Origin of the sequence: Dethiosulfovibrio peptidovorans DSM 11002, assembly GCF_000172975.1 — a bacterium.
In the GTDB taxonomy this organism is placed as follows: domain Bacteria; phylum Synergistota; class Synergistia; order Synergistales; family Dethiosulfovibrionaceae; genus Dethiosulfovibrio; species Dethiosulfovibrio peptidovorans.
Window position 1 is genome coordinate 2,392,906 of the sequence record NZ_ABTR02000001.1, and the last position, 115,343, is coordinate 2,508,248.

Genomic DNA, 115,343 nt, shown 5'->3' on the forward strand with positions numbered 1-115,343 from the left:
CCAGTAGCTACAGCAACAGGGATTGCCACAGGGAGCTATACCCCTCACTACCTTGGCCTCGTCTCTAACCCCTATCTGTCGAAGCTCTATCCTGGTTCTAAATTCCCTAGCTAGATCTCGGACGTAGGCCCTGAAGTCTATCCGCTGCTCAGCGGTGAAGTAGAAGAAAAGTTTTTTCCTGTCCAGAAGATACTCCACATCGACTATCTTCATGGCCAGACCGTGCTCCCCCAGAACCTGTCTTGCCTTGAAAAGAACGTCTTCCTCATCTCTACGGTTTTCCTGATCGGCGACGATATCGTCCTCCGACGCCTGTGCCACAAAGGTCACGGTCTGGAGTCCCGGCTCTCCTCCCTGGGCTCCGTCCTTGGGGCTGTTCTCGTTAGCCTTTCTGTAAAGCTCCGTCTGCTCTTCCGAAATCGGACCTCCTACTGTGGCGGTCTCGACACCTCTCATAGTCTCTATCACCACCGGCTCCCCAGGTACCAAGACAGGGGAGTCGACTTCCATTATGCCCAGATATCTAGGCTTACCGAATATCGTCAAATATACGCTCAAAAGGATACTCCTCCTCGATAGATAAAAAAGCCAAATCTCCTATCATGGCCGTGGACAGATGGGTCTGTTCCGCCATGAATATCAACTGATCGACGGCGGATGCCGTTTTAAACCTGCCCTCTTCGACCAGTTTTCTCGACATACCCTCTAATTCCAGGAGCAGGTCTCCCCTGTCAATACGGGTCGATTTGCCCAGCCACGCGATCCATTGGCCCTTTCCGGACGGCAAAGACACCGATTTAAGCAGGTCTTCCGAGGAAAAACGAAGGGTCCAGACCCGGCTCCTCAAGGTGGGTATCATACGGTCCTCTCTCAACAAGAAAAACAGGTGCCCCGATTCAGGGGGTTCTTCCGTTATCTTCAAAAGGCTGTTGGCGGAGTTGAGCGACATTCTGTCGGCGTCGGGAACCACCGCTATCCTCCTGGAGGCTACGACGGGACGAAGTGACAGCTCCTCCGACATTCTACGACATTGATCCACCGAAGGAGCTCCTTCCTCGGAGGCTACGATGAGATCAGGGTGTCCGTCCTCGGACCACGCGAGACAGGACGGACAGCTCCCGCATCCGATCAGATCGTCGCAGAGCCACAGTTCCGCGGCCTTTCTCAAAAGTGATGTATGCAACGATTGAGGAGCTACCATAGCCAGAGCAGACGGCAGCATCCTCCTATTCAAGGCGGATTCCATTTCTCCCCAGGCAGCGCTGCCCTCTAGAAAAGAAGAGAGATCAGACATCCCTTTATATCCTCCATAAGTCTGAGAACCCTGGTACGGCTGTTCTCCCTGAAAAGAACCTGTTCCAGCTCCTCCAGCCATGCGTCGGTCTGCTCGACTACCAGGAAGCCTCTCTTGTCCCCTCTACGCCACTTCAGATCCCTTCTTAGTCTCACGCCCTTAAGGGCCCTGTCTAAAAGCTGCCTCACCAGTTCCCTATACCTGGACATTATAGCCGTGGATGGAACGCTGGACAGCTTCGTACCTACGTCCTCGAGCTCCTTGAAAAGTGCCTCTAGTTCCATGATCTGGACAGTCTGATCGAAAGAGCTGCCTCTTCCTCCTGAGGAGGAGACTGCCCTGCCGTCGCCCTTCAGGGGAACTTCCACTCCACCGGAACGCTCTCCTGAAATTCTATTTATAGCTGCCAAGGAATCAACCCCTCCAGGGACTCCATCAAGCGGGAGAACACGACGTTCTCCTCTCCTTCTCCGTCTATCCTGATAATTCTATCCTCGTAGCTCTCCCTCAGAGACTGAAAACCGGACCGGACTCTATCGAGAAAATCGGAGTCCTCCTCCATACGATCGAGACTCCCTCTCGAGCTTATTCTACCCAGCGAGCAGGAAAGTGGCACGTCTATCCAGAAGGTCACGTCGGGAACGGGAAAATCGCTCCAGTTGAAAAGCCCCTCCACGAAGGTCGGATCCAACCCTCTACCGAAGCACTGATAGGCAAGGGTAGAGTCGGTATATCTATCGCATATGACTATGTCGCCCCTGTCCAGAGCGGGAATCACTACCTGCAGAAGATGCTCGCATCTGTCCGCCATGAACAGGAAAAGCTCCGTGTGTTCGTGACGAAGATCCCCGCCGAGGAGTATACGTCTGATCTCCCCCCCATGGGACCAGTCTCCAGGCTCCTTGGTGAGAACCACGGAACGTCCCCTTTCCTCCAGGTGATCTCTCAACAACATAGCCTGGGTAGATTTTCCACAGCCATCTATACCTTCCAGGGAAATGAATAAACCCGAACGATGCGCTAAAGACAATTGTCGCATATAATACCCTCGTTTCTCATAAAAAAGAAAAGGAGGATCATCATGACCGACAAAAAAACGAGAAAAGGCCGCACCAATAGCTGGACGCGATACGGCAAGGTCGACATGACAGAATCCCTAAGATTTCTTATGGACACCGCAACCGCTAATAAGACCGAGAGAGAGTGGGTACGGTGGCTCCAATCGGATCTCGAAAGAAAAGGATCCAAGGAAGTAAGAGAGACTTCCTCTCTAAAACCGTGCGATACGGTTCACATGAACTGGAAAGGACGGGCCCTTCTCGCCGCTAAGGTGGGCAAAAAAGGTCTATCTTCGGGAGTCACGGTAATAGCATCCCACATAGATTCACCCAGGGTCGACATAAAAAGTCGCCCTCTTTACGAGGAAGGCAACTTGGCCCTTCTCGACTGCCATTATTACGGAGGTTTGAAAAAATATCAATGGACCAACGTCCCTCTGGCGTTACACGGAGAGATCCATAAAGGGGACGGGGCCTCCGAACACATCGTCATAGGAGAGGATGCGTCCGAACCGGTCCTGATGATACCGGACCTGGAACCCCACGTGGACAGAGACATGGCCAAGAGGAAGGCATCGGAGACGGTCGTGGGCGAGGACCTCGACGCCATAGTCGGTCATCGCCCGATAGAGAACGACGAGACAGAGAACCCGATAAAAGAAGCTGTACTGTCTCTCCTAAAAGATCGGTTCGCCATGGAAGAGCAGGACTTTTTGTCCGCCGATCTCGCCCTCGTACCGGCGGGACCGGCTAGACTCGCGGGATTGGACGAGTCGATGGTTTCGGCCTACGGGTTGGACGACAGGATCTGCACCTCCATGTCCTACAAAGCCTTCTGCGACATGGAGACTCCTGATAAAACGGCTATCTTCGTGGCTGTCGACAGGGAGGAAATAGGCAGCGAAAGCATAGGTGGAATCCAGGGGACCTTTTTGGATCTATTCCTCCTGGAGCTCCTTCGATCTGCGGAGAACAGATCGGATATCCTCTCCCTAAGGAGACTCTACTCGGAAAGCTGTGCCATAAGCGCAGACGTAACGTCCGGCATGAACCCCCTCTACAAGAAAAACTACGTCAGAGACCAGCAGGCTCTCTTAGGAAACGGCGTGGGGGTGGTCAAGTTCACCGGAAGCGGCGGAAAATACGACGGCAACGAGGCACGAGGCGAATTCGTCGCTGCGGTGATAGCCTGTCTGGATAGAGCGGAGATCCCATGGCAGACGGGCAGCTTCGGAACGGTGGATAAAGCCGGAGGAGGAACCATCGGAAAATATCTGGCAAGGACTGGGATGGACACGTTGGATATGGGACCGACGCTCCTATCGATGCACGCCCCCATGGAGATAGCCAGCGTTGCCGACGTAGAGGCGCTATATCGGTCCTACATAGCGCTGTGGAGCGATCTAGGACACTTCTAATAGACTCCAAGCAGAGAGAGGATGGCGAAAGATCGTTTCGGCCATCCTCTCTTTTCGCTTATTCCTTTTCCTTAGAGGTCCCTTCACCTTCCTTGCCTTCAGGAACCACAACAAAGCTTTTCTGAAGGCTTCCGTCGACGTAATAATCCGAGCGATAGACCCTCATAGATCCCTCTTTTATCTTACGCCGTCTTATCTCGCCGGGAAACTCCAGAGACCGGGGAGAACGGAAGTCCTCGGGCATCTCGGACCCCATGTCCTGATAGATCAACTCTATCACGACCTCGTTATTCCTTTCCCTGTCGTCCAACTCGCCTAAAAGCTCGGGAAGACTGGATATAGAACGATCCATATCCCCCATTTCCCCACCGTCTGGCTCTCCCAAACCGCCTCCCCGAACGGCTATCCTGCAGGGACCGATGGCTTTTTCCGGAACTATAAGGGAAAACTCCCTTGTCCTGGATTTACCTCTGTAGGGCCTGAGATCGACCGATACAATGACAGTATCTCCCGGGCTATAGGTATCGCCGTCCAGTCTTATGGAGTCGACATATAGGATACGGGGATCTCTGGTAACGTCCACAGCGAAATGGACCCCTAGAGGAAGAAGTTCCCTGAAGGGATTCAAGGCCACGGTGGATACCAACCCCTCGACCTCCTTGGACATGGTCTCCACTATATCTGACGGAGAGAAGAGATAATTTGTGTAGGTCCAGCCTCTCGGGAGACCTCCTCCCTCGAAGGTGACTGTCAACTTGGCGGTCCCCGCTCCTTTTCTGCCCCAAAGATCGTCGGTCAACCCCATGAACACCGCAGGAACGGCCCTGGAGACCAAAAAAGGCTCAGGGACCGCCCTGAAACGGCGTATCTCCCTCTTTCCCTGATCTCTGTCGTGAAAACGGAGGGAAAGGTCCAGGGCCGGGGCGAAAGTTCCCATTCGTCCTCCTATAGCCTGAGGTCTATCTTGGGTCACAGTCCCAACTATGGGGCCGAATGATCCGATCTTGAAGGGAGCTTCAACGCTTGGTATAACGTGATGTATCCAGGCCTTGGTGACCGGATAGGACACCGCACCGTTGGAGATAAACGGATGGGCGAAGGCCAGGAAACGACCGTCCTCGGCCAGAGCGGAAAGGGTTCCGGTGGCACCTAGGGTGACATCCCCCCATACCAGAAGCACCCCTATGGCGCTTCCGGGAACCAAGGAAGACCCGTATTCCACGGCATCGGCTCCCCTCCAGGAAGATCCCGCCAAAACCACAGGCATATCCAGGGACTCGGAAAGCCTCTGGCGAGATCTTCCTCCTATCCCTGACAGGGAGAGGACCATCCTTTCCGCCTTGGGCTCCATATCCGACGAAACCTTGCCTGTTTCGGTTAGATAGTCTACGAAGGGGACGAACTTTCTTTTCATGTCCTTCCAGGAGAAGATCTGGCACATGTCATCTATAGGGGTAACCAGACCCAACCTGTGATCGCTGAAGTTCCATCCGTAACCTATAGCGCCTATCAGCTTTTTACCGACAAAGACAGGGCTCCCGCTCATGCCGGCGGCTATCCCACCGGTGGCCTCGATTATCGGCCCCTCGGCCCGTATAAGGATGAGGTTCGACGGAGTTCCGTTTTGGGGAATCACGCTTATCACGGTTACTGGGAAGGTCTTTACGGAGGTCCCGGAGACAACGGTGTAGGCCTTTCCTTTGAGACCGGGGACCACGTCTTCGACGTCCATGACAGGCACATTCGGAGAAAATGTAACGCTTGCCATGGAAGGAGAGGCTATCCACAGAGCAACTAGGGCCAGAGATAGAGACATACATATGAAGAAGCGGTTCATCTCTTTCTCCATCTGAGGTAGGACAGGATGAACCGCTCCAGGTCCCCGTCCAGGACCGCCGCGGCGTTCCCCGTCTCCTCGCCTGTCCTGTGATCCTTGACCATGGTATAGGGATGGAGCACATAGGACCTTATCTGATTTCCCCAGGATATCTCCTTCTTGTCGTGGAGACTGTCCAGGGTATCCTGTCGTTCCGACATGGATCTTTCGTATAGCTTTCCCCTCAGCACCTGCATCGCCACCGCTTTGTTCATATGCTGGGATCGCTCGTTTTGACAGGATACGACTATACCGGTCGGGATATGGGTTATGCGAACCGCCGAATCGGTCATGTTGACATGCTGCCCCCCTGCTCCACTCGCCCGAAAGGTATCTATGCGCAGATCCTCGGTCCTGATATCCACCTCGACATCGTCCGGGAGCTCGGGAGCCACGTCTACCGAGGCAAAGCTGGTGTGTCTTCTTTTAGCGGTATCGAAAGGTGATATGCGAACCAGACGATGAACCCCGACCTCCGACTGGAGATACCCGTAGGCGAAATCGCCCTCGACCAACAAAGTCACCGTTTTGATGCCACCTTCCTCGTCCCTCTGATAGTCTAGAATCTTGGTTTTATAGTGGTTGGACTCGCACCAACGGAGGTACATCCTGTATAGCATCTCCGCCCAATCCTGAGAATCCAGTCCCCCGGACCCGGCATGGACGGTCATTATCGCGTTGTTGCCATCGTAGTCCCCGTTCAGGAGAAGCTCCATGCTGAAGGCATCCATCGACTTGGAAAGACTCTCGGACCTAGAGAAAAACTCCGCTTCCAACTCCTGGTCGTCCTCCTCGTCCAGAAGCTCCGCCAGGACGACCAGATCCTGATACTCGGAGCTCATTCTGTCCCAGGAGGAAATCCTGCTCTCCAGCCTGGCCAGATCGGTGGATATTCGCTGGGCATCGTCTCTTCCCCAGAAATCGGGCAAAGCCATTATCTCGTGAAGTCTGCCGGTCTCACCTCTCAAAGAAGGCAGGTCAAAGACTTTCCTGCAGGTCCGACAGCAGAGCCTGAAGTTCCTCCAATACAGCGGATGTGGATATATTATTCACTTTCCGTCCTCCATTTCTCACTTATAAAATCGGTAAGGTCATCATTATAACATCTCTTAAGGTACGGCATAGGGCACGGCGGAGGACACAAATCACTTCTTTTCATGTATAATCACCATGAAGATAAGCGATAAAAAAAGGAGGTGTCTCCATGCCTCGACTGACCGAGATGTCAAGGACGAGCGGCTGAGCCGCAAAAATAGGTCCGGCGGACCTAGACGAGGTACTGAAGGCCTTTCCGGTCCCCGAAGACGACCGTCTTATAACGACCTGGGACTGCGGAGAGGACGCTGCTCTTTGGGAGATAGACGAGAATAGGGTCGGTATACTCACTCTGGATTTCATAACCCCCGTGGTGGACGACCCTAAAGCCTGGGGAGAGATAGCGGCGGCCAACGCCATAAGCGACGTGTTCGCCATGGGGGGCAGACCTTTCGTGGCTCTCAACATCGTCGCTTTCCCCATAAACTGCCTCCCTCTGGATACCCTAAAGGGTGTAATGGAAGGAGGTTACTCGAAGGTAATCGACTCTGGTGCCTTCCTCATGGGAGGACACAGCGTAGAGGACGAAGAGCCCAAGTACGGGCTCTGTGTTTTCGGTGAAGTGGAAAAAGACGCTCTCTGGAAGACGACCGGAGCCGACCCGGGGGACCTGCTCATACTGACCAAGCCTCTCGGAAGCGGCATAATAGCCACCGCGGTAAAGGCAGATATGGTGGACGACCCTGTTTGGGCCGAAGACGCGACGAAATGGATGAGCAAATTGAACGATCTGCCGCTGAAGATGGCCCGATCGATGAGAAAAGCCATCAAGAGCTGCACCGACGTCACCGGTTTCGGGCTGGCCGGTCACTGCCTCGATATGCTTTCGACCAAAAAGGTGAACCTGGAACTGAAATCTGAAAAACTGCCTCTGATGGACGGCGCCTTAGAGCTGGCCTCTATGGGACTTCTACCCGCTGGGGCCTACACCAACAGGTCTCTTTACGAGGGAAGGGTGGAGGGACTGGATTCGATGGGCGAAAGAGCCGACTTCCTCTTCGATCCTCAGACCAGTGGAGGGCTTCTCCTGACCGTATCTCCCGATAAAAGCGAGGAGCTTATGGAGCTGGCAATCGAGAACGGTTTTGAGAAGACCGCGGTAATAGGACGTTTCAAAGATGGAGACGGAAGGATACAGATAGTTTAAACCGAGAGCTTCCCGGACCGGGTCCGGGAAGCTCTTATTTTTCCTTGGATCTAAGGACGTTCCACAGGGCCAGATAACGATCGTTCAAGACCCCGACCGGATCGGACTTCACCGTCAATGGATCCATCCATACGAACCCAGGGACCTCCCGAGCGACCTCTATCAAGGTCGGATCGGACAGATGGTCGACCAATACCCCGTCGTATCCTTCCTTCCATGATGTCAAGATCTTGACCAGGTCTTTCTTTTCGCTTTCTTTTTTTGCCGGAAGGGCTCCGGCAAGCTGAGACATCATGTCCTCCGTAGGGGTCTCCACCACGCATCCGGCCGCCACGAAAAGCAAGTCCGAAGATCCGGAGAGACTGAGGATCCTGGCACCTTTCAAAAGTTTTCTACCCATCGATACCGTGCTGTCCAGTCTGCTCTGAAACTCTGCCAAACGGCGCTGGTAGTAACTGTAGCCGTCGGGGTCGAGGTCGGCAATGGCCACCAGAACCCTCTGTCCCACAAAAGGCAGAGAGGCAGGATCGGAGAAGATCTCTTCTATGGAACGATCGACTGGAAAATCGCTGTAGAGGACGGCTAATCCGGCGGACTCCAGGGATAACCCATATTTCTTACCGTCCGACCTGTCCAGACACAGGGCCCTCTTAGGCATATCGTCCACATTTATCCTGTACCGGATAAAATTTCCGTCGTCCCAACCGGAAAGAGGCACTACGGAAAGGTTTACCCCTCCCAAAAAGGACGCCATGGAGGCCAGACAGGGATCGGTGACGGCAAGTCTCCAAGGAGAAGCTGAAAAGGCCGGACTTTCGGCTAAAAAAAAGACGGCTAAGGCGAGAGCGAAACCCCTTGCCCTCGACCCGATGGTCGTCTTAGAGATCATGGCAAATCAGACCTAGCGGCTGCCCGGTTTGTAAGGTTTGCTGCCATCCGAACAGAGTGGGCATTCGTCTGGATCGTACACGGGAAAAGACACCTTCCATAAAGACAGGGGATCCTTATCGAAGCAGTGCTTTCCTCCGCTTCTGTCCACTATGCAGGCTGTGTCCACCCACTCGCATCCAGCCTCTGAGAGACACCTTCCCACCTCGGCAGCGGAGCCTCCGGTGGTGATGACGTCCTCCACTACCACGAACCGCTCTCCTACAGGAACAGGGAACCTCCTGAGGGACATCTTTCCGTTTTCCCTCTCGCAGAAGATGAAGGGAACACCGAGGGCTTTAGCTACCTCGTGACCTATTATGAGCCCTCCTATTGCGGGAGACGCTACGAAATCGATGGACTTCCCCTTCAGCGACTCGGCTATGCTACGACCGGCGAAATCTGCATTATCGGGAAAACGAAGCATCATAGCGCACTGCATATAATGGCCGCTGTGCTTGCCGGATGTCAGGAGGAAATGCCCCTTCAGATACGCTTCGGACTCCAGCATCAGTTCCTCGAGTTTATCCCTTATCTGACTCATCCCTTGAGCCCCTCCCTTATTGAATCTCCTATAACGTTCATGGCCGATTCTATGTCGTCCGCCTTGTATATTGGACGTCCCATCACTACATAGTCCGCACCGTTCTTTATAGCCTGACAGGGGGTGGCGATCCTGGTCTGGTCGTCTCCCAGAGAGGTCAGTCTGACCCCGGGAACCACCTTGAGAAGTCCGGGCCTGACTCTGTCTTTTATCACCGGAAGGTCCAGAGGAGAGCAGACCACTCCGTCGAGTCCGGAATCGTCGCACAGCCAAGCTCTCTGCCTCAAGGCCTCTTCCATGGGACAACCAGGGGTAGCCTCCGACCAGACCTCCTCGTTAAAGCTGGTCAGCACCGAGATACCGAAAAGTTTCATAGAGGAACCCATTCTATCCCTTGCAGCCACAGCTTCCTCCAGCATCCTTCGACCTCCCGCCGCGTGCAGAGTCAGGGACCAAAGTCCTATCCCTCCGAAAGCCTCCACCGCGAGACGTATGGTATTAGGTATGTCGTGGAGCTTGAGATCGAGGAAGACCTTGAAGCCGTAGTCCACCATTTCCTTTACAAAATGGACTCCTCCGAGGGCGAAAAGTCTCGGACCTATCTTTACGTAATCAAGTTTCCCCCTCACCAGATTCAACGTCTTTCTGGCATCCGCCAGGGTGTCGAGGTCCAGGGCCATTATCAGGGGAAGCTCGGCGTCTCGGTGCATAAAAATTCCTCCTCGTTCCAAATCGTCGCCTATCTTTTGGCGATACCGATGAGAGATCTCAGATCCTCTACTTTTTCCTTGGTCATATAGGCCTTCACTTCTCTGAGGATATTCTCGGGAAGACGAATATCTCTGAACATCCCCGTTCCGAGCTCTACAGCGGTAGCTCCGGCCATTATCATGGACAGAAGATCCCGACCGGAGGAGACTCCGCCGCAGCCTATGACCGGAATGGACACGGCTGACGAGACCTGCCAGACGAGGCGAAGGGCCATCGGGAAGACCGCCGGGCCGGAGAATCCCGCCACCACCCTGTCGAAGACCGCTTTCCTGCTGTCGACGTCTATAGCCATACCCAGCCATGTATTTGCCACGACCAAAGCGTCAGCTCCTGAATCCTCGGCGGCTCTGGCCACGCCTTCCGGATCGGGGGCTTGTGGTGTCATCTTGACCCAAAGAGGCCCTTTCCAGATCTTCTGTACCATAGACACCGCCTGAGACGTCAGGACAGGGCTTACCCCCCATGACATGCACCCCTTGTCCACGTTGGGACAGGACACGTTAAGCTCTATGGCGTCCACGCAGTCCGCTACCTCCACCAGCCGTTCCACTATTAAGGCGAGGCCTCTCTCGTCCTCCATGGACACGTTGGCTATTATAGGAACGCCGTAAGATTTGAGCTTGGGGATCTTTTCGTCGACGAAATCGTCTATTCCGGTGTTTTGAAGACCTATGCTGTTCAGCAAGCCGCAGGGTGTTTCCCATATTCTATGGCCGGGGTTGCCGTCTTTAGGCGATTCGGTTATGGCCTTTGAACAGACGGCTCCGACGTGACGGAGAAGGTCCTCTCTCCAGAGAGATTCGTCGTAACCCCACGTACCGGAGGCTATTATCACAGGAGATCGAAGGGGCACCGATCCGATATTCACCGAAAGATCAAGCATTCCATACGACCTCCTCCAAATTGAAGACAGGGCCATCTGCACAGACACGCTTCTTACCTTGGACCGTCTCTATGACACAGCCGCAGCAGGCTCCGATTCCGCAGGCCATCCGGCTTTCCAGGCTTACCTGACACGATACAGGCTCCAGCTTTACCATAGCCGCCATCATTCCCATGGGCCCACAGGCGTATATCGGACAGGACTCCCCTTTTTCAAGACCGTCAAGAGCCGTTCCCCTGACTCCGATGGAGCCGTCGTCGGAGAATACCTCCATCTCGGGACACCTCGCTTCCAGATAGTCCACGAACGGCCCCCACCCCTCGCCGGGGACTCCTAGGACGAATCGTCCCGCCCCGAAGACCTGCCTGGCGAATAAAAGAGGCGCCGCCCCTAAAGCTCCCGCTACGTATATAGGCGACGATTCCGGAGATGAAAAACCACGTCCCATAGGTCCTCTGACCACGAGATCGTCGCCTACGGAACGTTCCGCCAGAAGAGAAGTTCCCCGCCCTACCAGCTTTATCAGCAACTCAAGATCCTCTCCATGTACCGCCGATACGGCGAAGGGGCGCATCAATAGAGGGTCCATCCCCCAGGAGGGATCCCTAAGCAGCACGAACTGCCCCGGATAGATGGACTCGGCTATAGAGGGACACCTCACCCTGATCGACAATATGTCCTCTCCTACCATCTCTCTGGCCGTTATCTTACAGGGAAAATCGTCGACATTGCCGCTCATATCCCCACCCCCATTATTTTTTCAAAAATACCTACAGATATCCATCCGCTATCCTCGAGAGATCTCCTTCGTGTTCGAGACCGAGAAGTCCGGCAGGTCCCGAGGTAAGACATTCGAGCAGTTTCTCCTCCGAAACGTAGGGGAACTCGCTCCGCCTCGTTCTCAAAAGCGACAGAGCCGCATCGGGCAAGGTCTCGAAACCAAAGGGAGCCTCCGGAAACGGAACCATCTCGTCCTCCTCCGATATCTGGACATGGCCGCTGGTGATCGCATCCACCGTGCCGTCCTCAATCCCTTCCCAGAGGGCCTTTCTGTCGCTATCGGACCTCAGGGGTATCTCCGTCTTGAGGTACGGATCCCATCGGGATTTGATAAGATCTTCCTCGGTAAGACACAGGGAGAAAGATGTCACCGAACAGGTCACGTCTAGACACTTCGCCTTGGCCTCTCTCACCATGTCCACTCCCCTCTCGGTGGAGACACCGTGAAGATGAAGCGGGATATCGAACTCTCCCGCCATCTCCAATGCCCTGAATATGCCTATGGACTCGGCTACCACCGGAAATCCCTTCATTCCGGACACGGAGGAAGCCCTGCCCTCCGACACCAGAGCTCCCCTGGTCAGAGGCTCCTCGTCCGGCACCAGCGCCAGACGACATCCAAGACCGGAGCAATATGCCATGATATTTCTAAGCAACTCGCTCTTTCCGCCTAGAGCTCGACCTCCGTATATCATACCAGCCCCTAAAAGCTCCTGGGAGGTCCTTATGTTGGCCATGGTGCCATCGGGCTTCAGGGCATCGACCACAGGGACGACCGCAACTCCGTCGAATTCCGAAGCCTCTAGGTCGGCTATAACCCCTAAAGCTCCGTAACCTCCGGATCCCGCCAGAGCACAGATTCTGCCGATAGAGTCGGCGTTTCCTCTGACGAAAAGATCCACGAAGCCCTTAACCCTCATATCGCCTCACCTCCGAGACAGAGTTCGAGGACGGCCATCCTCGCTGCGACCCCGCTCCTAACCTGATCCAGGATCAGGCTGTTGGGGCCGTCCGCCACATCCGAGGCTATCTCGACTCCTCGGTTGATAGGACCGGGATGCATGACTACCGCATCTTCCGAGATATCCTCCCTGGATGCGCCGAAAAAACGGTGATATTCCTCGAAGGACGGAAATAGCCCCTGATCCTGACGTTCTCTCTGTATCCTCAAAAGATAGACGATCCGAGCCTCCCGCATAGCATCCTTAGCGTTCTCCCTGTAGGATGATACCCCGAAGGACCCTAGATCGCTGGGCATGAGTGACCTAGGACCGCAAAAGGAGACCAAGGCTCCCATGGTCCTGAATGCCTTGGCTACGCTTCGGGCCACTCTGCTGTGCTTGACGTCGCCTGCAACTACCATCTTAACTCCGTCAAGGCTGCCCAATCTCTCGTAGGCGGAAAGAAGGTCCAACAGTGCCTGAGTGGGATGGCTCCTCGCACCGTCTCCCCCGTTGATTATCGAGACATCCGGAAGGAGCTTTCCCAGATACATGGGAAAACCTGCCATGCCGTGTCTCATCACGATAGAGTCGATCCCCATGGCCTTCAAGGTCCAAGCCGTATCCCTGAGGGTCTCGCCCTTGGATAGGCTGGATCCGGAAGACGCCCAGTTTATGACCTCCGCTCCGAGGAACTGTTCGGCCATCTCGAAAGACGTCCTCGTCCTGGTGGAGGGCTCGAAAAAGAGGTTCACCACGGTCCTCCCCCTCAGAAGCTCTCCCCTTCTCTTCGGAGTATCGAGAGATGCCTTGTGCTTCGAGGCCAGCTCCAGGAACACCTCGAAATCACTACGGTCCCAGTCCTCCAGATCGAAAAGATTTTTTCTGGACCAGCTCATGACAGGTCCTCCTTCTCGCATATCAGGACCCGATCCTCTCCGTCCAGCTCCTTGACTCGAACCTCCACGACCTCGCTCTTGGCGGTAGGAACCGTTTTGCCCAGGAAATCCGGCTGTATAGGAAGTTCTCTGTGTCCTCTGTCCACCAAGATAGCCAGCTGGACAGCCCCCGGCCGCCCCAGGTCCATCAGAGCCTCGAGAGCCGCCCTTATGGTCCTACCTGTAAACAGGACGTCGTCGACCAGAACCAGTGTTTTGCCGGAGACGTCCATCGGTATGGAGGTACTGTGAACGATAGGCTCGTCGGACAAAACGGCCAGATCGTCCCTGTAAAGGGTTATATCCAGTTCTCCCTTAGGGAGTTTCACTCCCTCCGACTCGAGAAGAATCTTTCTTATACGTGAAGCCAGATAGACCCCTCTCCTCTGTATGCCCAGGATAATCAAATCCTGGAGCCCTCGGTTGCGCTCGATGATCTCGTTTGCGATCCTGCGGAGCACCCTCTCCATGTCCTCCGCGGTCATGACGACAGCTTTTTCCCTCAGCTTCACCGCTACGCCTCCTCATAATCTGAACTGGGGGCATTATAGCAGTTACGTTATTTATTTGCAACCGGTTGCATCAATCCTCCTAAAGCTGTCCCTATAACCGCCCCCACAACCGGAGCTCCGTCGAAGGGGGTGTTTCTTCCTTTGGACTCGAAACGATCGGCGTCTATCGTCCATCTCGCCTCCAGATCCAACACAGTCATATCCGCCACACAGCCAGGCCTCAGAGAACCTCCGGGAAGGCCGAATATCCCTGCGGAAGCGCAGGACATGGCCTCCACCATTCGGTTTATAGAAAGATGCCCCTTGGCTACAAGCTCGGTCAAGATCATGGGGACCGCAGTCTCAAGACCCACTATGCCGTTAGGCGATTCCAGAAGCCCTCTGCCCTTTTCCTCTTCGGAATGAGGAGCGTGATCCGTCGCAATGACGTCTATAATCCCCAGCCTGAGGCCCTCTCTCAAGGCCTCCACGTCCCGAGCCTCTCTCAAGGGAGGGCTCATCTTGGCCTGAGATCCGTGAACGGAGAGGACTTCCTCGGTCAAGATAAGATGGTGAGGAGTCGCCTCGGCTGTAACCTCTATGCCGTCCTCCTTGGCCCTACGTATCATCTCGACCCCCAAAGCTGTGCTGACGTGTTGTATGTGGACCTTTGCCTTCGCCTTGGAGGCCAAAAGGATATCCCTTTGGATCATGGCCTCCTCCGCCACCTTGGGAACTCCCTTCACCTTCAATGCATCCGATAGAGCCCCCCGATTCATCGTCCTGTCACCCCATAGACGGGGATCCTCGCAGTGAACCGATATGGGAAGCCCCAGCTCGGCGGCCTTCTCGAAAGCCCTGTACATGACCTCCGAGTCCACGATAGAAAAGCCGTCGTCGGAGAAAGCCACCGCACCGGCCTCGGCCAGACTACCCATGGGGGATAGCTCTTCCCCCTTCAGTCCCAAAGTCACCGATCCTACAGAGCAAAACCGAACGGGCCCCCCCTTTCCTTTCTCCAGAACGTAGTTGAGGGTTTCCACCGAATCCACCGCGGGGGAGGTATTCGCCATGGCTATGACCGAGGTGTAGCCTCCGGCGGCGGCAGAGGCGCAGCCGGAGATAACGGTCTCTTTATGTTCCTGGCCGGGGTCCCTGAAATGGACGTGAGGATCTATAAGGCCAGGCACTACGACATAGCCCCTCAGGTCCACCTTCTCCACGTCTCCTCCCAACGTCGAGGCCAGATCTTTGCCTATCGCTGCGATCTTTCCGTCCCTCACCAATATATCCGATATATCGTCCAATCCCTGACTGGGATCGATCACTCTAGCTCCTGAAAACAAACTCATCATCTAGAACACGCCTCCCAACTATCGATCTTTCGTCACCAGACGGTATATCACCTCCACCAGAGCCCTGTAGCCCGGACGGATACGACCTATCTCCACCTTTTCCTCCGAGCTGTGGCTTATCCCTCCCACACAGGGGACGAATATCATTGCAGTAGGGATAACCGAGGCGACGTACATTGCATCGTGCCCCGCTCCGCTCGGCATATCGGTCCATCCGATCTCCATATCCTCACATACCTGCCCCAGAAGCCATCTTAGCCGCCCGTCCAGGACCACCGGCTCGCCTCTCGAAATAACCTTCTTTTTAATCTCCACGTTACGAGAGGCTGAAATCCTCTCCATCTCTTTCAGAAGACCGTCGAAAACCCGATCTATGCTTTTTCCGTCTATGCCCCTGATGTCTACCTTCAGGGAAGATCTGCCGGGAACCACGTTCATGACCCCCGGGAATACCTTACAATCTCCGACCGTTCCGACGGTCTTGAAGGCCGACTCCTCCTTGGCCAATCTTTCCACCGCCAGCACTATCTCGGAGGACGCCGCCAGGGCGTCCTTTCTCATATCCATGGGACAGGCTCCCGAGTGGGCCGACTCCCCTAGGATCTCCAGGAATAGCCTGGTTGGAGCGGCGATGGCCTCCACGACTCCTACGTCTATACCGGTTTGGTCCAGAAACGGCCCCTGTTCGATGTGAAGCTCGAAAAAAGCCTTCATGTCCGAGGGCAAAATTCTGGAACGATCCGCCTTTTCGGGTGAGAGGCCGAAATCTCTAAGGGCCTTGAAGACCGATATACCCTGATCGTCTCTGTGATCGAAGAAGTCCTTCAGGGACATATATCCCGTAACGGCCTTGCTGCCTACGTTCGATACCCCGAAACGGCTGGACTCCTCACCGGAAAAGACTATCACCTGAAGAGGGTTGACGTGGTCCGGACAACGTTCCGCCACGTCAAGGACGGCCCCCAGCCCCGCCGCTACTCCTAAGATACCGTCGAACTTACCTCCATCGGGCACTGTGTCTATGTGAGAACCTACCGCTATAGGAGGGGCACTGGGACGGCTCCCCCAACGGGTACCCTTTATGTTACCCACCTCGTCTATCTCGACCTGAAAACCGGTCTCGTGCATTATCTCCACCAATGTCTCCCTGGCCAGACGGTCTTTCTCGGTATATGCGATGCGTGAGACCCCTCCTGTCTCGGATTTGCCATGAGAGTTTATCCTTCTGACCGCATCGAGACAAAGATTAAACCCAGACTGCATAGAAACAGCCCCTTCCCATCTATGTATAGGCCTTTAGCATAGCACAAAGCCCCCTCTGAAAAAGGGGGCTTCGGCACGAGAAGGGCCTACCGTCAAGGATAGACGAGTTTTGGAAGAAAAGTAGAGATAGCCGGTATGTAGGTTATAATCAAAACCCCTGCCAGACTCACCAGTATGAACCGCATCACCGCAGGTATTATCTCCGACATGGGAAGCCCCGTAACTCCGCTGGCGACGAAGAGATTCAATCCGAAGGGAGGGGTAAAATTCCCTATGGATAGATTAGCCACCATAACTATACCGAGGTGAAGGGGATCTATTCCCATCTTCATGGCTATGGGGAAAAACAGAGGGGCAAGTATTATTATCGCGGCTATTCCTTCCATGAACATCCCCACCACCAGCAAAACGGCGTTTACTATTCCCAGAAACATCCATGGAGAAGTCACGTTGGAGACTACCATGGACGTTATCGCCTGAGGGATTCGGACGACTGTCAAAAACCATCCGAAGGTCTGAGCCGCAGCCACCAGAATAAGGACCTGAGCGCAGGTAATCGCCGAGCTGAGGCATACGTCGTAGAGGCCTTTGAGAGTTATCTCCCTGTATATGAATATACCCACGAAAAGGGCGTACACGACAGAGATACCCGCAGCCTCGGTAGGGGTGAATATGCCCATGTATATTCCGCCCAGGATTATGACCGGAACCATAAGGGACCAGACGGCCTGTTTGCTCTTTTCCCATATCTCCCTTCGGCTGGAGGGAGCGGACAAGGCCAGATTATGAGAGCGGGAGAAAAACCAGATATATATTATGCTCGCAAGTCCGTAGACGACACCGGCGCTGATTCCGGCCATGAAGAGAGATCCCACCGAGGTACCGGTGGCAGCCGCATATATTATCAGGGTTATGCTGGGAGGAATTATCAGCGCTACCGACCCCGCTGACGTTATCAAGCCTACGGAAAAACCTTTAGGATAACTTTCCCTGACCAGCTCGGGATACAGGAGTTTTCCCATGGCCACCACGGTGGCGGGGCTGGATCCGCAAAGAGCTCCGAATACCATACAGGTAGCCTGGGTGGTGTAGGCCAGCCCCCCCCTTGTGCTTCCGACCATGCTCTTGGTCCAGTCTAGGATACGTCTCGACAGTCCGCCCACGTCCATGACGTTCGCTGCAAAGATGAAAAAAGGCATGGACATGAGAGCGAACTTGTCTATTCCACCGAAAGCCTTCTGCACGATAACCATAGGCGGCATATGGGTGAAGAGAAGCACGCATATCAAGACAGCACCGTTCAGCGCTATGAAGATAGGGACGCTGCCGAAAAGTGCCGCCAGGAGGGTGCATATCAAGACAGTGGTCAAGTCAGTTCCCCCCTTCCGATCCTGCTGCTATCCGCTGTAGAAAACGCAGCGCCATAAGTCCAGATCCTATTGGAATGGCGGAGTAGACGATCCACATAGGTATCTCCAGAGCCGGGGATACCTGCCCCGACCTGAAATTAAAGGAGACTATCTGCACCCCGTAGACGGCCAGGAAGCCGCAAAACAAGGCGGAAACCAGGTAGATTACCCTGTCGACTAGTCCTCTACTCTTGTTAGAAAGCTTTCCGAGCAGGAAATCCATCCTTATGTGGGCTCCCCTTCTCACGCACAGGCTTCCTCCCACAAAGGTTATCCATATCATCAGATACTTTATAAGCTCTTCCGCCCAGCTGGTACTGGCGCTGAAGACGTAGCGCAAGGTAACGTTGACGAAAAGTATCAAAGCCGTCGCCAACAGGGCCATGGCACAAAAGCCCTCCTCCAGACGATCCAAAATCCTCATCATATCCATCCCCCGAGGTTTAAAAAAAGGGGCGAGAGGGATCCCTCCAGCCCCGAAAAGATTCTAAGATCCGATCAGTTCTTCCCCAATTCGTCGTAACAGGCGGAGAGAAGCTCTTTCATGGCATCGGTACTCGCGAACTGGTCGTGAACCGAGCGGCTCTTCTTCGAAAAAATCTCGTATTCCTCGTCGGTCAGCTCCGTGACGGATATTCCAGAGCTCTTTATCTCGTCCAGGTATTCCGCTTCCTTCTTGGCCTGGGCCTCTCTCTCAGCAAGTCTGGCCTCTTTCTCCGCCTGCAGTACAAGCTCTCTGGCGTCGTCGGGAAGACCGTCGAACCAGCCTTTGTTGGCCACGAATATATAGGCCAGGAAACCGTGGTTGCTCAATATCAACCTGTCCTGGACCTCGTAGAGCTTGTTCATCGCTATCGACTGGATCGGGTTTTCCTGCCCGTCGACAATCCCCTGCTGAAGGGCGTTATAAAGTTCTGCATATTCTATTGGAATGGGGTTAGCTCCCCAGGCTTTATACTGGGCGATCAGGAGGGGAGATGGCATGACTCTCATCTTGACTCCCTTGAAGTCCTCCGGAGTGTGGATATCGATACCCTTAGTAGTGAACTGCTTAAAACCAGAGGCCCAAAGCCCTAAAGAGACCAGCCCTTTGGGCTCGGTGAACTCGTAAAAACGCCGTCCGACCGGGCCGTCCATCACCCGATAAAGTTCATCGGTGGAAGGCCATAGAAAGGGAAAATCTATTATCTGAAGCTCCTCCACGAAAGGAGTCAGCACAGAGACGGGCTGTATGGTTATATCGAGGGTCCCCATTTGGGCTGACTCGGTCTGCTCTCTCATGGACCCCATCTGCATGGAGGGAAATATCTGAACCTCCATCTTTCCGCCCGATCTATCCTCCACGATGGCCTTGAAGGTCTCGGCGCCGATATCCTCCGGGCTACCCGTCGGCTGATTATGGCTCAGACGTATCGTCATCTTCGGATAGTCGGCCGCAAAAGCCGCCGTAGAGGCGATTGCGATGAAACAAACGAAAAGTGCCGTTACCAAACGTCTCATTGTCTATACCTCCGTTACACAGATTGAGTCTAGTAAACCTAGAATTCCTGAAGTTTATCAGAGAGAGCGATTCCTTGCAACCGATCGCACCAAAGATAAACCGTCTAAGGCCGCTTGGACTTCTGCCTCTTTAATCGATCTTCCTCTTCCAGAGCTCAGAAGTACCCCCGAGACATATAGTTCCACCTCAAAACTGGGACTGTGAGGAGGTCCCTCTCGAGACATGATCCTGTATTCCGGCAAAGGCTCCCCTTTTATCTGAAGGATCTGTTGGAGCTCCGACTTGGGATCGATGGACGAGTTTCCGTCCTGTATATAATCTCCCTTTTCGAACAGAAAATCCAGATAGCGGTTCACCACCGATTCCGCCATATCGTATCCTCCGTCCATATAGACGGCTCCGAAGATAGCCTCTATCGCGTCGGCGTGCATGGAGGAAAGATCACAACCCTCCCCCTTTTTCCTCAGACCCCGGTTGACCCTGAGAATCCCCGAGAGCCCCAGTGCCTCCGCCCACGTCAAAAGAGCTTCCTTACGGACCAACCGGGCCCTGAGCCTGGTCAGCCCTCCTTCGTCCATATCCTTCATCGCCCTGAAAAGTCTCGTCGAGGTAGCCAACTCCAAAACCGCATCTCCCAGGAACTCCAGTCTCTCGTTCCAAGAACGAAGCCCTGACTCATGGGCGTAGGACGAATGAGTCAGGGCTTCACGGAGCAGTTCTATATCGGTGAAGCTGTATCCCAGACGGTCCTGAATCAGAGAAAGGTTATTTTCCCATTTCCGTCCGTACATGAGGTTATCAGTCGGAAAAACGCTGGATAGCCAGGACGCCGTTGTGTCCACCGAAGCCGAAGCTATTTACCAGGAACCTGTCCACCTTGGCCTCGGTCGTCTCGGTTATGACGTTCACGTCGCAATCCGGATCCTTCTGGTCGAGATTGAGGGTCGGATGTACGATACCTTCCTCAACGGACTGAAGTGCCGCTACGGTCTCTAGAGCTCCCGCCGCTCCGAGGCAATGACCTATCATGGACTTAGTGGAGTTGACCATCACACGATCGGTTGACTCGCCGAACAGGTTTCGTATGGCGATGGACTCGACCTTGTCGTTGAGGGGGGTCGAGGTTCCGTGAGCGTTTATCAGATCGACCTGATCGACGGACCAACCGGCCTGATCCATGGCTATCTTCATAGCCCTTATGGCTCCCTTTCCCTCAGGATCCGGGGCGGTGATATGGCCGGCATCGCAGGTGGAACCATAGCCGACTACCTCACCGTAGATATGGGCTCCCCTGGCCTTCGCGCTCTCCAGGGTCTCCAGGACCAGAACCCCCGCGCCCTCTCCGATGACGAAACCGTCCCTGTCCTTGTCAAAAGGACGGCTTGCCCTCTCGGGCTCATCGTTTCTGGTGGAGAGAGCCTTCATGGCTGCGAAGCCTGCCACACAGATGGAACGAAGGGCGACCTCGGTTCCACCGCAGAGCATGACGTCTGCGTCGCCTCTCTCTATAGTCCTGGTAGCCTCTCCGATACTGTGTATCGAGGTGGCACAGGCGGTCACGACGCACATGTTTGGACCTTTGGCCTGATGCCTGATGGCCACGTATGCGGCGGACATATTTCCTATCATCATGGGGATGAAGAAGGGACTAACCCTCTTGGGTCCCTTGGTCATCATGGTCTGGAAACTATCGAAACAGGTTTCGATTCCACCCTGTCCGGAACCGATATAAACACCGAATCTATTGGAGTCAAGGTCCTCCGCTTTGAGACCGGCGTCTTCCATGGCCATATCCGAAGCAGCCACGGCGAACTGGATGACCCTGTCGGATCTTTTAGCCTCCTTCTTGGGAAGCCACTGGGTCGGATCGAAGTCTTTTACCTCCGCTCCGACCTGAACCGAGAACTCCGAGGCATCGAAGCACGTTATAGCGCCGACACCGTTCTTTCCCTCTTTAAGAGCCTGCCAATATGCCTCTCTACCGTTGGCTATGGGACTGACGACCCCTAGCCCGGTGATAACGACTCGTCTGTCTTTCAAAGGATGTCCACTCCTTACGGCGCAGGGGAGTTCACAACACTCTAACTCTCGCCTCGCCATGATTTGAGCGAGAGGGGCGGTTGACCGCCCCTCTCCGGATCGAAAACGGGAGTATTCTACCCCTCGATTCCGAGTTTGTTGCTGGCGTAGTCGATAGCTTCACCTACACTGGTGAGTTTCTCCGCGTCCTCATCGGGGATCTCGATGTCGAACTCCTCCTCGATTCCCATGATGAGCTCGACGATGTCGAGGGAGTCAGCTCCCAGGTCCTCGACGAAGGAGGCCTCGGGTTTAATCTGCTCCTCCTCCACGTCAAGACGATCTATGATGATCTCCTTAAGGCGGGCAAGTACTTCATCTCTCTTCATGGCAACGTCACCTCCCTTCGTCAGATTCAGGATCAAACCATGGTCATTCCGCCATCGACGGCTATGACCTGACCGTTGATATACGAGGCATCTTCCGAGACCAGGAAGGCCACCACCTTGGCGACGTCTTCAACTGTCCCGGCACGACCGGCTGGCACGGATTTCAACATTTCCTCTTTCACCGACTCCGGAAGGACATCGGTCATATCGGTGGCGATGAATCCGGGAGCCACGGCGTTGACCGTTATTCCCCTCTGAGCGTACTCTCTTGCTATGCTCTTGGTCAAGCCTATTATACCCGCCTTCGAGGCGCAATAATTAGCCTGTCCAGGGTTGCCTATAAGCCCAACCACCGAGGCCATGTTCACTATCCGACCCCAGCGTCCTTTCGCCATTCCCTTGACTCCGTCTTTGGAACAAAGGTATGCGGACTTAAGGTTTCCGTCTATTACGGCGTCCCAATCGGATTCCTTCATCCTCATGAGGAGGCCGTCTCTGGTTATTCCGGCGTTGTTCACCAGTACATCCACTGGATCGAACGCTTTAGAGATGGTTTTGAAGAGCTCCTTTACCTGATCGGGATCGGAAACGTCGGCTCTGACGGCCATAGCCTCTCCTCCCAAGTCGAAAATGTTTTTCACGACCTCGTCGGCCGCCTCGGATGAACTTCTGTAGTTCACCACTACCCTCAGACCTCTAGAAGCAAGCTCAAGGGCGATGGCTTTTCCTATTCCTCTGGCTCCACCGGTAATCAAGGCAACTCTGCCGTTCTCGGGCATTTTATTTATCCTCCTCGAGAAAGTCAACGACTTTATCCAAATCCTCGGCAGAACCTATCGAGAGAGTCTTGCTTCCCTTGACGCATTTCTTAGCCAGCCCCGCCAAGACCTTCCCAGGACCGAGCTCCAAAAAGGTAGAAACTCCCGCATCGGACATGTACCTCATGCTCTCCACCCACCGGACCGGACTGTAGGTCTGTCGATACAATCCGGCTCTGATATCCTCCACCGAGGTAACAGGCGAAGCGGACACGTTCGCTACAAGAGGACAGGAAGATTCGGACCAGCTGCAACGTTCCATCTCCTTGGACAACTCGTCCGCCACGTCGGTCATAAGTCGACAGTGAAACGGAGCACTGACGTTCAAGGGGATAGCTCTCTTGGCTCCAGCCTCCTTGGCAGCTTCGATCGCCTTAGCCACCGAGTCGGAATCCCCGGATATCACGACCTGACCGGGAGAGTTGAAGTTGGCCGCCTCGCACACCTTGTCTCCGTCGAACCTGGAACAGATATCCCTAACGTCCGAATCCTTCAGGCCGAGGATCGCCGCCATAGCTCCCTCTCCCTCCGGGACAGCCTTTTGCATCAGACGGCCTCTGGCGTTGACCAATCGGACGCCATCGGCTAGAGATAGAGTTCCCGACGCGACCAAGGCAGAATACTCCCCTAAGCTGTGTCCCGCTACAAAGTCGGGGCTAAGGACTATCCCATTGTCCTCGGTCAAGGCCCTGAAAAAGGCCAGACTGACCGTAAGCAATGCCGGCTGGGTATACTCCGTCAATGTCAGTTTTTCCTCGGGGCCTTCGAATATGATGGAACTAAGAGAGAAACCCAGGGCCTCGTCGGCCTCGTCGAAAACCCTGCGAGCAGCGGGGAAGCTCTCGTATAAATCCCTGCCCATTCCGACGGATTGAGCTCCCTGGCCGGGGAACAAAAGCGCGAATCTCTTCATACTCATACGGCTACAGCTCCTCTCCAGGCCGTTATTTTACCGATCCCAGTCTAGATAGGACCTCCTCGGCCTCTCTACATATCTCCTCGATTATCTCGGACGCCGGCTGTATCCTAGATACCATCGCAGCGATCTGACCGGCCATGACCGACCCGAAATCGACGTCACCATCTACCACAGCGGCTCTAAGCTTGCCTGCACCCAATGCCTCGATATCCTCTACGGACGCACCGGATATCTCCATGTGGTCGAACTGAGAAGTGAGTTTGTTTCTTATACATCTAACAGGATGTCCGGTAGGACGTCCCGTCACGGCGGAGCTTCTGTCCTTGCGTTTAAGATGGCGCGCTTGTAATTTTCGTGAACCCTGCACTCGGAAGCACAGACGAAACGAGTTCCGATCTGAACCCCTTCTGCCCCGAGGGCGAAGGCTGCGGCCATGCCTCTTCCGTCGGCTATTCCTCCGGCGGCTATCACAGGTATGTCTACCGCGTCTACCACCAAAGGAGTCGCCACCATCGTGGTCAGCTCTCCTATGTGGCCTCCTGCTTCGCATCCTTCTACTATCACGGCATCGGCCCCCTGTCTCTCTACTCTTCGAGCCAAAGCGGTCGTGGGCACCACCGGAACTACCTTCGTTCCCAACGGCTTCAGGCGTTCCAGGACCTTTCCCGGACTCCCCGCACCAGTGGTGGCCACGGGGACCCGATTTGCCGCCGCCACCTCTATGGCATCCGACGCGGTGGGAGACATCAACATTATATTGACCCCGAAAGGACGATCGGTAAGGGTGCGCACCTTTTTAAGCTCCTTATCCAGAAGCTCCGGAGGCATACTGGCAGCGGCGATAATACCGAGTCCTCCGCCGTTGCTTACGGCAGCGGCCAACTCGGCCTCGGCAACCCAGGCCATTCCACCCTGGACTATGGGGCAGTCAATTCCAAGAAGCTCGGTAACCCTTTTACCAAGTCTCATGTCTCTCACCTCACGCCTCGTATATAAAGGCACCGTAGGTCATTCCGGCACCGAAACTGGTAATCAATACCTTCTGTCCGCTGTTACAGGTTATACTGCCACCCTCGTAAGCTTCATTCAAAGCCAGAAAAACCGAGGCGGCAGAGGTATTTCCATATCTTTCCAGGTTATTGATCGCCCTGTCCTCCGAGACCCCGAGCCGTTTGAGGACTCCCTCCATGATCCTGCGGTTTGCCTGATGAAATATCCAACGATCGATATCGGAGGGAGACATGCCGGCATCGGAGCATACGTCCTTAAGATATCCTGGAAGAACTCTCTGGGTAAACTTAAAAACATCGTTCCCCTTCATCGATACGAAATGTTTTTTCTCCGCCAATGTATCTCTACTGGCAGGAAGGGAAGACAGCCCTCCAGGAAGGGTTATATAGTCCCACTTGGTCCCGTCAGACTTCATATCGCAAACCATAACTCCGGGATCTTCCTTTTCTCCCGCCTCCAGCATGACTGCGCCAGCTCCGTCTCCGAAAAGCACGCAGGTGGTCCGATCCTCCCAGTCTATCAATCTGGATAAAACCTCTACACCGCACACCAGCACCCTGTTCCAGAGGCCTGAGGCTATCCCTGAAGACGCCACGGATAGAGAGTAGACAGAACCGGTACATCCGGACTGGACGTCGAAGGCCCCTGCCTTGGACGCACCTATGGCTCCCTGAACCCTGGCAGCTACGCTGGGAAAAAGGGTGTCCGGAGAGTTTGTGGCAACTACAACCATGTCTATGGAGTCGACATCCACTCCGGATCTATCGATAGCCTGTCTACAGGCGGCGATGGCCAGATCGCTGGCGTTTTCGTCCTTGGAAGCTATTCTGCGTTCCCTTATGCCGGTCCTCTCCACTATCCATTCGTTGCTGGTATCGACTATCCTCGCCAATTCATCGTTATCCATCACTCTCTCCGGAACCGCCATCCCGGTTGCCACCAGACGGACGGATCGTCCCTGAAGCAACGCCATCAAACGTCCTCCTCTCCAGGCAGGAGATCGGTTATCTCCTCTTTGATCTTACTGACCCCGTTCTTCAACACAAAATCCCTGGCTACACCGAGAGCGCTCGTTATGGCGGGAGCTTTGGAACGACCGTGGGCTTTGATTACCGCTCCGTTGACGCCCAAAAGAGGCGTTCCACCGAACCTCTGATAATCGAATCGATGCTGCAGATCCTTGAGCATCGGAAGAAAGAACACAAGCCCCATCTTGGCCAGGATCCTTTTATCGACCTCGTTTTTCAATATTTTAAGAGCCAGCTCTCCAAGCCCCTCAAAGGACTTCAACATAACGTTGCCGGAAAATCCATCGCATACGACTACGTCGGCATGACCGAATGGAACTCCGTTTCCCTCGATATATCCGCCAAAGTCGACATGGGAGTTTTCCACAAGCATGGCCCTAGCCTCGGATATAACCTCGTCTCCCTTGATCTCCTCGGAACCGTTGGAGAGAAGCCTCACGTCAGGCTGGCTCACTCCCACCATATGTTTCATGAACAAGGACCCCATAACGGCAAACTGAGACAAGTTGATAGGCTTGCACCTTATGGTCGCACCTACGTCTATCAGAAGAGTAGGCTTCTCCAGAGTGGGCAAGACCACGCCCAAACCAGGACGATCTATACCGGATATCCTCCCGACCACCAGGACCCCTCCGGCGACTATGGCCCCGGTATTGCCTGCGGAGATACATCCTCCGGCCTCACCGGAACGAACCATCTCCATGGCCAAGCGAAGACTTGAACGCCTTTTAGATCTTATAGCCCTGGCGGGGGACTCGTCCATGGATATGGACTCCTCCGCACTTACTATATGCAGCCGGCCTTTTATGGAGGTCTCGACCGAATCTATGGCCGAGCCTATCCGGTCGGTGTCGCCCACAAGGGCTATATCGAGATCGGGAAATTTCCGACAGGCCTCTATGGCTCCGAGACAGTTCTCAGCGGGACCGTAGTCCCCTCCCATTGCATCAAGCGCCAGTATCAAGCCTCTCACCTCTTACCTTTCTCTCAGCCTCTGAATCTAGCGCCACTACGATGTACCGACCGACGAAAATTTCCTTTTCGCCGACCCTGGTTCTGACGCTGACTATGTATTTATTTCCCTTATGGACACCGACCTTGGCCCTTGCCATAAGGACATCCCCCACTTTGGCGGGGGCCTTGAACCTACCTCTGATGGATCCAACTATGACCATGTCGGCTCCGACCACGGCGATAGCCAAGGAGGATGCTTGTGCGTATATGTAATGGTCCCAGATATATTCCGTGTGTCTGAAGGCCATCTCCTGCCTGGTCTTGAGAACCGACAGAGCCCAGTGGTTCGGTTCCAGCTCCAGAAGATCTCCTATGAACTCTTCCTGTTTGAGAGACCTCAACTTGCTCGTAGCCTGCTCCGCCATACGTCTGGTTCTCTCTCTGAGCTCCGGAACCCCCAGAAGGATCCTGTCGAGACGAACGGTGCTTACGCTGACATCCAAAGTAGAAGCCAGCTCCTCGTCGGACAAAAGAGGATTCTGTCTTATAAGCTGGGACAGCCGTTCGTGTCGCATCTTACGGTTTATCGAACGTGCCACGGTGCCCCCTCCCTTATCACTTGGTCCTAACATCAGATTTGAATACCAGGCAAGTATAGGAATTTTTATCCTTCCGGTCAAGGGCAAACCTTATAAAAAAAGGGGGACGGGAAAATCCCGCCCCCCTTTTTTATCTTCGCCTCTTTGCTAGGCTTCCTTGTCCGCTGCGACCTCGATAGCCTTACGGCCTCTATAATAACCGCACTCGGGACAGGCATGGTAGTTCTGGATAGTCTCGCCACAGTGAGGACAGGCCGTCAGACCTGGCATCTCGAGACGTCCAAGCCACTGAGCCTTCCTGTTATGAGTCCTGCGATGAGATACCCTTGACTTTGGAGTTGCCATCGATTTTCCCTCCTTTACCTGAAGAGCTGCCGAACTTATCGGCTAAAATTTGGAATCGGGGATCCGCCGCCTCTCCCTCTTCCCTCGTAGTACTGGGCCCGATCGGATCACACCCCTCGGGACAAACCGGGTAAAGGGGCATGGAGACGACGAAACACTCCCAAAGGTCGCCGGAGATGTCGATGGTTTTCCCGATCTGAGGCAACGATTTTATCACCTCGTCAAGTTCGACATCTTCCGACTCTTCTTCGTCGGGCTGCGACACATAACAATACTCGAAATTCTCCTCTATTGCAACCTCCAGAGGGGAGAGACAACGAGAACATTCCGTTTCGACCCTAAAGGAGAGCCGGAGAGATATCCTGACCGCTCCATCGTTCCGTACTGTCCTAGCCGAAATTTCGACGGGAGACACACATCGATAGGAGCCTCCCCCGAGCTTTATGAGATCCTGAAAATTCAGAGACCAGTTTTTCTCGGATGGCAGAAGCGGTTCTTCCGGAACATCCACAAAGAATCGCCAATTCTCCGGCGGGCTATCGCGGAAAACCAAAAGGACCGCCTCCTGAATTTAACAGGACACCAGTTTTTTGGTGTCTCTCGCTATCACGAGTTCCTCGTTGGTAGGTATCACCATGACCTTGACTTTGGAGTCGTCTGAGCTGATGATCCTTTCCTCGCCCCTGAAATCGTTCTTGCTTTTGTCCACCGACGCACCCAAGAACCCTAGATTCTCCGTGACGGTCTCCCTTATGGCCTTGCAGTTCTCTCCGATACCGGCGGTAAATACGATGGCGTCCACGCCTCCCATGGCGGCGGCGTAGGCACCGATGTACTTGGTTATGCTGTAGGAAAGCATCTCGAAAGCCAAGGTAGCCCTCTCGTCGCCCTTCTCCATGCCGTCCTCGATATCCCTAAGATCGCTGCTGATTCCAGAAACACCGTGAACGCCGCTCTCTTTGTTGAGAATCGTGTCGGCCTTATCCACAGACCCCTCCTTCTCGGCGATGAACTTGACTATGGAGGGATCTATATCGCCACAGCGGGTTCCCATGAGAACCCCGGCAAGAGGTGTGAATCCCATGGAGGTATCGACGCAGATTCCGTCCTTGACGGCGGTGATAGAGCTGCCGTTTCCGAGGTGACATGTGACGATTTTAAGATCCTCGATGGGACGTCCCATGATCTCCGCACAGCGATTCGCCACGAAGAAGTGGCTGGTCCCGTGGAAACCGTAACGACGGACCTTGTAATTCTCGTAGTAACGATAAGGCACACCGTACATATAGGCATGTTTGGGCATCGTCTGGTGGAAGGCTGTATCGAATACTCCGACTTGGGGGACATCGGGAAGCACCGAGGTGATGGCCTCTATGCCGGTGATATTGGCCGGATTATGCAGGGGGGCCAAGGGAATACATTCCTTGAGAGCGGCCATGACCGCGTCGTCAAGACGGACGGAGCAAGCGAACTTCTCTCCGGCATGGACGACTCGATGTCCCACGGCACTGAGCTCGTCCAGGCTGGAAAGCACTCCATGCTCTCCGTCGAGAAGAGAGTCCAGCACAAGCTTTACCGCAACCTTATGATCGGGGATAGCGGTCTCGGTGACCACGGCGTCCTGCCCTGCCTTGGTATGTTTGATCCTGGAGCCCTCTATACCGATCCTCTCCACCAACCCTTTGGCGAGAGCGTTTTCGGTCTCCATATCGAAAAGCTGATACTTAAGGGAAGAACTACCGCAGTTGATAACCAGAACTTTCATATCGCCTATAAGCCTCCTTGCCATTTTGCATTGAATGGCATAATGTTATCCCCGAACGAAAACTCCGAAGGGGGTATTCCGATGTTTAAAAAAGCGATCGGTATCATCGCCGAATATAACCCGTTTCATATGGGGCATCTGCATCACGTCGAGAACGCCTCTTCAAGCGGAGACCCGATAATAGTGGCCCTTTCCTCCAACTTCACCCAAAGAGGAGAACCAGCGTTTATCGATAAATGGAGCCGCGCGGAGATGGCCCTACTCTCCGGAGCGGATCTGGTGTTGGAACTTCCGGTCGTCTTTTCATGCCACAACGCCGGTGTTTTCGCAAACGCCGGCGTCGATATAATGAAGTCGACCGGAGTGGTCGACCGCCTCTCTTTCGGCATGGAGACCATATCTCCCGAACTTCGGGACATTGTGGCTATTTTAGTGGAGGAACCTAAACCTTTCAAGTTAAACCTTCGTAAGTTTCTAAATGAAGGTTTCTCTTACGTGGAATCCAGGGCCAGAGCTATGGATTTCACGTATCCCGGAGCCGGAGAAATCCTCTCTCAACCCAACAACAGCCTAGCCATATCCTACATGATGAGGATAGAGGAAAAAGGATACGACATAACCCCACTCCCTTTGAAAAGAGCCGGAGCCGGTTATCACGACCGATCGACATCCGGCGAATTCCCCAGCGCAACGGCAATACGAAAGGGCATAAGGGCAAAGAGGGAGGAAGCCTTTCAGCGAATCCCCCTCTTCAGCCGTAAAATTCTGGAGAGAGAGATATCGAGAGGAAGATGCTTCCTTGACAACGACACCCTGTGGGAAAAGATCCGTTTTCTGATGACCAGGACCTCCGGCGAAGAGCTCGGAAAATATGCCGAGTTCGGGGAGGGCATAGAAAACAGGTTCATGAAAGCCCTCGGGAAATCTACAGACTGGGAGGACTTCATCGATAGATGCACGTCCAGGAGATATCCCAGAGGAAGGCTTCAGAGAAACATGATGCATTTTCTCATCGGCCTAGGGCACGAGGAGAACAGGACATATCAGGAAAAAGGCCCAGCCTACCTGAGGCCGCTGGGGGCTACAAAAAGGGGCAGAGATCTGCTCAAGAGGATAGACGAGGTAGGCTCTCTTCCGGTGATATCGAAATTCGCTCAGTTGGACCGGGACTACGGTAGATCAATGCTTTTGATGGAAAGACGGAGCTGCGACATCTGGGAGCTTCTTCTTCCGGGGGGAGCCCCCGGCAAAGACACTAGGACACCTCCGATCATCGTCTAACCTACTTGTCGAAACGGGGGAACCTCTCTCTGAGACGACGATACACACCGGGGGGAACCATCTCCTGCACCGGACCTCCGAAGTTGAAGATATCCTTTACCGCATGGCTCGACAGATAGGAATACCTGGCGTCGGTCACTATAAATAAAGTCTCTATCTCAGGGGCTAGCTGTCTGTTCATCTGAGCAAGCTGAAACTCATACTCGAAATCGGAAAGAGCCCGCAACCCCCTTATTATTATGCGGCTTCGCTCCTGCCGCAGGAAATCCACCAAGAGCCCGGTGAACGAATCCACCTTTACGTTAGGGAGATGGGACAGGGCCTCTATCGCCATGGTCTTTCTCTCGTCAACGCTGAAAGTGGCCCTCTTCTCCGGGTTTATAAGTATGGATACCGTCAGCTCGTCGAACAACCCGGCGGCTCTCTCGGCTATGTAGATGTGGCCATTCGTTATGGGATCGAAGGACCCCGGATAGACAGCCTTGATGGTATGGCTCACCACTATCCCTCCTTTGAGGCCGACGAAGAAAGCTCCAGAAAGGAAAGGACCGACCTTCCGTAAGATCTCTCGTCCCTCAGGATCCAGGGAGAAGTGACCTTTACAATTTCCTCCCTGCCATGTTCGAACACGAAGACCCCACAGTCCTTCAGTATTTCTCTACGGGAGAGAATCAAATCCGGAAGGGTCTCGTTCCATCGGACTCCGTAGGGCGGATCGGCGAAAACAACGTCGAAGGCAAAACCCTTTCTCGATACCCAGGATAACCCCTTTCTGACGTCCATGGAAATGTGGGTGTGAGAATCAAAGCTATTGGCCTTCCATATGGCCTTAGATCTGGATCGCACCAACTCCACAGAGACGACTGGATCCGCCCCTCTTCTGCAAGCCTCGAAGGCTATCCGTCCAGTTCCGGAAAAAAGATCCAGGAAAGCTACCCCGTTCAGGTTACCCAGGATATTGAAGAGAGCCTGAACCACCAGGCCGGTAGTGGGGCGAACTTCCTTCATGATCTCCTAATGCTTCCTGCGACCGCATCCAAGGCCCTACGGACTGCGGGAGTAAGATAAGGAGAACAGACTCCGTCTACCTTGACCAAAGCCCCGTTTTCCCTGAGCACTACCCTCACGTAAAACTTCTGCTCGTAACCGTCATCGGAGGTTACCGCCTGAATAAGCCACGAGTCCCTGGAATCGGAGTAGATCCTCTCCAAAGTCCAGTGAGCCCCGTCCTCTCCCTCGGAGATACCCAATTTTTCATCCTTCAAAACTGCCATATCCAACTCGTCCGATTTCACGGCTACGTGCATGTCGTCACACCTTCCGTCCACAATCCTATCCACTGTAAAATTACCTAACTTCTCGAAGACCAAGAGATATATATCCTTGCCCTGCTCCAGCCATTTCCTCTCGTATTTCGTAGTTATCTCCCTTCGTTTGTTTACATCGAAAGAGATCAAGCTAAGAGAGGGATGGCCATCCAAGATGGATGCGACCTCGTCGGCGTACCATTTCTCGTCGGTGGCCAGTTCAAAACAGCCGCCTATACGTAAAACCGACGCCACCACGTCGGAGAAGCCTCTATGTGTGACCCGCCTCCTGGCGTGGCGTTCCTTGGGCCAGGGACAGGGGAAACTCATATATATTCGTTCCAAAGATTCGTCGCTGAAACACTCTCTCAGAAGGAATCGGGCATCGCCGCATATTATTCTGACGTTCCCAAGGTCCTCTCTGACAGCCCTTTTCACCGCCTTGCCGACGCAGGTCATGGAGATCTCCAATCCATAGACCATCGTATCGGGATTTAACCCAGCCAAGTGCGTAAGAAACTCTCCGTTTCCGAAGCCGATCTCCACCATCTTTCTGCCGCCTTGCTCCGGATCAACTGGCACTCCCGATATAGACGGCTCCAAGAGGACATCCTGTCTTTTCATGACCATAAAAACCTCCAACAAAAAAATGCAAGTATCCCCTGCCATCGCCGCTTCCAAGTCGGACAGGACAGTTCGTCATTATACCTTATAACCCGATCGACGACGATTTGCTTTGACTCTTTAACTCTCGTTGGTATAATTAGGATGAGAGCGACCTGTATGGTGTATAATTCAGCCTCTTACCGGAAACGCTTTTCATTTCAAGAAGGCGATGCTATGATAGGTTGTATGGGGTATACAAGATAATTTTTATTCTTCACCATATCAAGAGGGGGTAATTTTATGGCAAAGCAGTGGAAAACTATGGACGGGAACATGGCTGCGGCCCATGTTTCCTATGCGTTCACCGAGGTGGCGGCTATCTACCCGATAACTCCGTCGTCTCCCATGGCCGAATACGTGGACGAGTGGGCGGCACACGGCAGAAAGAACATATTCGGAAGAACCGTCAAGCTGGCGGAGCTTCAGTCCGAAGCAGGTGCATCCGGAGCCGTCCATGGTTCTCTCTCCGCAGGTTCCCTTACGAGCACCTTTACTGCCTCGCAGGGGCTTATGCTCATGCTTCCCAACATGTACAAAATCGCAGGAGAGTTGCTTCCTGGGGTTTTTGACGTAAGCGCCAGAGCAGTCGCCGGTCACGCTCTCTCCATTTTTGGGGATCACAGCGACGTCACAGCCTGCCGTGCCTCAGGGTTCGCCATGCTGGCATCCGGCAGCGTACAGGAGACCATGGACCTGACGGCGGTAGCCCATCTCTCCGCCATAAGATCCAGCATCCCCTTCCTCAACTTCTTCGACGGTTTCCGTACCTCTCACGAGATACAGAAGATAGAGGTCCTTGATTACGACGATCTGGCCGACCTGGTCGATTGGGACGCTATCAGAGACTTTAAGGAAAGAGCTCTCAACCCCGAGCATCCCTATCTAAAAGGGACCGCCCAGAATCCGGACATCTACTTCCAGGCTAAGGAAGCGGCCAACCGCTTCTATCTCGACGTGCCGGACGTCGTCGAGGACTACATGAACCAGATAAGCGAGCTCACCGGCCGTCACTACGCCCCCTTCAACTACTACGGAGATCCCGAGGCGGAGAACGTCGTCATCCTCATGGGCTCCTCCACCGAGGCTGCCGAGGAGACCGTGGATTATCTTATGGCCAAAGGAGAGAAGGTCGGTATCATCAAGGTCCATCTATACCGCCCCTTCTCGGCCAAGCACTTCTTCAAGGTGCTTCCCGCTACGGTCAAACGTATCGCTGTCCTCGACCGCACCAAGGAACCGGGATCACTCGGAGAGCCCCTCTACGAGGACGTATGCGCCCTCTTCAACGAGAAATCCGAGCGTCCCATCATAGTCGGAGGACGTTACGGCCTCGGTTCGAACGACACCACTCCGAGCTGGCTCAAGACCGTATTCGACAACCTCAAGCTCTACGAGCCCAGAAACCATTTCACCATCGGCATCGTAGACGACGTCACCAGACTGTCCCTTGAGATGAAGGAAGAAATCAACGCGGCTCCGGAGGGGACCATCAGATGTAAGTTCTGGGGTCTCGGTTCGGACGGCACTGTAGGAGCCAATAAGAACGCCATCAAGATCATCGGAGACAACACCGATATGTACGCTCAGGGCTACTTCTCCTACGACTCGAAGAAATCCGGAGGTGTCACCATATCCCACCTTCGCTTCGGCAAGAAGCCCATCAAGTCAACCTACCTCATCAAGGACGCCGACTTCATAGCCTGCCACAAGCAGGAGTACGTCCACCTTTACGACGTACTCGATGGGCTCAGGAAGAACGGCACGTTCCTTCTCAACACCCAGTGGACCGACATGGAGGCTCTGGAGGCCAATCTGCCGGCCAACGTAAAGAGAGCTTTGGCCAAAAAAGAGGCCGATTTCTACGTGATCAACGGAATCGATCTGGGACAGGAGATCGGTCTGGGCAACAGAATCAACATGATAATGATGTCCGCTTTCTTCAAGCTGGCTAAGGTCATCCCCTACGAGGATGCCATCAAGTACATGAAGGAAGCCAACAAGAAGACCTACGGCAAGAAGGGCGATAAGATCGTCGCCATGAACGATACAGCCGTGGACAAGGGAGCGGACGGTCTCATGAAGATAGAGATCCCCGACAGCTGGAAAAACGTAGAGGACACCTGCTGCTGCGAAGAGGACGTGCTTCCCGAGTTCATCAAGGAAGTCTGTAAGCCTATGAACGCTCAGAAGGGCGATCAGCTTCCTGTAAGCGCCTTCGTCGGACGGGAGGATGGAAGCTTCCCCAGCGGAACCGCGGCATATGAAAAACGAGGCGTGGCCATCGACGTTCCCGAGTGGATCATGGACAAGTGCATACAGTGCAACCAGTGTGCCATGGTATGTCCTCACGCTGCCATCAGGCCGGTCCTTCTGAACGAGGACGAGATGTCTCTGGCTCCGAAAAACTTCGAGGTTATAGATGCCAAGGGCAAGGAGCTGGAAGGTCTCAAGTTCAGGATGCAGGTCAGCCCTCTAGACTGTCTTGGATGCGGCAACTGCGCCGACATCTGCCCGGTCAAGGCGCTGGAGATGAAGCCTCTGGCCACCCAGACCGATCCTCAGGCTGAGAACTGGGAGTTCGGCGTTTCGGTAAGCGATAAGTCCGACAGGGTAAACGTAAAGACGGTCAAGGGAAGCCAGTTCTCCCAGCCTCTGCTCGAGTTCTCCGGAGCCTGCGCCGGATGCGGAGAGACTCCCTACGCCAAGCTGATAACCCAGCTCTTCGGAGACAGGATGATCATCGCCAACGCCACGGGATGCTCCTCCATATGGGGCGGATCCGCTCCCAGCATGCCCTACTGCACCAACGCAAAGGGGCAGGGACCCGCTTGGGCTAACTCCCTCTTCGAGGATAACGCCGAATACGGGTACGGAATGGCCCTGTCGGTCAAGAACATCGTCGGAGGCCTGGTAGAGAAGGCAAAGGCTCTGGTCGCCAAGGAGATAGACGAGGACGTCAAGGAAGCCCTTCAGGAATGGCTCGACTCCTACAACGACGGAGACGCCTCCAAGAAAGCCGCCGAAAAGGTTAGATCTATACTCGACAGAGACCTCGGCTGCGCCGAATGCAACGCCCTTCTGGACGACATAGCCGAGCTCGAGGACTACCTTGTCAAGAAGTCCGTCTGGATCTTCGGAGGAGACGGCTGGGCCTACGACATCGGTTACGGCGGACTGGACCACGTCCTGGCCTCCGGTGAGAACGTGAACGTTATGGTCTTCGACACCGAGGTCTACTCAAACACAGGTGGACAGTCCTCCAAAGCCACACCGACCGCCGCCGTAGCCAAGTTTGCCGCATCAGGTAAGAAGATCGCCAAGAAAGACCTGGGACGCATGGCCATGACATACGGCTACGTCTACGTAGCTCAGGTGGCTATGGGAGCGGACAAGAACCAGCTGGTAAAGGCTATGGCCGAGGCCGAGGCATACGACGGACCTTCCCTCATCATCGCCTACGCCCCCTGCATTAACCACGGTCTCAAGGAAGGCATGGGACGCAGCCAGAATCAGGAAAAGAAGGCCGTAGAGGCAGGATACTGGCATCTCTATCGCTACAACCCCGAGGCGGAAGAGGGCAAAAACCCCTTCAGCTTGGATTCCAAGGAGCCCAAGGCTTCCTTCAAGGACTTCATCCTCAGCGAGGTGCGTTACTCCTCACTGACGAAGACCTTCCCCGAGGTGGCGGAACAGCTTTTCGAGACCGCTGAGAGGGACGCCAAGAGGCGCTACGAGACCTATAAGAAGCTGGCCGAGAACTAAAGCATAAAAAATATATTCGGAACAATCTTTCTAAGCGGGAGGCCGTAAAAAGCGGCCTCCCGCCGTTTTTGGTAGTTGACCGAAAGGTGTCGGCCGTGTATAATGCTCCTCGTTGAGGCGGGACGTAGCGCAGCCTGGCTAGCGTACCTGAATGGGGTTCAGGTGGTCGGAGGTTCGAATCCTCTCGTCCCGACCAGAATTATCAACGGGAAGCCGTAAAGGCTTCCCGTTTTTTTCATATTAGGAGGTTCAAGATCCTATGAGAGATGCCCCCTCTTTTACTCCGAAAACCAGCCTGGGACAGAATTTCCTGATCAACAGGGACATAGTCCGAAGAACGGTGGAAAGAGCCGATATAACGAAGAAAGACGTGATCCTCGAGATAGGTCCTGGACAGGGAGTCCTGACGAGGGAGATACTATCGTCTCCATGTTCCCACCTTCATTCCATAGAGATAGACAGAAGACTGGAGCCTTTCCTTAAGGACATAGAGGAAGATGACCGATTTTCCCTCCATTGGGGAGATGGGGTGAAGTTCCCATACGGAGAACTCAGACCGGTTCCCTCCAAGGTAGTAGCAAACATACCCTACCACGTAACGACCCCTTTGATATGGTCTATATTGGAGAAACTGGCTCCCTCTGGCCTTAGCTATATGATACTGATGGTACAGAAGGAGGCAGCGGACCGGCTTGTCGCACAGGCCTGCACCAAGGAGCGTTACCCTCTAGGTATAACCCTGGCAGCCATGGGGTCGGCCAAGACATACATGAAGGTATCCCCCGGGTCCTTCAGGCCTATCCCTAAGGTTTCATCCGCTCTGGTGGAGCTGACGATAGAGAGAAGGAGAGACCTACCCTCAGACAACCTCTGGCGAAAGGTACTTAAGGCAGGATTCTCTCAGAGACGAAAGAAACTGGCAAACAACCTGGTATCCCTCGGGATCAAAAAGGAAGAAATTCTAGACCTAATGGATCGCTCAGGAATTCCATCGGAGGCAAGAGCCGAGACCCTTTCGGTATATCAATGGCTCGAGTTCGTTGAATCCCTAAGACAGACGGTTTAAAAAAAGAGTGGCATGGAAGAGACGGAACGTCTCGACCATGCCACTCTTTCGTGACCGGAAAGCCCTCTAGTTAACCCTGTCCTTGAGCGCTTTTCCAGGACGGAACACGGGGACCTTCTTGGCGGGAATCTCTATGGTCTTCTCGGGATCCTGAGGGTTCCTGCCGGTTCTGGCCGCTCTCTCTCTCACCTCAAAGGTTCCAAATCCGACAAGCTGAACCTTTTCACCCTTTACCAGGGCCTCCTCAACTGACTCCAAAACGGCAGAGACCGCCTCTCCTGCGGCTTTTTTGCTGAGTTCCGCGGATTTAGCCACTGCCTCGATAAGTTCGGTTTTGGTCACGTCAAACTACCTCCTCAAAAGGATAAATAAAACGACTCCTACACGCAGGAAGAACTAAGCTCTCCCTGCTATTTTTATCAGCTCATCCAGTCGTGGTCAAGCCTCAGCGCCTTTTTCCATCGCTATTACGCCAAAAAAGGCGTATAGGTACCCCATCGTAGTCTCCTAGCCTTCTGATTTGATTAACCATATGATTTTCGAAAGACCTGGTAACTATATTTCTGTCGTTCACGAAAAACACGAACATAGGGGGCTCCACACCTGCCTGGGTGCAGTAATAGATTCTAAGAAGCTTCCCCTTTTTGTCGCTGGGGAGCCTCTCGAAGGCCAGAACGTCTCGCAACAGTCCGTTCAGTTTGGTGGTACTGAATCTGTTCCTCCGCCTCTCGTAGACCCCCAATACTGCGCCTAGAAGTTTCGCTCCCACCCCTCTTCCGGTCAAAGCGGAGCAGAATACCAGAGGAGCGTGGTCGACAAAAACTAGGGAGTCTCTAACCGAATCTCTTTTCTCGTCTCCGATTCTCTCTCCGTCGCCTTTGAGAAGATCCCATTTGTTCATAACCAGGACTATCCCCTTGCCTCTCTCCACTATGGAAGAGGCTAGTTTCTTATCCTGATCGGTGACCCCCTCAACCGCGTCCACTACCAGTATGGAGACGTCCGACCGGTCTATGCTCTCCATGGTCCTGACGAAGGAATAATACTCTATATCGTCCTTGAAACGGCTCTTTCGCCTGAGGCCAGCTGTATCTATGAGACGAAGCTTCCTGCCGTCGTCCAGCTCCATGAGAGAATCGATGGAGTCCCTGGTAGTTCCGGGCACGTCACTCACCAAAGAACGGTTTTCACCCAACAGCCTGTTTAGAATACTGGACTTACCTACGTTAGGCCTCCCCACCAGGGCGACCTTTATCTCGTCTTCCTCCTCGAAAAACCTATCGTCCTCGGGAAGAAGCTCGCATACCCTGTCCAAAAGGTCATCTATACCTCTGGCATGTATAGCGCTTATGCCCACGACATCTTGAAAGCCTAGGCCGTATGCTTCGTAGACCAATTCGTCGAACTTCATGTCGTCCAGCTTGTTTACGACAACGATAACCGGTTTCGGAGCGCTCTTTCTAATAACCATGGCTATATCCTCGTCCATCCATGTCAGGCCTTCTCTGCCATCTACGGAAAGGAGGATAACGTCGCTTTCCTCCATAGCCTGGACTATCTGCCCCTTCATTCCTTCCATTATGGGGTCCTCATCCCTCAGTAAAAGGCCTCCGGTATCCACGAGGTAAAAGCTATTCCCTCTCCATTCAACCTGGCCGTAGAGTCTATCCCTGGTAACTCCCGGGACATCGTCCACTATGGCCCTTCTCTCCCCTATCAATCTATTGAACAACGAGGACTTCCCTACGTTGGGACGTCCTACTATGGTTACGATTGCCATCTTTTCCTCCCTAGTCGGTCCAGAGGACCACTTTCGGATATTCGGCGGATCCTATGACATACTCTGATTCCAGGACCACATAAAGCCGATTAAGGTGCTTGACAGCCACCCATATCAGATCCTGAAAGGGATCGGGGTCCATTACGTCCAACCCCGCCGATACCAACTTATCTATAAGTCTTTCCTTGTGCCTGCAACTCACCCTGATCTCCGCAAGATAACGAAACGGCGGAAGTTCCAGCTCCGATCTCTCCAGAAGCTCTCTTCTCCAAAACGAGGTCCATCCGGAGAGGAGGGATACCTGCCAGCCCTTACCGGGGCGTCTGCTTTGAATCACGACCTGTCGCCTCTCCGGAGAAGGTCCTCTCCAGCAAGACTCGGATATCATGGTATAGGCACTGTATCTGGCATCGTGTTCGGATCTCCTTGCCTCTCCATCCGAATCGAGCCAACAGACCAGCCCCACGTCCAAGATATCACATAATTCCAGGCTCTTTCTCGTTCCTACGACCAGCCCCCCCGAGGATAACTCCTTTATCCTGTTACGTCTATCCACAGCCCTCTTGGGATCGTCGGCGGACCAGGTGAAAACCCTCTCCTTCGAGACCACTGCCTGAGCTATCGGTAACAGAGCCTCAAGTCCCGGACGTCTACCCATTATAACCGGACCTCCGCAGTTAGGACACTTATTCGGGATATCGAAGGTCTTTCCGCAACGTACGCAACGTCCCCTTCCTCCAAAGAGCCTCAATGTTCCTCCGCAGTCACATCTGAGAGGATGTTCGCAATCGTCACATTTCAGGTCTCCGACATATCCCTTTCTATCCAGTATCCAGAGGACGACCCTGCCGTTTTCCATCGTATCGAGGGTCCTGGTCATAGTTCCCTCCGCCAAAGGAATTTCGTCGGAAGCTCCAGGTACAGATACCCTGTTCGCATCGTTGAGGTCAATAAAGACGACCCTTGATTCCGACCGTCCACGTTCCTCCTCGGGATGAAGCTTTCGGAACACCCTGGAGGACGGGATCCTACCTCCCACGATCAGACGAGACCCCGAATCCATGGCGAGCCTGGTCAATACGCTCCTGCCATTCAATCGGGGATGACGCTGCATACGATAGGAGTCGTTCCCCTCGTCCTCCACAACGACGAGGTCGGGAGACAAAGGGGCGGCCATAACCCCAGGCCCCCCCACCACGAAACGACAGTTTCCGTCTCTTACGGAGAGCCAGGCCTCCATCTTTTTCTTCCCACCGGTATTGGGCCAGAGGAGCCCTCCAACGATGCCATTGTCCTCCAGCCTTTTCAGAAAAACCTTGGCTCTCAGCTGCTCCGGAAAGGATATTATCGCCCTGGTGCTTCCGTCTCCCAAAAGCTCCTCGTAACGGCTGAGACGATCCTCGTCCAACCAGCGGTAGAAGCCCTCCATGGAAAAAGCTGACCTCTCATCCTTTTTCGATCTATCGACGAAGGGAGAGAGACTCTCTCCCTTCAATAGCTGTTCCGGCAGCATGGAGGAAAGAGCCTGGCCTATGCCACATAGAAAGGAACGACCCACCCAGGCCATAAGACGCCAGGACACGTCCGGTATCGCAGAGGATTCATCCAGAACCTCCATGATCGGCCTTACCTTTTTCTCCGGCCAGGAGGAGGTGTCGTCGCATCTAGAGACGAATCCTATTCGGGATCCTCGTCCTATCGGAACTTTTACCCTGACGCCCGGTTCCAAAGGTCGATCATGACGATAGGTCAACCCCGACCACCAAGGGCCCGGAACCAGGACTTCAGGAAACCAAGTCACATTCAGCGCCCCTCTCGTCGCAAGAGCACCTCGTCCCAGATTATGCTGGCGACCTCCGTCTTATCCCCTTGAACCTCCTTCGAGTTCCCCTGGACGTCAAAGATCGTGACCCTGTTGGTGTCGGTTCCAAATCCGCTTCCCGGTTCGGTGAGATCGTTCGCTACGATAAGGTCCAACCCCTTGGCCCTGAGCTTTCTCCGTGCGTTTTCTTTAAGGTCGTCCGTCTCGGCGGCGAACCCTACCAGGATCTGCCCCTGTTTTTTCATCTCTCCCAGGGTAGCCGCTATATCGGGATTGGCTATCATCGAAAAGGAAACCTCCGATTTCCCCTCCCGTTTTATCTTATGCTCCGATCTGGAGGCGAACCTATAGTCCCCTACAGCTGCGGCCTTTACCATCACGTCACAATCGTCCATGGCTCGGGTGGCAGCGTCGAGCATATCCTCGGCCGAGGTGACGGGTATAACCTGAATGCCATGAGGCGACTCCAGGGCGACCGGTCCCGATATGATACGGACCTCCGCTCCTCTATACCAGGCCTCCTTGGCTATAGAATATCCCATCTTACCGCTGCTGGGATTGGATATATAGCGCACAGGATCCAAAAACTCTCTGGTTGGGCCTGCTGTAACCACCACAGACAAACCTTCCAGATCCTTGGGACGAAGAGCCCTTTCGACCTCCTCCACTATAACGTCCACGTCGGGAAGACGACCTCTGCCCTCGTAGCCGCAGGCCAGGTCCCCCGAATCGGGTTCGACTACAACGTATCCCATGGATTCCAATATATCCAGGTTCCTCCTGGTAGCACTGTGATCCAACATATTGACGTTCATGGCGGGGAAGACTATCACCGGAGCTTTGGAGGCCAAAACTGCTCCGTCCATCACCTTAGAAGCATATCCACCGGCAAGTCTGGCGACGGTATCGGCGGTACAGGGAGCGACCACTATGACGTCGGCCCATTCCGCCAGAGATATATGGGGTATATGCCAACCGGAGTCGTCGGAAAGATAGTCTCGATCACGCCATACCCTGTTATGGGACAAGGTGGCTAGGACCATTGGACTTACGAAAGCCTCCGATGCCTCGGTCATGGCCACCTTAACCTCCCATCCGGACCGGATAAAGCCCCTCACCAGGTGAGGGGCTTTATATGCGGCTATTCCACCGGTCACACACAGAAGGACTCTACTCGATCGAGACAGGTTCTTCATCGGAGGAGACTCCTCCCTCTTCTCCGGTAACCCCCATCTTAACCGAGAGCTTATCCGATTCCAGCTCGGAAAGAGCTATGGAGATCACCTTCTCTCCCTTTCCGGTCTCTTCAAAAGTCCTGCTTCCCCTGTCCTCGCTCAGGCTTCTAGCCCGGGCTGCCACAACTGTGGTCAGAAGATATTTATTTGATACTCCTGAATTTTTTTTAATTTTATCTATGTCGAAAAATTTCAATCTAACCCCTCCTCTTGCCTCGTCCCTCACGATAATCGTAAACGATTTGCTCCAGCTCCGAAACGGCCCTTTGAAGATCGTCGTTGACCACGATATGGTCGTATCTGCTGGCCAATGCCATCTCCTCCAGAGCGTTGTTCAACCTTAGTTTTATGGTTCGTTCGTCCTCAGATCCCCTTCGGCGAAGACGGCGTTCCAACTCTTTCGTAGAAGGCGGAGTTAAAAAAACCGTTATTATATCGGGGCATTTGTCCTTAACCTGTAAGGTACCCTGAACGTCTATCTCCAGCACTACGTCCTTGCCTTCGTCTAGATACCGTTCGACATCGGAGCAGAGGGTACCGTACATATTTCCGTGAACCTCGGCCCACTCCAGGAAATCACCGGCGGCGATCCTGCGTTTGAACTCCTCCTGCTCTATAAAACGATAGTCTACCCCGTCGATCTCTCCCTGTCTCGGAGTTCTGGTGGTACAGGATATGGAAAAGGCCAGCCCCTCCACCCTCCGAAACAGCTCTTTGCGTACGGTTCCCTTACCTGCTCCGCTTGGTCCGGAGAAGACGAACAACCGCCCTCGACAGTTCCGTTTAACCATCTGGTTCTTCGCCGGAAAAACGATTGACGATAGTCTCCGGCTGGATTGCCGACAGAATGACGTGATTGCTGTCGGTCACCAATATAGCCCTTGTCTTCCGCCCCTGAGTGGCATCTACAAGACGACCGGTCTCCCTGGCCTCTTCTTTCAGACGTTTCATCGGAGCCGAGGTGGGATGTATTATGGCCACGACCCTCTCGGCGACTACCATGTTTCCGAATCCTATATGAACGAGCCTCTGTCCCACAGACTATCACTCCACGTTTTGAACCTGTTCCCTAATCCTCTCCAACAAGGATTTTCCGTCGACCACAAGCCATCGTACCTCGGCATCCGCAACCTTGGAGCCCATAGTGTTGATCTCCCTGTTCATCTCCTGGAGAAGAAAATCCAGCTTTCTCCCTCTGGGTCCCCTTTCGTCCAGCAGTTTCTTGAACTGACCTATATGACTGTCCGTACGGGATAGCTCCTCGGATATATCCCATTTATCCGCTATCACCGTCATCTCCTGGGCAAGCCGTCCCTCGTCCATAGATATCTCGAAACGATCTGCCACCGCTTGAACCCTTTCCCTAAGCGATTCGAAGGCATTGTCCGCACATCCCCGCCATAGAGAACCTATCTTGGACACTATTGCCTGATAGTCCTCTAGACATCCGGAGATATCATCAAGAAGCTTTTCTCCCTCAATCTCCCTCATAGAGACCAGCTCATCCAGTCCTCTATCGGTGAGATCGGCTAAAACAGACGATATCTCGTCTTTCATCGACGAAGAAGACGCGGATGGAAGATCCAAAACCCCGGGCAATCCTAGAATTCCGTTCAAGGGAAGCTCGTCTGATCCGTCCCCCATGGATAACACCACGTCTTTCACCTGTGACAGATAGGAGCTAAGGACATCTGGATTTATCCTGCCCATGCGACACTCGGAAGCCCATGAAAGCTCTACCCTGACCTGGACCTTTCCTCTATTGAGTCTTTTCTTAACGGCACCCTGTATCAGTGGATCCTCCGAGGCCAGTTCTCTACCTGACTTCACGAAGACCTCCAGATATCGGGAGTTGACGCTGGAGAATTCCACGGTCAAGGTGCCCCAATCCTTATCCACCGAGACTCGGCTAAAACCGGTCATGCTTGTCAACATAACGATCAATCCACCTCCGTTTTTCTACAGACCTGTCCTGAAGACGAGCTTTTCCAAGACGGGGGTTATTTCTTTTACATCCCATTTCGACGCGCTTATCGCCTCTACGTCCTCGCCTTCGGATCTTATCCTGGTCAGGAGACCGTCCAGGGTGGATCTATCTATGAGGTCCGCCTTGTTCAGAAAGACCGCCCGAGGGATCTCTATGGCGTCTATATCCCTGAGGGTATCTCTAACAACCCTAAGGGTCTCAAGCGCATCCGGATCACTTCCGTCGAGCATGACCAACAAAAAGTCGGCCGCAACCGCCTCTTCTAAAGTCGTCCTGAAGGCCGCTATCAAGGTGGGAGGGAGCTCCCTTATGAACCCTACCGTGTCGGTCAGGAGGATCGTCCGTCCATCGGACATGGATATCGAACGTACCAACGTGTCCAATGTTGCAAAAAGGGCGTCGGCCACGTATATGGATCTGTCTCCCGATAGGCGGCGTAGAAGGGTCGATTTCCCACTGTTAGTATATCCGACCATAGCTACAGTAACTATATCGGAACGGCTACGTCGCTTCCGTTGATTTCTTCGTCTCTTCTTTACCTGGACAAGTTTTCTCGTTATATCTCTTATACGCCTCTCGAGCTTTCTCCTGTGTCTCTCGAACTCGGTCTCGCCGGGCCCTCTGGTGCCTATACCGCCCCCCAATCTGGACATCTGATGTCCCAGACCGCGAAGATGGGGCAATTCATAGCGGCATCGGGCCAGTTCCACCTGAAGCTTCGCCTCCGATGTCCTGGCCCGTTCCTCGAATATCTTCATTATGACCAAAGGTCTGTCCCAGACGTACCGCCCCGACTCCGCCTTCAGATTCGCCATCTGTCTAGGGGTCAAAGGCCTATCGCTGACGATCAGTCCTGCGTCGACCACATCGCAGACCCTCTTGAGATCCCTTGCCTTGCCGGACCCTAAGAAGAAAGCGGGGTCCGGAGAATCCCGCTTTTGAATTACCCTCTCGACAACGTCCACGTCCAGGTTCGCCAATAGAAGCTCAAGCTCAAGAAGAAGGCGCTCTCCCTCCTCCAGACGCTCCAAAGCGATTAAAACCGCTCTACGCCTTTCATCCGCCAAGGGCTACCGCCTCCATGGAACTGAGAGATTCTCTCAGTTCGGACAGTATCAACGAACGACATTCCCTGGAGGATACGCCGTTTTCTAGCATCCTGGATGGATCGATAGGATCTCCGAACCGGACCTCTATGGAGCTCCAGCCGATCTTGCTGGCACCTACCGGCATAGCGTCGAAGGTTCCGGATATATAAGCCGGGACGATAGGCACTCCGGTCCTAACCGCCAATAGGGCGACTCCCCCCTCCAGATCCTTCAACCTACCGTCCAAGGACCGGGCACCTTCGGGAAAAAGGAGAACCGACTCTCCCCCCTCGAGAAGCTGTAGAAACGTCCTTAGGGCACCTCCGGCACTCAAGGAGGAATCCCTGCTGACCGGGATGGCTCCCAACGTCCTTATCAACCAGGCGAAAAGACGTGATCCCTCGAAAAGCTCCACCTTGGCCAGATATCTTAAACGATCGGGAAAGGCGGCACCTAAAACCACTGGGTCGAGGTTGCTACAGTGGTTGGCCACCATTATGAAAGGCCTCTCCACAGGTATTTTATCCTTGCCCGCTACCCTGAGACGATTATGAATCTTCAAGAAAACGAAACAAAACCGCCTCACCAATTGATATATAAAAGAGTTAATCATGTCGAACCTCCGAAGCGATGGAGACGATTTTCGCCACCACTTCGTCGATCGTCATATCCGATGAATCGATGAGAACCGAATCAGCGGCCTTTCTCAGAGGGGAACAGGCCCTATCCATGTCGGCCCTGTCCCTTCGTCTTATATCCTCCAGGATAGAGTCGAAGGGAAAATCCTCCCCTTTTTCTCTCAACTCACGCCAACGACGATCGGCTCTGGTCTCCTCCGAGGCGGACAGATATACCTTCAAAGGAGCTAGGGGGAACACCACCGTCCCCATATCTCTACCGTCGGCGACCAAACCACCGGAAAGGGCCTGCTCCCTCTGTAGATCCAAAAGTTTGTCTCTGACCGAGGGAAGGGCCGAATAGGACGAAGCGATGGAGTCCACCCTAGGGGTACGGATCATGTCGGTCACGTCGACATCGTCCACGGTGACCCTGCCGCCTTCGAGTAAAACGGAAATAGATCTAAGAGACCTATTCAGGTCCTCTCCCTCCTCGGGAGGAATACCACGGCTGTCCAATATATAGGCGAGGGCTCTGTAAAGAGCCCCTGTGTCCAGATAGGGTATTCCTAACTCGGATGCGACCCTCCTGGCCACGGTACTCTTTCCGGCACCGGCAGGACCGTCGACGGTGATAACTATATTTTTAGATGCCATAGCAGGCCTTATTCCTCCATGAGTTCCATCTCTTCAGATACCTTGTCCATGATGTCGACCAAATCGGACAAGAGTTCCTCGACCTCTCCCTCTAGTCCTAAACGTTGGAGGACCGTCTCCGACATGGAATACTGAAGGGCATCCGCCCCACCGCTTACTCCCAGCATCAATACCAAGGAGTTGGCCAGGTGGATGATGTCAACGAGTCCTCTGTATTCCTGAAGATCCTCCGGAAGTTCGTCGGGTGAGTACTGATACTGAATAGCCACCTTGTGGGACTCGGGCAAATTCCACTTCTCCACCAGCATGGCTCCCACCTGGGCGTGATCGAACCCCAATACCATCCGTTCCGCCTCCACGAAGGGGATCTTATCGGTATCCACGATGCGTACTATTATCTGGTAACCGAATTTTATATAGTCGTTGAGAACTATCTTGCCTATGGCGTGAAGCATACCTACGATATAGGCCTCATCGGGAAGGCAGGCCTTGGTCCTCTCCGCCAGATATCTGGCCGCATAGGCTACGCTGAGAGAGTGTTTCCACAGGTCTCCTCTATCTAGGGCGTAACCGGCAAAGGAGTTGTCCATCCTCTGATAGACCGTGGCGGCTATGACCAGGTTTTTGATCGTTTTATAGCCCAGAAGTGCTACCGCCTCCTGAATGCTGGAGATCTTTCTGGGAAGCCCGTAAAAAGCCGAGTTCGCCAACTTCAAAGTTCTTATGACCAAGCCCTCGTCCTTTGAGAGACTGCCTGCGACGTTATACGCGCTGCTGTCCGGGTTATCCAATGCTCTCAAGGTCTCCATGACAAACTGAGGGAAGGATTTGACCTCCTTCAGCCTGCTGAGGATACGATTCTGTATCAGCTGTCTGGTTCGATCATCCATCAACCCATCTCCTGCCTTGAACTAGACGCTTCCTCCCTGACGGATAAGTCGCCATAACCGTTGGAGTTCCACAACACAGTATTCTCCTGATTTGAGTTTTCTCAACTCCATTCTACCAACTTTTCTACGAAAGAGGACATTCACCGAGAGGGAAAAATGAGACGCCATTATCCTGATCTCCCTTTTAAGCCCCTCTTGTAGGACTATCGAGACCCACCTTCTGGCAGGTTTTCTATCCATCACCCGAATCGAAACCGGAGATACGACCTTTCCGTTTATCGGAACACCCTTGCGCCAGGAGAAAAGGTTCTCTTCCGTAAGGGCTTCGCCCAGCAATACCTCGTAGGTCTTTTGATAGCCAGCACTAGGATGTATCAAAGAATTACAGAAATCGCCGTCGTTCGTCAAGACCAGGAGGCCCTCGCTTTGCCTGTCAAGACGCCCGACAGGATAGATCCTCTTAGCCCTCAGGTCAGGGGACAAAAGGCCTACCACAGTAGGATAAAAACGATCCTCGACAGCACAAACGTAACCTTTGGGCTTGTTCATAACGATATAGACGGACTTCTGAAAGCATACTGATTTTCCGTCCACTGACACCTGGTCTTCTTCCGATATATCCATGGCAGGATCGGTGGCGGTCACGTTTTCTACCTTCACCCTACCGGTTCTAATTATATCCTCGGACCTACGCCGGGATGCAACTCCGCACAAAGCAAGATACCTATTGAGCCTCACTATCGTCGTCCTCCCGTCGAGAGCGCAGCTCTTCTATCTCGGATACAGTGGGCAAATCGGAGATAGCCCCCAAACCGAAGACCTTGAGAAAGGAATCGGTGGTCCTGTAGAGGAGAGGTGATCCGGTGCTCTTCTTTCTCCCCGAGATACGTACCAGACCGTGGCTCAGCAGAGTCTCTATCACCCTCTCGCAACGCACGCCTCTGATATCCTCTATTTCCGATCGGGTTACAGGTTGATTATAAGCCACAACGGCTAGAGTCTCCAGAGCCGCCTTGCTCAATCTGATACGTTCCCTCTCGTTTGCCTCCCTGAAACTGTCGACGGCGTCAGCGACGTCCAAGACGGTGCAAAGATGCCATGCACCACCCAAAAAGGCCACCTCTACTCCGTGAGATCCTTCCCTGTATTTTTCAGAGAGGGCCTTCAGACCGCCTAGGGCTGTATTCTCGTCTATTCCCACCGCTTCGGCGAGCTCCGTCGCCGTAGCTCCCTCGGAAGCGACGAAAAGGACCGCCTCGATGCGTTTAAGAACAGAAAGCCCTTTATCTTCTTGAAAGAACGAGGACATCACCAAATTGATCCTCCTGCCTAAGGCTTATTCTGTTTCCTCTGGAAAGCTCCAAGAGGGCCAGAATCGTAACTACCAACTCGGAAGCTCCGGGTCTACCCCTCAGGAAGGTGGAAAGGTAGATCCTACCGTCGCCGAGCTCTTCCATTATCAGGCCCATTCTGTTCTCCACCTGGTTTTCCTCGGGAATAGGGGCGGGCATCCCCGCCAGATGGTCGTCCTCCCATGTATCTTCGGGATCGGAGAAGACCATCTCCCTGGATTTCATCAGACACCACCAGATAGAGGAGAGGGAGTAAAGGTCCCCTATATCGTAGGACGGCGGAAGAGGCAGGGAGTTCCTGAAGGAACGACGTCCCGCTTCGGCCAGGAGCTCTGCCAGAAGACCGGCGGCCTTCCTGTAGGGGCGATAACGCAGAAGCATATCCTCGATATCCGGCGATTCCTCCACGAACTCCTGATCCCAGACCTCGTCGGTGTTATCGGTAACCTTCTGAGGCATCAGAGCCAGAGCCTTGTCCAATATGAGTCGAGCGGCCTGGACCAAAAAATGGGCCACCGCCTCTATCGGGACCTCGCCTTTTTGAGCGTGATAGACACCGTAAATCCTTACAACCTCGGCGACGCTGACCGAAGAGGCCTCTATCTCGCGACTCTCCACCATATGACAGAGCAAATCCAGAGGCCCGGAAAAACCATCGATATCGATGCGGATCATCGCATCACCCCCGATTCATACAAGGATGGACCGCAGGTCTATCTACGAGGGACGAAACCGATACCTTCCAAAACAGCGTCCATTGTCTCTCTGGCGACGACTCTGGCCTTGTCGGCTCCGTTCCACAAAATATCGTCAAGGGTTTCCTGACGAGACTCGTAATAGGCCCGTCTCTCCCAGATCGGAGACATCATGGACACCACGTGCTCCTTCAAAGCCTTTTTACACTGGACGCATCCGATGGAACCGGTCCTGCAACCGGAGGCAAGATCGGCCTTTTCGTCCTCGTCGTGATTGAATACCTTATGGATATCCCATACCGGACACTTGTCGGGGTCCCCTGGATCGGTCTTTCTCTCCCTGGCTGGATCGGTCATCATGGTCCTGAGCTTATTCCACATCTCCTTTTCAGTATCGGCTATGTTAATGCTGTTACCGTAGGATTTGCTCATTTTTCTACCGTCCGTGCCTGGTACTTTAGGTGTAGGGGTAAGAAGGATATCCGGCTCGGGAAACACCTCGCCGTAGAAGTTGTTGAACCGGCGAGCGATCTCTCTGGTGATCTCCAGGTGAGCCGACTGATCCTCCCCGACAGGGACTACGGAAGATCTGTACAGAAGTATATCGGCGGCCATCAGGACGGGATATCCCAGAAAGCCGAAGGTGCTGAGGTCCTTGTTCTGTATGTTTAGGATCTGCTCCTTGTAAGTCGGGTTTCTCTGAAGCCACCCGAGAGGCGTCACCATTCCCAAAGCCAGGGACAGCTCCGCATGCTCTGGGACGTGGGATTGAACGAATATGGTCGATTTCTCCGGATCAAGGCCCACAGCGAGCCAATCCAGCAGAACCTCCCGACAGTTTCCCTTTATGACCGAGCTGTTGGCGTAATCGGACATCATGGCGTGCCAGTCAACAATGCCATAGAAACAATCGTATCCCGGATCCTCCTGAAGCTTTATCCAATTCGATAAAGCACCTGCCATATGCCCCAGATGCAGCTTACCGGTAGGTCTCATTCCGCTAAAAGTTCTAAGTTTCATATCTAGAAGAAGCTCCTTTCCTCACCCAGTCAGGTTAAACGAGCTCTCCCGAACAGGACGGCCTCTCCAGCAATAGGGTATCCAATCCGGACAACCTACCTACGTGAGCGGCCAAATCCCCCATGGAAGCCCATTCCATCTCGCCGTGATCAACCTCCAGGACCGACAGTCCAGAAGCTACGGCATCCTGCACATCGTGATACTTCACGTCTGCCGTTATATACACTTCGGCTCCGGCAGCCAGAGCATCTCTCCACAGAGAACCTCCCGATCCGCCGCACAAAGCGACCTTAGAGACCGTCCTGTCGGGATCTCCGTGAAGTCGGGCGAATGAAAGTCGCCATCGATCCTTTGCCGACAAAGCGAGGGTCCTGAAGGAACGGGACTCCAGGTTTCCTACTGCCCCTATACCCCATCCCCTGTTCTCGAACAGCATCGGCTCCACCGAGCCTAGCCCTATCGAGTTCGCCAGAGAGACGTTCGTCCCCACCGGGGAATTATCCCAACTGGTATGGCAACAGAGAATCGACATGTCTCTCTCTATCAACTCGAAGACCGCCGCGTTGGAAGGTATTGAAGGATCAAGACGCCGGAGAGGAGAGAAGATGAGAGGATGATGGGTGACGAGACAGTCGCACCCAGCACTTGAGGCAGATCGAACGATCTCCGCCGTAGGATCGAGAGCGACGGCTATATGGTCGACGTTCCCCGATCGGGATCTCAACAGAACTCCGCAGTTGTCCCAATCCTCCGCCCAGGCCAAAGAAGCCACTTCTTCCATCACACGGCTCAAACCGTCTATATTCATCATTTCCCCCCACTCGTGTTTTTTCCTAAAAAAAAAGCCGCTCCCGAAGGAACGGCTTAGCTCTTGGTGGGCCCACCAGGACTCGAACCTGGAACCTTCCGGTTATGAGCCGGTGGCTCTGACCAGTTGAGCTATGGGCCCGGAACGGCGCTTATTATAACCGGTACTACCGTCTTGTTCAAGAGGCAAAATCGCCGATTTGAGGTTTTATTTTATTCCTCCACCGTTATGCACGATACGGGACAACTATCCCTGGCCTCATCCACACAATCCGCCCCTTCAGGGCGAAGGACCCTCGCTATCCCTTTCGACTCGTCAAGGGTGAAGGCATCTGGACAAATTTGGACACACACTCCACAGCCAATGCATTTATCGCTGTCGATACTGACACGCATATAAGGGCACCCCCCTCATAGTGGGGCATTCTATACCATAGATTCGCCGGCGTCAATCTAAGTGTATACAAAAAATCAACCCGAGATGGACACTCTAGCCCCCTCGCCGGACATATCCAGACGAAGCAAGGCGGAATAACTCTCTATGGCCTTTTTTCGAGGCTCCAAAGCGGCGAGAAATACACCTATCCCGACAAGCTCTGCTTTGAACTCCCTGACTACCTGGCACATCCCGGAAGCGGTGCTTCCACCTCGCATGAAATCATCTATAACCAAAACTCTGCTGCCCTGGCATATTTGCTTGGTCCCCATATACATGGCTCGGACATCTCCGGTCTGTGTGGCGAAATGGACGCATACGGCGGGGCCATCGCTTGCCCTGTTCCTAAATCGACACACGGCCAACGGAACGCCTAGTGCCTGGGCGGTGGACATTCCAAGCGGGATACCCTTTACCTCCGACGTCATAACCACATCCGGACGAATATCGTAGAAATCGGAGGCCAATATCAGCCCCAGCTCCCAGGTAAACTTAGGGTTGAACAGTATATCGCTGTAGTATATCAGTCCGCTGGGAAGAATCCTGTCCTCCTTGGAAAGTACATCGGCAAGTCGAGCCAGAAAAACCTCTCTTCTAGCTCTAGACACCTGAGGCACGAAAAAAGCCCCTCCGGATCTGCCTCTGTCCACTCGAACCCGCCCCAAGCCCTCGGCCTGAAGGGCCTCGTCTATGATGGAAACGTCGTCGCTTACCACAGTCTTGGACACATCGAAATCGTCTGCCAACGACGTGACCGAGAATTGGCGCGAAGGGCAGGTCAAAAGTTTAGATACTATCCTTATAAGCCTCCCGGTGCGTTGTCCTTTCATAATCTACCATCACTCCACCAATATTATTTTTTCGACACATTCAAGCCCATAAAGATGACCTAACCTACCCCTTGCAAGACTACCTTTTCGATATAAGGCGAAAACCGCGCTGCCGCTGCCGCTGAGTCCCCAGGCCAAGGCTCCGGATTTTTCGATGCCATCGAATATCGACCTGTATTCGGGATGAGAGACCATAAGAGGCTTCAGAAAATCGTTGGGAAGAAGCCCTATTTTAGATCCCTTGGAAAGCCCCTTCACTATGGATAGGGCCTCCTGCCGGGCCTCCTCCGGACCTTTAGGCCAGACACCTGAAAAATAGCGATCGAGAGCTCCATAGGCCTCTAAAGTGGCAGAACGCCAGACTGGGATCAAGAGGGCGCAGTCGAGCTCCAAAGGGGGGAGAAAACTCACGTCCTCCCCAACTCCCTCGACCAGGGCCAGAGATACGTCCTGGGCGAAAAAAGGCAGATCCGCCCCTACGGAAGCCAGGGCATCCGGATGAGGTAGGTTCTTGCGACACGAATCGATCCACTTATATACGGCCACACCGTTCCCTGAACCACATCCAAGCCCCGTTCCGGGAGGAATTTCTTTATTTATGGACACCAAGAGAGAGGGGACCGAAACTCCTCCTCCACGGAGAAGATCGATCACCCTCTTGACTAAATTGACGCCGTCTATCGGTATATTCCTCACCTCTACGACATCATCGACATCTTGCTTTTTTAACGGAACGATACTCAAGGACTCCAACGACGGCATTCTCATGAAAACCGATACCAGATCGTGATAGCCGTTTTCCCTTCGGCCGACGATTCTCAACGATAGGTTTATCTTACCGTCGCTGGGAACAAGGATCTCCATGATAGAATCACTCCTGAAAAAGAATGCTGATCAAAGATACTCGGAGGTCCTGGCGTTATCCTTGATAAGCTCCAGTTCCACCTCTTTTGTCAACAACTCAGCGTAACTGAAGGAAACCTTGCTGTGTTGAGATTCCACGTAAAGGGTGAAAAGACACGGGTATGTCTCCAAGATCACCCCTCGCCTTTCCTCCGTCTTGCGACGTCCCTTGGTGGCACGATACCGCACCGTGTTTCCCTTGTATCGAGCCACCCTCTGACGAATCGATTGAATGGAACAAGCCATGAGAGTCCTCCTCTTTTCACAGGGATAAGGACATTCTAACATATCCATCCAAAAAATTCAAATTTTTTAACCACCTAAGATTATCCTTCTATCCCCCACCCTTCTGGTAACCCCCTTGCCATCGAGATATTCCAAGAGGGGCAGGACAAACTTTCTACTGCTTCCGGTTATATCCCTCACGGAAGCTATGGTTATCCCTCCGTCTACCTCCCTAAGAGCGGAAAGCAGCCGTCTCTCCACATCGGAGGAAATCAAAAACGTTCCATCCACCACGGAGAACAACCCCATCCGTCTGACATCGGTCAGAAAACGGGAGAACTCTTTTTCGTCCATTCCAAGGGCTTTAGGACAATCGGTCAAAACCGGCGGATGAAACCCCGCATCATCGCACAATCCCTTCAGAACATCCACCTTCGCCTGAAAAGCCTGATCGTCCTCTTTCTCGAACCCAGGAAGGGAGAGCAGGGATTCCTTGGATATCAGTACCCCTCCCTCTACCATCCAACCGACGAAGGCCCGGCCGAACTTTCTGTCTTCATCGGCAAAAAGTCCGTTCACCAACCTGTCGGCAGCCTCCCCCTCCTGGTGAGGGTGCTCTTCATGAAAGGACTCCAGCCGTTTCAGGATAGAGCCCTCCAGTCGGGCTCTCTCTCCGTCGGAGATGATTATGCCGTTGCCTACGGGGATAACCGAAACGCCTCTGGATTTCAGGCGGTCCTTCAATATTTCGGCCAATCCTTTTCTGGTCTCCTGGGTCTGCACTATCAGGTCGTCGAAAGGGATCCTTCCGTGAAAATCCACCAGTGCCGCTATGCGATCCTCTCTGGAATCGGAGGCCATCAACGCCTCCAGCCTGGCGACGGTCTCCTCTCTCGCCCTTCTCCCTCGAGCTTTTTTCCCGTAGGGAGAAAGGACCTCCCCTCCGCCTATGGTCCTTAGAGGACTGTAAAAACGGACGACAAACCTCTGACATATGGAGGCGACGACCGGTTCCTCCAGGACGAGCTGGGCGACCGCCTCCTCTCCGGGAAGAAGTTCCTTTCTGTCCAGAAAAGCCACCCTCGCCAACACGTCCGAGGTTCCCAGGTGGACCCTGAGCCTCTGCCAATGAGAAATTCCCTCTATAGCCCCCGGCAAGACCTTCAACCCCACGTCCAGACAGCTGGACGCCCTGAATACGCCGGAGGCGCACACGACGTCTCCTCTGTTGAGCTGATCGACGGAAAGACCGTTCAAACTCATGGCCACCCTCTGACCTGCCTCGGCGGAATCGACCGAAGAACCGTGAACCTGTAGGCTTCTAACCCGGGTGTCCAACTCCGCCGGCAATATCTCCATGTCGTCGCCCTGGGATACCCTGCCTCTGTAGGCCGTTCCGGTCACCACGGTTCCGAATCCCGCCACGGGGAAGGATCTGTCTATAGGCATAAAGAAGGCCCCTTCTCTATCTCTGGGGACGACCTCGTCCACAAGCTTGTCCATCTCGTCCATGACGGCACCCAGGTTATCCCCCGTAACGGAGGAGACAGCCAATATAGGCTTGTCCTGAAGGAAAGTCCCCTTGACCAGATCCTGAACATCGTCCGTCGCTAACTCTAACATCTCCTCGTCCACCAGGTCCGCCTTGGTCAAAACCACGAATCCCTCGCGAACCCCGAGGAGCTCTATTATGTCCAGATGCTCTCTGGTCTGGGGCATAACTCCCTCGTCGGCGGCCACCACGAGCAAAACGGCATCCAGGCCGGAGGCCCCCGCCACCATCTGTCTTATGAACTTCTCGTGTCCGGGGACATCTATCACGCTGACCACTCGGCCGCTGGGAAGCTCCAGAGGAGCAAAGCCGAGCTCTATGGTTATCCCCCGTTTCCGTTCCTCCGACAGCCTGTCGCAGTCCACGCCGGTCAAGGCCTTGACCAGATGGGTTTTTCCGTGATCTATATGCCCGGCAGTACCTATTACTAGAGACATCTCCTCGGTCATCTCGACTCCTCCTCCAGGATAGACGTAAAAGCTCGAACCAATCGGTCCAGGTCTCCTTCCATCAGGGTCCTGCCGTGGATCAAGATCCTGCCGTCTCTAGCACCGACCACCGCAGGTTCGTCGCAGGACCTGAGCCTTTCCTGAATAGTTCCGGAGCTCAGATCGGGCAAGGATACGGATAAAGCGAATCCGGGAACCGCCGTGGCAGGGAAGGCCCCTCCTCCGACTGCGTCGTCCACCGCTACGACCTCCATATGGGCCCCTTCGAGCACCGGGTCCAGAGCCTCCATGAGGGATAGGCATCTCTTTTTTATCGCATCTCCATCGAGAGAAAGCATGGCCAAGGTGGGTATCTCGTTCCAATTCCCTCTGAGATACAGCCTCAAGGTGGCCTCGAGAGCTGCCAAAGTCATCTTATCGCACCTGAGAGCTCTTAAGAGAGGATAGGTCCGAATCGAGTCCACCAGCTTTTTCTTTCCCACCACGGCCCCTATCTGAGGTCCGCCCAAAAGTTTATCTCCGGAGAAGGTGACCAGATCGACTCCGGCATCGATACAGTCACCGACAGTGGGCTCTCCCGATAGCCCCAGCTTGCCTGGATCGACCAATATACCGCTGCCGAGATCCTCCATGAAGATAACACCTTTATCCTCGGCAAGGGCAGCCAGGTCCTCTCTAGATACCTCCTTGTGGAACCCAACCACCCTGAAATTGGAAGGGTGAACCTTCATAACTATTGCAGTATCCTCGCCGACCGCCCTCTCGTAATCCCTCAGGTGGGTCCGGTTCGTAGTTCCCACCTCGACCAGCCTGGTTCCGGAAAAGGTCATTATGTCGGGTATCCGGAAGGAACCTCCTATCTCCACCAGCTCCCCTCTGGAGACCACAGCCGATCGACCGGCGGAGAGAGCGGCGAGGCAGAGCAGAACGGCTCCGGCGTTGTTGTTGACTACTACGGCGGCCTCCGCTCCTGTAAGCTTGCAGAGGAGCCACTCCACGTGACTGTTCCTCTGACCTCTTTCCCCCGCCTCTAGGTCGTACTCCAGCGTGTTGTACCTACCGGCGACCTCGGAAACCGCTTTCACCGCCTCCGGCGACAGACAAGACCTTCCAAGGTTCGTATGGACCACTACTCCGGTGCCGTTCACCACCGATCTCAGACTGGGTGCGGACATGGATTCGACCCTGTCGTCCAGTAAAGAGAACAAATCCTCGTCTTTAAATTGCTTTCTCTTTCCGGACAGGATCTCGACTCTCATATCGTTCAATATGGAGGAACACAGCTCCTTCAGTCCCTCTCTATCCAGATATTTGAGATACCTAGAGGCTCTCTCATCGTTCAAAACCTTCTCCATCGCGGGAATTCCACGAAGAAGTCCCTGTATATCTTCGTCCGTCATTAGGACCGTCACCACCCGATACGAATTCCCCCGCAGGGGTGAAATAGGTTAATAGTAATGATATAATTTCTTTGCAGTTATGGAAAGACCTTTCGATCAATCGATGATAACAGACCGAAGGCTTCAAGCCTAGAGCTACGGCTGCACACAGAATATCCATAGGAGGTCGAGCGTAATGCAAACAGTGGATGCCAGGGGAAAGATGTGCCCTCAGCCTGTGATAATGACGAAGAAAGCCATAGAGGCGGGGGCCTCGGAGATCAAGGTGATAGTGGACAACGCCATCGCTGGACAGAACGTCACGAGACTGCTCAAAAGCAAGGGATTCGAGGTAGTCCTGGAGGCGGAAAACGACCTGGATATAGCTGTCACGGGAATCAAGGGAGACGGTCCTTCCGAGGGAGAAGATGGAACTAGCCCGTCCGAAGACACCCGAGGGAGAAGTAACGGACCATCCGGTGACAGTAAAGCCATAGCTGTCATCATCACCAGAGACATCCTGGGAGGAGCCGATAGAGATCTGGGAGAGATCCTAATAAAAGGCTTCTTAGGAACCCTTCATCAACTGGACGACGAACTTATACCGGAGACCTTGGCCTTCATGAACGAGGGAGTCAAACTGGCTCTCAAGGACAGTTCGACCTGCGAAAGTATAATCGAATTGGAGAAGAAGGGATGCAGAATATTGGTCTGCGGAACCTGCGTAAACCACTTCGGTATAGCCGATCAGGTAGGAGTCGGTGAGATATCCAACATGTTCGACATCTCCGAGGCCATGCTAAAAGCCGATTCCATACTCTCGCTGTAAACGTTGAATAGTAAAAAGGCGGCAGGAAGATCGTTCCATCCTTCCTGCCGCCTTTTATTCTTTCGTCATTTATCAGTTGAAGGACTTCAGGTTCCTTCCAGAGAAGATCTCCGCCATCTCTGTCTTGATCTTGTCCATGATTATCTTTTTCTTTGAGGGGCGGATATCGTCCGCGCTTATGTGAAACAGATAATCGTCCAGGTCGAAATCCCTGAGAGTCATCCTGGTGCAGAAAAGATTTTCCTGGTAAACGTTGACATCGTACATGTTGTACCTGTTTATGGTGTCCTTCGATATAAAGTCCTGTATAGAGTTTATATCGTGATCGATGAAGTACTTATTGCCATCTATATCTCTGGTGAACCCTCTTACACGATAATCTATACAGGCGATATCGGGATTGAACCTGTGAATCAGGTAATTCAACGCCCTCAGAGGCGATATCCTTCCACAGGTAGACACGTCTATATCGGCCCTGAAGGTGCTTATGCCGTTATCCGGATGTTGCTCCGGGTAGGTATGGACCGTTATGTGACTCTTGTCGAGATGACCTATCACGGTGTTGGGCAAAGGCCCAGGCGCAGCGAACTGCTCTCTCTCAGATTCGCTGCCTCTGAGCTCCGGAGGGACGGGCTCCTCCGCTATCAGCATCGTGACGCTGGCGCCCTGAGGCTCGTAGTCCTGTTTGGCCACGTTCAAGATAGTTGCCCCTATGATATCCGCCACGTCACTCAATATTGCGGTGAGCCTATCGGCGGAGTACTCGTCGTCGATATACTTTATGTATTCCTTACGCTCCACCAGACTTTGAGCATAGCATATATCGTACATATTGAAGCACAGGCTCTTGGTAAGATTGTTGAAACCATACAGTTTTATTCTATCTTCCGTCATCGTAAGCCCCCCAGACGTGAATAGGGTAGCCCGGACAACCGCCGGGACGGCCTTTCGGAAAACGCCTCTTTCCGAATATACCACTCAATTCTCCATACCTCAAAAAAGCCTCATTCCCAAACCGCTTTTTCTCTGCCGACGGACCCTATCGGGAATCAGAGAGGCCTCCAGCTTGGCCTCGTTCCAACGAGCCAATCGAATGAAGGGATATCCCAAAAGAAAATAAATCGCCGCCACGATCAACCCCGTCCCGAAATAATCGTAATAGGTCGTAGCTATCTGTCCGTAAGCTTTGGTTAGATCCACCAATGTTATGACGGAGACTAGAGAGGAATCTTTCAATAGCGAGATAAAATCGTTGGTCACAGGAGGCAACACCATTCTGACCGCCTGGGGAACCACGACGTGGCGCAGGGCCTCTCTCCTGGTCATTCCCAGTCCCAAGGCCGCCTCCATCTGACCGGCTGGCACCGCCATCAACCCCGCCCTGTATATCTCGGCCTCGTAGGCGGCGTAGTTCAAACCTAAACCTATCACCCCGGCGGTGAAGGGATCGAGCTTTATGCCTACGTTTGGAAGACCGTAGAAAATGAAGAAAAGCTGAATCAAGACGGGAGTCCCTCTTATGATCTCCACGTACCACGTAGACAACACCGCCAAGGGCGCAGGACCGAACACCCTGACTATGGCGAGACACAATCCGAGAACCACCGCCAAAACCATCGCGGCCAGCGACACCTCTATCGTAGTGATAGCAGCTCTTCCGAGCTTAGGCATGAAGGACACATATCTTCGAGCTGTATCCTTCCATGTGGCATCGGGCCTATGGCTCTCAATCCATCCGTTGTATCTGTCCGGAGTAGTCTTGACCGGCCCTAGATCCTGAAACTCCTCTGCTACCAGGGAGTTCCACAGGTTCCACCTCTCCAGGATAAAGCGGATAGTACCGTCGTCCCTGAGGGTCATTATGGCCTGATTCACCTGGCTCAGAAGCTCCTCTTCGCCTTTGCGCACCGCTATTCCGTACTCGATCCTGCCTATCTCCGGGCCTACGAACTTGACCTCTCTCATAGGACCTCCGTAATAGAGGGCGATAGGGGCGTCGAAAAGGGTGGCGTCCAGCCTTCCGTTGACGAGATCGGTGTAGGCGTTTATCTCGTCGGCGTAGGTACGGACATCCACCCCTTCCAGAGAATCCAGGACGTACTGAGAGTAAGACTGTTTCAACGTCCCGACCACCCTGCCCCTGCAGGATTCGAGATCGGTTATGTCGAAATTATCCCTTCTCACCGCTATCTGGAGATGCGTGACGTAATAAGGGATAGAGAAATCGACCACGTCGCTGTGTTCCGGCGTGATCTCCAGCCCATCTATGGATACGTCGTACAGATGTCTTTCCAAACCTGGAATGAGATTGTCCCATCCGTTCTGGACGAATCTGGTGGAAAGCCCCATCTGTTCCGCGATGGCCTCGACTATCTCCACCTCGTAGCCGACGAGTTCACCTATATCGTCAGCATGGTGGAACATATAGGGAGCTCCGCCCTCCGTATCGCCTCCCCAGGTAAGCACGCCGGGAGACATGGTATTGGAGGCAAAAGCTCCGGTAACCGCTGAAAGAGAGAAAAAGAACGCACAAAAGACCGACAGTAGGCGGGACATCAGGCAACCTCCATCATGTGACGAAGGAAATTTCTGGTTCGCTCGTTCTTGGGGTTTGAGAACATCTCGTCTCCATCGGAGATCTCGACTATCTCGCCACGGTCCATAAAAACGACGTAATCGGAGGCATCTCTGGCGAAATGCATGGCGTGGGTCACAAGTACCTGGGTCATCCCCTCTGCGTCGAGATCCCTCATTACCTGGAGGACCTCTCCAACCAGCTCGGGATCCAGCGCTGAGGTAGGCTCGTCGTAAAGCATCACCTTCGGAGCCATGGCGAGAGCCCGGGCTATGGCGGCCCTCTGAGCCTGGCCACCGGAGAGGGTAACCGGATATCGCCCGGCGTATCCCAGAAGGCCGACCTTGGAAAGGATGGCCCTGGCTATCTCCTCCGCCTCTTCATAGGTCTTCTTCTTTACGACCATGGGAGCCAGCATGACGTTTTCGATCACGGTTTTATGGGGAAAAAGGTTGAATCCCTGGAACACTATGCCTATCTCTTTCCTCATATCGTGAGCGGTCTTCATGAACCTCTGCCCAGCTTGCCGTTCGGATGAATCTCTTCTCAGGGTCTTGCCCGCTACGGAGATTGTCCCGGAGTCCAGAAGCTCCAGACCGTTTATACACCTCAGGAAAGTGGACTTGCCACATCCGGAAGGACCGATTATGGAGACCAGATCTCCCTCCTTGATGTCTATAGACACCCCGTTGAGCACCTTCTCGTCGTCGAAACTCTTGTGGAGATCCTCGACGCTTATGAGGATCTCGCAGTTCTTTTTCAACTCCTTCTCACTCTCCTAACTTAAATCGGATCGCCCCGTTGAGGGCGTCAGAGACGTAGTATGACATAAAAGCCACGCAAGAGAAAGGGTTATGCCCTTTTTTCTTGTTCCTTCTTCTTGAATCTTGGGTTATCGCCTGACCGAAAGATCTCGTGTAGGGGAACTATCCCCTTTTTCGGCTCCACATATCTGACCTCGCAGGGAATATCTCGACCGATGGAATCCCTAACGACCGACCGAATCGTTCCGATCAAACCGATCACGTCGGAGGAATCGGCATCCCCCAGGTTTATTATAAAATTAGCGTGTTTTTCGCTCACCATTGCGTCGCCCAGTCGAAGCCCTTTGAGTCCGCAAAGCTCTATTACCCTTCCCGGAGCTCCCCAAAGGGAGAATATCTCCGGGTCGTTGCTGAAGACCGATCCACAATTCGGATAGGCCAGGGGGAATTTAGATTTTCTCTCCTTAAGCACATCCTCCATCTCGGATCTCACTTCTCCGGGCATCGACCTCTTCAGACGGAGCCCGGCCTCCACCACGACCCTCCGTCCATCCTGAAAACAGGAACGACGGTAGGAAAAGCCGCACTCTTCGGGAGAGAACACTTTAAGGACTCCGTCCTCGTCCAGGAAGCGAACCCACTCCACAGAATCACCGATGGACCTTCTAAGGCTGCCTCCGTTCATTGCTATCAATCCGCCGACGTTACCTGGAATCCCGACTGTATGCTCCAGTCCGGAAAGTCCGGCGGAGGCGCTGGCCCTCGCCAGACAGGGGGCCCACGTACCGGCTCCCACCGTAATGCGGTCCTCTCGGATCTCGAATCCCCCTAACGATCTGCCGACCTTCAGTATCGCTCCTCGAAAGCCGTCATCGTCGAAAAGCAGGTTGGACCCTCTACCTATCACCAACCAGGGCACGTCGTTACGGCGAAAGGCGGAGACCGCGGCGGTCACTTCCTCGTCGGAACGAGGCTGGACGAAAAGATCCGCCGGCCCTCCGATCCTCCACGTACAGTGATTTTTCAGAGGTTCGTCCAAGGAGAAGGGAATCCCCATGCTCTCCAACACATGAAGAACTCGTCTCATCTTCCACCCCTCCGTCCTCTTTTCTTGTCCTTTCGTATCCGGACCTTCTCCGTCTTTTTATCGGTCCTCTTTTTTTCGGTATAGTTTCTAACGAGACAATCAGGACCTCTGCCTATCAGATCGGTCCGCCCCGTCTTCTCCAGCGCCTCCACCACCAGGGCCCTGTTCTCCGGCCTGTCGTACTGCAACAAAGCCCTCTGAAGCGCCTTATCGTGACCTCTTTTGGCGACAAAGAGAGACCTTCCAGAATAGGGATCCATCTCGGAGTAATACATGCAGGTGGACAGACTGCCTGGCGTAGGTATGAAATCCTGAACGTGATCCGGGATGTGCCCCAGATCCCTCAGGAACTCCGCCATGGCCACGGCGTCCTTCAAGGTAGCACCGGGGTGACTGGATATCAGATAGGGAATGAGATACTGCTTCTTGCCTATTTTTTCGTTGATCCTGTCGAAAGCCTTCTTGAACTTGAGGAACACGTCTATAGAGGGCTTGCCCATAAGCTTAAGTACCCGGGGGGAACAGTGTTCGGGAGCCACCTTCAATATTCCGCTGACGTGATGGCGGCATATCTCTTCTAGATAGCCTTCGTCGCCGCACTCCATGAGATAGTCGTATCTGATGCCCGATCGTATAAACACCTTCTTGACCTTGGGGAGCATCCTTATCTTCCTCAAAAGAGCCATATAGTCCGAATGATCCGTGTCCAGAGAGGGACAGGGCTTAGGCGCCATACAGCGTCGATCTCGACAGGTTCCGACCTTCAGCTGCTTCGAACATGATGGATGACGAAAGTTGGCAGTAGGACCTCCTACGTCGTGTATGTACCCCTTGAAGCCGTCCATGGAGACCAATCTCTCCGCCTCTTTCAATATGGAACGATGGCTCCTGGCCTGGATTATCCTGCCCTGATGGGCCGAGATGGCACAGAACGAACAGTCTCCGAAACAGCCCCTATGGCTCACTATGCTGAAGCGGACCTCCTCTATCGCAGGGATGCCCCCTAAATCGTCGTACATGGGATGGGGCTCCCTGACGTAGGCAAGATCGTAGACGCCGTCCATCTCCTCGGTCGACAGAGGCATGGCAGGGGGAAGCTGGACCACCGTTTTATCTCCGTGCCTCTGACAGACGGACCTTCCCCTGAAGGGATCCTGCTCTCCGTACCAAAGCCGAAAAGCCTCGGCGAAAGCCTTCTTGTCCTTCTGGACCTCCTCGAAAGAGGGAATCTCTACAGCCTCTTTCGGAACCGACAAAGACCTGTAGCAGGTTCCTCCGATATCGGTCAAATCAGACACGGACTCACCGGAGGCCAGCCTTGAGGCTATCTCCAGGATCTGTCGTTCCCCCATTCCGTAGACCAGTATATCCGCACGGCTGTCGATCAGTATGGAGCGTCTCACCTTATCGGACCAATAATCGTAATGGGCCATCCTTCTCAGGCTGGCCTCCACCCCTCCTATAATCAACGGAACGTCGCCCCAGAGCTCTCTCGCTATATTACAGTAGACCAAGGTAGCCCTGTCCGGCCTGTGACCGAGCTCCCCTCCAGGCGAATAGCTGTCGCTTCTTCTCCTGTTCCTCGCAGCGGTCAGTTTGTTGAGCATCGAATCGAGATTCCCCGCCGACACCAACACCCCCAGCCTGGGACGGCCCATCGCGGTAAAATCCTCTCGCCCCCGCCAGTCCGGCTGTGCGACTATTCCGACCTTAAACCCCTCCGCCTCGAGACATCGACATATCACGGCTGGCCCGAAGCTCGGATGATCCACGTAGGCATCTCCGCTCACGAACAGAAAATCCAGCTCGTTCCAGCCCCGGGCCTCCATATCGTCCCTGTTCACAGGAAGAAAATCTCTGCGATCCAACATATCTACTCCTCCCACAGAAGCCTCTCCCATATGGAATTAGCCACCCTCATTCCCTTACGGGTCAGGGCCACCGAGCCCTTCCTCCACTCGAGACAGTTATCGGGAATTTCCGAGAGACACTTCAACAGCCGGGCCTTCAATCCGGATCCGAACCTTCGACAAAAACCGTCCAGATCGATCCCCCATTTGGTCCTCAATGCCAGTATGGCCGACTCGGACGCCTCTGCGACGCCGCCGATCCTCTCGCTGTAGACCACGGCGAAACCGGATGACCTCACCGAATCGCGATATCCAGCCAGGGACGGATCGTTCTCGTACCTCAGACCGTTTAAATATCCCCACGCTCCAGGCCCAAGCCCCACGACGTTGTCCCTGTTCCAATAGGCCAGATTGTGCAGGCTCCAGTGCCCTTCGAGGGCGAAGCTCGCTATCTCGTACTGGTCGAAACCGATCCTCGGCAGATACCACTGGGCCCATCGATAGTGGCTGTAACCGTCGAAGACTCCCTCGGGCGGTTTTTTTCCCCAGAAGGAATCGTTATCCAAGGTAAGCTGATACAGCGACATATGACCGACTCCAAGCTCAGCCAAGGCCTTTAGGCTCCGGTGCCATTTTCTGAGGGTCTGCCCCTTCAGGCCGAACATCAGATCGCCACTGACGTCGAAACCGGACGCCACAGACGCAATAACGGCCCGTCTCGCCTCGTTCGAATCGTGAAGCCTACCGAGCCATCGAAGCTCGTCGTCGTCCAGGCTCTGAACCCCTATACTGATTCGAGAGATCCCTCTGTCCCTCCAAAATCGAAGATGGCCATCGGAAAGGCTCTCGGGGTTCGCCTCCACCGAGAACTCCTCGATCGAACCACGGTCGATATATCGATCCAGCAGATCCATCAGCCTGGTCCATTCCTCGACGGACAAGACCGTGGGAGTTCCCCCTCCTATGTAAAGGGTCCTGGCCGGAAGGGAACCTCCGGATAACCTGGTCAGTCCGGCAAGCTCCGATTCCAGGGCCGAAAGATAAAGGGCCACGTCCCCGGAACGAGGGACAGAGCTGGCGAAAGAACAGTAAGGACACTTGGATCTACAGAAGGGTACGTGAAGGTAAACAGAGAGGGGCTCGGAAAGCCCCTCTCTACCTCCCTCGAAATCGAGGATATGACTAGTTACTTTCATCGTCCATGTTGAGGAAGGACATAAAGGCATCGGGAGGAATGGAAACTTTCCCTATCATCTTCATCTTTTCCTTGCCCTTCTTCTGCTTCTCCAGAAGCTTCCTCTTCCTCGTTATATCGCCGCCGTAGCACTTGGCCAAAACGTCCTTCCTCAGGGCCTTAACGTTGGAACGGACTATGATCTTGGATCCCACAGAAGCCTGAAGAGGAACCTCGAACATCTGTCTCGGAATTATCTCCTTTAACTTCCTGATCGCCTGCTGACCTCTGTGATACGCGTCGTCCTGATGGCATATAAAGGAGAAAGCATCCACCGGCTCGTGGTTTATGAGAACGTCGACCTTGACCAGCTTGGCCTCTCCGAATCCCACGTGCTCGTAGTCCAGGGAAGCATAACCCCTCGTCTGGGACTGAAGCTTATCGTAAAAGTCGACGATGAACTCCGCCAGAGGAAGATCGTAAATCGCCCTCGCCCTCTCGGGAGTGAGATAGTCCATGGACACGAAGGTCCCCCTCTTCTCCTGACAGAGCTGCATGACCTTTCCGACATAATCGGACGGAACGTAAACGGTGAGCCTTATCATAGGCTCCGACACGGAGGCGATATCCCCGACCTCGGGAAAATCCGAGGGCCTGTGGGCCTCTATCTCTTCGCCTTTTTTGGTCTCCATCCTGTAAACGACGTTGGGGGCCGTCGCCACCAGCTGAACGTCGAACTCCCTCTGAAGCCTCTCCCTGGTTATATCCATGTGGAGCAACCCGAGGAAACCGCAGCGGAAACCAAAACCGAGGGCGGTCGAGGTCTCTGGCTCGAACTCTATGGAGGCATCGTTCAGCTTGAGCTTTTCGAGAGCCTCTCTAAGCTGGGTATATTCGTCCCTGTCCACGGGGTAGAAGCCGCAATAGACCACCGGCTTTACAGTCTGATAGCCCGGAAGGGGCTTTTCTGCCTTCTTGTTATAGAGGGTAACTGTATCCCCGACCCTTGCCTCGTCCAGGGTCTTTATACTGGCTGTAAGATAGCCGACCTCCCCGACCCCCAGGGACTCGACGGAGGTGAAACCCGGACGGAACACCCCTACATCCTCGACGGTATAACGTCTGCCGGTAACCATGAAAATTATCTCGTCTCCGGCAGAGATCCTTCCGTCTACGACCCTTATGTAACATATGACCCCTCGATAGTTATCGTACACCGAGTCGAATATCAGGGCCCTCAGAGGAGCCTCATCTTCTCCCTTCGGAGGGGGAACAATCCCCACCACCCTCTCCAGGGCGTCCTCTATGCCTATGCCGTTCTTGGCGCTCGCCAGCACGGCGTCGGAGGCGTCCAGACCGACCACGTCCTCTATCTCCTGACGAATCTCGTCGGGGCGTGCGGAGGGAAGATCTATCTTGTTTATGACCGGAATTATCTCCAGATCCTGATCGATGGCCTTATATGCGTTGGCAAGTGTCTGAGCCTCCACCCCCTGAGCGGCATCCACCACCAACAAAGCCCCCTCACAGGCGGCGAGAGACCGAGACACCTCGTAGCTGAAGTCCACGTGGCCCGGGGTATCGATAAGGTTCAACACGTACTTTTCGCCGTCCGAAGCGGTATAGTCCATACGCACAGGCACGGACTTTATGGTTATGCCCCTCTCCCTCTCGAGCTCGAGGGAATCCAAAACCTGTTCCTTCATGTTTCTCTTATCGATGGTACCGGTAAACTCCAGCATCCTGTCGGCTATGGTGGACTTACCGTGATCGATATGAGCTATAATCGAAAAATTTCTTATCCTTTTAGGATCCATATAGAAAAAACACCTCACAGATAGAAAGAGCGCCCCCTAAAGGGCCCGTTTCGCTCCCCCCGAAAGAGGGACCCGAACCAGACTATGATATCAGAGACGGGACAAAACCGCACCGTCTCAGGTAGAAGCCCATCTGAAACGTAGTCCTCCATCGAGTCTCCTCAGAGAGGTCGTTCCGGCGGAGCCCATTCGAGCCCGTATTCCCGACCTGCCGTCGTGTAGTACGAATGGGGCGACAGGACGTCGCCCCAAGCCGAGGGGGCACAGGACGTGCCCTCCGAGGCGGTCTGTACGAAACAGGCAGGTCGGGAATACGTTCGGGCGAGACAGGGCGGAGCCGGAACGACCTCTCCGAGAAGTGACGTACTTTAAAGATGCCCTGTACCGGCCCCTCTTATAGTTGACATTTATAGACCTCAAGGTGATAATGTCAGTATCTTATTCCGGGAGGTAACTGCCATGGAGATCCGTGAAATGCTGTACGAGGGAAAGGCAAAGAGACTCTACTCTACCGACGACCCCGACGCCCTATATCTGAAGTATAAAAATTCCCTTACCGCCTTCAACGCCAAGAAAAAGGCGGAGATGGAGGGAAAAGGAGAGCTGAACAACATGATAAGCTCCTGGATATTCAAATATCTGAGGAGCAAGGGCATAGACAGTCACTTCATCGAGAGGATCGACGAGCTGTCACAGCTGGTAAAACCGGTCACCATAGTGCCCCTGGAGGTGGTGGTCCGCAACGTCACAGCCGGATCCATATGCAGAAGGCTCGGGGTAGAGGAAGGAATGAAGCTTCCCAGACCTCTCGTGGAGTTCTATTATAAAGAGGACGAGCTGGACGACCCTCTTGTTATAAGAGACCATGCGGTGTTGTTCGGATGGGCCACCGACGAAGAACTGGACAGAATGACCGAGATGGCCCTTACGGTGGACTCGGTGCTTACAGAGCTCTTCTCCTCTATAGATATAGACCTGGTGGACTTCAAGCTGGAGTTCGGCAAGGATAAAGAAGGCAATATTCTGCTGGCCGACGAGATCTCTCCGGACACCTGCCGTTTCTGGCAGAAGGGGACCAGACAGAGCCTGGACAAGGACCGTTTCCGCAAGGACCTGGGAGACGTGCTCGGAGCTTACAGGGAGATATGGCGCCGTCTTTCGGAGAAGAAGGAGGATAACTGATGCGTTACGGAGCGGAAATACTGGTATATCTGAAAGAGGGAGTCCTGGACACCCAGGGCAAGGCCGTCGCGGCATCCCTGACGAGGCTGGGCTACGACGACCCCTCCGTCAGGGTAGGTAAATACATCCGGGTCGAGATAGAGGCCTCCGACATCGATTCCGCCAAGGAAACCTTCGATAAAATGTGCAAGGATCTTCTCGTAAACGCAATAGTCGAGGACTACACGGTAAAGGTGGAGGAACTGAGATGAACGTCGCCGTGGTGGTCTTCCCCGGCAGCAACTGCGACAGAGACGTGGTCAAAGCCATAAAATACGCAACGGGAGACGAGGCCGCACTGGTCTGGCACGGAGAGACGGAGCTTCCAGGAGAAACCGACCTCGTCGTTCTGCCAGGCGGTTTTTCCTACGGCGACTACCTCCGTTGCGGCGCTATGGCCCACACGGCTCCCATCATGGCCGACGTGAAACGGCACGCCGATCGGGGCGGCCTGGTGCTGGGAATATGCAACGGTTTTCAGGTTTTGACCGAATCCAAGATGCTTCCCGGGGCCCTGCTGGTCAACCGGGACCTGGCCTTCATCTGTCGCCCCATCGAGATATCGGTGGAGAGGGACGACACCGCCTTCACCTCCGGCTACGAAAAAGGACAGGTGATAACGATACCCATAGCCCACTACGAGGGTCGATACCACCTTCCAGAGAATGAGCTGGAGCTCCTGGAGGAACGGGGACAGGTGGCGTTTCGCTACAGCGGAGGGAACCCCAACGGGGCCCTGAACGACATCGCCGGTATATACAACGAAGGCGGGAACGTTCTGGGGATGATGCCCCACCCGGAGAGATATTCCGATAGAGCCGTAGGGGGAGACGACGGACTTCCCGTGTGGCTATCGATAAAGAGATGGATCGAAAGGACCGGTGCCTGATATGGATTACTCCAAAGCGGGACTCCGCAAAGAGGAATACGACGCCCTGAAAGCCAGACTCGGAAGGGAGCCCAACGACCTGGAGCTTCAGATCATGGGGGTAATGTGGTCAGAACACTGTAGCTACAAATCGACCAAGCCGCTTCTGAGGCTATTCCCCAAGGACGGAGACAGGGTACTCCTCGGCCCGGGGGAAAACGCCGGGGTAGTCGACGCCGGAGACGGACTCGGGCTGGCCTTCAAGGTGGAAAGCCACAACCATCCCTCCGCAGTCGCCCCCTATCAGGGTGCCGCCACGGGGGTAGGAGGCATAATCCGAGACATAATGGCCCTGGGAGCCAGACCGGTAGCCTCCATGGACGGACTTTTCTTCGGAGACCCGGAGGAGAGAAAGACCCAGGCACTGGCCGACGGAGTGGTAAAGGGAGTGGGAGGCTACGGCAACTGCGTAGGAGTTCCCACCGTAGGAGGGAAGACGGTCTATCACGAAAGCTACAGGGGCAACCCCCTGGTTAACGCCTTCTGCGCCGGACTTGTCCCAACCGACAGGATGGTGAGCTCACAGACGGCCTCTGCGGGCCAGAAGGTATTGATACTGGGCTCAAAGACAGGAAGGGACGGCATAGCCGGAGCCGCCTTCGCCTCGGTGGAGCTAGCCGAGGACGGTTCGGGGGTCCCGTCCATCCAGATAGGCGATCCCTTCACGGAAAAGCTTCTCATAGAGGCCTGTCTGGAACTGCGAGACAAGGACCTGCTGGTCAGCATGCAGGACATGGGAGCGGCGGGAATACTCTCCTCCTCCAGCGAGATAGCCGCCAAGAGCGGTATCGCCATGACCATAGACTTCGACGCTGTTCCACTCAGGGCCGAGGGAATGGAGCCCTGGGAAATAGCCCTATCCGAGTCTCAGGAGAGGATGCTGCTCATAGTCGAACCGGAAAAGGTCGACCAGGTGATGGCTGTCGCCGGGAAATGGGAGCTGGATTGCGCCGTCATAGGAGAGACCGAGAAAGGCGATCATTACCGCATCCTCTGGAAGGGAGACACCGTCGCAGACATGCCTGCGTCTGTAATAGGCAGCGACTGCCCCGAGATCCCCTGGCCCTCCAAAAGACCGGAAAACCTGGAGGATCGTTGGAACTTCGACCTCGACTCGCTTCCCCTTCCGGAAAACTGGAACGAGGAGATTTTGAACCTTCTGGGCTCCCATTCCCATCGTTCCAGAAAAGAGATATTCGAGCAGTACGACTCGATGGTCCAGACCAACACGGTGATAGGTCCGGGATTCCCTGTAAGCGCCGTAAGGATCGAGGGCACCGACCGATTAGCCGTCATGTCTATGGAGGCCCAGCCCTTCATGTGCTGGCTAGATCCCTACAACGGCTCAGCCGAGGTCGTGGCCAGAAGCTGCCGGGCTCTCGCCGTAGCCGGAGCGAAACCGGCCGGGACCACCGACTGCCTGAACTTCCCCTCTCCGGAGAAACCCGAGCAGTTCTGGACCCTGGAGCAGTCCGCCAAGGGAATGGCCGAGGCCTGTTCCTCACTGAAATGCCCCGTGGTGTCCGGAAACGTCAGCCTGTACAACGAGACCGCCAACGGCCCCATTCTGCCGACTCCCCTGGTCGGAACGGTAGGATTCGTCGAAAACATCGAGGAGCTTCTCCGTTCCGGCGACTGGAGCGAGGGAGACAGGCTCTTCTACGTGGGAATGCCCAACCCGAGGCTCGACGGAGGATCCTATCTGCTGAACAAGACCGGCCGCATCTGGGGCAAACCTCTGGACTTCGACGGAGAGCTGGAAAACGAGTTCATCCTGAGGGCGATCGAGACGGCCAAAAGGCGGGCCGCCTCGTCGGGAATGCCCATAGCAGGAGGCGGACTGGCTGTGGCCCTGGCCAAGGAGGCCGGAGCCAGCGGCCTGGGAGCCTCTATATCCATACCCTGCCCCACCAGGAGGGACGTCCTCCTCTTCGGAGAAGGAGGCCCCAGGGCAGTTTACTCGGTGCCTAAAAACCGACTGGTTCTCTTCAGAGCCCTCTGGAAGGGCTACGCCGTGACGGAGATAGGACAGGTCGGAGGAGACCGCCTGACCCTGGACAACCTGGTAGACCTGTCGGTATCCGAGATCAGGGAAAGCTGGAATCTCTGATATGTGCGGAGTATTCGGCGCCTTTTCCGCCTCTGGCAATCCGGTCCTCGAGGAGGTCTACCTGGGCCTCTACGCCCTCCAGCACAGAGGGCAGGAATCGGCGGGAGTGGCATGGATCGACGGAGAAAATCAGATAAGGACCATAAAGGGACAGGGGCTGGTCCACCTGGCGCTGAACCAGGCGGAACTGTCGGGCATCCCGGCGAGCTCCGCCATAGGCCACGTCCGCTACTCCACCGCCGGAGGCTCGGGACTGTCCAACGTGCAGCCCCTGGCGGCAAACTACTGCAGGGGCCCGGTGGCAATAGCCCATAACGGCAACATATCCAACGCCTCGGGGGTAAGAAGATACCTTGAGAACAGAGGGGCAATATTTCAGTCCACCACCGACACGGAGGTCATCCTCCACCTGATGGCCCACCAGCCCCACAAGACGGAGCTGGACGCCCTGGTAGACTCTCTGAGAAAACTCAAGGGCGCCTTTTCCCTTGCCGTGGCCCTGAAAGACCGACTGGTGGCTGCCAGAGACCCCTGGGGATTCCGTCCCCTCGCCCTGGGCAAGAGAGACGACGTCTACTACATATCTTCCGAGAGCTGCGCTCTCGACCTGGTCGGGGCGGAGATGATCCGGGAGCTCGATCCGGGAGAGATCCTGGTGATAGACACAGACGGCCTCCACTCCCTCAGGATCCCGGTGGAGCCAAGGCGAAGATACCTCTGCTCCTTCGAGTTCGTGTACTTCGCCAGACCGGACAGCCTGATAGCGGGACAGTCGGTCTATCAGGTAAGAAAAGAGCTGGGCCGTAGATTGGCCAGAAGGTCTCCCTGCTCGGGAAACTGCGCTACTGGAATGCCCGACAGCGGAACGATAGCGGCCATGGGCTACGCCGAGGAATCGGGGCTAGCCTACGAGAAAGCCATAGTCAGGAACCGTTACTCCGGACGGACCTTCATCGAACCCACCCAGAGGGTGAGAGAGCTGGGAGTAAGGAAAAAACTCAACCCGATAAGAGAACTTATAAAGGGTCAAAGCCTTGCTGTGGTGGACGACTCCATAGTCCGTGGTACGACCTCCAGAAAGATGGTCGAACTTTTGAGAAACTACGGCGCCTCGGAGATACACATGAGGATTTCCTCTCCGCCGGTGCGCTTTCCCTGTTACTACGGCATAGACACCCCCACCAGGGAGGAGCTCGCGGCGGCCCGATCCAACGAAGAGGCCCTATGCGCCGAGATAGGAGCCGACTCGCTGGCCTATCTTACCGAGACGGACCTGGTAGAGGCCATTGGCCTGCCGGCCTGCGAGGTATGCACCGCCTGTTTCAGCGGATCCTACATGGAGGACGGAGAGAAATATGAAGAACTGGACATATGAGGAATCGGGAGTCACCATAGACGGAGGCAACCGCTGGGTCAAGCGGATAGGCGAGCTCATGTCCCAAAGACCTAAGGACCCTAACGTAGTAGGTGGAATAGGCGGCTTCAGCGGCCTCTACGACATGGGCGGAGGCTCTCTTCTGGCCGCCTGCTGCGACGGTGTCGGCACCAAGCTGGAGATAGCCGAGGCCGCAGGAAAACTCAAAGGACTGGGCCAGGACCTGGTGGCGATGAGCGTAAACGACCTGATAACCTGCGGAGCCAGACCTATACTCTTCCTCGACTACCTGGCCTGCGGCAAGCTGGACTCGGACAGACTCATCCCCGTAGTGGAGGGCGTCATGGACGCCTGTCTCGAGTCGGGATGCGCCCTTCTCGGAGGCGAGACCGCCGAGATGCCCGGGGTCTACCCTCCCAACGGATTCGACCTGGCAGGCTTCGCCGTGGGAACTGTGGACAGAGAGGACCTTATAGACGGATCATGCGTCGAAAGAGGCGACCTCATGATAGGCCTAGCAAGCTCGGGCATACACAGCAACGGCTACTCTCTGGTCAGAAAGGCACTGGAGAAGGAGCTCGCCGCCTCACTTCACGAAAAGATCGATCAACTGGGGGAGACCCTCTCTGACGCCCTGCTCAAGCCCACCAGGCTCTATCCCCGCCCGGTTCTCTCGGCTCTAAAGACCGGGAAGATAAAGGCGATGGCCCATATCACCGGAGGGGGTCTGGAGGAAAACATAGAGAGAGCCCTTCCGAAGGGAATGCTCCCCGAGATAGACTTCGACTCCTGGAACAGACCGGCCATATTCGACTACATCTCGAACAGAGGCGTGGACGAATCGGAGATGCGCAGGGTCTTCAACCTCGGAATAGGATACACCCTGGTGGTTGCCCCGGAAAACCGCGACGAGGTTACGGAAAAACTGAGGGAAAAAGGGGAGACCCCGGTGGTCTTCGGTACGGTGGCATGACCTCCATAGGACTGCTGATATCCGGCAGAGGCTCCAACATGGACGCCATCCTGGACCGGGTGGAATCGGGAGATCTGAAGGCCAACGTGTCCTTCGTGGCGTCGGACCGTCCCGGAGCCCCCGGCCTGGAGAAGGCGGCCGCCAGAGGAGTAGAGACCGAGTTACTGCCCTACCAAAACAGCAAAGAGGCGGCGGAGGAACATCTCCACCGCCTTTGGCGTCGTCACGACCTGGACTGGCTCGTACTGGCCGGCTTCATGAGAATACTCTCGCCGGGCTTTGTATCCTCCCACACCGGAAGGATCGTGAACATCCACCCCGCCCTGCTCCCCTCCTTTCCCGGAGCCCACGGTATAGAGGACGCCTGGAACTACGGTGTAAAGGTGACGGGGGTAACGGTCCACCTGGTGGACGAACTGGTGGACCACGGAACCATCCTGTCCCAGATGCCGGTAAGGGTGAAACCGGACGATAACATGGAAACCCTGGAAAGAAGGATCCACCGAGCGGAACACAGACTATACTGGAGAACCCTGGAGAAACTCTTCTCCGGGATAATTCACACAGGAAAGGACGATTCCAGATGAAGAGAAGAGCCCTCATATCGGTCTACGACAAGACCGGCGTGGTCCAGTTCGCCAAGGCGCTATCCGAGCGAGGTTGGGAGATAGTCTCCAGCTCGGGAACCGCAAAGGCCATTGAGGAAGGCGGAGTCGAGGTCGTGGAGGTAGCCGACCTGACCGGAGTGCCCCACATGCTGGGAGGACGGGTGAAGACCCTGCACCCGGCCATATCGGGAGGCATACTGGCCAGACGGGAGCTCGAAAGCGACATGGCCGACGTCGACACCCACAGAATCCCCCTGATAGACATGGTGGTCTGCACCCTCTACCCCTTCGAGGAAACGGTCCGATCCGGCGGAGGGCTGGACGAACTCATAGAGAAGATAGACATAGGCGGGGTAACCCTTTTGAGAGCCGCGGCCAAGAACTACCGTCACGTAACGGTGATATCGGATATAGCCGACTACGACTCCATAATAGAGGAACTGGACAAAGAGGGAGATATATCCGTATCCACCAGACAGTCTCTGGCCCTCAAGGCCTTCGCCCTCACATCGGGATACGACTCGGCCATAACCGCCGGTCTGTCCTCCGAACTGGGCAGGGATATGGAGGAACAGGAAGAGATACCCTCGGACCTGCCCCTCAACCTGAAACTGGCTCAGCCTCTGAGATACGGTGAAAACCCCCATCAGACCGCCGGACTCTATCTGCCATCCCTCTCCGAACTGCCATGGAAACAGCTGGCAGGCAAGCCCCTTTCCTACAACAACATACTCGACCTGGACGGAGCCCTAAGAGGAATGGCCATGATGCAAAAGGACGTCGGAGCGGTAGTGTTGAAGCACACCACCCCCTGCGGCATGGCGGTGGCGGACACGGTAGGAGACGCCTACGACAGGGCTTTCGAATGCGACTCTCTTTCGGCCTACGGCGGGGTCGTAGGGGTTACCAGGACGGTCGACCTCGACTCGGCCAAGAGGATAGGCGAACATTTCACGGAGATAGTCGCCGCCCCGGACTTCGACGAAAAAGCGGTCGAATACCTGGAGAAACGCCGCCCCTCACTAAGACTCATAAAGTGGAACGGAGGCCGGGTAATGCCCTGGCAGATCACCGGAACCTGGAGCGGACTGCTGGCACAGAAAGACCAGCTTCCTCCTCTGCCCTCCCCCGACTCGGGCGAGTGGATCGGCCCTAAAAGACTCGACCTCTGGGAGGACATGCTTCTGGCCTGGAAGGTAGCCTGTCTGTCCAAGAGCAACGCAGTCGCCATGGTCAAAGACGGAGCGGCGGTCGGCATAGGTATGGGATTTTGCAGCAGGGTCTTCGCCGTCGAGTTCGCCGCCTCCCAGGCGGGAGATAAGGCCAAAGGAGCTGTTATGGCCTCCGACGCATTCTTCCCCTTCGCAGACGGACTGGAAAAGGCGGCGGAAGCCGGAATAGTGGCGATAATCCAGCCCGGCGGCTCCGTCAGAGACGACGAGGTCAAGGCCAGAGCCGAGGAACTTGGCATATCCATGTTTCTCAGCGGCTGGCGGACCTTCAGGCACTGACCATGAAGGTACTCGTACTCGGCGGAGGCGGCAGGGAACACGCCATAGCCTGGGCCCTGGCTAAATCGCCCCTCTGCGACGAACTGCACGCCCTGCCGGGCAATCCGGGGATCGCCGGGATAGCCACCTGTCACGAAGGGGACCCCTGCGACGGGAAATCGGTCGTAAAGCTAGCCGAGGACCTCTCGATAAACCTGGTGGTGGTGGGCCCGGAGGCTCCTTTGGTATCAGGAGTCTCCGACGAACTTCGCAGGGCCGGTATTCCGGTGTTCGGTCCGGGAAAGGCCGGAGCCATGCTGGAGGCCAGCAAGGCCTACTCCAAGGAATTCATGGCCAGACACGGCATACCCACCGCCCCGTTCAAAATATGCCGCAGCATGGACGAGGCGAGAGAGGCCCTGGAGGAAAGAAAGCCCCCCTACATAGTGAAGGCCGACGGCCTTGCGGCGGGAAAGGGAGTCTTCATCTCCGACGACCTATCCCAGGCGCTGGACTCCTGCGAAGAGCTCCTGGACGGATCGCTGGACGAGGCCGGAAAGACCCTCGTGGTGGAAAACGGCCTTACGGGGCGGGAGGTCTCTGTGATGATAATCACCGACGGAGAGACATGGAGACTCCTCCACACCAGCCAGGACCATAAAAGGGCCTTCGACGGTGACAGAGGCCCCAACACCGGAGGGATGGGAGCCTACGCTCCGGTTCCATGGGTGGACCCGGAGATGACTAAAAAGATAGAGCAAGAGATCGTGGAAAAAACCCTGTCGGGACTGAAGAAAGACGACATAGACTACCGTGGCGTCATATATGCGGGGCTGATGGTCTCTCCGGAGGGCAGGATCGACCTGCTGGAGTATAACGTCAGGCTGGGAGACCCGGAGACCCAGGCGCTGCTTCCCCTCTTCGACGGCGACTGGCTGGAAGCCTGTCTTCGATGCGCCCAGGGAAAGCTCTCGGAAGCCAAGTGGTCTCTCAAGGACCTGTACTCGGTCAACCTGGTCATAGCCTCGGAAGGATACCCGGGCAGCTACGAAAAGGGATATCCCATAGAGGGACTGGACGACGAAGAGGAAGGAGTTACCGTCTTCCAGGCGGGAACGGCGCTTAAAAACGGCAAGACGGTTACGGCGGGAGGAAGGGTGCTTTCCGTGGTGGGCACAGGAGATTCCCACGACGAGGCCAGAAAAAGGGCCTACGGAAAAGCCGAAAAAATAAAATTCCAGGGAGCTTTCTACCGAAAGGACATAGCGGCAAACACGGAGAGGCCGAGGGAGGAAGACAGATGACCAAGGCAAAGATAGGCATAGTTCTGGGATCGGCAAGCGACAAAGCGATCGCCAAAAAAGCGGGAGACATGCTGGACAAGCTCCAGATCCCCTACGAGGTGACGGTGGCCTCCGCCCACAGAACCCCGGAGGACGCTGCGGCCTACGCCGCCAACGGAGAGAAACGAGGGCTGATGGCCATAATAGCCGTGGCGGGACTCTCCGCCGCTCTTCCCGGCGTGCTGGCCGCCCACACCGCCCTGCCGGTCATAGGGGTTCCGGTTTCCGCCGGAACCGTAGGAGGGCTGGACGCCCTCTACTCGGTGGCCCAGATGCCTCCGGGCGTTCCCGTGGCGTCGGTAGGGATAGACGGAGGGGCCAACGCCGCCCTCCTGGCAGCCAGGATAGTGGCCCTTCTGGACGAAAATGTGAGACAGAACCTGGAGGACCTCCGAGTGGAACAGGCCGAAAAGGTCCGCAAATCCAGATCGACCCTGGAGCTTCCGGAGGCACCGGAGGAAGCGTTTAAATAGCCCCAGGAAAAACAATCTTCCCCGCTCTCTATCAAGAGGGCGGGGAAGACTGTTTTTCGACATGGACTTTAGTATCTTCTTTCATCCTGAATACCCAAGTTTTCCCTTATAGCATTCTGGAGAAGAGCGGAGAAATTGACTCCCTTAGCCTCAGCGGCACGGTTTAGCCAATAGGGCAGGGTTAATGTCTTTTTTATCGCCTTGCTCTCCATAGCATCTCTGACCAGAGGCATTATGGCCGAGATCATCACCGTTCTTTCACCTGGTTCAAGATCGATATCGGATAGACGGGATGGATCGGGGATAGAGTCTCCGTCCTCCTCCATCCCGAAGATGTGAAGCTCAAGGGCTTCGGTGGCCTTTTTTATCCCCTCTTCGTCGGAGGTCGCCTGGCTGACGCATCCGGGAAGATCGGGGAAGTATATTCCGATACGACCGTCGGAGTTATAGTGGAACACCGCCGGGAAGTTGTATCTGTCCTGCATCTATCTCACCTCCCTTGGTTCATACATCATAAGGTTATGCCTGCCTGCTTTTCTATGCTTTTGAGAACCATTATATCCAGGTCTTTTGTCGGATGGGGGACGGTAACTTTTCCGGGCTTCGTAGGATGTTTAAACTGCTTGTGATCTCCTCTTGTCCTCGGAGCCTGTCAAGCGAGATGTCGCAAAAAACATCTTGAAGAAAAACGGGCCTGTGTGGAACCGAATCATCTGTCTTCCAGGTGCTATCTGTGGTATCGTACATTTGCGGTAGCCCTCCCTCGGGATGATATGTTTTTGGCTTGGTCACCTAAAACATAATCCTTGTGGGGGGCTACTGCCAAGTTTTACCTCAAGTAAATGTGCGAAAGATATTGTACGTTATCCGGAGGATAGATAACGTACAATATCTTTTTATAAATACTTCAGCTTCAAAAGATCATCATCCAGCCCGTAGCGGACAATGTCAATGGTATTGCTCTGCTGTGAAATGTAGTCGCCTGTCAATACTGGCAATTGAAACGGGAAGAATGCCGGGTTGCTTTTCAATAATCCAAGAACCGCTTTTCCTTCTTTATCAGCACACAGAGCAGCTTCGTATAAAAGTATTGTGAGGTTCGGTTCACTGATTGCCGTCGTTTTGCATTGTTCATAACAGCCCTTGACATTGGAATCCTTTAACATGCCCCACGCAACAAAAGATCGAACTGTATATCGAGCATTCCTAGCCACCGTTTCTCTATCACCGTATTGCTCTTTGAGCCGGCACAAAACTTGGGCCTGGGTGATCTGATCCTGGAGGTTGAAAAGCCTCCCGGTCTGTTTTGAGACATTAAACCAGAATGGATACGATGCAGAGATCACCGCCCAGTGATACGGAAGCCAGTTTCGTGGATTCTCATTCCGAATAAGTGCAAGAGCATGATCCCTAAAGGTAATTAAATCTTTATCTGGTGCAAACCACGATGCGAGAATACTGATAGCCATGCCATATGTTTTTTTACCTCGCTGACCAGTGCCACCGCTTTGTTTTTGCGTTGCTAAAAACTCATCTAATTCGACTCGGATCTCTTTTTCTTTGAGACCGGCTAACATCATTTTAACAACATAGTCCATCCAGTGTTTTTGAATGGTCTGCTTGATGCCTAGTTTATCGTGTCGCTTGCTCACTATTGTGTCCTCCTTTCTACTTTGATCAGAGGCACAATAACTTCTTCGATAGCAACACCTCCATGGCCGACAATTGAGTCACCCTCATTAACAAATGCATCATTTCCGGTAGCAACTAATGGGAAATAATCGTCAGGCAGCCCCGACGGCGGCCATTCACGCGCAAAGGGAAACCTAGAAGAGACCTGTGAGCGCAGCTCCGGTGTCGGATATATGCGAACCCTTTCTCCACGACTCTCCGCAATAGAACCTTCTGTTGGTCTTCCCTTGCCGATCGATTCTACGTTGCCATGGTCTGAGGTTATCCAGACTTCATAGTTATGGTTGCTCAGGTAATTAAGGAGAGAAATTAGGTATTCACCTCGACACCATTGATCTATCTGGTTATGCATGCCTGCGGCTCCGAGCTGCATCCCATGCATGATTTTATCCACTTTATCTATCACCAAACCGACAACCTTGGTTTGTGCCGGATTAATCAAACTATCCATTGTGGCCTCGGCATCACCATCTCCGAGACTGCGTTTATAAACGATATCCAGCTTCGAAACGTCATGGCCTTGCCAAAACTGTTTCCACAGCTTCTCTTCGCTGTTTGTTGAGTTAATGGAAGATGGAAAATAGATCGGCGGCTTACCTGAAAATATGGCTTGTCGTGAAACGGACGTAAGCGTTGGTATCCACGCGAACGTTGCCGACTCGCGCAGGACCAGATCACTGTTTTGCTTCTGGATTATGTTTCGAACCGTTACCCACTGATCCAGCGAAAGGCCATCTATTACCACCAATACGACCTTTTTACTCGTTTGATCTTCAATGGATCGAGCCAGGTGTCGCGGCACATGGTGCAACATTGCCGGAGTTGAAGGTGGCAGGTTTGTCAGGCTGGCATAATGAGCTTCCAGCCAGTCGGCAAAGAGCCCGTTCAGCTTTTGACCTGTTTCACTATAACGCTTCTTATAACGGGCATTGCTTGTCGTATGTATAAGCGCCGAGATCTCCGCCCATTTCATGGCGAACGCAATCCAGTCAGTGTATCTCGAATCCATCGATAAATCTGCTGCATCAACAATCTCAAACAGTCGGGAAAGCCTGAGACCCTCGCCATCTGATTTGGCTGCTGAAATACCGCTTAAAACCCACGAATCTTTCGCTATATCCATGCCGGGCAAGTCGACCGGTGTAAGTTTACCCTCAACAAATAAATTATCGATATAAACCCTAATATCCTGATGGTCGAAAGGAAGTATCACAGGCCCTTGGAACTTTAAGCCGTAGGCTTCAGAATCTTCTTTGACCTGATTTGCTTGATTCAGGTTTTCAAGGAATATTGGCCAGCGTTCCTGTATGAATACAAAGAACTGCTCTGCATCTGGAATGATCTGAGACAGACTCCAGCCTTTAAAACTTCCACTGCTTTCAAATACATCAACCAACCTATCTGCCAGCATCGATGGTATTGCCAAATTCCCGTAGTGTAACCGCAACAAAAAGCGGAGAAGCTCAACCTCTGTTGATATGAGTTCTGGTGCCACACCAAATACATGTCGAAGGATAAAATCCTTGGTGGTGTTGTCGCCCATGCGATCCGGTGGCGACTTGCGCTGGGCTTCATAAAGCAAGTCCAGCAAGCCCCGGTCGAGTTTCTCAATGACCGGATAGCTCAGATTGGGGAAGAGGTCACCCAGGTTGAACGACAGTTTGCGGCCAGCCTGGAGCAGGTCGTAAGGCAGCGATTCCAGCTCAGCATTCTGCAAGCGAAGGACCACAACCAAATCGGTATATTCGCCCCAGTCCCAAATGGATCGATATTTCGACTCATAGGCATATCTGAACTCCATGGGGTCATTAAACTCGATGAGATCAAACCCACGGTCTCGCAGCCCCATTGCCAGTTTTTCCTCGGTCAGCAGGCAATCAGGATCAGATACCAGCGTCAGTTTGGCGACATTCGGTACAAAATTTTCAAGGATGGTGCTTCGCCAGCTACTCACAAATACCTCCATTTTCAATATTGAGCATTAACAGCGGCCGCATTTCCGGTACTATTTGTCGGGCGGACTTAAGCTCGCTGCGCCATTGTAATTCATCTTCATTCAAACGGGCCAGTCTGAACTGTCGAACTTCCGGCAGTCCCAACCGTTTGATGGCTTTACGACGTGATGTAAAGGCAATCATACCGCGCTCTTCTTCACGGGATAATGCGGCAAAATGAGCTTCCTGCATCGTCTCAAAAAGCTCCTGTCCGACCTTTTCGGCTGCCCACAGAAGTTTTTCGCCAGCCACAATGGACTCTTTTGAACCTTTCAGGCTATCTATGCGAAGATCATTGGTTAACAACTGATCCCAGATATGCCTTGCGGTTGGCATGAACAACTTTCCCTCATTGCTCATGAAAACCGGGAAGTAACTTCGTCTTGTCAGAGAAACTCTGATTTGAAAGTTATCAGGTTGCCCCACAGACAAGCGGATTTCAAAAAGGCCCCACAGACCTGAAACGATTTTAGGGAGTCCGTTTATAGATACACAAGGCAAAGGCTGTCCGGGAATGAACTGCGGCAGATTCATGGCCAAGCCGCGAATCCGGGCATTTTCAAGCGACAGGAGGTCCCCATCGGTTGAAAGGTCTCTAGACTGGAAGACCGCACCTTGTACCTTTTCGCCATCTGGCCATGTGAAATTCCAGCCAAGCAGATCCTTTTCCAATTTACACTCTTTCGTTTGCAGATAATGGGTCGTCATCTGTTCGATCCAGTACGGCAGAGGATGGCTGCGCAGTTTTTCCATCGCCGCTAGGTCCGGTTCTTCAGATATTCCATATACAGCACATTGCTCTCGAACCTGCTGCATTTCTTCCTGAAGGTTCTGCACCGTCTGATCGACCTCGGCATCCAGATCGGCATCCTCCATAATGACGTGAGTCATCATCTTTTCGATCACCTCGCCGGACAGTGAGGTGTCCAGAATGTCATTGGTTTTATCGATACCCATTTCATTCAGAATGATGGAAAGCTTGGTTTGAATCACTTCCCGCACCCGGCCTTCAACAGAGTTTTCATATAAAAAGTTGACTGCCCGGACTATTTTGCTTTGACCAATACGGTCGACACGACCGATCCGCTGTTCAATACGCATAGGATTCCACGGCAAATCGTAGTTAACCACTACATGGCAGAATTGTAGATTCAGACCTTCACCACCAGCATCTGTTGATATAAGAATCCGAGCATTATCACGAAAATCACGCTGAGCCATCCGTCGTTCATCCATGCTCATAGAGCCATTCAATATGGCGCAAGGTATGCCTCGCTCCTCAAGAAAAGTTTGGAGCATAGCCTGCGTTGGAACAAATTCGGTAAAAATCAGCAGTTTCAGCTGGTCGTCATTTTCCTCTCCTTGTAACTGAAAGATGAGGCTCATCAGAGCCTCTGTTTTGACATCAGGCCCGGCTATTTCAGCGGACCGGGCAAGATCCAGCAGAGCATTCACCTCCGCCATCTCTTTGGCTCTGCCTGGTTCGTTCACCTCAACCAGCAGGTCCAGCTGCGTCTGTCCATCAAGGTCTGTGAAATCCTCAAGTTCTTCTTCGCCTGGGGATGCATGAGTTTCTCGCAAGTTTTCCAGCGCATGCAGCCTTCGTTCCAATGTACAGCGGATTGCGTAAGAGCTTGAGGTGACAATTCGCTGCAGAAGAACCATCAGGAACCCGATGTGTGGTTTTCGGTCCTTTATCGCGCGGTTATAGCCTTTTTTCACGTAGTCAGTAACCGCATCGTACAAAGCCACCTGAGCCCAATTTCGTTCCAGATCCACACCTAACGTCTGTGTGATACGAGGCATAAACAGCGGCTTGCCCTCTGCCGTCACCGCCTTGCGCTTTTCGGTCCGTATTACAAACTCAGAAACTTTCTCACGGGTCACGCTTTCCAAATCAGGGAAAACCATCGGATCAAGCAAACTCATCAGACGCTGAAAGGCATCGGATTTCCCTTGATGAGGTGTTGCCGACAAAAGGAGGAGATACGGTGCCGCCTCGGCGAGTCCTTGTCCCAGTTTGTAGCGAGCCACCTGATCGGTACTACCACCCATTCGATGTGACTCATCCACGACGATCAAATCCCATTGGCCCTGGACCAGTCTCTCGTAACGATTCCGGTTGTACGCCCGAATCTTTTCTTTTGACCAACCTCTACGACGCGCTATCGGTTTAACAGAATCCAGCGTCACTATTGCCTGAGAAAACCGCATCCACGGGTTGTAATCACTTATGTGATCTGTTTTTCCGATGACGTACTGACCCGGCCGTTCCAAAGCATCCAGATCGCTCGGGTTAACCAAGGAAAAGGATTCATTGAAATGGGTACTCATCTCTGACACCCACTGCATGGCCAGACTCTTTGGAGCCACCACCAATGTACGACGTACCAGACCGCGTAATTTCAACTCACGCATCACAAGCCCGGCTTCGATGGTTTTTCCAAGACCGACTTCATCAGCTAACAGGTAGCGGACACGATCACTGGATATTGCCCGGGAAAGTGCGTGAATCTGGTGAGGCAGCGGGATCACGTTTGACTCCATAGGAGCCAGCAAGACATGCCCGTCAGATCCTCTGGAGGATCCTTCCAAAACCTCGGCCACCTTAGCCGCTGCTGAGATATAGGCTATTCGGTGACCTTCAATTCTCGGATGCCAGTCGCTCGACAGCGACTGCAGGTCAGATTGGGAAACTCGAACAACCGCATCCTGATTCGGCAACCAGACACGGCATACCGTCTGCCCCCACAATGTCTGTTCATCAACAACCTTGCAGGCGCTTTTGTGTATTGTGCTGTACTTCCATATATTACTCATAGACAACGATCTCCATCGACATAGTCAGAGTCCAGTGACTATGTCGCCTTAAAATCGACGCCAAATTAGTCACTCGGCTCCTCCCATGCTTTTAAAAGTCTGAAGCCGTGTTCAGAAATAACATATTTCTGGTTGCTGGCCTTGGGATTTTCAGGGTTTGTCATTTGGATCAGTTTTTCTGACAATAATTTCTCAAGACTACGCTTGAAATTACCGGTCCTGGATTTATAACCAGCGGCTTTAGTGAGTTCCCTGGCTGATTTCTCATCTTCCACTAATGCAAACAAAATTTTTCGCTCAGTAGATGTCAGGCTTACATGGGCCTCGACTTGGACCTCTTGTTCCTCAACTTGGGCCTCGACTTGGGTCTCGGCCTGAAATCTCTGTCTCATAACGGGTGTCAGTTCAAAGAGGCTATCTGCCAGTTTTACCAGCAAAACCTGATTAACCAGCTGATTTGCCACATCAGTACAGGTGGAGACAGGCTTGGGCACCTCTAGCAACCCCATATTTAGCGGTCTGAGCAGACAAAAAAGCCACAGACCAGAAACAGCGACAAATTAGGCTAAATCAGCGTTAAGATGATTCTCTTTTGTCGCTCCGGTGACCGTAACAACTCGGCTTTTACCGTCATTTGGGTACAGAACACAGAGCTCCTGACTTCATCATCAGGAACGAGAATCGAACGATGTTATAGGCCAGGTTTCTCAGTCCTATAGCGGTTGAAGCTCTGGCTTTCCCGATAGTTCGAACTATCAGGTTGCCGGCCTTCATGGTTTGGGCTCCAAAGACGTGCTCCACTCGGCTTCGGACTTTGGATCTTGTTCTGTTACCCTGTCTTTCCCACCATGTGATGGGTTTGCCTCTGTATCCTTTTCGTTGGATCTTCGGTCTGTAGCCTCGTTCCTCAAGCCAGGAGATTTTCTCATGGCTTCTATAAGCTGAGTCGGCATAGACGTCCTTGCTGCTGTTACTGGGATCGATGAGTTCCTCGAATACGTTGCTGTCGTGGACCGATGCCTCGGTTACGCTGTATTTACGGATGATCTTGTTCTGAGAGTCGATCTCTATGTGGTTCTTGTAGCCGAAGGAGCTTTTGCCGTTTTTCTTCGTCCACCTGGCATCGGTGTCTTTTTGAGATCTCTTGTTGTCGGGCCAGTCTTCCGGTGGTTCTCCATCCTTGATCTTGCGGTTTTCATCCCGTTTGTTCCTCTGGATCGGGACCTTCACTATGGAGGCATCCACTATCTGGCCTTTTTTTGCCTTGAAGCCGCTTTTACGGATGTGACCGTCAAAAAGATCGAACAGAGGCTTCATCAGTTCCGCCTTGGTCAGCTGCTCCCTAAAAAGCCATATAGTCTTGGCATCAGGGACTTTGGCTTCCAGGGAGAGGCCGAGAAAACGTCTGAAGGAAAGCCTGTCCCTTACCTGGAACTCCATTGCGTCGTCCGACAGGTTGTACAGTGCCTGAAGCACCAGGATCTTGAACATGAGAAGAGGAGGGAAGGGCTTTCTTCCTCCCAGAGAATCCTTCTGTCTGAGCCCTTCGCGGAAGTCCTTCAACGGCTGCTCGAAGATGGACCAGTCCACCGCTTTCTCTATTCGTACCAGTGGATCGTTCACCTTTTCAAGGCTATCGTAGGCTATTTCTTCCGCAAAGAGGCTCCGCTGTTTCAAGGGGATCCCATCCCTTCTCGAGAATTTTTGGTTACAACCGGTATTTTAACATCCCAGCCTAAACAGGGGTTTTTCTCCCTGCCAGTTAGGGGAGTTTTTAGAGATGCCCGCTTGTTAATGACAGCTCTTATTTCACTCAGAGAAAACGGTGTAAACTTTTTACATGCAAATGCAAACACAGCGGCGTTCATCTTCAGAGAGATGAACGCCGATAGCTTCTTGGAACTTTCGTTGATATCTTGAAATCAATATTTCCTTTTTTAAAATAAGTTCGAAAGATTTCTTTGGTTTATCATTGATAATCTCGGGAGGAACATGACCCAATCCCCGCCATGACTTGAACACATCACGCAAACCCCAACCAGCGTTTTCACTGAATCCTATTCGCCTGAAAGCACTGACAATCAGTGGATTTCTTGTCTCTTTTTCACCGGGATCGAGTAAATCTTCGAGTGAAGCAAACGCATCACCCGGATTCCAGAAGCGGGTTAAATCAGAAAAATGCTGAATAACAGGCTTGCGGACATGATCCGAGTAATCCTGATGAATCAACATATTTACAATTGCTTCACGGAAAGGAATGTAGTCAACAGGCTGGTCCTTCCGCTGCATGGTTCCGGGATCAAGTTCAAAAGGAATTTCTGCAAAGCGATAATACCATTCCATGATTGAGGCCCAAGTCTGCATAAGATTGTAATCGCAAACGGTCCGATCATGCCAGCGCTCAATACCGATGGCATCGGACTTATAGAGATAACGCTGGCAGTCAATAATCGGCCTTGGCAGAAAACCTCTCAGATAGCCATCCTGACCAAATAGAAGTATGGAAGCAACGGTTGGTTTTCGACCCGATTCAGTCTCTTTAATCAAGCCAAATTGAAACAAAAACTCTTCATCATCTAAATCAGCATAACTTCGTGTTCCAGTTTTTTCTTCATATTGGCGACGATACCAGGCAATATCCTTTGAGTTGAAGCATTTACCGATATCATAATCAACTGTGCCGCCATCATATCGATCTTTTGACGCATCGCTCAGCAGGCGTTTCAATTCTGCATCAGAGCATTTGACGTCACATGCACCTTTGCGGAGAAAGCTTCTTTTCATATCACCACTCAGGTAAACTGGCTTTTCAGAACGATTTGCTTCCGGGATATAAAAAATGAGCAGGTCTTTTTCCGAAACCGTTTTCAGGTCCTCTTTTACATCGATGATACAACTGATTTTGTCCTTTTGCCTTAGAGCTGTAATGAAATCGTTCTGAACCTTATCTACATCTATGACTCCAACAACTTTGAAGTTAGAACCGTCTTTTTTTACACCAAAAACAAGGTGCCCACCTTCAGTATTAGCAAAGGCAGAGACAGATTCATAAGCACTCTTAGGAACTGCTGTTTGGGCTTCCTTAAACTCAACGTCCTTCCACTCATGCTGATTAAGAAGATCAAAAATTTCTTGTTCCGTCATTACTCGTCTCCCACCCGTGTAACCGCTTGGTCGTACCACATTAGCAGCTTGGGATCTTCCTCAAGTACGTTGTTCGGGATTTTTTCGGCAACGGTGATAATCACTTTATAGTCCCGTTCCTGCCACGCTTTCTTGAATCCGGCGCGAACCGCCTCAAGCCGAAATATTTTGAGCTTCTTTTTGGCCTGCTTGTATTCTTCAAACTCTTTCAAGAGGGCTTTTTCGCGCAGTTTTTCAAGATCCCCCGCTTTGTTAGGATCGGGCACATACCAGCGATTTTTGGCTTTGGCGACCAACGCCGGATCCTCTTTCGGCAGATTACGCATGTCCTTCCAGTTACTGGAGAGGTAGCTGTGGATTTGATCAGGAACGGGACCTTTGCCATCGTATGCCAGGAAGTTCTGCTCCAACAGTGTGGAGAGCTCCAGGCCCACCTCGTTTTTACTCCAGCCACCAATCTCCTTCATAAAGAGTGGATTGATATCCTGAAAACTCTGTGGCTTGTCACGTAACAGACTGCGAAGCCATTCGATGGCCGATGCTTCATCGGAAATAAACAGCGACTGCTGTAGTGGTCTTCCGCCACCGATCATCTTCTTACGGTCGTATTCCGCCACCTGTTCCGGCAGGAAGTACATGCCATCACGCTCGGCGAAACGTTGCGATAAGCCAAGCTGAAAATCTTGGCTGTCGATGGGAACGTTGTAGCCTTTACGCACGTAATAGGCTATAACCTGATCGTAAAGGATGCGTGGGTCACGTTCAGGTATTGCGACGAGATCATAGCCTTGTTTTTTGATTACTGGTAGATATTTCAAGTGAGTTCGAATAAAATCCCAGACACCCTCTTCAGATTTAGCCTCTTCCTCGAACCTATCTTCAAAGCCACCATTAGGTTTATAAGCTGAGATAACAAGGTCTTGTTTAACCGCTGTTAGAGTTGTTACAGCCTTAAAGCTCCCTTGTTTCTTATCGAGGGCCGAAACGTTTGCTACAATAAATCCAGCTTCAGTAAGGGCTGTTTGGATACTACTCCAAACCGATGCTTTGGTGTTTGAAAACTCAACCGTCATCCAGCGACCAGGCTTTAGCACTCGGTAAGCTTCTTTGAAGCAACCAGCCATTAGATTTCGATACTCTGTAGCGCCCTTGCCTTGAACAGAGTTTTCAATAGCCTCTGGCTTGTTATTCGTCCATACTTTTAACCATGATTCCCAAATGAAGCTAAGCTCTGAATAATTGAGATTGGCTCCGAAAGGTGGATCCGTAAAGATGTAATCCACACTGTTGTTGTTATAATCAATCCAATTAGCGGAACTCGTTGAAAGCGGGTGCCTCAAGAAGTTCGCAAATAATTTTTTTTTGCGAATATTCTTATTGAATACGTCCACTGCAGAGACCAATACTGAAATTTCTTTAATCAAAGATGGAATGTATAATGTTCCTGCCATTGGGCCACCCCCAGCACCCGCTATTCCACCCGCCCATCTATATCTATAGAGTTTTGTTAACGTCCACCACATAGCAAGTTGACTAATCAAAAAACTTGAAGAGCTTCTTATTCTAACAGCAGCTAACACACATAAATTTCTTTTTGTATAGAAATGATGCACATGGGTGATACCAGCAGGATCATTGCGGCGGGTTTCTTTTCCTTTCATCATTCGATAATTTGGAAACCAGTAATGGATTTCGCTGTTTTCAATTTTCTCAATCAGTGTTAAATCGTTCTTATCCGGACTTTTTTCAAAACGACCACGCTTGCCTTCTATCGAATAATTAATAAGAACGGGCACTTGCTTTGCCTGTTTAACAGAATTATTCAGGGCGGAATCAAAATTCGTTGTCCAGGCACGTTCCATTTTTCGTTTAGTTAATTCAGCGTGACAATGTGGACATGGGAAAGAGTCTCTAACTTTTCCTGCTTCTTTATCGACCGCGGCATCCCAAAACACAACCTCACCAGTACATTCAGGGCAAACGAACACATCACTCCACACAGTATAATTAATCTTGCCTTTCGTCTTACCGTCAGTATGAAGTGTTTCATACATCCAGCCGCATTCCTCTTCCACTTCAGCGAGAATACGTTTTGCCTCCCTCTCAAATGCATGAACATCAACCGGTGTGTTGTAGTTGTAAGCGATAAAGGTAGCCGCAGGAGACAGGTCATTTAACACGGCCTTGCGAGCGCCGAGTTTTGAGAAGCGTTTCCATACTTTTTTGCCATCCTCATCAGTCTCTTCCTGAAGAATAGTGCCATCTGGTTTCACTTGATAACCAAGCGACGTGACCACATCCCGATCACCACACATCTGGGCAGCCACACCTGTCATACCGGTTCCACAGAAACCATCAAAAACAATGTCCCCCGGTTCTGTGTAATGCAGGATGTAGCGCATAATTGCTTTGTGCGGCACCTTGGTATGATAAGAGTGGGCGTTATAAATGGGGTCATTTTTCCCCTCGCTGACATCGGCGGCAAAAGGCTCCCTGTGATAATGGTAGTCCGCTGGCTTTTCCGGCTTTTGGCTCTCCCATTCCTCAATAAACTGACCGATCCATGGGTTCGGGCAGGCTGTGTAATATGGCGGATCGCTCAGTTTTAGGATGTCCTCATCTTCACCGATCGGGAAGCCCTCAATCTTGCGGAATTCCGGATCCTGCAGTTTTTTGCGCAGTTCCTCCGTAAAGTGGGCACGCCTGGCGTCGTCGTTTTCAAATTCCAGACCAAGGCATTTCACCGGCCCATCATTCGCGGGAACAAGCTCTTCCTCAAAAAGGTTGCCGCTACCCAGTTTGCCGGGAATAAACTTTGTCTTAAATAATTTTTTTTGTTTATTCATATTCTTCTCTATTTAAACCACGAATTGACATAAATTCACACGAATGATAATAAAGCCAAGTTCTGCGCGATTCTATGCACGTTGGTAAAGCTCGCTTTTGCTCGGTACGGCCAGTTACGCTCGGCGAGCATAAATAGGTGCAGACACGTTCGCCGCTCGTAAAATACGAACGATTGCGTGCGCTGCTCGTATTTTTGTTATTTTTGCACATAACGAGTCCCCCTTCCCTGTCCAATCGGCGATATCAAACTATTTTTTACCATGCGTTTAAGTAATCGCGTGGCTTGAAACGGGCTGATGCGACACAAATCAGTGGCATCCGCTCGTTTAATACTGCCATGGGTTGCGATATAATTCAGCACCATCTGCTCCTGCTGGATCGGTGCAAAACCGGCCTGGCGTATATATTCAGACTTCTTTCCTGCCTTTTGGTACACCGTCGCGCTAAGTGTATAGGTCCGGCCCCTGCCAACACCGTGAGGTTCCAGAAAGCCGGTTTCCACCAGTTTTTCCAGAGTAGCCCGAACATTGGCCTCCGTCTTTTGGACAGATGGGGCAAGGTCAGCGGTGGTCAAACGGCGTTCCTCTCGCAGACGGGACAGGATGATCAGGGAGTCGATAGGCATGTTCTCCAGCTTTTCCTCCTGCTCGACCACCATCTTGAGAAAATCGAGGTCAGCAGCCGTATCGACCAGTTGCACGACTACTGTGAACTCGTTGGACATGGAATAATCCGGAGCAGACCTGCCGTAGCGAAGCATACCTTCGTAAATGCGATCAATGCCACGCCCGGTACGTTCAGCCAGGCCAATGCGTTTGATCACGTCGGCTAGCAAAGGATTGCGGGAACGGGGATCGGCAACCAGCAAGTTGTTCAAGGTAACGCCTTCCACAAACCCTCCGGGATTACTGATGGAAAGTCCGTCATCCGTGATTTTAACATGTACGGCTCCCAGACGGCTGAAATCCCGGTGAACCAGGGCATTGACGAAGGCTTCCCGGAAGGCGCGACGATCATAGTTGGGAACCGGAACCCGGAAAAGACCCACATGAATCTCTTCTTCCTCAACTCTTGCCCTGAAAAGAAGCTCCACTTCCTCGAAGGTTTCCAGCAGAGGCTTGTGGTAGAACTCATTGACCTTGACATCCGTGCCTTGCAATACCTGAAAGGCCACCTCGTAAGAGGGAAGGTTCTCACGTAACAGTTCTTCGGTTCCCAAGAGCAGTAAACCGGTTATCGTCGGACGCCTTGCGCCGCCCACCTCTCGACAAAGCCCCAGGGCGCCATCCAGTTCCTCATCGGCCAGCGCCAGCAAAGACTGATCGCCTCCGTATTTTTTGATAGCGTTCCGAATGCGCAGTCGTTGCAGAGGATCGAGTTGACAGAGGTCGATTTGCTCCAGAACCATGGCTGAAGGATCGACAATTCCCATTGATGATTGTCGCTGAATGAACTCGTGCGGGTAAAACGGCACCGCTTCAGGTGTACCATCCAGCTTGAGTCGTCTCTTTACCAGAAGACCTTCGGATGTCGATACTAGCTGGCGAGACTTGGGCACGATAATGCGGGCGATGGTTTTGCCCTTCAGATCACACCGTTCCACTCTAACGGATATGGCAGGATTGGTTTTATTGGCGATGAGAGAAGGAATCCCCGTTACATTGAGGTGATTCGCGTGCAAACCGGTAACCGTGCCGTCATCCTCGACACCAAGCAAGAGATCTCCTCCATCAGTATTGGCCAAAGACACTACGGCAGCCACCAAATCACGATCCGGCAGACACTTTGAGTCGCTCTTGAATTCCAGCTCCAAGCTTTCGCCCTGCTGAATCAACTTGCCAATTTCGTGTTCATTCGTGTCCATCCGTGGTTCATCCCTCCATGACGATTCGCACATTAGCCGGATCCTGGCCTTTGGTCAGCTGATCGATGAAATCGTCGAACCGCTTTTTGATCTCTGTAGGTGTTGCCGGGCCACTTTCAATCTGCAATGCTTTTTGTAACTCCTGCGCTTTAACCGATACTTTAACCAACCCAGACAGCACTTCTTTCAGGGCATGGACAAAGTTTGTATCCAACGGAACCGGCAGCTCCCCGGATTTGATAAACGCTTCCAGCGGCTCACGATCGTCTACCTTCAGTAGGTTCATGTTAGCTTGGGTGATCGGATCTTCCAGATTAGCCAGAAGCGTTGAAGTCCAGTTACCCACCATGGCTTCGAGATCGTTATCCATCTGATCGATCATCTGTGAACCTTGGGCGACACCCGTTTCCACCGATGGGCGGAACCCGCAGTGAGGACAGACCGGTGTGGTATCCAAATTCCCTTCGGTCAAGGCAAAGCAGCTTTTCAGCCCGGCCAACCGGTTCTGGTAATCAATGAGTTGCTGTCTCGGCATCAGATCGACACCTGCCAGCTTCAGGAGCGTCTGCAGTCGATGGTCTTCCACCAAGGCTGCTTTGCGTTTGTCGTCGTTTACGCCCAGTCGGGCCTTGGTATGCAGGCCGATGTAGACAACGATGTAGTCTTTTTTAAGCTGCTGAAGTTTTGCTCCGATAACCTGGGACTGGTTCGCCAGCTTTGTCAGGTCAGTCTGATTGAGCATTTCCAGTACATCCTGCCGGGTGTTTTTCATGCGGTTCACCCAGTTATGCTCTGGAGGAAGGACGCCCTCGGCGGTTGAAAGCCATGAGGCCGTCGGACTGTGGTCCATGACAAATTTTCGCAGAGCATCTAGATCATCCAGCGCTTTTACCGCTTTTTCATGGGCCTTCACTTCGTCCATGCTGTAGCGGAAATTCTTCAATTTGCCCGGTGATGTGTAGGCTTGGAGCGACTCAAGGAACGTCTTGGCAGCATCCAGTCCAGATACCTGATTGGCCAGATCGGTCCCGGCAAGAAGATCAAGTCCCCAGAAGGAAAGCCCTTCACGCAAGGCCTGTTGTGTCATCACGATCCGTTTAACCAGTTTTCCTACGGCTTGCTGCAGATCCTGAATCGGTTCTTCTTTGCCTTGAGTAATCAGCTGGGCCATTCCAGGTGTCATGCCGAGAAGTTCGAACATAGACTTGAGTGCCGGGAGATTCCATTCCTTGGGTTGCTCAATGTGCTTGAATCGGATGAGTTCATCCATTCCAGTTGCCGCAAGCTGCTGGAGTCCGGTAGCGTCGAACTTCTTCCCAGGGATAGACAGAACGATGTCGCCGGAGTAAACCAGAGCGGCTATCAGCACCGTTACCCATTCCGGTTCAAGACGAGAGCTATCCGGATTCATATATTCCAAACCGTGATCGTCCTTGATGATTTCATTCCGGTTGACGACCTGGCCGTGACCTTTGGCCTTTACGATGTCGAGGATGAAACTTATGTATTTGGATTTGTAAGGGGCTATCTTTTCTCCATCCAGAAGTTCCAAGGCATCTAGTACAGCCGTTGCCTGTTTTGTTCGGTTCTGGCCGCCGATTGCCCGGAGAGCATCTTGGGCCGCTTGAGCCCTGTTGCTCTCGGTAATCAGGACGGGAAAAAACGGGTACTCGGGTGCCTGATTTTCAAAGTTAGGTGCAAGGCACACTCCGGCAATGGTGTTGACAAGATCCCGGAAGTTGATGGTTTCGTGCGGTGATAGACCTGAAATGTCTCTGATGGACTTGCCTTTTGCCCATTCCGTCATGGATTTGGCCCGGCCCTGATAGGTAACCTCGAAGGCCTCCAACATATGTTTTTGCAGCCATTGCACCAGTTTTTTCAGGAAGCCATTCGCTTTGGCGTCATAGGTGGCCTTGGCATGGCCTGAAGATGTGCCCGCTAAGTCGAGGGCTGCGGCATAGCTTTTCAGAGATGTCTGGAATTCTTCACCGGTATCCTTTGACGGCTTTAAGCGGAAGAAGACCTCGTCGCTGACCTTATCATCTTTAAATCGTGGTGGGTCGTTTGGCTGAATGAAGTAGATATAAAAATCCCGGGTCGGTACGGCAGTAGATCGCTCGTTGGGTGCACCGAAAAAGAGGTAGCCGGTGCGGGCAGCCTTGTGATCCTGCCAGACCAGTTCGTGCTGCCATATTTTGTAACCGGTCACATAGGTCGAGTCCTGGCATTCCATGACTCGTTTTAAGGCTTCATAATAGAATCGATCGAGCTGTGCATCACCCAAGCTCTCGGCCCGTCTGTCGATCAGGGCGTCAAAATCGTCGGTTTTCTTTAGGTCAAGATAGAACTGACGGTTATCAGCGTTAAAGGAGATAAACTGACCACTGACGGTTTTATGTATTTCTCGAAGAACGGTTTCAACGTGGGTCTGCAGGTCCTTGTCGGGCTCATCACTGCCCAGCTCTGCAATCAATGGATCAAACAGACAGAGACGGTCGCGCAGTTCCTCTGCGCTGGCTCCCATTGGCGCGTAGATATCACCAGTGGTTAGGCGGTGGACGGATAACGCGTGGATCAGGCGGAGTGCCATGGGTTTGTATTGCTTGCGGGTGATGGCGTTTTCGATCCGTGATTCCAACACTTGACTACAGTCAATCACCGCCCGGATTTCTGGGATAGCCCGGAAGGATGGATTTTGTTTTAAGGTATTCCAGTAGCTGTCAAAGGCGATCAGGCCGGGCTCGTTGTCCGGGACGTCTTTATCCAAAAAGCCCTTCATGCCTATGGATAGGGTTTTGAGGACTTCACGCTTTTCGACAACGGTCACTCTTTCGAACGTATCTATGTAATCAGGGTGTATCGGAAATAGCCGGACAAATTCGTCCATGCGCTCGTTCATGCCACCGTAATATTTGGCAAACCGGGTGAGATAATCTCTGATCTTTGCCTGTTGTTCTGTGGTTTTCTTTAACAGACGCTCCGAGACCACAAACTTAACGTCGTTTCGGGCAATAAGTATCTGTTCAAACCGGTCTTTTACCCGACGAATGCTGTCAGCGACAAAGGCGAATCTCGGGCTGTCAAATATGGCTTCCTGCACACCGGCCATAAAACGGAAGCGAAGGTCCTTGCAAACCTCGCCGACTTCGCGAAGGAAGTTCAAATCGAGGATAAGCTCCTGATCCTTTCGAGTCCTCAGATAATCCAGTAGCTCATCGACTACCAGTAGGAGACCTTGTTCAGGAAAAACTTCGCCAAACTTGGACATCATGTCTTCAAAAACCCGCTTATGGCTGGTGATTGTTCCCGAGTCCGGGAAGAGGTAACTTACGCCCATATTCTCGAGATGCTCTTCCAGTTCTGCCACCAGAATATCTCTGAGTGACATGGTCGTTGCTCCAATTTCTGTACGGATGACCTTAAATTTACCGGCAATCTTTTCTGCGTCCGACTTAACGCTTTCGTGGTTTAGACTGTCAAGCAGAGATGCATCGGCAGCAATACTGGAAACGACAGACATCAAGTGAGATTTACCGGTACCGTAATTACCGACCACCAAGAGGCCTTTGTTATCGACGGGCTGTTCAAACTGAAGCTGAGGAATTACAATGCGAACCATTCGCTCTGCCATTTCATCAGAAATTACGTAAGTATCAACCAGTTGATGAGCAGCACTTTTTTTATCAGCATCCCGTAGCTGAACGACCGATTCTATTGGATCAAATTGAATTAGCTCTCCGTACTTCATATTAGTCTACCCTCGCTTAGTTTTTTTTAAATTTAACGTAGCCTCACCGCTCACGCTGACAACCAGAGTGTCTGTTAAATCGTAACTTCTATATTCTCGGTGACCTGGCTCCGCATATATCAGCTTGCCTTTTTCAAAGGTGCCATTCCAAGATGCCACAACAGTTAAATTTCGGGATATTCCCTGCAACAAGCGCAACGGATCCTGCTTAAGCTCAACATCAAAAAGGATCTCAATGTTGTCCAGAAAAACCTTGTCCCCATTCCCGTTGACTGTCTGTGCTAAAATCCTGCCCAACCTCAATTGCCTTTGTTTTCCAGTTAATTCAAGCAACTCCTTCGATAGGCACAGATTGATATTGATAGGCTCGACATCATACAGTTTTGCCAAATTTTGAACAACGGAAGTTTTACCGGAACCACTTTTTCCAACTATCAACACAAGACGGTGATATAGATCTTCCGCTGCTTCGAGCAATCGTATCACTTGATTTTCTATTGGATCTACCATTTATTGCTCCTATCTATGATTCATAATTATTTATCCGATTTATCATCGGATGTATGAGTATCCGCGCCACCAGTCTCAACCTATGCACAGAGCTTGATCGGTTGGATCTGTGTTTTCCCCCAATGGCTCCGTGTTGAGTGGTATGTTCCAAAATGGAACATACCACTTGTTCCTCTAATTCGCCAATAACGTACAATATCTTTCGCACATTTACTTGAAGTACAACGTAACAGCAGCCCTCCCACAAGGGTAGGAAGGCTACCGCAAATCTACGATACCACAGATAACACCGGGAAGACAAAACATGTAACATCCTACAAGTGGGGGTAAAAGAGCCTACATGGACATGGAACATCTCAGAGAACCGATTCTCTTCGCTGTGTGCCGTTATGGTGGTCCCTTTTTCGGCTATGAATCCCTTCCTCCCGAATAGAGTATAGTTAATGCAGCAGCTATTGATACTATAGCTACTGCTATAAAGCCCACCACACGAAATACAATCATGAAAATTTTCGCTATAGTCCCAGTATCAAAAGGCTGCGGATCTGAATTATCGACCACGCTTTCTCGCTCTAATTTTGTATCTTTCATATTACTCCTCCTAACGTCTAAGAAACATGCTTTATAAACATAGCAAACGAATCTTAAAATAGGGTTTTTAGCTCTCACATTAGCTGTTGACCCAGTTGAACTGCACCAGATCGGAGAGCGCCAGAAAATGGCGCTCTCCGTAGCAACTCTAGCTCTGTTTAGGCTTCGGTAACTTAGCCATTCAGGCAAGAGGACTTTTTGATACGGTTATTTTTTCTGGAACAGGAGCAAAGGCAAGAGCAAGAAAAGTGCCGCTGGGGCAATCCCACCTATAGAGCATCCAGCGCCACCGCTTCCACTGCTTGCGGGAACAGGCTTTGCGGTATTGATTGCATCGATAGCTTTTTGAATATCCTCTTTTACTGGATCCACCAGTTTATCTATTTCACTCTTATATTCATACCATTTAAACGAATCAAGATTCAATAATCCCATGTTCACAAGATCCTGATAGCTATAATTCCTTGAGCCTATCTTTTCCATGATAGTCTGTATCAGATGCTCTTCCGTATCCACAGCAAAGACGGACCCCGATAGATCCTCGAAGGTTAAACCAGTCCCTGGACGATTGGACACATTTACAACAACGTAGTACTCCCCGTCCTTTTCCTCTACTGTAGCGAGTCTTTCCGCTACCAAATTTCTCCCGTTGAACATTATCACGCTTTCTTTTGAGGAGATTTTAAGACGGAAGGTCAGGGTGTTATTGGAGACGTTCGCCATAAGAGACCTGATCTGGGCCACAGGAAGAGATAAATCAAAGTTATCTCCATCATCAGAGTCATTGTTTTTTATCTGAACAATCACAGGAGTTATAGCCTGAGAGCCTTCGTATTTAACGGCTATATCCGTCACGTTCTTAGCGTGATCCTTCTTTGCAGGAAACTTTATATCCTTTACATCACCGTCAAGATTCACGGCAACTATCTCCGCTACTTTATCCTCGCTAAATAATTTCAAAAGATCTCCGTTGCCGTTGACTATGTCTGCTGTCTCACTGGAAGTCATAGGCTTTGCTCCACTGTCAGAGCTTATATCTTCATCTTCCAATTTAAAAGGTTCTATATCGGAAGGCTCAACCTTTGGTATCACCGGTGTAACAGGATCGGTATCTAGATATACCGTGACAGTCCAATTCAGAAAAGACTTATCTTCTGCGATTATCTTGTAAGAGACGGGGGATGTAAAATCATTAGCGGTTACCCCACTCTCCTGACTTAGAGATCCAATCTCAGCGGAGGCTCCATCGGAGAGGGTAAAATCAGCCACCAGAGAGGATACATCCGTTCCGCTAGGCATGGTCACGGTGACGGTATGAGCGGAGCTGTCGATTATAGAGCTCACCTGACCGGGAATAGAGTAGCTGGTTATATCCTTGCCGACCCTTGGAGCTGGGGCAACGTTTACCGTGACTACCCAGTCTCGAACGCTTTTATCCTCGGCGGTAACTCTATAGGTAACGGGATTCGTAAAGTCGTTGGCGGTCTTTTTGCTTATCTGAGCTACTCCGCCGACCTCAGAAGAGGCTCCATCGGAGAGGGTAAACTCAGCCACCATAGACGATACATCCGTGCCGCTAGGCATGGTCACGGTGACGGTATGAGCGGAGCTGTCGATTATAGAGCTCACCTGACCGGGAACAGAGTAACTGGTTATATCCTTGCCGATTCTTGGAGCCGGGGCAACGTTTACCGTGACTACCCAGTTCTGAACGCTTTTATCCTCGGCGGTAACTCTATAGGTAACGGGATTCGTAAAGTCGTTGGCGGTCTTTTTGCTTATCTGGGCTACTCCGTCAACCTCAGAAGAGGCTCCACCTGAGAGGGTAAATTCGGCCACCATAGAGGATACATCCGTTCCGCTAGGCATGGTCACGGTGACGGTATGAGCGGAGCTGTCGATTATAGAACTCACCTGACCGGGAATAGAGTAACTGGTTATATCCTTGCCGATCCTTGGAGCTGGGGCAACGTTTACCGTGACTACCCAGTCTCGAACGCTTTTATCCTCGGCGGTAACTCTATAGGTAACGGGATTCGTAAAGTCGTTGGCGGTCTTTTTGCTTATCTGAGCTACTCCGCCGACCTCAGAAGAGGCTCCATCGGAGAGGGTAAACTCAGCCACCATAGACGATACATCCGTGCCGCTAGGCATGGTCACGGTGACAGTATGAGCGGAGCTGTCAATTATAGAGCTCACCTGACCGGGAATAGAGTACGCAAGAATTGCTTTTCCGGTCTGCAAAGCTACGGCTGTCGTCGTAAAACTAAACTTACTTTTCCAGGTACTCCCTTTGTTGTCCCTAGCACTAACTTCCCACGTGTACTTATCCCCCGGGTAAAAGCCGGACGTTTCGAAAGTGATTCTACTTGGCCCTATAGATGAAATACTTCCACTGCTCATGTACGTTCCCTTTTCGTTTCTTACTTGAATAGTATATCCTGCTATCGGAGTTCCATCCTCGTTGTAACAGCGTGCCCAGGATAACGTTTGGTCCAATGGAACATCGACGGCATTGTCCGCTGGTATGGGATCTGACGGTTTTTGAGGCTGTGAGAAAGCCGAGGCCCAGGTGGGACAAGAAAATACTGCCACCGCTAGAAAGGCCAACAAGAACAGACTTACAAACCTTTTTGTCATGATAAAATACCTCTTTCTTTTTAATTTAGAAGATCTCCTTGTTTAAAGAATTTCAGCTTTAATAAGGTATCTTCCTGCCCTGTTCTAACACCCCCTTACAGACACTCCAACGACCTAGCTTACTGAGTAGTTACATTTTGTAGATCATATTTTCAGCAGGAATAATTAAACCTTCTACTCAGCCCTCTTCTGACCTTCAGAAAAGTTGACATTAAAATACTACACCAGGCATACGACATTTTAAGTCGTAGCTACCCTAAATATATATTTAGGCACATCTTCCGCTCCCTTTCCCCAAGAAAGACTCTCTTGCCCTATAATCTACACACAGAGAGGGGGGCTTCATTTGGAAAAGATGATTTTAGGAAGGACAGGGCTTTCCGTCACCAGAAGCGGCTTCGGCGCTCTTCCGGTACAGAGGATTCCGCTTGAGGATGCGGCAGAGCTGTTGAGGGAGGCGTTCGAGAAGGGGATCAACTACTTCGACACCGCCAGGGCCTACACGGACAGCGAGGAAAAGATCGGAAAGGCGTTGTCGGACGTTCGAGACAGCATCGTTATATCCACCAAAAGCCACGCCACGACGCCCCAGGAGCTCAGGGAGCACGTGGAGACCAGTCTGGCGACGATGAAGACCGACTACGTGGACATACTGCAGTTTCACAATCCGAAGAAGGTTTTTCTGCCCGGCGGAGAGGACGGCATGTACGACGCCCTGGCGGAGCTGAAAGAAGAGGGAAAGGTTCGTTTCATAGGCTACACCAACCACAGCCTGGACAGGGCGATGGAGGCGGTTCGCTCGGGATATTACGACACGGTACAGTTTCCCCTGAACCATCTGTCGGCCCAGAGGGACGTGGAGCTGGTGGAGGAATGCTCGAAAAGGAACGTCGGGTTCATCGCCATGAAGGGTATGTCCGGCGGGCTTATCACCGACGCCAGATTATCCTTCGCCTTTTTGAGACAGTTCGATAACGTGGTACCCATATGGGGAATGCAGAAAAAGTCGGAGCTGGAACAGTTTCTCGAGCTGGAAGCGGCTCCTCCGTCGCTGGAGGAGCTCCAGGATCTCATAGACGAGGACAGAAAGGCACTTTCCGGCGATTTCTGCCGTTCATGCGGCTATTGTCTGCCCTGCCCCGCCGGAATAGACATTCCTCAGGCGGCCAGGATGTCACTTCTGTTGGGCAGGATGCCCTGGCAGCCCTTCATGTCCGACGAGTGGCGTGACAAGATGGAAAAGATAGAGGACTGCATACACTGCGATCACTGTAAGAACCATTGTCCTTACGGCCTGGATACCCCGGAGCTGCTCAGGAAAAACCTCGTCTTCTACAGAGAGTTCTACAGGGAAAAAGCCGGCAAGAAACTACCTTAAGGAGGGCTGAAGGGAACCGAAGCCACGAGAAAACAGATCGGCTACGGCCTCTTCCGGCACGGGGCGGCTGTAGAGAAAGCCCTGCGCCGACACACAGCCTATGCGGAGGAGCAGATCTCTCTGTTCCTCCGTCTCCACTCCTTCGGCTATCACCCTAAGCCCTCTCGCATCGGCGAGGGCCACGACGCTCTTCACTATAGCCTCGTTCAACGGTGGAGCCTCTTTACCAGGCATGAAGGATCGGTCTATCTTGAGGATGTCCACGTCGAAACGGGCCATATAGGCGAGAGACGAGTATCCCGTTCCGAAATCGTCTATGGCGAGGGAGACGCCCAGTTCTTTCAGACTCTCCAACATACTGCAGCTTCTGTCCAGGTCTTTCATCAGGGTCGACTCGGTCAGCTCCAGCTCCAGAAGTTCCGGAGGAAATCCCGTTTCCTCCAGGATTCGGTCTACCATGAGGACGAAGTCGTCCTGTTGAACCTGTTTCGCCGATATATTAACGGCCAGGGGAACTCTAAGTCCCTCCTTCAGCCAGAGTGCCCCTCTACGACAGGCCTTCTCCATAACCCATCGTCCCAGATCAACTATGAGGCCTGTTTCCTCAGCGGCCGGTATGAAAAGCTCGGGAGAGCGATCTTCCTCTCCGTCTTTCCAACGACAGAGGGCCTCAAACCCCAAGACCTCTCCGGAGGACATGTCCACCTTTGGCTGATATGCCAGAGACAGCCCCGACTCTCTCGCAAGAGAGTCGGCGAGGCGACGTTCCATGCCTATACGCTCCCGAAAAGAGACCCCCATTACGTCGTCGAAGAAGACTATCTTTCGTCCCGATTTCTTAGCCTCGTACATGGCTATATCGGCATGGCCGAAAAGATCTTCCCAGGTGATGCCGTGATCAGGATAGACGGAGATTCCCACCGAGGCGCCTATGGATATATGGGCCCTTTCAGAAAGCTTGAACGGCCCATCCATGCAGTCCAATATCGATTTACCCACCGAGTAGGCGTCGCAGTAATCGTCGGAATATATCATGACTCCGAACTCGTCGCCGCCAAGACGGGATACCATGGAGGAGGGATCGAGCGCCCTGGAGATGCGGTCTGCCACGCAACGGAGCAACTCGTCGCCTATGGCGTGTCCTAAGGTATCGTTCACGTTTTTGAACCGGTCCAGATCGATGTAAAGAATCGAGAAGGGCTCACCCCTCTTTACCCTGAAGCGGCCTTCCCTCACGAAAGACACCCTGTTGGGAAGGTCGCACAGTTCATCTCGAAAGGCCAGACGGCGGACCTTCGCCTCAACCTCGGCCTGTTTCGTGACGTCCCGATATATGCCGTAGAAACCGACGAGTTTTCGGTCCACCTCTATGGGGCACCCGAAGATCATTACCTTTATGATCTCTCCGTCGCCTCTGAGGCGGGTTCCCTCTAACTCTACTTTTTTATCTTCTAATATCCTTCGGTTTATCGCCAGCCCCTCGTCCACCCTGTCGGGGGGAAGAATCATCTCGTCCAGTTTTTTACCCAGCAGGTCTTTTCTTGAAAAACGGAATATACCGAGAAAGGCGTCGTTGACGTCCACTACTTTCTCGTTCGGGTCCAGCAGGACCACTCCGTCCGGCAGGGTCTGAAAGAGTCTCTTCAGGGATATTCTGTCCTTACGGTTTACCGTTTCGGCCGGTATCGCCTTTTTTATCGCCTTCTCGAAAAGCGAACGAACGAGAGAGACGATCTTCGCTACTCCAGCCATCTCGGGATGTTCTCTCGGTAGAGCTTCCTTATCCTACCGGTAACTTCTCCGGGATCGCCGTCCCCCACCGTTATGTCCCCTACCTGAACGACCGGCATTATTTCCTTCACCGATCCGGTTATAAAGGCCTCCTGGGCCTCGGACAGCTCCTCCAGAGACGGAACCCGCAGCTCCAGGTCGATCTCGTTTTCCGTCAGTATCTGAAGGAGAAGAGATCGGGTGGTTCCGGCTAGAACCACGTCGTCCGGAGCGGTTACGACCTTTCCGTCTTTTATCATGAAGAAACTGCTGTGTCCCGCCTCGGTTATTCCGCCCCCTGGACAGTAAAGCACTTCAAGGGCCCCGGGATCGACGCTGTTTTTTGCCAAGGCGGCACTGTAGTCTATGCTTTTCGCCGAAGGCATCAGCCTAGCTCTGTCCAGGGGAAAAAGCCGGACTCCCTTGACGTAAAGCTCCTTATCGGGAAGAACCAGGTCCTGAAAGGAAACGAAATAACGGGGATCGGGGAAACGACATCCGTCCACGAAATTATCTCCTCCGGTTATGTAGAAGTTCACCAGAACCTCTCCGTCTCCATCCATCCGGCCGATTCCCTCTCTGACTATGGATTTCATAGCCTCCACTCCAAGCTTGTTCTCTATTCCCAGGGCCGAAGCGGATTTCAAGAGTCTCTCCAGATGATAGGTCATCATCATGGGCCTTCTGCCGTAGGTCCTGACGAGATCGAAGACTCCTATGCCTCGAAGTATTATGTGATCCGAGAGAGGAAGAGCGGCACGATCAAAGGGAAGGAAGTTTCCGTCCATATAGCAAAGTCTCAAATCGATCCCTCCAAAGGTCTATGTAAACTTTCATAGCACTCCCGGTATTGTACCTCAAAAAATTCAGGAATCGAACCTTTTCTTGAGAATATCCAACGCCTCTTCCGATCTGGATTTAGCCAGGATGCAACACAGAGATTCTGGAGTCTCCACTATCATCTCCAGGTTTATGCCCCTCTCGGCCAGGGCGGAAAAGACGTCGGACAGCAGTTCGGGACGGCCGGAAAAGCCCTTTCCATAAAGGGCCACTCGACATATTTCTGTATCGAAGGTCACCCCCTGGGCGCCTATTTCGCCGGGCATCTTGCGACAGACGTCTATGGCCTCTCCTATGCGGGAGTCCTTTATCAGAAAGGCTATGTCGTTTACGTCTCCTCTCATGACGCTCTGGATGACCATCTCGACTGGTACCTGAGCCTCTTTAAGGGCGGAAAAAAGATGGGCCGCTATGCCGGGACGATCGGGAACCCCCAGCACCGCCACTTTAGCGACATCGACGTCGCAGACGATGGTATCTATGGAAAAACCGGACATTTCATAGACATCTCCTCTCTTCAAAGGGTTTTGAAATCCGACGTCGTTTCGACCGATGCTCCGTAACGATCGACGTCCAATACGAAAAACCGGGAGTGAACTCCGGCCTCGGCAAAAATCCGGCACATAGGCCTGGCGAGCTTTTCAGGAGACCATCTGGTGAAGGCCACCATGGTAGGGCCGGATCCGCTTATTGCCACGCCGTCGCATCCGGGAATTTCCCTCAAGGTCTCGAGAATTTTTTCCCCTCCGGGAAAAAGCTTCGACCGAAATGGCTGGTGAATACGGTCCCCTACCGCCCATGAGAGATTTTCCCACTTTCCAGTGGCCCAGGAAGCGGCTAAAAGAGCGGAACGGCCCAGGTTGAAAACAGCGTCTTCCATAGGGACATACTTAGGCAAAGCCGCTCTCGCCTGAGAGGTAGGGACCCTCACGTCGGGAACGGCCACCACGGCGGTCATCTCCTCCTCTCCGCAGGGGAGCCTTACGTAGCGCAGGTCTCCATCGAGCCAGCAGCTGACCACGAAACCGCCCAGACAGCAGGGAACCACGTTGTCCGGGTGTCCCTCCAACTCTACCATGAGGGGCAGAAGTTCTTCCTTGGAAAGGGGCTCGTCTCTGAGCTCGTTCGCCACCATAACTCCTCCGACTATGGCGGAGGAGGAGCTTCCCAACCCTCGACAAAACGGGATCGCGTTGAGGCTCAGCAGATCCAGCCCGGGGGGGGCTATTCCCCATCTCCGACAGGTGGCCTCGTAGGCCAGGACGAATCCGTTTTCCTCCGGTTTTTCCGCCTCGCCAGCCCCTTCGCCCAAGACCTCTATTTTGTAGATTCCTCTTTCAAGAAATCCTTTGACCTTGAAAACGTTGTAAAACCCCAGTGCCAAGCCGATGGAGTCGTACCCCGACCCCATGTTGGCGCTGGTGGCTGGGACCCTTACGGATATCATGACCTGAAGATCTCCTCCAGGACGGACCATTGGGCCTTCACCGGCTCGATCGGAGAGATTCTGGATAGAAGGGCGTCCGGATCCTTGAGGCCGTTCCCCGTCAGGACCGTGACTATTCTTATGCCCTCGGGCAACTCGCCCCGTTCCTTCAGTTTCATCAGTCCCGCCACTCCGGCACAGGAAGCGGGCTCGGCGAAGATCCCATCCCTACCGGCCAAGAGCCTCTGGGCTTCTAGTATATCTTCGTCGTCCACCGCGAGAAAGGCTCCCCCGCTGTCGGATACGGCTTTTTTTGCTTTCTCCGCGTTTACCGGACGGCCTATCCTTATGGCGGTCGCCACGGTTTCCGGTTCGGGAAACTCCCGTCCCAATGCCAGAGGGGCCGAACCGGAAGCCTGAACTCCTACCATCCGGGGCAATCCGGAGCAGCGTCCCAAAGAGGAATAGTAATCGAAGCCTTCCCTGTAGGCGGAGATGTTTCCAGCGTTGCCCACAGGCAACACCAACCAGTCGGGCCGATCGCCCAGCTCGTCGCAGATCTCCCAGGAGGCGCTTCTCTGTCCCATAAGCCTATAAGGGTTGACCGAGTTGACTATCGCCATGCCCATCTCCTCCGCCCCTTTTCTTGCAAGGTCAAGAGCGACGTCGAAATTGTCCTCTATAGGTACTACCTTAGCTCCGTAGGCGATGGCCTGGGCGAGCTTGCCCATGGCCACGTTGCCGGAAGGTAGGACCACGAAGCAGGGGATACCTGCCCTGGCGGCGTAGGCAGCGGCGGAGGCGGAGGTGTTGCCTGTGGAGGCACAGACCACAGAACGGGCCCCTTCCTCCAGTGCCTTAGCCACCGCCAGGACCATCCCTCTGTCCTTGAAGGACCCGGTGGGGTTTAAACCGTCGAATTTAGCGTAAAGCTCGACGGAGAGCTCCCTACCGAGATTTATCAGAGGGATAAGCGGGGTGCTACCCTCGCAGAGAGACAGATCGGGAGTTCTGTCCGTTATAGGAAGATGTTCCCCGTATCTCCTTAAAATTCCCTGAGCCATGAAAAAGACCTCCTCTAGATAAAGTAAAACCGGACCCGATCGTCTCAACAGGCCCAATGCCTGGAGACGACCGAGTCCGGCCGCGGTTCCACTCCAGTTCCGGTAAAAACCGGCTCTCTAAAGAAGTACACAACAAGCTCCGAGGTGGTATTCCCGAAAGTCCTTGCCGGGAAGCCTTTCAGCCCACGAGCTTCCCTCTCTGAGACCGGTTTCGATCGGTACTGGCTCTCTTCATCGCTTTATTCCGATTTGATTGATAAAGTACTTTACAGCAGCGACATAACTATGTCAAGGACGGGACGCTCGACTTTATGGATCCAAAGAGACGGAGTAAATTAGGGGGTTTTCCCTATATCGACATAAAGGGGGCCGATGCTATTATGTAGTCGTCCGCAAGAAGCGGACGTTTTGTGGAACCCTCCAAAATCCACCACCCCAGGCGATGGGATCCCCCCCATCGCCACTTTTTTATCCTCTCAATCCTCGGAAATCCTCGTCTTTTCCAAACCTCCGGACCTTAGAGTATCCAAGGTGCCATAATGGGTCATGTCCATGTGTATCGGGGTTATGGAGACGTAGCCGTGAGCCACCGCCCATACGTCGCTGCCCTCCACCAGATCGTCCTCCGGCTTACCGGCCACCCAATAGTAGGTGCGTCCGAAGGGATCCTGTAGTTTGGTGACCTTATCGGCGTAAACCCTGACTCCCTTATGGGTAACCTTCAATCCCTTCATCATGGTCAGAGGCAGGTTCGGTACGTTTACGTTCAGAACTATATCGTCCGTCATGGGGTTGTGGGAAAGCCAATCGACCAGACGGACCACTACCGCCGCGGCAGCATCGTAATGGAGCTCTTCGTCTCCTCTAGAACAGTTCAGCGACACTGCCACCGATGGGTACCCCATGATGGATCCCTCCATCGCGGCTGAGACCGTACCGGAATAGGTTATGTCGTCTCCCAGGTTGGGACCGTTGTTTATCCCGGATATGACTATGTCCGTGCCGGAGGATATCTCGTCCACCCCCAGTACCACGCAGTCCGAGGGGGTTCCGTCGCAGGCGTGGACGTCTAGATCATGGGGGTAAAGATCGCTGACCACAGACCAGACCCTTAATGGTCTGGTCAGGGTTATGGCATGACCTACGGAACTTCTCTCTCTATCGGGAGCCACCACTGTCGCAAGGTGACCTCCGGCTTTAAGGGCCTTGGCCAGAGCCGCTATTCCAGGAGCGTACACTCCGTCATCGTTGGTAACGAATAATCTCATAGATTCACCTCAAGCCAGTATAAGTCTCAGAAAAAGGTACATGACCGGGCGCATTATTGCCCCGACCACCCCGACTGCGATCAAAAGCAACAACACTATCATTCCGTACCTCTCAAGGTAGAACCAGCCCTTCATCCAGGATCGGGGAATAAGAGGGTAAATCAATTTCGATCCGTCCAGAGGGGGGATGGGGATGAGGTTGAACACCGCAAGCCCTACGTTTACGTAGACCATCAGTATCATGACCCTTCCGAGAGCCGGGCTGGCCATGAAGGGACCGGGAAAGAAACGCAGTATCAGACCTACGACCAAAGCGGTGAAGATGTTCCCCGCCACCCCTGCCACCGAGACCAACACCATGTCCCTCCTTGGCTTGCCGAAGTAACGTGGGTCGATGGGAACAGGCTTGGCCCATCCGAAATGGAACAACAGCAACATTATGGCCCCTATGACGTCGAAGTGGGCCAAGGGGTTCAACGTAAGTCTGCCGGCGTCTCTGGCGGTGGGGTCTCCCAGCTGATAGGCCACCCAACCATGGCAGAATTCGTGAAAGGATATGGCCCAGAGCACGGCAGGCAGGGTCAGAAGTATATCGGCGATTTGTCCAGACATATGGTTATCTCCCTTCCATCTCTACTTCTCTTTTAAAATTTCGAGTTACCCAGGCGATTTCATCGTCTCTGGTGTCGACAGCTCCGTCCAGCCTGGCCAGAAGCAGCGAGTCCAGGATTTTCCCAACGCGAGGTCCTTCCGAATATCCCATGGCCAATATGTCGCTTCCAGACAACATGGGCTTCACCTTGATCAGCCTGGTCAGATACAGCAGTATCCTTCTCCTGAAACGCCAACGGGCGGTGGAAAGAGCCCAGTAAAGGGCGACCACCGGAGAGACGTCCCTCAGAAAGGTCACTATTTCCGAGTTTTTTCTGGGAGATCGACCTCCTATAGCTTCCTCCGCCCCTCCCAATCCGTCTATACTCATCCGAAGAAGAAATCTCTCCCTGGCACCCAGGTTCAATCTATCGGCGACCCTGGGCCACAGGTCGTCTGGTCCCTCTTGGAGCAAGGCGGCCAGAGGGGCTATCCATAGGTCGTCTCCCAGAGGGATCAACTCCTTGGCCATTCTGCCTCTCGCTACGGAGAGGCGACGCAGAGTTCTGGCTACCCTGTTGCCCAGGTGTATTCCCGGAAAGAGGGGCTCCCAGAGTCCCAGTTCGGCCATTCTCTTGACTATGGGCCACGGTCTGGGCTCCTTCAATGATATCTCCAGCTCCGATCTCAAACGAAACCCGGAGAGTCCGCCGAACAAGCCGCCTCTCACACAGTTTTTCATCGTTCTCAGAGCATTATCGTCCAGGTCAAAACCGAGCCTCTGCTCGAGTCTGACTCCTCTGAAGATCCTGGTCGGGTCCTCAACGAAGCTGAGGTTGTGCAGGGTTCTCAACTTACGGGACAGGATATCCCGCCTTCCGCCAAAGTAATCTATCAGGGTTCCCCAGGTCTCCCCTCCGATGGAGAGAGCCATGGCATTGACCGTGAAATCCCTCCTGTAGAGATCGTGTTTCAGTGAGTCGCTGGAGACGGTCGGCTGAGCCGTGGGGAATTCGTAAAACTCCCTCCTGGCAGTGGCGACGTCCACCTTTCTTCCGTCCGGAAAGGCAATCGTGCCGGTTTTGAAGCGACCATGAAGCGATACGTCGGCACCGTCTCTCTCCCAGGATTTTATGAAGCCGGTGGCGTCGCCTTCCACCACAACGTCAAGATCCGTGACGGGTCGATCGAGCAGTAGATCTCTCACGACACCTCCTACGACGTAGGCGGCCATTCCCATCTCGTGGGCCCTGCGGCCTATCGTTTTAAGCAGTTCTCTGTCGGAGCAGGAAAGCCCCTTGTCCAACAGACGTTCCATCGGCTCGGTCCAAGGGTAATCCGGGGCTATCTGCCTTTCCTCCATGGGCATAGATGCGGGATAGAGAGCCCTCAGAAGGTCGGTTCTGGTGACTATTCCTATCAGATCTCCGTTACGCACCACCGGCAGTCTGCCGATGTTGTGGGTTATCATGGATCGATGGGCTTCCTCTATGGAAGCCTGCGAGGAAACGGTTATGACCCCTTCCGTCATGAACTCTTCCACCATGGCCTCTCCGTATCCGTGCAGCTGGGCCTTGTCCAGGTCCTTTCTGGTTATAAGACCTATCAGATCTCCACGCCTGGTAACGGGAAGAGCGGAGTGACCGTAGCGAAGCATTATCCTGTAGGCGTCGTTCACAGAGCTGTCCTCGTCCACCGCCATGACGGGGCTGGTCATTATTCCCGACACGGTCATAACCGGGGTTATAAGCTCCTCCACCTGGTTTTCGAGAGACAGGAGAATCCTCTGAGGGCTCCTGTCGCTTACCGTAGCGGACGCGGCCTGGGGATGGCCTCCTCCTCCCAGAGGTTTAAGCAGAGATGATACATCGAGAACGTTCTGTCTGCTTCTGCCGACGACATAGGTACGCCCCTCCATCCTCACGGCGGACAGAACTACGTCGGCGCTGAAAAAATCACGAAGACGGTGGACGAAAAGGGACAGTCCCTCGACATAGCTATCGACCGCCGCCATGGTGAAGACAACCCTGGCACCGGCTATGTACCTCTCCCAGGCGTTCTCCACCAGCTTATCCATCATCCTGCGTTCCGATGCGGAAAGGCCCATCTCAATGGCGGAGGGGATGAGGGTGAAATCCGCGCCGTATTCCCTCATGCGGCACATCATCTCGTAGTCCCGTTTGGTGGTTCCGCCGAATATGAGCCCCCCGGTATCCTCGTATATGCCAAGGGCGAAAAGGGTGGCCTCGTGGGGAGTCGGAGCTATTCCCCTGCGGAGCACCTCCTCGAGTATGAGGGTGACCGCCGCCCCCACAGGCTCTATCACCTTTTTGGATGCGTCTATTTCGTCGGAACAGGGCGGATGGTGATCGTACACGTGGACGTCCACGTCCGTACGTCCCACCAGAGGGGCTAGGACGCCCAACCTCCGGATGGATCTGGTATCAACGACTATAAGCTGGGTTACCTCGTCCATCCTGATTTTTCTTGGAGTCAGGACGGTCCATCGGTCTCGATGTCTTTTCAGGAAATCCCTGACGTTTCGTTCAGCCGATCCGGAAAAACACGGAACGCCGTCGGGATAGAGTTTCCCGGCGGCGATCATGCTGGCGAGTGAGTCGAAGTCGCTGCCGACGTGACTGGTGATAACCTTCAAAGACAGGCCTCGCAGAGAGCCTCTCTGAAAGACAGGCTGGCCCTTAGGACATCGGCTACGGCGAGAGGAGTCGGCTCCTTCTTTATGATCTCCGAAGCCACTCGGGATATCTTCGGCACCAGAGGTGCCAAGGTGTAGAACTGAATCTCCCAGTTATCCGTGAGAAACTGGTCGTATCTGGAATAGGCCGTCTCCAGGGAGACCAGGTTGGCCTGGTAGGCCAGTTTTTTGCCGAGGATGCCCGATATAAGCTGTCTGGCCTGTTTTTTGAAGGCGCATTGGATCTTGACCGTGCATATAGACGACATCCGAAGCATCTTCTCGCCGTGGGACTTCAGGATCTCCTTCAGTTCATCCAGGGATCCGTTGTTACTGATCACCAGATCCGCCATGGATTTTTTCTCCTCAGAGGAGGTGAGGAACCTCTCTCTCCTGTCCAACTCGTCTCCGTTCAGGCCTCTCAAGGAGTTTCTCGCAACCCTGTTTTCCGGAGACGCCGTCACGTAAAGAGTCATATCGCACCAATAGGGAACGTCGGACTCGAAAAGCAATGGGATCTCAACCACCACCCAGCCCCGTTCCGCCGAAAGCCCGGAGGCCATCTCTCTGCGGACCATGGGATGGATGAGTTGGCAAAGCCAACGATATTCCTTCTCTTCTCCGAAAAAACGCTCCGCAACTGCGGAGGGGGAGATTTTTCCGTCTTCGTTCAAGACGGAGTCGCCCCATCTGTCTCGGGCCGCGTCCACAAGCTCCCTTTGGTTCCAAAGCCTACGGACTATTTGATCCGCGTCTATGACCCTGGCACCCATGTTGCCCAAGATGGAGGCCACAGTGGACTTACCGGCGCCGATATCCCCGGTAATTCCCAAAACGAACATGATTAGGTCCCTCCCCTGCTCTGCTCTCTACGACCCGGTAGTTCTCGGGTATCTCCCATATGAATCGGGAAACGTCGTTATTCATCACGGAACCGAAAAGACGCCTAAACCGAGACGAGGTCAGATACAGCCTCTCTTCGGCTCTGGTCATTCCAACGTAACAAAGCCTTCGTTCCTCCTCCAGTTCGTCTCTTCCTCCGTCCAGGGATCTTCCGTGAGGAAAGATTCCATCCTCCATGCCAACAATGAATACCACTGGAAATTCCAGTCCCTTGGCGGCGTGGAGAGAGGACAGGCTGATACCATCAGGTATGTCGTCTACCTCTTGGTCGGTATAAAGAGCGATCTCAGCCAGGACGTCCTCAAGGCTCTCGGACCCGGGAGATATGGAGGTAAGTTCCATGACGTTTTCCCTGCGTTCCTCGAATTGATCGGGGTACCCCTTCTCCAGATAGGATCCGTAACCTATAACGTCCATTATATACTCAACGGCACGGTTCAAATCGGAGCCTATGTCTATCAGCGATATCATATGCCGGGCCAGATCCCTTATGCCCTTATCGCCCTTTCCCCTGAGACCGCAACCTCCGTCCGCTATGCGACACCAGGTCGTCCTGGCTTCGGAGGCGTGGGTCGAGAGATAGGATTCCACCGACTCCAATCCCTTTGCACCCAGTCCTCTCGGGGGGACGTTGGCCACCCTCGCCAAAGCACTGGCGTCTCTGGGGTTCACTGCTAGACGAAGGTAGGAGATGGCGTCTTTTATCTCTTTTCTGTCGTAGAAAGCGGTGCCCTTGACGACTCTGTAAGGGAGTCCTCTTTTTACGAACTCCTGTTCGAAGTTTCTGCTAAGGGCGTTCATCCGGTAAAGCACCGCCATATCGGTATAACGGTATCCAAGGGACAGTAGCTCCTCGACCACGTCGGAAACGTAACGGGCCTCGGCACGCTCGTCCCCCAAGGTCACAACGTTTATAGGCTCTCCTCCGGAACGGGCTGTCCAGAGCCTCTTTTCCGGGCGGTTTACGTTGTTGCCTATCACGGAGTTGGCTGCGTCCAGTATGGTCTCGGTCGATCTGTAGTTCTGCTCCAGAAGGATCACCTTCGAGCCGGGAAAATGCCGTTCGAATCCAAGGATAACCGACATATCCGCCCCTCTCCATCCGTAGATCGACTGATCCGGGTCCCCTACAGCCATTACGTTAGGAGAGTCTCCGGCCAGAAGGCGAAGGAGAGCAAACTGGGGACGGTTCACGTCCTGGTATTCGTCCACCAGTATCCAGTCCAATCTATCCCTCTCTTTTTTCAGTATATCCCGATCGGTGGACATGAGATGAAGCGGCATGACGATGAGGTCGTCGAAATCGAAGGCTCCCTGTTCCTTCAGAGATTTGGTGTAGAGGCTGTAGAGCTCCGCCATATCCCCTTCCAGAATAGCTCCGTCCATGCTAACCGGATCCGAGCCGGTCTTGGCCTTGGATATACATTCCAGGACCCAGGACGGTTCCATCTGAGAGGTGTCCAACTTCATGGCCTTCATGGATTTTTTCACCAGGGAAAGCGAGTCGCCTCTGTCGAAGACCACGAAGTTTCGCCTGTATCCCCGAGCCTCCAAGGCGTCTCTGTTTCTGAAGAGCATCTGAAGCCCGAAGGAGTGAAAGGTGGAGATCTGACCGTAGGGGTATCCGCCGTCCAGCATGGCGTCTACCCTGTCCTTCATCTCACGGGCGGCCTTGTTGGTGAAGGTAACGGCCAGGATCCGCCAGGGGGGAACCGACCGCTCCGCCACCAGCCAGGCCAGCTTGCTAGTCAGGACCCTGGTCTTGCCGCTTCCGGCTCCGGCCAAGACGAGAAGGGGGGTCCCCTCGTAGGAGACCGCCTCCCTCTGTCGAGGATTAAGACTCTCTAGGACAGGAGAGTCCTTCGTCATCCGTTCCTTTTCTCCTCTAGCCAGCCCCGGAGGATCCGGGACCATTCCTCCAGTCCCTCTCCCTTGACACAGGACATATCCAAACGCTTCGCCTTCGGGTTCAGCTTACCCACGTCCCCCCAATAGAGATCCAGGTCGAAAGGCACGTAGGGAAGCAGGTCCGTCTTGGTGAGGACCACGGCGGAAGCCTCGGTGAAAAGCAGAGGGTACTTGAGGGGTTTGTCTGGTCCCTCCGGCACGGAGGAGATAGCAACCTTGTGATCCTCTCCTATGTCGAACTCGGCGGGACACACCAGGTTACCCACGTTCTCGACGAAAATTATGTCCAGTTCGTCCAAAGGCAACTTATCTATGGTGGAGTCCACCCAGTTTGCCTCAAGATGACAACCTCCGTCGGTGTTTATCTGGATCGAGGGGACACCTGTGGCCTCGATCCTCTTGGCATCCCTGTCGGTGGCGACGTCGCCCTCTATTACTGCCGCTCTGAGGCCGTCCTTGCCCAGGGTTTTCTCCAGAAGGGTGGTCTTGCCGGAACCGGGAGAACCTATGAGATTGACCATGAGGATTCCCTTCTCCCTCAGACGATCCTTGATCTTCTGAGCGTAGCTGAGGTCCGCCGCCATAACCGCCTGTTGAACTTCTACTTTTTTCGTAGTCATCGTTCCTGCACCTCCAGGGATTCCAGTTCTAGTTCCATTCCTTGATCCATATCCACGTTCGTCCCTCCACAGAAAGGACAGAGATACCCAAGTTCCTCCTCACCCCAGTGGGCTCCGCAGCCCCGGCAGGAAAATTTTATGGGCACCGAGATTATAGCAAGTTCCGCCCCCTCCATGGGAGTTCCTTTCACCGATACGTCGAAAGCGAACTTCATGACGTCCGGTATTACCTGACGCATGGCTCCCACCCTGAGGGTCACCGATTTGACCGAGGACCATCCGTTTTCGTCCACCATCTTTTCTAGGCTTTCCAAAATAGCGCTGACCAGGGACATCTCGTGCAAGCGATCACCTCCGCTGAAGCAGATAAAACCATCGCAATTTAAAAAGGGGCCCCTAGGGCCCCTCCGGTAAGGTTCAAATCTAGTCCGTAGGTTCCAACAGGCCGTATCCGCCGGACTTTCTCTTGTAGACTACGTTCATGGAACCGCTCTCGACATTGGAAAAAATGAAGAACGAATGTCCCAAAAGATCCATTTGCATACAGGCCTCCTCTGCGCTCATGGGCCTGAGGGGGAACTTCTTGACCTTAACGATCTTCTCGTCCTTTTCCTCCACCGCCGGCTTCGACATATCCGCCAGAATCTCGTCTATGTTGAACGACACGTCGTGAGTCTTAAGCTGAACTCTATCGACAAGATACTTCTTATGCCTGCGTATGCGCCTCTCAAGATTCTTGAGGGCTATATCGAAGGCCTTTCTCAGATCCGAATCCCTCTCCTCTCCCCTCATGATGACGCCGTTGACGTTGGAGGTCACCTCGACGGTGTGAATACCCCGACTGAGATTGAGGACGATCTGGTTATCAAGGATCTTGGGGAAGAATTTCTCCAGTTTGGAGAGCTTCCTCTCCATGTATTCCTTCAGTTCGTCCGCCAGTTCCACGTTGCGAGTAACAAAACGAATGTCCATTCTATTTCCTCCCTTCCTCCAACAGGTGCGCCTATCTACGCAATCGTATTTTAACACCTGTCCTCACATCTCTGCAACCGATGGAGGTTTATAT

The 115,343-nt window shown here is 53.3% G+C and carries 106 protein-coding genes, 2 tRNA genes and 2 pseudogenes (1 of these 110 running past the window's edge); 18 read left to right on the top strand and 92 right to left on the bottom strand.

Annotated elements, in window-relative coordinates; genetic code table 11:
* The 4 genes in view from DPEP_RS11565 to tmk are tightly spaced (each overlapping or abutting the next) and all read right to left on the bottom strand, a layout consistent with a single transcriptional unit that may run on beyond the window.
* Positions 1-558, bottom strand: the 5' end (the start) of a protein-coding gene (locus DPEP_RS11565; RefSeq protein ID WP_005662264.1) for a PSP1 domain-containing protein. 792 nt of this gene lie to the left of the window's left edge; only the first 558 of its 1,350 coding nucleotides appear in the window; it begins with the start codon at positions 556-558; its stop codon lies beyond the left edge, outside the window.
* Positions 530-1,294: a DNA polymerase III gamma/tau subunits-like protein gene (locus DPEP_RS12920; protein ID WP_005662266.1), complete on the bottom strand. Its 765-nt coding sequence runs from the start codon at positions 1,292-1,294 to the stop codon at positions 530-532. Before DPEP_RS12920 ends, DPEP_RS11565 begins: the two co-directional genes overlap by 29 nt.
* Positions 1,270-1,704 (bottom strand): DUF327 family protein, encoded by a 435-nt coding sequence (locus tag DPEP_RS11575; RefSeq protein WP_005662267.1) that lies wholly within the window; start codon positions 1,702-1,704, stop codon positions 1,270-1,272. The genes DPEP_RS12920 and DPEP_RS11575 overlap by 25 nt, the downstream gene beginning before the upstream one ends.
* Positions 1,692-2,333: a dTMP kinase gene (tmk, locus tag DPEP_RS11580; protein WP_005662269.1), complete on the bottom strand. Its 642-nt coding sequence runs from the start codon at positions 2,331-2,333 to the stop codon at positions 1,692-1,694. Before tmk ends, DPEP_RS11575 begins: the two co-directional genes overlap by 13 nt.
* A 42-nt stretch (positions 2,334-2,375) precedes the next feature.
* On the opposite strand from tmk, the gene DPEP_RS11585 reads away from it, so the two are divergent.
* Positions 2,376-3,770: a zinc-binding metallopeptidase family protein gene (locus tag DPEP_RS11585; RefSeq protein WP_005662271.1), complete on the top strand. Its 1,395-nt coding sequence runs from the start codon at positions 2,376-2,378 to the stop codon at positions 3,768-3,770.
* Between the two features lie 58 nt (positions 3,771-3,828).
* On the opposite strand, the gene DPEP_RS11590 is transcribed toward DPEP_RS11585, so the two are convergent.
* Both DPEP_RS11590 and prfB read right to left on the bottom strand, forming a co-directional pair.
* Entirely contained in the window at positions 3,829-5,619 is a 1,791-nt protein-coding gene (locus tag DPEP_RS11590) for a SpoIVB peptidase S55 domain-containing protein (RefSeq protein ID WP_083797600.1), read from the bottom strand.
* Positions 5,604-6,699, bottom strand: a protein-coding gene (gene prfB, locus DPEP_RS11595; RefSeq protein ID WP_198003087.1) for a peptide chain release factor 2 whose coding sequence is annotated in 2 segments (ribosomal slippage) — positions 5,604-6,626 and positions 6,628-6,699 — 1,095 coding nt in all. Because the reading frame shifts where the segments join, the coding sequence is not laid out codon by codon here. The genes DPEP_RS11590 and prfB overlap by 16 nt, the downstream gene beginning before the upstream one ends.
* 151 nt (positions 6,700-6,850) lie before the next feature.
* On the opposite strand from prfB, the gene selD reads away from it, so the two are divergent.
* A complete protein-coding gene (gene selD, locus DPEP_RS11600) occupies positions 6,851-7,888 on the top strand; it encodes a selenide, water dikinase SelD (RefSeq protein ID WP_083797602.1) in 1,038 nt (345 codons plus the stop codon).
* Positions 7,889-7,922: 34 nt separating this feature from the next.
* On the opposite strand, the gene DPEP_RS12925 is transcribed toward selD, so the two are convergent.
* The 25 genes and pseudogenes from DPEP_RS12925 to DPEP_RS11720 all read right to left on the bottom strand — a co-directional run bounded on the left by DPEP_RS12925 (position 7,923) and on the right by DPEP_RS11720 (position 29,538).
* Positions 7,923-8,777: a hypothetical protein gene (locus DPEP_RS12925; RefSeq protein WP_005662283.1), complete on the bottom strand. Its 855-nt coding sequence runs from the start codon at positions 8,775-8,777 to the stop codon at positions 7,923-7,925.
* 12 nt (positions 8,778-8,789) lie between these two features.
* Positions 8,790-9,359: an orotate phosphoribosyltransferase gene (gene pyrE, locus DPEP_RS11610; RefSeq protein WP_005662285.1), complete on the bottom strand. Its 570-nt coding sequence runs from the start codon at positions 9,357-9,359 to the stop codon at positions 8,790-8,792.
* Positions 9,356-10,069, bottom strand: coding sequence for an orotidine-5'-phosphate decarboxylase (gene pyrF, locus DPEP_RS11615; RefSeq protein WP_005662288.1), 714 nt, complete (start codon positions 10,067-10,069; stop codon positions 9,356-9,358). Before pyrF ends, pyrE begins: the two co-directional genes overlap by 4 nt.
* A gap of 29 nt (positions 10,070-10,098) precedes the next feature.
* A complete protein-coding gene (locus tag DPEP_RS11620) occupies positions 10,099-11,013 on the bottom strand; it encodes a dihydroorotate dehydrogenase (protein ID WP_005662289.1) in 915 nt (304 codons plus the stop codon).
* Positions 11,006-11,752, bottom strand: coding sequence for an iron-sulfur cluster-binding protein (locus DPEP_RS11625; protein WP_005662291.1), 747 nt, complete (start codon positions 11,750-11,752; stop codon positions 11,006-11,008). The genes DPEP_RS11620 and DPEP_RS11625 overlap by 8 nt, the downstream gene beginning before the upstream one ends.
* 31 nt (positions 11,753-11,783) lie before the next feature.
* Positions 11,784-12,713, bottom strand: coding sequence for an amidohydrolase family protein (locus tag DPEP_RS11630; RefSeq protein ID WP_005662293.1), 930 nt, complete (start codon positions 12,711-12,713; stop codon positions 11,784-11,786).
* Entirely contained in the window at positions 12,710-13,633 is a 924-nt protein-coding gene (locus DPEP_RS11635; RefSeq protein WP_005662295.1) for an aspartate carbamoyltransferase catalytic subunit, read from the bottom strand. Before DPEP_RS11635 ends, DPEP_RS11630 begins: the two co-directional genes overlap by 4 nt.
* Complete coding sequence (gene pyrR / locus DPEP_RS11640) at positions 13,630-14,184, bottom strand: bifunctional pyr operon transcriptional regulator/uracil phosphoribosyltransferase PyrR (RefSeq protein ID WP_005662297.1); 555 nt, start codon at positions 14,182-14,184, stop codon at positions 13,630-13,632. The genes DPEP_RS11635 and pyrR overlap by 4 nt, the downstream gene beginning before the upstream one ends.
* A 47-nt stretch (positions 14,185-14,231) precedes the next feature.
* Positions 14,232-15,518: a dihydroorotase gene (locus DPEP_RS11645; RefSeq protein ID WP_005662299.1), complete on the bottom strand. Its 1,287-nt coding sequence runs from the start codon at positions 15,516-15,518 to the stop codon at positions 14,232-14,234.
* An 18-nt stretch (positions 15,519-15,536) separates the two neighbouring features.
* Positions 15,537-16,781, bottom strand: a complete 1,245-nt coding sequence (locus DPEP_RS11650; protein WP_005662301.1) for a M20 family metallo-hydrolase — start codon at positions 16,779-16,781, stop codon at positions 15,537-15,539.
* 92 nt (positions 16,782-16,873) lie between these two features.
* Positions 16,874-18,151 (bottom strand): TRAP transporter large permease, encoded by a 1,278-nt coding sequence (locus DPEP_RS11655; protein ID WP_005662303.1) that lies wholly within the window; start codon positions 18,149-18,151, stop codon positions 16,874-16,876.
* 1 nt (position 18,152) lies between these two features.
* Positions 18,153-18,623, bottom strand: a complete 471-nt coding sequence (locus DPEP_RS11660) for a TRAP transporter small permease (protein WP_241760480.1) — start codon at positions 18,621-18,623, stop codon at positions 18,153-18,155.
* A gap of 65 nt (positions 18,624-18,688) precedes the next feature.
* Complete coding sequence (locus DPEP_RS11665; RefSeq protein ID WP_005662307.1) at positions 18,689-19,690, bottom strand: TRAP transporter substrate-binding protein; 1,002 nt, start codon at positions 19,688-19,690, stop codon at positions 18,689-18,691.
* A gap of 57 nt (positions 19,691-19,747) precedes the next feature.
* Positions 19,748-20,533, bottom strand: coding sequence for a ribonuclease III (rnc, locus tag DPEP_RS11670; RefSeq protein WP_083797603.1), 786 nt, complete (start codon positions 20,531-20,533; stop codon positions 19,748-19,750).
* Positions 20,490-21,731 carry a beta-ketoacyl-ACP synthase II gene (gene fabF / locus DPEP_RS11675; protein ID WP_005662311.1) on the bottom strand — a complete coding sequence of 414 codons (1,242 nt, stop codon included), beginning with the start codon at positions 21,729-21,731 and terminating at the stop codon, positions 20,490-20,492. The genes rnc and fabF overlap by 44 nt, the downstream gene beginning before the upstream one ends.
* Before the next feature lie 116 nt (positions 21,732-21,847).
* Entirely contained in the window at positions 21,848-22,099 is a 252-nt protein-coding gene (gene acpP, locus DPEP_RS11680) for an acyl carrier protein (RefSeq protein ID WP_005662313.1), read from the bottom strand.
* Positions 22,100-22,131: 32 nt separating this feature from the next.
* Positions 22,132-22,878 (bottom strand): 3-oxoacyl-[acyl-carrier-protein] reductase, encoded by a 747-nt coding sequence (fabG, locus tag DPEP_RS11685; protein ID WP_005662315.1) that lies wholly within the window; start codon positions 22,876-22,878, stop codon positions 22,132-22,134.
* A gap of 1 nt (position 22,879) precedes the next feature.
* Positions 22,880-23,836, bottom strand: a complete 957-nt coding sequence (gene fabD / locus DPEP_RS11690; RefSeq protein ID WP_005662318.1) for an ACP S-malonyltransferase — start codon at positions 23,834-23,836, stop codon at positions 22,880-22,882.
* Positions 23,837-23,861: 25 nt separating this feature from the next.
* Positions 23,862-24,805: pseudogene (gene fabK / locus DPEP_RS11695) on the bottom strand (enoyl-[acyl-carrier-protein] reductase FabK).
* A gap of 10 nt (positions 24,806-24,815) precedes the next feature.
* On the bottom strand, positions 24,816-25,820 hold the full coding sequence (locus DPEP_RS11700) for a 3-oxoacyl-ACP synthase III family protein (protein ID WP_005662325.1): 1,005 nt from the start codon (positions 25,818-25,820) through the stop codon (positions 24,816-24,818).
* Positions 25,820-26,839: a phosphate acyltransferase PlsX gene (plsX, locus tag DPEP_RS11705; protein ID WP_005662326.1), complete on the bottom strand. Its 1,020-nt coding sequence runs from the start codon at positions 26,837-26,839 to the stop codon at positions 25,820-25,822. Before plsX ends, DPEP_RS11700 begins: the two co-directional genes overlap by 1 nt.
* A complete protein-coding gene (gene fapR, locus DPEP_RS11710; protein ID WP_005662327.1) occupies positions 26,823-27,428 on the bottom strand; it encodes a transcription factor FapR in 606 nt (201 codons plus the stop codon). Before fapR ends, plsX begins: the two co-directional genes overlap by 17 nt.
* A gap of 147 nt (positions 27,429-27,575) precedes the next feature.
* Positions 27,576-27,773, bottom strand: coding sequence for a 50S ribosomal protein L32 (rpmF, locus tag DPEP_RS13120; protein WP_005662329.1), 198 nt, complete (start codon positions 27,771-27,773; stop codon positions 27,576-27,578).
* Positions 27,730-28,326, bottom strand: a complete 597-nt coding sequence (locus DPEP_RS11715; protein ID WP_005662330.1) for a YceD family protein — start codon at positions 28,324-28,326, stop codon at positions 27,730-27,732. The genes rpmF and DPEP_RS11715 overlap by 44 nt, the downstream gene beginning before the upstream one ends.
* An 18-nt stretch (positions 28,327-28,344) precedes the next feature.
* Positions 28,345-29,538, bottom strand: coding sequence for an acetate/propionate family kinase (locus tag DPEP_RS11720; protein WP_005662332.1), 1,194 nt, complete (start codon positions 29,536-29,538; stop codon positions 28,345-28,347).
* An 81-nt stretch (positions 29,539-29,619) separates the two neighbouring features.
* On the opposite strand from DPEP_RS11720, the gene DPEP_RS11725 reads away from it, so the two are divergent.
* The gene (locus DPEP_RS11725; protein WP_005662333.1) at positions 29,620-30,819 is read left to right on the top strand and encodes a tRNA(Met) cytidine acetate ligase; all 1,200 of its coding nucleotides are present in this window, start codon (positions 29,620-29,622) and stop codon (positions 30,817-30,819) included.
* 1 nt (position 30,820) lies between these two features.
* On the opposite strand, the gene coaD is transcribed toward DPEP_RS11725, so the two are convergent.
* From coaD to trmB, 3 genes are read right to left on the bottom strand one after another with little or no spacing between them, the layout of a single operon-like run.
* On the bottom strand, positions 30,821-31,318 hold the full coding sequence (gene coaD / locus DPEP_RS11730) for a pantetheine-phosphate adenylyltransferase (RefSeq protein WP_005662335.1): 498 nt from the start codon (positions 31,316-31,318) through the stop codon (positions 30,821-30,823).
* Between the two features lie 2 nt (positions 31,319-31,320).
* Entirely contained in the window at positions 31,321-31,827 is a 507-nt protein-coding gene (locus DPEP_RS11735) for an RsmD family RNA methyltransferase (RefSeq protein WP_005662336.1), read from the bottom strand.
* The gene (gene trmB / locus DPEP_RS11740) at positions 31,824-32,750 is read right to left on the bottom strand and encodes a tRNA (guanosine(46)-N7)-methyltransferase TrmB (RefSeq protein ID WP_040383488.1); all 927 of its coding nucleotides are present in this window, start codon (positions 32,748-32,750) and stop codon (positions 31,824-31,826) included. Before trmB ends, DPEP_RS11735 begins: the two co-directional genes overlap by 4 nt.
* 282 nt (positions 32,751-33,032) lie before the next feature.
* Between trmB and nifJ the strand changes: the two genes are divergently transcribed.
* From nifJ to rsmA, 3 genes are all read left to right on the top strand, one after another.
* Positions 33,033-36,554 (top strand): pyruvate:ferredoxin (flavodoxin) oxidoreductase, encoded by a 3,522-nt coding sequence (nifJ, locus tag DPEP_RS11745; RefSeq protein ID WP_005662339.1) that lies wholly within the window; start codon positions 33,033-33,035, stop codon positions 36,552-36,554.
* Between the two features lie 118 nt (positions 36,555-36,672).
* Positions 36,673-36,750 (top strand) — tRNA-Pro (locus DPEP_RS11750).
* Positions 36,751-36,813: 63 nt separating this feature from the next.
* Entirely contained in the window at positions 36,814-37,620 is an 807-nt protein-coding gene (rsmA, locus tag DPEP_RS11755; protein ID WP_005662340.1) for a 16S rRNA (adenine(1518)-N(6)/adenine(1519)-N(6))-dimethyltransferase RsmA, read from the top strand.
* Positions 37,621-37,686: 66 nt separating this feature from the next.
* Here rsmA and DPEP_RS11760 read toward each other — a convergent pair whose 3' ends face one another.
* The 24 genes from DPEP_RS11760 to selA form a co-directional block, all read right to left on the bottom strand.
* A complete protein-coding gene (locus DPEP_RS11760) occupies positions 37,687-37,962 on the bottom strand; it encodes an HU family DNA-binding protein (RefSeq protein WP_005662342.1) in 276 nt (91 codons plus the stop codon).
* Positions 37,963-38,065: 103 nt separating this feature from the next.
* Positions 38,066-39,400 carry a ribosome biogenesis GTPase Der gene (der, locus tag DPEP_RS11765; RefSeq protein WP_005662343.1) on the bottom strand — a complete coding sequence of 445 codons (1,335 nt, stop codon included), beginning with the start codon at positions 39,398-39,400 and terminating at the stop codon, positions 38,066-38,068.
* A 10-nt stretch (positions 39,401-39,410) separates the two neighbouring features.
* Positions 39,411-41,201 (bottom strand): primosomal protein N' family DNA-binding protein, encoded by a 1,791-nt coding sequence (locus DPEP_RS11770; protein WP_040382657.1) that lies wholly within the window; start codon positions 41,199-41,201, stop codon positions 39,411-39,413.
* Between the two features lie 2 nt (positions 41,202-41,203).
* Positions 41,204-42,418: a bifunctional phosphopantothenoylcysteine decarboxylase/phosphopantothenate--cysteine ligase CoaBC gene (gene coaBC, locus DPEP_RS11775; protein WP_005662347.1), complete on the bottom strand. Its 1,215-nt coding sequence runs from the start codon at positions 42,416-42,418 to the stop codon at positions 41,204-41,206.
* Complete coding sequence (gene rpoZ, locus DPEP_RS11780) at positions 42,393-42,653, bottom strand: DNA-directed RNA polymerase subunit omega (RefSeq protein WP_005662348.1); 261 nt, start codon at positions 42,651-42,653, stop codon at positions 42,393-42,395. The genes coaBC and rpoZ overlap by 26 nt, the downstream gene beginning before the upstream one ends.
* A 1-nt stretch (position 42,654) precedes the next feature.
* A complete protein-coding gene (gmk, locus tag DPEP_RS11785; protein ID WP_040382660.1) occupies positions 42,655-43,248 on the bottom strand; it encodes a guanylate kinase in 594 nt (197 codons plus the stop codon).
* Positions 43,241-43,495: a DUF370 domain-containing protein gene (locus tag DPEP_RS11790; protein ID WP_005662351.1), complete on the bottom strand. Its 255-nt coding sequence runs from the start codon at positions 43,493-43,495 to the stop codon at positions 43,241-43,243. The genes gmk and DPEP_RS11790 overlap by 8 nt, the downstream gene beginning before the upstream one ends.
* Before the next feature lie 6 nt (positions 43,496-43,501).
* Complete coding sequence (locus DPEP_RS11795; RefSeq protein WP_206740460.1) at positions 43,502-44,380, bottom strand: YicC/YloC family endoribonuclease; 879 nt, start codon at positions 44,378-44,380, stop codon at positions 43,502-43,504.
* Positions 44,381-44,416: 36 nt separating this feature from the next.
* Positions 44,417-45,511, bottom strand: a complete 1,095-nt coding sequence (gene hflX / locus DPEP_RS11800; protein ID WP_005662357.1) for a GTPase HflX — start codon at positions 45,509-45,511, stop codon at positions 44,417-44,419.
* Complete coding sequence (locus DPEP_RS11805; protein ID WP_241760481.1) at positions 45,501-46,094, bottom strand: lysophospholipid acyltransferase family protein; 594 nt, start codon at positions 46,092-46,094, stop codon at positions 45,501-45,503. The genes hflX and DPEP_RS11805 overlap by 11 nt, the downstream gene beginning before the upstream one ends.
* 43 nt (positions 46,095-46,137) lie before the next feature.
* Positions 46,138-46,806: a (d)CMP kinase gene (gene cmk, locus DPEP_RS11810; protein WP_005662362.1), complete on the bottom strand. Its 669-nt coding sequence runs from the start codon at positions 46,804-46,806 to the stop codon at positions 46,138-46,140.
* Between the two features lie 8 nt (positions 46,807-46,814).
* Complete coding sequence (locus DPEP_RS11815; RefSeq protein WP_005662364.1) at positions 46,815-47,696, bottom strand: HDOD domain-containing protein; 882 nt, start codon at positions 47,694-47,696, stop codon at positions 46,815-46,817.
* A 21-nt stretch (positions 47,697-47,717) separates the two neighbouring features.
* Positions 47,718-48,434 carry a pseudouridine synthase gene (locus DPEP_RS11820; protein ID WP_005662366.1) on the bottom strand — a complete coding sequence of 239 codons (717 nt, stop codon included), beginning with the start codon at positions 48,432-48,434 and terminating at the stop codon, positions 47,718-47,720.
* Entirely contained in the window at positions 48,421-49,005 is a 585-nt protein-coding gene (gene scpB / locus DPEP_RS11825; protein ID WP_005662368.1) for an SMC-Scp complex subunit ScpB, read from the bottom strand. The genes DPEP_RS11820 and scpB overlap by 14 nt, the downstream gene beginning before the upstream one ends.
* Positions 48,980-49,723: a segregation and condensation protein A gene (locus DPEP_RS11830; RefSeq protein ID WP_005662369.1), complete on the bottom strand. Its 744-nt coding sequence runs from the start codon at positions 49,721-49,723 to the stop codon at positions 48,980-48,982. The genes scpB and DPEP_RS11830 overlap by 26 nt, the downstream gene beginning before the upstream one ends.
* Positions 49,724-49,761: 38 nt before the next feature.
* Positions 49,762-50,763: a tryptophan--tRNA ligase gene (trpS, locus tag DPEP_RS11835; RefSeq protein WP_005662371.1), complete on the bottom strand. Its 1,002-nt coding sequence runs from the start codon at positions 50,761-50,763 to the stop codon at positions 49,762-49,764.
* A 34-nt stretch (positions 50,764-50,797) separates the two neighbouring features.
* Entirely contained in the window at positions 50,798-51,574 is a 777-nt protein-coding gene (locus tag DPEP_RS13125; protein WP_083797608.1) for a Nif3-like dinuclear metal center hexameric protein, read from the bottom strand.
* Positions 51,575-51,635: 61 nt separating this feature from the next.
* Positions 51,636-51,712, bottom strand: a tRNA-Ile gene (locus DPEP_RS11845).
* Positions 51,713-51,783: 71 nt separating this feature from the next.
* Positions 51,784-51,966, bottom strand: a complete 183-nt coding sequence (locus DPEP_RS13130; RefSeq protein WP_005662375.1) for a ferredoxin — start codon at positions 51,964-51,966, stop codon at positions 51,784-51,786.
* Between the two features lie 75 nt (positions 51,967-52,041).
* The gene (locus DPEP_RS11850) at positions 52,042-52,836 is read right to left on the bottom strand and encodes a phosphoribosyltransferase family protein (RefSeq protein WP_005662378.1); all 795 of its coding nucleotides are present in this window, start codon (positions 52,834-52,836) and stop codon (positions 52,042-52,044) included.
* Positions 52,837-52,845: 9 nt separating this feature from the next.
* A complete protein-coding gene (locus DPEP_RS11855; RefSeq protein WP_005662380.1) occupies positions 52,846-53,700 on the bottom strand; it encodes a 4-(cytidine 5'-diphospho)-2-C-methyl-D-erythritol kinase in 855 nt (284 codons plus the stop codon).
* A 30-nt stretch (positions 53,701-53,730) separates the two neighbouring features.
* Entirely contained in the window at positions 53,731-53,985 is a 255-nt protein-coding gene (locus DPEP_RS11860; RefSeq protein ID WP_005662383.1) for a Veg family protein, read from the bottom strand.
* Positions 53,986-54,051: 66 nt separating this feature from the next.
* The gene (gene selB, locus DPEP_RS11865) at positions 54,052-55,965 is read right to left on the bottom strand and encodes a selenocysteine-specific translation elongation factor (protein ID WP_005662384.1); all 1,914 of its coding nucleotides are present in this window, start codon (positions 55,963-55,965) and stop codon (positions 54,052-54,054) included.
* Positions 55,962-57,365: an L-seryl-tRNA(Sec) selenium transferase gene (gene selA / locus DPEP_RS11870; protein WP_005662385.1), complete on the bottom strand. Its 1,404-nt coding sequence runs from the start codon at positions 57,363-57,365 to the stop codon at positions 55,962-55,964. Before selA ends, selB begins: the two co-directional genes overlap by 4 nt.
* A 175-nt stretch (positions 57,366-57,540) precedes the next feature.
* Between selA and yedF the strand changes: the two genes are divergently transcribed.
* Positions 57,541-58,173, top strand: coding sequence for a sulfurtransferase-like selenium metabolism protein YedF (gene yedF, locus DPEP_RS11875; protein WP_005662387.1), 633 nt, complete (start codon positions 57,541-57,543; stop codon positions 58,171-58,173).
* 72 nt (positions 58,174-58,245) lie between these two features.
* Here the strand turns inward: yedF and speD are convergent, their stop codons facing one another.
* The 7 genes from speD to lepA all read right to left on the bottom strand — a co-directional run bounded on the left by speD (position 58,246) and on the right by lepA (position 67,440).
* The gene (speD, locus tag DPEP_RS11880; protein ID WP_005662389.1) at positions 58,246-59,067 is read right to left on the bottom strand and encodes an adenosylmethionine decarboxylase; all 822 of its coding nucleotides are present in this window, start codon (positions 59,065-59,067) and stop codon (positions 58,246-58,248) included.
* Positions 59,068-59,166: 99 nt separating this feature from the next.
* Entirely contained in the window at positions 59,167-60,729 is a 1,563-nt protein-coding gene (locus tag DPEP_RS11885; RefSeq protein ID WP_005662392.1) for an ABC transporter substrate-binding protein/permease, read from the bottom strand.
* On the bottom strand, positions 60,729-61,511 hold the full coding sequence (locus tag DPEP_RS11890) for an amino acid ABC transporter ATP-binding protein (protein ID WP_005662393.1): 783 nt from the start codon (positions 61,509-61,511) through the stop codon (positions 60,729-60,731). The genes DPEP_RS11885 and DPEP_RS11890 overlap by 1 nt, the downstream gene beginning before the upstream one ends.
* A gap of 89 nt (positions 61,512-61,600) precedes the next feature.
* Entirely contained in the window at positions 61,601-62,599 is a 999-nt protein-coding gene (gene murB, locus DPEP_RS11895) for a UDP-N-acetylmuramate dehydrogenase (RefSeq protein ID WP_005662394.1), read from the bottom strand.
* Complete coding sequence (locus DPEP_RS11900) at positions 62,596-64,470, bottom strand: YgiQ family radical SAM protein (RefSeq protein WP_005662396.1); 1,875 nt, start codon at positions 64,468-64,470, stop codon at positions 62,596-62,598. The genes murB and DPEP_RS11900 overlap by 4 nt, the downstream gene beginning before the upstream one ends.
* Positions 64,471-64,472: 2 nt before the next feature.
* Complete coding sequence (gene hemW, locus DPEP_RS11905) at positions 64,473-65,645, bottom strand: radical SAM family heme chaperone HemW (RefSeq protein WP_005662398.1); 1,173 nt, start codon at positions 65,643-65,645, stop codon at positions 64,473-64,475.
* A complete protein-coding gene (gene lepA / locus DPEP_RS11910) occupies positions 65,632-67,440 on the bottom strand; it encodes a translation elongation factor 4 (RefSeq protein WP_005662400.1) in 1,809 nt (602 codons plus the stop codon). Before lepA ends, hemW begins: the two co-directional genes overlap by 14 nt.
* A 459-nt stretch (positions 67,441-67,899) precedes the next feature.
* On the opposite strand from lepA, the gene purC reads away from it, so the two are divergent.
* Genes purC through purE form a run of 10 tightly spaced genes read left to right on the top strand, consistent with a single transcriptional unit; the run spans position 67,900 to position 77,961 of the window.
* Complete coding sequence (purC, locus tag DPEP_RS11915) at positions 67,900-68,622, top strand: phosphoribosylaminoimidazolesuccinocarboxamide synthase (protein ID WP_005662402.1); 723 nt, start codon at positions 67,900-67,902, stop codon at positions 68,620-68,622.
* On the top strand, positions 68,622-68,873 hold the full coding sequence (gene purS / locus DPEP_RS11920; RefSeq protein WP_005662404.1) for a phosphoribosylformylglycinamidine synthase subunit PurS: 252 nt from the start codon (positions 68,622-68,624) through the stop codon (positions 68,871-68,873). The genes purC and purS overlap by 1 nt, the downstream gene beginning before the upstream one ends.
* Complete coding sequence (gene purQ / locus DPEP_RS11925; protein WP_005662406.1) at positions 68,870-69,550, top strand: phosphoribosylformylglycinamidine synthase subunit PurQ; 681 nt, start codon at positions 68,870-68,872, stop codon at positions 69,548-69,550. Before purS ends, purQ begins: the two co-directional genes overlap by 4 nt.
* Before the next feature lies 1 nt (position 69,551).
* Positions 69,552-71,699 carry a phosphoribosylformylglycinamidine synthase subunit PurL gene (purL, locus tag DPEP_RS11930; protein WP_005662407.1) on the top strand — a complete coding sequence of 716 codons (2,148 nt, stop codon included), beginning with the start codon at positions 69,552-69,554 and terminating at the stop codon, positions 71,697-71,699.
* A 1-nt stretch (position 71,700) separates the two neighbouring features.
* Positions 71,701-73,074 carry an amidophosphoribosyltransferase gene (purF, locus tag DPEP_RS11935; RefSeq protein WP_005662410.1) on the top strand — a complete coding sequence of 458 codons (1,374 nt, stop codon included), beginning with the start codon at positions 71,701-71,703 and terminating at the stop codon, positions 73,072-73,074.
* Positions 73,055-74,047, top strand: coding sequence for a phosphoribosylformylglycinamidine cyclo-ligase (gene purM / locus DPEP_RS11940; protein ID WP_005662412.1), 993 nt, complete (start codon positions 73,055-73,057; stop codon positions 74,045-74,047). The genes purF and purM overlap by 20 nt, the downstream gene beginning before the upstream one ends.
* Positions 74,044-74,634, top strand: a complete 591-nt coding sequence (gene purN / locus DPEP_RS11945; RefSeq protein WP_005662414.1) for a phosphoribosylglycinamide formyltransferase — start codon at positions 74,044-74,046, stop codon at positions 74,632-74,634. Before purM ends, purN begins: the two co-directional genes overlap by 4 nt.
* On the top strand, positions 74,631-76,166 hold the full coding sequence (purH, locus tag DPEP_RS11950; protein ID WP_005662416.1) for a bifunctional phosphoribosylaminoimidazolecarboxamide formyltransferase/IMP cyclohydrolase: 1,536 nt from the start codon (positions 74,631-74,633) through the stop codon (positions 76,164-76,166). Before purN ends, purH begins: the two co-directional genes overlap by 4 nt.
* A gap of 2 nt (positions 76,167-76,168) precedes the next feature.
* On the top strand, positions 76,169-77,449 hold the full coding sequence (gene purD / locus DPEP_RS11955; RefSeq protein WP_005662418.1) for a phosphoribosylamine--glycine ligase: 1,281 nt from the start codon (positions 76,169-76,171) through the stop codon (positions 77,447-77,449).
* Positions 77,446-77,961 carry a 5-(carboxyamino)imidazole ribonucleotide mutase gene (purE, locus tag DPEP_RS11960; RefSeq protein ID WP_005662420.1) on the top strand — a complete coding sequence of 172 codons (516 nt, stop codon included), beginning with the start codon at positions 77,446-77,448 and terminating at the stop codon, positions 77,959-77,961. Before purD ends, purE begins: the two co-directional genes overlap by 4 nt.
* A gap of 68 nt (positions 77,962-78,029) precedes the next feature.
* Here purE and DPEP_RS11965 read toward each other — a convergent pair whose 3' ends face one another.
* The 14 genes and pseudogenes from DPEP_RS11965 to DPEP_RS12030 all read right to left on the bottom strand — a co-directional run bounded on the left by DPEP_RS11965 (position 78,030) and on the right by DPEP_RS12030 (position 99,814).
* Entirely contained in the window at positions 78,030-78,446 is a 417-nt protein-coding gene (locus tag DPEP_RS11965; protein WP_005662422.1) for a type II toxin-antitoxin system HicB family antitoxin, read from the bottom strand.
* Between the two features lie 26 nt (positions 78,447-78,472).
* Positions 78,473-78,592: pseudogene (locus tag DPEP_RS13665) on the bottom strand (type II toxin-antitoxin system HicA family toxin); the annotation flags it as partial.
* Between the two features lie 265 nt (positions 78,593-78,857).
* Entirely contained in the window at positions 78,858-79,613 is a 756-nt protein-coding gene (locus DPEP_RS11975; protein WP_005662424.1) for a hypothetical protein, read from the bottom strand.
* Complete coding sequence (gene pglZ, locus DPEP_RS11980; RefSeq protein ID WP_005662426.1) at positions 79,613-81,607, bottom strand: BREX-3 system phosphatase PglZ; 1,995 nt, start codon at positions 81,605-81,607, stop codon at positions 79,613-79,615. The genes DPEP_RS11975 and pglZ overlap by 1 nt, the downstream gene beginning before the upstream one ends.
* Complete coding sequence (locus DPEP_RS11985) at positions 81,600-84,467, bottom strand: DEAD/DEAH box helicase (RefSeq protein WP_005662428.1); 2,868 nt, start codon at positions 84,465-84,467, stop codon at positions 81,600-81,602. Before DPEP_RS11985 ends, pglZ begins: the two co-directional genes overlap by 8 nt.
* 65 nt (positions 84,468-84,532) lie before the next feature.
* Positions 84,533-84,976, bottom strand: coding sequence for a Fic family protein (locus tag DPEP_RS11990; RefSeq protein ID WP_005662430.1), 444 nt, complete (start codon positions 84,974-84,976; stop codon positions 84,533-84,535).
* Positions 84,977-85,097: 121 nt separating this feature from the next.
* Positions 85,098-86,144: an IS5 family transposase gene (locus tag DPEP_RS11995; protein ID WP_005662432.1), complete on the bottom strand. Its 1,047-nt coding sequence runs from the start codon at positions 86,142-86,144 to the stop codon at positions 85,098-85,100.
* A gap of 159 nt (positions 86,145-86,303) precedes the next feature.
* Entirely contained in the window at positions 86,304-87,611 is a 1,308-nt protein-coding gene (locus DPEP_RS12000; RefSeq protein WP_005662434.1) for an RNA-binding domain-containing protein, read from the bottom strand.
* Positions 87,611-90,457: a DNA methyltransferase gene (locus tag DPEP_RS12005; RefSeq protein ID WP_005662435.1), complete on the bottom strand. Its 2,847-nt coding sequence runs from the start codon at positions 90,455-90,457 to the stop codon at positions 87,611-87,613. Before DPEP_RS12005 ends, DPEP_RS12000 begins: the two co-directional genes overlap by 1 nt.
* Positions 90,458-90,654: 197 nt before the next feature.
* Positions 90,655-92,322 carry a DNA glycosylase AlkZ-like family protein gene (locus DPEP_RS12010; RefSeq protein WP_005662438.1) on the bottom strand — a complete coding sequence of 556 codons (1,668 nt, stop codon included), beginning with the start codon at positions 92,320-92,322 and terminating at the stop codon, positions 90,655-90,657.
* A 7-nt stretch (positions 92,323-92,329) separates the two neighbouring features.
* Entirely contained in the window at positions 92,330-96,073 is a 3,744-nt protein-coding gene (locus tag DPEP_RS12015) for a DUF6079 family protein (protein ID WP_005662440.1), read from the bottom strand.
* Between the two features lie 6 nt (positions 96,074-96,079).
* Complete coding sequence (brxF, locus tag DPEP_RS12020) at positions 96,080-96,583, bottom strand: BREX-3 system P-loop-containing protein BrxF (protein WP_005662442.1); 504 nt, start codon at positions 96,581-96,583, stop codon at positions 96,080-96,082.
* A 408-nt stretch (positions 96,584-96,991) separates the two neighbouring features.
* Positions 96,992-97,174 carry a hypothetical protein gene (locus DPEP_RS12025; RefSeq protein WP_005662444.1) on the bottom strand — a complete coding sequence of 61 codons (183 nt, stop codon included), beginning with the start codon at positions 97,172-97,174 and terminating at the stop codon, positions 96,992-96,994.
* 207 nt (positions 97,175-97,381) lie between these two features.
* Entirely contained in the window at positions 97,382-99,814 is a 2,433-nt protein-coding gene (locus DPEP_RS12030) for a Synerg-CTERM sorting domain-containing protein (RefSeq protein WP_005662446.1), read from the bottom strand.
* A gap of 355 nt (positions 99,815-100,169) precedes the next feature.
* Here DPEP_RS12030 and DPEP_RS12035 point away from each other — a divergent pair, with 355 nt between their 5' ends.
* A complete protein-coding gene (locus DPEP_RS12035) occupies positions 100,170-101,192 on the top strand; it encodes an aldo/keto reductase (RefSeq protein ID WP_241760517.1) in 1,023 nt (340 codons plus the stop codon).
* Here the strand turns inward: DPEP_RS12035 and DPEP_RS12040 are convergent.
* The 13 genes from DPEP_RS12040 to hpf form a co-directional block, all read right to left on the bottom strand.
* Positions 101,184-102,944: a putative bifunctional diguanylate cyclase/phosphodiesterase gene (locus DPEP_RS12040; protein WP_005662450.1), complete on the bottom strand. Its 1,761-nt coding sequence runs from the start codon at positions 102,942-102,944 to the stop codon at positions 101,184-101,186. The genes DPEP_RS12035 and DPEP_RS12040 overlap by 9 nt on opposite strands.
* Positions 102,932-103,750 carry an aminotransferase class IV gene (locus tag DPEP_RS12045; protein WP_241760482.1) on the bottom strand — a complete coding sequence of 273 codons (819 nt, stop codon included), beginning with the start codon at positions 103,748-103,750 and terminating at the stop codon, positions 102,932-102,934. Before DPEP_RS12045 ends, DPEP_RS12040 begins: the two co-directional genes overlap by 13 nt.
* A 78-nt stretch (positions 103,751-103,828) precedes the next feature.
* Positions 103,829-104,299 (bottom strand): ACT domain-containing protein, encoded by a 471-nt coding sequence (locus DPEP_RS12050; protein ID WP_005662453.1) that lies wholly within the window; start codon positions 104,297-104,299, stop codon positions 103,829-103,831.
* Positions 104,300-104,319: 20 nt separating this feature from the next.
* Positions 104,320-105,249, bottom strand: coding sequence for a homoserine kinase (gene thrB, locus DPEP_RS12055; RefSeq protein WP_005662455.1), 930 nt, complete (start codon positions 105,247-105,249; stop codon positions 104,320-104,322).
* A complete protein-coding gene (gene thrC, locus DPEP_RS12060) occupies positions 105,246-106,292 on the bottom strand; it encodes a threonine synthase (protein ID WP_005662457.1) in 1,047 nt (348 codons plus the stop codon). Before thrC ends, thrB begins: the two co-directional genes overlap by 4 nt.
* Positions 106,293-106,768: 476 nt before the next feature.
* Positions 106,769-107,560 carry a 5'/3'-nucleotidase SurE gene (gene surE / locus DPEP_RS12065; protein ID WP_005662459.1) on the bottom strand — a complete coding sequence of 264 codons (792 nt, stop codon included), beginning with the start codon at positions 107,558-107,560 and terminating at the stop codon, positions 106,769-106,771.
* A gap of 9 nt (positions 107,561-107,569) precedes the next feature.
* Positions 107,570-108,172, bottom strand: coding sequence for a site-2 protease family protein (locus DPEP_RS12070; protein WP_005662461.1), 603 nt, complete (start codon positions 108,170-108,172; stop codon positions 107,570-107,572).
* A 4-nt stretch (positions 108,173-108,176) separates the two neighbouring features.
* Positions 108,177-110,807, bottom strand: a complete 2,631-nt coding sequence (locus DPEP_RS12075) for a CBS domain-containing protein (RefSeq protein ID WP_005662464.1) — start codon at positions 110,805-110,807, stop codon at positions 108,177-108,179.
* Positions 110,804-111,688, bottom strand: a complete 885-nt coding sequence (coaE, locus tag DPEP_RS12930) for a dephospho-CoA kinase (RefSeq protein ID WP_005662466.1) — start codon at positions 111,686-111,688, stop codon at positions 110,804-110,806. The genes DPEP_RS12075 and coaE overlap by 4 nt, the downstream gene beginning before the upstream one ends.
* A complete protein-coding gene (locus tag DPEP_RS12085; protein WP_156775129.1) occupies positions 111,648-113,618 on the bottom strand; it encodes an ATP-dependent helicase in 1,971 nt (656 codons plus the stop codon). Before DPEP_RS12085 ends, coaE begins: the two co-directional genes overlap by 41 nt.
* The gene (hypB, locus tag DPEP_RS12090; protein WP_005662470.1) at positions 113,615-114,277 is read right to left on the bottom strand and encodes a hydrogenase nickel incorporation protein HypB; all 663 of its coding nucleotides are present in this window, start codon (positions 114,275-114,277) and stop codon (positions 113,615-113,617) included. The genes DPEP_RS12085 and hypB overlap by 4 nt, the downstream gene beginning before the upstream one ends.
* Positions 114,274-114,612 carry a hydrogenase maturation nickel metallochaperone HypA/HybF gene (locus DPEP_RS12095; RefSeq protein ID WP_241760518.1) on the bottom strand — a complete coding sequence of 113 codons (339 nt, stop codon included), beginning with the start codon at positions 114,610-114,612 and terminating at the stop codon, positions 114,274-114,276. The genes hypB and DPEP_RS12095 overlap by 4 nt, the downstream gene beginning before the upstream one ends.
* 88 nt (positions 114,613-114,700) lie before the next feature.
* Entirely contained in the window at positions 114,701-115,249 is a 549-nt protein-coding gene (gene hpf, locus DPEP_RS12100) for a ribosome hibernation-promoting factor, HPF/YfiA family (RefSeq protein WP_005662474.1), read from the bottom strand.
* Positions 115,250-115,343 lie beyond the last annotated feature (94 nt).

Coding starts and splice junctions, on each gene's coding strand:
- DPEP_RS12920 (WP_005662266.1), bottom strand. CDS start 1,294: ATGTCTGATCTCTCTTCTTTTCTAGAGGGCAGCGCTGCCTGGGGAGAA.
- tmk (WP_005662269.1), bottom strand. CDS start 2,333: ATGCGACAATTGTCTTTAGCGCATCGTTCGGGTTTATTCATTTCCCTG.
- DPEP_RS11585 (WP_005662271.1), top strand. CDS start 2,376: ATGACCGACAAAAAAACGAGAAAAGGCCGCACCAATAGCTGGACGCGA.
- DPEP_RS11590 (WP_083797600.1), bottom strand. CDS start 5,619: ATGGAGAAAGAGATGAACCGCTTCTTCATATGTATGTCTCTATCTCTG.
- DPEP_RS12925 (WP_005662283.1), bottom strand. CDS start 8,777: ATGATCTCTAAGACGACCATCGGGTCGAGGGCAAGGGGTTTCGCTCTC.
- pyrE (WP_005662285.1), bottom strand. CDS start 9,359: ATGAGTCAGATAAGGGATAAACTCGAGGAACTGATGCTGGAGTCCGAA.
- pyrF (WP_005662288.1), bottom strand. CDS start 10,069: ATGCACCGAGACGCCGAGCTTCCCCTGATAATGGCCCTGGACCTCGAC.
- DPEP_RS11620 (WP_005662289.1), bottom strand. CDS start 11,013: ATGCTTGATCTTTCGGTGAATATCGGATCGGTGCCCCTTCGATCTCCT.
- DPEP_RS11625 (WP_005662291.1), bottom strand. CDS start 11,752: ATGAGCGGCAATGTCGACGATTTTCCCTGTAAGATAACGGCCAGAGAG.
- DPEP_RS11630 (WP_005662293.1), bottom strand. CDS start 12,713: ATGAGGGTTAAGGGCTTCGTGGATCTTTTCGTCAGAGGAAACGCCGAC.
- DPEP_RS11635 (WP_005662295.1), bottom strand. CDS start 13,633: ATGAGCTGGTCCAGAAAAAATCTTTTCGATCTGGAGGACTGGGACCGT.
- DPEP_RS11645 (WP_005662299.1), bottom strand. CDS start 15,518: ATGATGAGTTTGTTTTCAGGAGCTAGAGTGATCGATCCCAGTCAGGGA.
- DPEP_RS11650 (WP_005662301.1), bottom strand. CDS start 16,781: ATGCAGTCTGGGTTTAATCTTTGTCTCGATGCGGTCAGAAGGATAAAC.
- DPEP_RS11660 (WP_241760480.1), bottom strand. CDS start 18,623: ATGGATATGATGAGGATTTTGGATCGTCTGGAGGAGGGCTTTTGTGCC.
- DPEP_RS11665 (WP_005662307.1), bottom strand. CDS start 19,690: ATGAGACGTTTGGTAACGGCACTTTTCGTTTGTTTCATCGCAATCGCC.
- acpP (WP_005662313.1), bottom strand. CDS start 22,099: ATGAAGAGAGATGAAGTACTTGCCCGCCTTAAGGAGATCATCATAGAT.
- fabG (WP_005662315.1), bottom strand. CDS start 22,878: ATGCCCGAGAACGGCAGAGTTGCCTTGATTACCGGTGGAGCCAGAGGA.
- fabD (WP_005662318.1), bottom strand. CDS start 23,836: ATGAGTATGAAGAGATTCGCGCTTTTGTTCCCCGGCCAGGGAGCTCAA.
- DPEP_RS11700 (WP_005662325.1), bottom strand. CDS start 25,820: ATGGCGTTGCTTCAGGGACGATCCGTCCGTCTGGTGGCAACCGGGATG.
- rpmF (WP_005662329.1), bottom strand. CDS start 27,773: ATGGCAACTCCAAAGTCAAGGGTATCTCATCGCAGGACTCATAACAGG.
- DPEP_RS11720 (WP_005662332.1), bottom strand. CDS start 29,538: ATGAAAGTTCTGGTTATCAACTGCGGTAGTTCTTCCCTTAAGTATCAG.
- DPEP_RS11725 (WP_005662333.1), top strand. CDS start 29,620: ATGTTTAAAAAAGCGATCGGTATCATCGCCGAATATAACCCGTTTCAT.
- DPEP_RS11735 (WP_005662336.1), bottom strand. CDS start 31,827: ATGAAGGAAGTTCGCCCCACTACCGGCCTGGTGGTTCAGGCTCTCTTC.
- trmB (WP_040383488.1), bottom strand. CDS start 32,750: ATGAAAAGACAGGATGTCCTCTTGGAGCCGTCTATATCGGGAGTGCCA.
- nifJ (WP_005662339.1), top strand. CDS start 33,033: ATGGCAAAGCAGTGGAAAACTATGGACGGGAACATGGCTGCGGCCCAT.
- rsmA (WP_005662340.1), top strand. CDS start 36,814: ATGAGAGATGCCCCCTCTTTTACTCCGAAAACCAGCCTGGGACAGAAT.
- der (WP_005662343.1), bottom strand. CDS start 39,400: ATGGCAATCGTAACCATAGTAGGACGTCCCAACGTAGGGAAGTCCTCG.
- coaBC (WP_005662347.1), bottom strand. CDS start 42,418: ATGAAGAACCTGTCTCGATCGAGTAGAGTCCTTCTGTGTGTGACCGGT.
- gmk (WP_040382660.1), bottom strand. CDS start 43,248: ATGGTTAAACGGAACTGTCGAGGGCGGTTGTTCGTCTTCTCCGGACCA.
- DPEP_RS11795 (WP_206740460.1), bottom strand. CDS start 44,380: ATGACCGGTTTTAGCCGAGTCTCGGTGGATAAGGATTGGGGCACCTTG.
- cmk (WP_005662362.1), bottom strand. CDS start 46,806: ATGGCATCTAAAAATATAGTTATCACCGTCGACGGTCCTGCCGGTGCC.
- DPEP_RS11815 (WP_005662364.1), bottom strand. CDS start 47,696: ATGGATGATCGAACCAGACAGCTGATACAGAATCGTATCCTCAGCAGG.
- scpB (WP_005662368.1), bottom strand. CDS start 49,005: ATGTCCTCGTTCTTTCAAGAAGATAAAGGGCTTTCTGTTCTTAAACGC.
- DPEP_RS11830 (WP_005662369.1), bottom strand. CDS start 49,723: ATGATCCGCATCGATATCGATGGTTTTTCCGGGCCTCTGGATTTGCTC.
- trpS (WP_005662371.1), bottom strand. CDS start 50,763: ATGAAACTTAGAACTTTTAGCGGAATGAGACCTACCGGTAAGCTGCAT.
- DPEP_RS13125 (WP_083797608.1), bottom strand. CDS start 51,574: ATGATGAATATAGACGGTTTGAGCCGTGTGATGGAAGAAGTGGCTTCT.
- DPEP_RS13130 (WP_005662375.1), bottom strand. CDS start 51,966: ATGCGTGTCAGTATCGACAGCGATAAATGCATTGGCTGTGGAGTGTGT.
- DPEP_RS11850 (WP_005662378.1), bottom strand. CDS start 52,836: ATGAAAGGACAACGCACCGGGAGGCTTATAAGGATAGTATCTAAACTT.
- DPEP_RS11855 (WP_005662380.1), bottom strand. CDS start 53,700: ATGGAGATCCTTGTTCCCAGCGACGGTAAGATAAACCTATCGTTGAGA.
- DPEP_RS11860 (WP_005662383.1), bottom strand. CDS start 53,985: ATGGCTTGTTCCATTCAATCGATTCGTCAGAGGGTGGCTCGATACAAG.
- selB (WP_005662384.1), bottom strand. CDS start 55,965: ATGACCGAGGAGATGTCTCTAGTAATAGGTACTGCCGGGCATATAGAT.
- selA (WP_005662385.1), bottom strand. CDS start 57,365: ATGACGGACGAAGATATACAGGGACTTCTTCGTGGAATTCCCGCGATG.
- yedF (WP_005662387.1), top strand. CDS start 57,541: ATGCAAACAGTGGATGCCAGGGGAAAGATGTGCCCTCAGCCTGTGATA.
- speD (WP_005662389.1), bottom strand. CDS start 59,067: ATGACGGAAGATAGAATAAAACTGTATGGTTTCAACAATCTTACCAAG.
- DPEP_RS11885 (WP_005662392.1), bottom strand. CDS start 60,729: ATGTCCCGCCTACTGTCGGTCTTTTGTGCGTTCTTTTTCTCTCTTTCA.
- murB (WP_005662394.1), bottom strand. CDS start 62,599: ATGAGACGAGTTCTTCATGTGTTGGAGAGCATGGGGATTCCCTTCTCC.
- DPEP_RS11900 (WP_005662396.1), bottom strand. CDS start 64,470: ATGTTGGATCGCAGAGATTTTCTTCCTGTGAACAGGGACGATATGGAG.
- hemW (WP_005662398.1), bottom strand. CDS start 65,645: ATGAAAGTAACTAGTCATATCCTCGATTTCGAGGGAGGTAGAGAGGGG.
- lepA (WP_005662400.1), bottom strand. CDS start 67,440: ATGGATCCTAAAAGGATAAGAAATTTTTCGATTATAGCTCATATCGAT.
- purC (WP_005662402.1), top strand. CDS start 67,900: ATGGAGATCCGTGAAATGCTGTACGAGGGAAAGGCAAAGAGACTCTAC.
- purS (WP_005662404.1), top strand. CDS start 68,622: ATGCGTTACGGAGCGGAAATACTGGTATATCTGAAAGAGGGAGTCCTG.
- purQ (WP_005662406.1), top strand. CDS start 68,870: ATGAACGTCGCCGTGGTGGTCTTCCCCGGCAGCAACTGCGACAGAGAC.
- purL (WP_005662407.1), top strand. CDS start 69,552: ATGGATTACTCCAAAGCGGGACTCCGCAAAGAGGAATACGACGCCCTG.
- purF (WP_005662410.1), top strand. CDS start 71,701: ATGTGCGGAGTATTCGGCGCCTTTTCCGCCTCTGGCAATCCGGTCCTC.
- purM (WP_005662412.1), top strand. CDS start 73,055: ATGAAGAACTGGACATATGAGGAATCGGGAGTCACCATAGACGGAGGC.
- purN (WP_005662414.1), top strand. CDS start 74,044: ATGACCTCCATAGGACTGCTGATATCCGGCAGAGGCTCCAACATGGAC.
- purH (WP_005662416.1), top strand. CDS start 74,631: ATGAAGAGAAGAGCCCTCATATCGGTCTACGACAAGACCGGCGTGGTC.
- purD (WP_005662418.1), top strand. CDS start 76,169: ATGAAGGTACTCGTACTCGGCGGAGGCGGCAGGGAACACGCCATAGCC.
- purE (WP_005662420.1), top strand. CDS start 77,446: ATGACCAAGGCAAAGATAGGCATAGTTCTGGGATCGGCAAGCGACAAA.
- DPEP_RS11965 (WP_005662422.1), bottom strand. CDS start 78,446: ATGCAGGACAGATACAACTTCCCGGCGGTGTTCCACTATAACTCCGAC.
- DPEP_RS11985 (WP_005662428.1), bottom strand. CDS start 84,467: ATGAGTAATATATGGAAGTACAGCACAATACACAAAAGCGCCTGCAAG.
- DPEP_RS11990 (WP_005662430.1), bottom strand. CDS start 84,976: ATGGGGTTGCTAGAGGTGCCCAAGCCTGTCTCCACCTGTACTGATGTG.
- DPEP_RS12000 (WP_005662434.1), bottom strand. CDS start 87,611: ATGACGGAACAAGAAATTTTTGATCTTCTTAATCAGCATGAGTGGAAG.
- DPEP_RS12005 (WP_005662435.1), bottom strand. CDS start 90,457: ATGAATAAACAAAAAAAATTATTTAAGACAAAGTTTATTCCCGGCAAA.
- DPEP_RS12010 (WP_005662438.1), bottom strand. CDS start 92,322: ATGGACACGAATGAACACGAAATTGGCAAGTTGATTCAGCAGGGCGAA.
- DPEP_RS12015 (WP_005662440.1), bottom strand. CDS start 96,073: ATGAAGTACGGAGAGCTAATTCAATTTGATCCAATAGAATCGGTCGTT.
- brxF (WP_005662442.1), bottom strand. CDS start 96,583: ATGGTAGATCCAATAGAAAATCAAGTGATACGATTGCTCGAAGCAGCG.
- DPEP_RS12025 (WP_005662444.1), bottom strand. CDS start 97,174: ATGAAAGATACAAAATTAGAGCGAGAAAGCGTGGTCGATAATTCAGAT.
- DPEP_RS12030 (WP_005662446.1), bottom strand. CDS start 99,814: ATGACAAAAAGGTTTGTAAGTCTGTTCTTGTTGGCCTTTCTAGCGGTG.
- DPEP_RS12035 (WP_241760517.1), top strand. CDS start 100,170: ATGATTTTAGGAAGGACAGGGCTTTCCGTCACCAGAAGCGGCTTCGGC.
- DPEP_RS12040 (WP_005662450.1), bottom strand. CDS start 102,944: ATGGCTGGAGTAGCGAAGATCGTCTCTCTCGTTCGTTCGCTTTTCGAG.
- DPEP_RS12045 (WP_241760482.1), bottom strand. CDS start 103,750: ATGGACGGAAACTTCCTTCCCTTTGATCGTGCCGCTCTTCCTCTCTCG.
- DPEP_RS12050 (WP_005662453.1), bottom strand. CDS start 104,299: ATGTCCGGTTTTTCCATAGATACCATCGTCTGCGACGTCGATGTCGCT.
- thrB (WP_005662455.1), bottom strand. CDS start 105,249: ATGATATCCGTAAGGGTCCCAGCCACCAGCGCCAACATGGGGTCGGGG.
- thrC (WP_005662457.1), bottom strand. CDS start 106,292: ATGGCTCAGGGAATTTTAAGGAGATACGGGGAACATCTTCCTATAACG.
- surE (WP_005662459.1), bottom strand. CDS start 107,560: ATGAGATTATTCGTTACCAACGATGACGGAGTGTACGCTCCTGGAATA.
- DPEP_RS12070 (WP_005662461.1), bottom strand. CDS start 108,172: ATGTCTGGACAAATCGCCGATATACTTCTGACCCTGCCTGCCGTGCTC.
- coaE (WP_005662466.1), bottom strand. CDS start 111,688: ATGTTCGTTTTGGGAATTACCGGGGATATCGGCGCCGGTAAGTCCACT.
- DPEP_RS12085 (WP_156775129.1), bottom strand. CDS start 113,618: ATGACGAAGGACTCTCCTGTCCTAGAGAGTCTTAATCCTCGACAGAGG.
- hypB (WP_005662470.1), bottom strand. CDS start 114,277: ATGACTACGAAAAAAGTAGAAGTTCAACAGGCGGTTATGGCGGCGGAC.
- DPEP_RS12095 (WP_241760518.1), bottom strand. CDS start 114,612: ATGTCCCTGGTCAGCGCTATTTTGGAAAGCCTAGAAAAGATGGTGGAC.
- hpf (WP_005662474.1), bottom strand. CDS start 115,249: ATGGACATTCGTTTTGTTACTCGCAACGTGGAACTGGCGGACGAACTG.